General features: G+C 50.5%; 86 protein-coding genes, 1 pseudogene and 1 riboswitch (2 of these 88 cut by a window edge). Of the genes and pseudogenes, 30 read left to right on the top strand and 57 right to left on the bottom strand.

The window, feature by feature from the left end; genetic code table 11:
* From KB559_RS12585 to KB559_RS12625, 9 genes are all read right to left on the bottom strand, one after another.
* Positions 1-1,295: the 5' portion of an alpha-amylase family protein gene (locus KB559_RS12585; protein ID WP_211022288.1), read on the bottom strand. Its footprint begins 664 nt before the window's first position; only the first 1,295 of its 1,959 coding nucleotides appear in the window; the start codon lies at positions 1,293-1,295; its stop codon lies beyond the left edge, outside the window.
* A 31-nt stretch (positions 1,296-1,326) separates the two neighbouring features.
* Positions 1,327-2,367, bottom strand: a complete 1,041-nt coding sequence (locus KB559_RS12590; protein WP_211022289.1) for a zinc-dependent alcohol dehydrogenase — start codon at positions 2,365-2,367, stop codon at positions 1,327-1,329.
* 261 nt (positions 2,368-2,628) lie between these two features.
* Positions 2,629-4,587: a type I pullulanase gene (pulA, locus tag KB559_RS12595; protein ID WP_211022529.1), complete on the bottom strand. Its 1,959-nt coding sequence runs from the start codon at positions 4,585-4,587 to the stop codon at positions 2,629-2,631.
* A gap of 61 nt (positions 4,588-4,648) precedes the next feature.
* Positions 4,649-6,700 (bottom strand): amylo-alpha-1,6-glucosidase, encoded by a 2,052-nt coding sequence (locus KB559_RS12600; RefSeq protein ID WP_211022290.1) that lies wholly within the window; start codon positions 6,698-6,700, stop codon positions 4,649-4,651.
* 203 nt (positions 6,701-6,903) lie between these two features.
* The gene (locus KB559_RS12605) at positions 6,904-7,731 is read right to left on the bottom strand and encodes a carbohydrate ABC transporter permease (RefSeq protein ID WP_211022291.1); all 828 of its coding nucleotides are present in this window, start codon (positions 7,729-7,731) and stop codon (positions 6,904-6,906) included.
* Positions 7,732-7,746: 15 nt separating this feature from the next.
* A complete protein-coding gene (locus KB559_RS12610) occupies positions 7,747-8,616 on the bottom strand; it encodes a carbohydrate ABC transporter permease (RefSeq protein ID WP_211022292.1) in 870 nt (289 codons plus the stop codon).
* Between the two features lie 58 nt (positions 8,617-8,674).
* On the bottom strand, positions 8,675-9,970 hold the full coding sequence (locus KB559_RS12615) for an extracellular solute-binding protein (RefSeq protein ID WP_211022293.1): 1,296 nt from the start codon (positions 9,968-9,970) through the stop codon (positions 8,675-8,677).
* A 12-nt stretch (positions 9,971-9,982) separates the two neighbouring features.
* The gene (locus KB559_RS12620) at positions 9,983-11,710 is read right to left on the bottom strand and encodes a glycoside hydrolase family 13 protein (RefSeq protein ID WP_211022294.1); all 1,728 of its coding nucleotides are present in this window, start codon (positions 11,708-11,710) and stop codon (positions 9,983-9,985) included.
* Between the two features lie 54 nt (positions 11,711-11,764).
* On the bottom strand, positions 11,765-12,766 hold the full coding sequence (locus tag KB559_RS12625; protein WP_211022295.1) for a LacI family DNA-binding transcriptional regulator: 1,002 nt from the start codon (positions 12,764-12,766) through the stop codon (positions 11,765-11,767).
* A gap of 188 nt (positions 12,767-12,954) precedes the next feature.
* Between KB559_RS12625 and KB559_RS25580 the strand changes: the two are divergent.
* Positions 12,955-13,020, top strand: a pseudogene (locus KB559_RS25580) (zinc-ribbon domain-containing protein); the annotation flags it as partial.
* 3 nt (positions 13,021-13,023) lie between these two features.
* Positions 13,024-13,695: a DUF2628 domain-containing protein gene (locus KB559_RS25385; RefSeq protein WP_348772914.1), complete on the top strand. Its 672-nt coding sequence runs from the start codon at positions 13,024-13,026 to the stop codon at positions 13,693-13,695.
* A 269-nt stretch (positions 13,696-13,964) separates the two neighbouring features.
* On the opposite strand, the gene KB559_RS12635 is transcribed toward KB559_RS25385, so the two are convergent.
* On the bottom strand, positions 13,965-15,401 hold the full coding sequence (locus KB559_RS12635; RefSeq protein ID WP_211022297.1) for an NAD(P)/FAD-dependent oxidoreductase: 1,437 nt from the start codon (positions 15,399-15,401) through the stop codon (positions 13,965-13,967).
* 82 nt (positions 15,402-15,483) lie between these two features.
* Positions 15,484-15,583: riboswitch (purine riboswitch) on the bottom strand.
* 259 nt (positions 15,584-15,842) lie between these two features.
* Between KB559_RS12635 and KB559_RS12640 the strand changes: the two genes are divergently transcribed.
* Positions 15,843-17,159, top strand: coding sequence for a hemolysin family protein (locus KB559_RS12640; RefSeq protein ID WP_211022298.1), 1,317 nt, complete (start codon positions 15,843-15,845; stop codon positions 17,157-17,159).
* A 105-nt stretch (positions 17,160-17,264) separates the two neighbouring features.
* Here the strand turns inward: KB559_RS12640 and KB559_RS12645 are convergent, their stop codons facing one another.
* The 6 genes from KB559_RS12645 to KB559_RS12670 all read right to left on the bottom strand — a co-directional run bounded on the left by KB559_RS12645 (position 17,265) and on the right by KB559_RS12670 (position 23,257).
* Positions 17,265-18,614, bottom strand: a complete 1,350-nt coding sequence (locus KB559_RS12645; protein WP_211022299.1) for a DUF4129 domain-containing protein — start codon at positions 18,612-18,614, stop codon at positions 17,265-17,267.
* 34 nt (positions 18,615-18,648) lie between these two features.
* Entirely contained in the window at positions 18,649-19,515 is an 867-nt protein-coding gene (locus KB559_RS12650) for a GNAT family N-acetyltransferase (protein ID WP_211022300.1), read from the bottom strand.
* A 65-nt stretch (positions 19,516-19,580) separates the two neighbouring features.
* The gene (locus tag KB559_RS12655) at positions 19,581-20,660 is read right to left on the bottom strand and encodes a DUF58 domain-containing protein (protein WP_211022301.1); all 1,080 of its coding nucleotides are present in this window, start codon (positions 20,658-20,660) and stop codon (positions 19,581-19,583) included.
* 3 nt (positions 20,661-20,663) lie between these two features.
* Positions 20,664-21,641 (bottom strand): AAA family ATPase, encoded by a 978-nt coding sequence (locus tag KB559_RS12660; protein ID WP_211022302.1) that lies wholly within the window; start codon positions 21,639-21,641, stop codon positions 20,664-20,666.
* A 117-nt stretch (positions 21,642-21,758) separates the two neighbouring features.
* Entirely contained in the window at positions 21,759-22,862 is a 1,104-nt protein-coding gene (locus KB559_RS12665; RefSeq protein WP_211022303.1) for a hypothetical protein, read from the bottom strand.
* An 86-nt stretch (positions 22,863-22,948) separates the two neighbouring features.
* A complete protein-coding gene (locus KB559_RS12670; RefSeq protein WP_211022304.1) occupies positions 22,949-23,257 on the bottom strand; it encodes a thioredoxin domain-containing protein in 309 nt (102 codons plus the stop codon).
* 150 nt (positions 23,258-23,407) lie between these two features.
* On the opposite strand from KB559_RS12670, the gene KB559_RS12675 reads away from it, so the two are divergent.
* The gene (locus KB559_RS12675; RefSeq protein ID WP_211022305.1) at positions 23,408-24,358 is read left to right on the top strand and encodes a helix-turn-helix transcriptional regulator; all 951 of its coding nucleotides are present in this window, start codon (positions 23,408-23,410) and stop codon (positions 24,356-24,358) included.
* Positions 24,359-24,407: 49 nt separating this feature from the next.
* Here the strand turns inward: KB559_RS12675 and KB559_RS12680 are convergent, their stop codons facing one another.
* Positions 24,408-25,268, bottom strand: coding sequence for an AraC family transcriptional regulator (locus KB559_RS12680; protein ID WP_211022306.1), 861 nt, complete (start codon positions 25,266-25,268; stop codon positions 24,408-24,410).
* A 131-nt stretch (positions 25,269-25,399) separates the two neighbouring features.
* On the opposite strand from KB559_RS12680, the gene KB559_RS12685 reads away from it, so the two are divergent.
* From KB559_RS12685 to KB559_RS12700, 4 genes are all read left to right on the top strand, one after another.
* Positions 25,400-26,461: a Gfo/Idh/MocA family protein gene (locus tag KB559_RS12685; RefSeq protein ID WP_211022307.1), complete on the top strand. Its 1,062-nt coding sequence runs from the start codon at positions 25,400-25,402 to the stop codon at positions 26,459-26,461.
* A gap of 21 nt (positions 26,462-26,482) precedes the next feature.
* Positions 26,483-27,361, top strand: coding sequence for a sugar phosphate isomerase/epimerase family protein (locus tag KB559_RS12690; RefSeq protein WP_211022308.1), 879 nt, complete (start codon positions 26,483-26,485; stop codon positions 27,359-27,361).
* 19 nt (positions 27,362-27,380) lie between these two features.
* Positions 27,381-28,241 (top strand): sugar phosphate isomerase/epimerase family protein, encoded by an 861-nt coding sequence (locus KB559_RS12695; protein ID WP_211022309.1) that lies wholly within the window; start codon positions 27,381-27,383, stop codon positions 28,239-28,241.
* 92 nt (positions 28,242-28,333) lie between these two features.
* Positions 28,334-29,203 carry a CgeB family protein gene (locus KB559_RS12700; RefSeq protein WP_247681782.1) on the top strand — a complete coding sequence of 290 codons (870 nt, stop codon included), beginning with the start codon at positions 28,334-28,336 and terminating at the stop codon, positions 29,201-29,203.
* A 72-nt stretch (positions 29,204-29,275) separates the two neighbouring features.
* Here KB559_RS12700 and KB559_RS12705 read toward each other — a convergent pair whose 3' ends face one another.
* The 10 genes from KB559_RS12705 to KB559_RS12750 all read right to left on the bottom strand — a co-directional run bounded on the left by KB559_RS12705 (position 29,276) and on the right by KB559_RS12750 (position 47,185).
* The gene (locus KB559_RS12705) at positions 29,276-32,020 is read right to left on the bottom strand and encodes an alpha-mannosidase (protein WP_211022310.1); all 2,745 of its coding nucleotides are present in this window, start codon (positions 32,018-32,020) and stop codon (positions 29,276-29,278) included.
* A 360-nt stretch (positions 32,021-32,380) separates the two neighbouring features.
* A complete protein-coding gene (locus tag KB559_RS12710) occupies positions 32,381-33,373 on the bottom strand; it encodes a glycoside hydrolase family 130 protein (RefSeq protein WP_211022311.1) in 993 nt (330 codons plus the stop codon).
* Between the two features lie 97 nt (positions 33,374-33,470).
* Entirely contained in the window at positions 33,471-34,790 is a 1,320-nt protein-coding gene (locus KB559_RS12715) for a glycoside hydrolase family 125 protein (RefSeq protein ID WP_211022312.1), read from the bottom strand.
* Entirely contained in the window at positions 34,777-37,917 is a 3,141-nt protein-coding gene (locus tag KB559_RS12720) for an alpha-mannosidase (protein WP_211022313.1), read from the bottom strand. Before KB559_RS12720 ends, KB559_RS12715 begins: the two co-directional genes overlap by 14 nt.
* Before the next feature lie 4 nt (positions 37,918-37,921).
* Positions 37,922-40,219, bottom strand: a complete 2,298-nt coding sequence (locus KB559_RS12725; protein ID WP_211022314.1) for a glycoside hydrolase family 3 N-terminal domain-containing protein — start codon at positions 40,217-40,219, stop codon at positions 37,922-37,924.
* Between the two features lie 27 nt (positions 40,220-40,246).
* Positions 40,247-41,164 carry a carbohydrate ABC transporter permease gene (locus tag KB559_RS12730; RefSeq protein WP_211022315.1) on the bottom strand — a complete coding sequence of 306 codons (918 nt, stop codon included), beginning with the start codon at positions 41,162-41,164 and terminating at the stop codon, positions 40,247-40,249.
* 22 nt (positions 41,165-41,186) lie between these two features.
* Positions 41,187-42,125 carry an ABC transporter permease gene (locus tag KB559_RS12735; protein ID WP_211022316.1) on the bottom strand — a complete coding sequence of 313 codons (939 nt, stop codon included), beginning with the start codon at positions 42,123-42,125 and terminating at the stop codon, positions 41,187-41,189.
* Positions 42,126-42,228: 103 nt separating this feature from the next.
* Entirely contained in the window at positions 42,229-43,716 is a 1,488-nt protein-coding gene (locus KB559_RS12740) for an ABC transporter substrate-binding protein (protein WP_211022317.1), read from the bottom strand.
* Positions 43,717-43,851: 135 nt separating this feature from the next.
* Complete coding sequence (locus KB559_RS12745) at positions 43,852-45,369, bottom strand: response regulator transcription factor (RefSeq protein WP_211022318.1); 1,518 nt, start codon at positions 45,367-45,369, stop codon at positions 43,852-43,854.
* On the bottom strand, positions 45,362-47,185 hold the full coding sequence (locus KB559_RS12750; RefSeq protein WP_211022319.1) for a sensor histidine kinase: 1,824 nt from the start codon (positions 47,183-47,185) through the stop codon (positions 45,362-45,364). The genes KB559_RS12745 and KB559_RS12750 overlap by 8 nt, the downstream gene beginning before the upstream one ends.
* Before the next feature lie 186 nt (positions 47,186-47,371).
* Here KB559_RS12750 and KB559_RS12755 point away from each other — a divergent pair, with 186 nt between their 5' ends.
* From KB559_RS12755 to KB559_RS12770, 4 genes are all read left to right on the top strand, one after another.
* Positions 47,372-48,043 (top strand): response regulator transcription factor, encoded by a 672-nt coding sequence (locus tag KB559_RS12755; RefSeq protein ID WP_211022320.1) that lies wholly within the window; start codon positions 47,372-47,374, stop codon positions 48,041-48,043.
* Positions 48,040-49,425 carry a sensor histidine kinase gene (locus KB559_RS12760; RefSeq protein WP_211022321.1) on the top strand — a complete coding sequence of 462 codons (1,386 nt, stop codon included), beginning with the start codon at positions 48,040-48,042 and terminating at the stop codon, positions 49,423-49,425. The genes KB559_RS12755 and KB559_RS12760 overlap by 4 nt, the downstream gene beginning before the upstream one ends.
* A 146-nt stretch (positions 49,426-49,571) precedes the next feature.
* Positions 49,572-50,903, top strand: a complete 1,332-nt coding sequence (locus tag KB559_RS25150; RefSeq protein ID WP_247681783.1) for an ABC transporter permease — start codon at positions 49,572-49,574, stop codon at positions 50,901-50,903.
* An 8-nt stretch (positions 50,904-50,911) separates the two neighbouring features.
* Entirely contained in the window at positions 50,912-51,637 is a 726-nt protein-coding gene (locus KB559_RS12770; RefSeq protein WP_211022532.1) for an ABC transporter ATP-binding protein, read from the top strand.
* Between the two features lie 1,214 nt (positions 51,638-52,851).
* Here KB559_RS12770 and xylB read toward each other — a convergent pair.
* Positions 52,852-54,348 (bottom strand): xylulokinase, encoded by a 1,497-nt coding sequence (gene xylB / locus KB559_RS12775; RefSeq protein ID WP_211022322.1) that lies wholly within the window; start codon positions 54,346-54,348, stop codon positions 52,852-52,854.
* 144 nt (positions 54,349-54,492) lie between these two features.
* A complete protein-coding gene (gene xylA / locus KB559_RS12780) occupies positions 54,493-55,809 on the bottom strand; it encodes a xylose isomerase (protein WP_211022323.1) in 1,317 nt (438 codons plus the stop codon).
* A gap of 294 nt (positions 55,810-56,103) precedes the next feature.
* Between xylA and KB559_RS12785 the strand changes: the two genes are divergently transcribed.
* Positions 56,104-57,279, top strand: coding sequence for an ROK family transcriptional regulator (locus KB559_RS12785; protein WP_211022324.1), 1,176 nt, complete (start codon positions 56,104-56,106; stop codon positions 57,277-57,279).
* A 61-nt stretch (positions 57,280-57,340) separates the two neighbouring features.
* Here KB559_RS12785 and KB559_RS12790 read toward each other — a convergent pair whose 3' ends face one another.
* From KB559_RS12790 to KB559_RS12800, 3 genes are all read right to left on the bottom strand, one after another.
* A complete protein-coding gene (locus KB559_RS12790; RefSeq protein WP_211022325.1) occupies positions 57,341-58,267 on the bottom strand; it encodes a nucleoside hydrolase in 927 nt (308 codons plus the stop codon).
* Between the two features lie 76 nt (positions 58,268-58,343).
* Entirely contained in the window at positions 58,344-61,913 is a 3,570-nt protein-coding gene (locus KB559_RS12795) for an EAL domain-containing protein (protein WP_211022326.1), read from the bottom strand.
* A 258-nt stretch (positions 61,914-62,171) separates the two neighbouring features.
* Entirely contained in the window at positions 62,172-62,978 is an 807-nt protein-coding gene (locus KB559_RS12800; protein WP_211022327.1) for a formate/nitrite transporter family protein, read from the bottom strand.
* Between the two features lie 201 nt (positions 62,979-63,179).
* Here KB559_RS12800 and KB559_RS12805 point away from each other — a divergent pair, with 201 nt between their 5' ends.
* Entirely contained in the window at positions 63,180-63,326 is a 147-nt protein-coding gene (locus tag KB559_RS12805) for a hypothetical protein (protein ID WP_211022328.1), read from the top strand.
* Positions 63,327-63,542: 216 nt separating this feature from the next.
* The gene (locus KB559_RS12810) at positions 63,543-64,364 is read left to right on the top strand and encodes a hypothetical protein (protein ID WP_247681784.1); all 822 of its coding nucleotides are present in this window, start codon (positions 63,543-63,545) and stop codon (positions 64,362-64,364) included.
* A gap of 68 nt (positions 64,365-64,432) precedes the next feature.
* Here the strand turns inward: KB559_RS12810 and KB559_RS12815 are convergent, their stop codons facing one another.
* The 5 genes from KB559_RS12815 to KB559_RS12835 form a co-directional block, all read right to left on the bottom strand.
* Entirely contained in the window at positions 64,433-66,043 is a 1,611-nt protein-coding gene (locus KB559_RS12815; RefSeq protein WP_211022330.1) for a response regulator, read from the bottom strand.
* Between the two features lie 6 nt (positions 66,044-66,049).
* Positions 66,050-67,933: a cache domain-containing sensor histidine kinase gene (locus tag KB559_RS12820; protein WP_211022331.1), complete on the bottom strand. Its 1,884-nt coding sequence runs from the start codon at positions 67,931-67,933 to the stop codon at positions 66,050-66,052.
* A gap of 66 nt (positions 67,934-67,999) precedes the next feature.
* A complete protein-coding gene (locus KB559_RS12825) occupies positions 68,000-69,682 on the bottom strand; it encodes an extracellular solute-binding protein (RefSeq protein ID WP_211022332.1) in 1,683 nt (560 codons plus the stop codon).
* Between the two features lie 111 nt (positions 69,683-69,793).
* Positions 69,794-70,684, bottom strand: a complete 891-nt coding sequence (locus KB559_RS12830) for a carbohydrate ABC transporter permease (RefSeq protein ID WP_211022333.1) — start codon at positions 70,682-70,684, stop codon at positions 69,794-69,796.
* A gap of 18 nt (positions 70,685-70,702) precedes the next feature.
* Complete coding sequence (locus KB559_RS12835; RefSeq protein WP_211022334.1) at positions 70,703-71,671, bottom strand: ABC transporter permease; 969 nt, start codon at positions 71,669-71,671, stop codon at positions 70,703-70,705.
* A gap of 258 nt (positions 71,672-71,929) precedes the next feature.
* Here KB559_RS12835 and KB559_RS12840 point away from each other — a divergent pair, with 258 nt between their 5' ends.
* Entirely contained in the window at positions 71,930-73,663 is a 1,734-nt protein-coding gene (locus KB559_RS12840) for a putative bifunctional diguanylate cyclase/phosphodiesterase (protein WP_290407199.1), read from the top strand.
* A 173-nt stretch (positions 73,664-73,836) separates the two neighbouring features.
* A complete protein-coding gene (locus tag KB559_RS12845; RefSeq protein WP_211022335.1) occupies positions 73,837-74,637 on the top strand; it encodes a GNAT family N-acetyltransferase in 801 nt (266 codons plus the stop codon).
* 24 nt (positions 74,638-74,661) lie between these two features.
* Here the strand turns inward: KB559_RS12845 and KB559_RS12850 are convergent, their stop codons facing one another.
* The 3 genes from KB559_RS12850 to KB559_RS12860 all read right to left on the bottom strand — a co-directional run bounded on the left by KB559_RS12850 (position 74,662) and on the right by KB559_RS12860 (position 77,711).
* Positions 74,662-75,567, bottom strand: a complete 906-nt coding sequence (locus tag KB559_RS12850) for a polysaccharide deacetylase family protein (protein ID WP_211022336.1) — start codon at positions 75,565-75,567, stop codon at positions 74,662-74,664.
* 111 nt (positions 75,568-75,678) lie between these two features.
* Positions 75,679-76,677, bottom strand: coding sequence for a glycosyltransferase (locus tag KB559_RS12855; protein WP_211022337.1), 999 nt, complete (start codon positions 76,675-76,677; stop codon positions 75,679-75,681).
* Between the two features lie 23 nt (positions 76,678-76,700).
* Positions 76,701-77,711 (bottom strand): phosphotransferase, encoded by a 1,011-nt coding sequence (locus KB559_RS12860; RefSeq protein ID WP_211022338.1) that lies wholly within the window; start codon positions 77,709-77,711, stop codon positions 76,701-76,703.
* Positions 77,712-77,862: 151 nt separating this feature from the next.
* Between KB559_RS12860 and KB559_RS25155 the strand changes: the two genes are divergently transcribed.
* The gene (locus KB559_RS25155) at positions 77,863-77,970 is read left to right on the top strand and encodes a putative motility protein (protein ID WP_247681785.1); all 108 of its coding nucleotides are present in this window, start codon (positions 77,863-77,865) and stop codon (positions 77,968-77,970) included.
* 515 nt (positions 77,971-78,485) lie between these two features.
* On the opposite strand, the gene KB559_RS12870 is transcribed toward KB559_RS25155, so the two are convergent.
* The gene (locus KB559_RS12870) at positions 78,486-81,233 is read right to left on the bottom strand and encodes a stalk domain-containing protein (protein WP_211022339.1); all 2,748 of its coding nucleotides are present in this window, start codon (positions 81,231-81,233) and stop codon (positions 78,486-78,488) included.
* 217 nt (positions 81,234-81,450) lie between these two features.
* Between KB559_RS12870 and KB559_RS12875 the strand changes: the two genes are divergently transcribed.
* Positions 81,451-81,867, top strand: coding sequence for a hypothetical protein (locus KB559_RS12875; protein WP_211022340.1), 417 nt, complete (start codon positions 81,451-81,453; stop codon positions 81,865-81,867).
* An 80-nt stretch (positions 81,868-81,947) separates the two neighbouring features.
* On the opposite strand, the gene KB559_RS12880 is transcribed toward KB559_RS12875, so the two are convergent.
* From KB559_RS12880 to KB559_RS12890, 3 genes are all read right to left on the bottom strand, one after another.
* On the bottom strand, positions 81,948-83,867 hold the full coding sequence (locus KB559_RS12880) for an LTA synthase family protein (protein ID WP_211022341.1): 1,920 nt from the start codon (positions 83,865-83,867) through the stop codon (positions 81,948-81,950).
* Positions 83,868-83,941: 74 nt separating this feature from the next.
* Positions 83,942-84,955: a LacI family DNA-binding transcriptional regulator gene (locus KB559_RS12885; protein ID WP_211022342.1), complete on the bottom strand. Its 1,014-nt coding sequence runs from the start codon at positions 84,953-84,955 to the stop codon at positions 83,942-83,944.
* A gap of 452 nt (positions 84,956-85,407) precedes the next feature.
* On the bottom strand, positions 85,408-87,960 hold the full coding sequence (locus tag KB559_RS12890) for a beta-mannosidase (RefSeq protein ID WP_211022343.1): 2,553 nt from the start codon (positions 87,958-87,960) through the stop codon (positions 85,408-85,410).
* A 268-nt stretch (positions 87,961-88,228) separates the two neighbouring features.
* Here KB559_RS12890 and KB559_RS12895 point away from each other — a divergent pair, with 268 nt between their 5' ends.
* The 5 genes from KB559_RS12895 to KB559_RS12915 all read left to right on the top strand — a co-directional run bounded on the left by KB559_RS12895 (position 88,229) and on the right by KB559_RS12915 (position 94,747).
* Positions 88,229-89,566: an ABC transporter substrate-binding protein gene (locus tag KB559_RS12895; protein WP_211022344.1), complete on the top strand. Its 1,338-nt coding sequence runs from the start codon at positions 88,229-88,231 to the stop codon at positions 89,564-89,566.
* A gap of 92 nt (positions 89,567-89,658) precedes the next feature.
* A complete protein-coding gene (locus KB559_RS12900; RefSeq protein ID WP_481856461.1) occupies positions 89,659-90,543 on the top strand; it encodes a carbohydrate ABC transporter permease in 885 nt (294 codons plus the stop codon).
* Positions 90,540-91,373, top strand: a complete 834-nt coding sequence (locus KB559_RS12905; RefSeq protein ID WP_211022346.1) for a carbohydrate ABC transporter permease — start codon at positions 90,540-90,542, stop codon at positions 91,371-91,373. Before KB559_RS12900 ends, KB559_RS12905 begins: the two co-directional genes overlap by 4 nt.
* A 33-nt stretch (positions 91,374-91,406) precedes the next feature.
* A complete protein-coding gene (locus KB559_RS12910) occupies positions 91,407-93,233 on the top strand; it encodes a cache domain-containing sensor histidine kinase (RefSeq protein ID WP_247681786.1) in 1,827 nt (608 codons plus the stop codon).
* A 14-nt stretch (positions 93,234-93,247) separates the two neighbouring features.
* Positions 93,248-94,747, top strand: coding sequence for a response regulator transcription factor (locus KB559_RS12915; protein WP_211022347.1), 1,500 nt, complete (start codon positions 93,248-93,250; stop codon positions 94,745-94,747).
* 59 nt (positions 94,748-94,806) lie between these two features.
* On the opposite strand, the gene KB559_RS12920 is transcribed toward KB559_RS12915, so the two are convergent.
* From KB559_RS12920 to KB559_RS12960, 9 genes are all read right to left on the bottom strand, one after another.
* Positions 94,807-95,481: an ABC transporter permease gene (locus tag KB559_RS12920; protein WP_211022348.1), complete on the bottom strand. Its 675-nt coding sequence runs from the start codon at positions 95,479-95,481 to the stop codon at positions 94,807-94,809.
* A 16-nt stretch (positions 95,482-95,497) separates the two neighbouring features.
* Positions 95,498-96,190 carry an ABC transporter permease gene (locus tag KB559_RS12925; protein WP_211022349.1) on the bottom strand — a complete coding sequence of 231 codons (693 nt, stop codon included), beginning with the start codon at positions 96,188-96,190 and terminating at the stop codon, positions 95,498-95,500.
* Positions 96,183-97,106, bottom strand: coding sequence for an ABC transporter ATP-binding protein (locus tag KB559_RS12930; RefSeq protein WP_211022350.1), 924 nt, complete (start codon positions 97,104-97,106; stop codon positions 96,183-96,185). The genes KB559_RS12925 and KB559_RS12930 overlap by 8 nt, the downstream gene beginning before the upstream one ends.
* Positions 97,107-97,278: 172 nt before the next feature.
* Positions 97,279-98,232, bottom strand: a complete 954-nt coding sequence (locus KB559_RS12935) for a sensor histidine kinase (RefSeq protein WP_348772915.1) — start codon at positions 98,230-98,232, stop codon at positions 97,279-97,281.
* The gene (locus KB559_RS12940) at positions 98,214-98,918 is read right to left on the bottom strand and encodes a response regulator transcription factor (RefSeq protein WP_282103155.1); all 705 of its coding nucleotides are present in this window, start codon (positions 98,916-98,918) and stop codon (positions 98,214-98,216) included. Before KB559_RS12940 ends, KB559_RS12935 begins: the two co-directional genes overlap by 19 nt.
* 204 nt (positions 98,919-99,122) lie before the next feature.
* Positions 99,123-99,284, bottom strand: coding sequence for an aspartyl-phosphate phosphatase Spo0E family protein (locus KB559_RS12945; protein ID WP_247681787.1), 162 nt, complete (start codon positions 99,282-99,284; stop codon positions 99,123-99,125).
* 243 nt (positions 99,285-99,527) lie between these two features.
* Positions 99,528-100,991, bottom strand: coding sequence for a helix-turn-helix transcriptional regulator (locus tag KB559_RS12950; RefSeq protein WP_211022352.1), 1,464 nt, complete (start codon positions 100,989-100,991; stop codon positions 99,528-99,530).
* Between the two features lie 233 nt (positions 100,992-101,224).
* Positions 101,225-102,121: an aldo/keto reductase gene (locus KB559_RS12955; RefSeq protein ID WP_211022353.1), complete on the bottom strand. Its 897-nt coding sequence runs from the start codon at positions 102,119-102,121 to the stop codon at positions 101,225-101,227.
* Positions 102,122-102,179: 58 nt separating this feature from the next.
* A complete protein-coding gene (locus KB559_RS12960) occupies positions 102,180-103,559 on the bottom strand; it encodes an aldehyde dehydrogenase (protein ID WP_211022537.1) in 1,380 nt (459 codons plus the stop codon).
* A gap of 184 nt (positions 103,560-103,743) precedes the next feature.
* On the opposite strand from KB559_RS12960, the gene KB559_RS12965 reads away from it, so the two are divergent.
* The 4 genes from KB559_RS12965 to KB559_RS12980 are packed head-to-tail and all read left to right on the top strand — an operon-like array spanning position 103,744 to position 107,973.
* Positions 103,744-105,348, top strand: a complete 1,605-nt coding sequence (locus KB559_RS12965) for a spore germination protein (protein WP_211022354.1) — start codon at positions 103,744-103,746, stop codon at positions 105,346-105,348.
* A gap of 38 nt (positions 105,349-105,386) precedes the next feature.
* On the top strand, positions 105,387-106,592 hold the full coding sequence (locus tag KB559_RS12970) for a Ger(x)C family spore germination protein (protein WP_211022355.1): 1,206 nt from the start codon (positions 105,387-105,389) through the stop codon (positions 106,590-106,592).
* A gap of 9 nt (positions 106,593-106,601) precedes the next feature.
* A complete protein-coding gene (locus KB559_RS12975) occupies positions 106,602-106,841 on the top strand; it encodes a hypothetical protein (RefSeq protein WP_211022356.1) in 240 nt (79 codons plus the stop codon).
* A 16-nt stretch (positions 106,842-106,857) separates the two neighbouring features.
* Complete coding sequence (locus KB559_RS12980; protein WP_211022357.1) at positions 106,858-107,973, top strand: GerAB/ArcD/ProY family transporter; 1,116 nt, start codon at positions 106,858-106,860, stop codon at positions 107,971-107,973.
* 85 nt (positions 107,974-108,058) lie between these two features.
* Here the strand turns inward: KB559_RS12980 and pyk are convergent, their stop codons facing one another.
* The 4 genes from pyk to KB559_RS13000 all read right to left on the bottom strand — a co-directional run bounded on the left by pyk (position 108,059) and on the right by KB559_RS13000 (position 112,752).
* Positions 108,059-109,480 (bottom strand): pyruvate kinase, encoded by a 1,422-nt coding sequence (gene pyk / locus KB559_RS12985; protein ID WP_211022358.1) that lies wholly within the window; start codon positions 109,478-109,480, stop codon positions 108,059-108,061.
* A gap of 70 nt (positions 109,481-109,550) precedes the next feature.
* Positions 109,551-110,675: an alanine dehydrogenase gene (gene ald / locus KB559_RS12990; protein ID WP_211022538.1), complete on the bottom strand. Its 1,125-nt coding sequence runs from the start codon at positions 110,673-110,675 to the stop codon at positions 109,551-109,553.
* 182 nt (positions 110,676-110,857) lie between these two features.
* Positions 110,858-111,547, bottom strand: a complete 690-nt coding sequence (gene msrA / locus KB559_RS12995; protein ID WP_211022359.1) for a peptide-methionine (S)-S-oxide reductase MsrA — start codon at positions 111,545-111,547, stop codon at positions 110,858-110,860.
* Positions 111,548-111,660: 113 nt separating this feature from the next.
* A complete protein-coding gene (locus KB559_RS13000; RefSeq protein ID WP_211022360.1) occupies positions 111,661-112,752 on the bottom strand; it encodes a threonine aldolase family protein in 1,092 nt (363 codons plus the stop codon).
* Between the two features lie 139 nt (positions 112,753-112,891).
* Between KB559_RS13000 and KB559_RS13005 the strand changes: the two genes are divergently transcribed.
* Complete coding sequence (locus KB559_RS13005; protein WP_247681812.1) at positions 112,892-113,656, top strand: YitT family protein; 765 nt, start codon at positions 112,892-112,894, stop codon at positions 113,654-113,656.
* A gap of 736 nt (positions 113,657-114,392) precedes the next feature.
* Positions 114,393-115,343: the 5' portion of an SPFH domain-containing protein gene (locus KB559_RS13010; protein WP_211022361.1), read on the top strand. 72 nt of this gene lie beyond the right edge of the window; 951 of the gene's 1,023 nt are visible here — the first part of the coding sequence; its start codon is at positions 114,393-114,395; its stop codon lies beyond the right edge, outside the window.

Raw genomic sequence — 115,343 nt, forward strand, 5'->3', positions numbered from 1 at the left:
CAGCCGCTGCCAAGCATAATATTATAGCCGGTGCTCGCCGCCTTTCGATGGTTGCGGTTGAACAAATCTTCGCTGATCAGGATGGCGTTCGGCCTGATTTTCTTGATTCTCCGGAACATTTCCTCGAGAAGCGCCACGGGCAGAACATGACCGATGTCGATCCGAAACCCGTCGATGCCGTAAGTATGTAAGTTAAATTCAATGGCTTCCACCAGCATGTCCCACAATTCCTGGTTCGGTTCGGACCCGGGATACATATTGCATTTGATCGTGTCAAATAACACGTATGGCGGTTGACCCGGCTGTATCAGATGCCTTACTTGAGGCGAAACGTCCTTATACAGCCTGTAAAAAGCGATATCCGTCCAGATCGGCTGAACGTCATTGATCCAGTCGGAATGTGCCGGCGCCGTAGTAATTCCCATTTCTGTCTCCACAAGAGAAAGCAGTTGCTCCCCGGATTGCCGGGCACGCTGCTTCAGGCATTGCCATAGCAGCGGATTAAGCTCATTCGGCGGAGGTGAAAATTTACTCAGAAACGAAGAAGTGTCTGCACTTCGATAAACGGTCTCCAGTTTATCCGGCGTGCATTCTTCAAAGAATCCAAGCTCCGGAATATGCGGCGGAGTAAACCCGTCCAGATGTTCTTTACCGATCCAGTACACCCAATCCGGATGCTCTTCAATAATTTCACTATCCCGTGCGGTCACCCGGGGGATAAAATCTACTACAACTTTCATGCCGAGCAGATGGCAAGCCTCAACGAGCGAGCCCATTTCGTCATGCAGCGTAAATTCGGGGATTCCGTCCAGCAAGGGATCGTGCAGTTCGGGATCAAGCTCAAACAACGAATGAACCGCGTAAGGAGATCCCACGTCCCCTTTCCAATGCATTTGGCTGTATCTTGTGACCGGCAGTAAATACAAGATATTTACGCCCATCTTCTTTAGCAGCGGGAGCAGAATCATGAAGCGCAAAAAGGTCCCTGATTGGACGCTTCCGTCATGGTTGTAGTCCCAGGCCGCCGAATAGCGGACCAGCGACGAATAAATGACGCTGCGATCCAGATTTCTTCCCTCTGAAAAGGCATGGGATTGCGACAATTGAAAGAGGTAATTTAGATGATGCAGAAAAAAGGGTACCGGCTGCACTTCAATTTCATTATTTTTCGTATTCAGAATATCCGGGTACCGGCATTCGTTCCAAATCGCCGGAATCCAGATCGACGGCAGTTCTTCGCGCTGGCGGGAGGCCAGAAACCGGTATATATGTCTCAATCCCTCTTGGTGTGCCATGCACTGCATCCCCTTTCTTCAAAAATTCTGTTCAGAACGTGAATACGGTTTTCATCGTTTCGGACGGAAGACGATTTCCCGTTGACAGCTCGTAGCCCAATAGCTCGTGAATGGCCGTCTCATATTGTTTGAGCGGATATTTTTTTGTCACCAGGGACGCCAAATCCGGATGATTCGCCGCAAAGTCAAGCGCCTCTTCGAAGGTATTGAGGTATTCTCCGGCACCTATGATTTTGATGGCATTCTGTGTGTAATGGGTCGGAGTCAACAGATATCGATAACCTCCGTTAATGCCGAAGGGAACGATTCTGCCGCCTCGCTCCACCCATTGCTCCGCAAGGTCCATTTGGGTTCCCACCGTATCGATGACAACATCGTATTTGCCGGATTCCCCAAGCCGGAGTTCTGTTTCCGCAGCCAGCTCCGCCGGGGTTAGGACCACCTCCGAAAAACGGCGCGAATACGACAGCCGATACGGATTTATTTCTGTAGCTATCGTGATGCACCCCAAGGCTCTGCTTACGATTTGACAAAGCAGCCCCATCGGACCGGACCCCAATATCAAAACCCGGTCTTCCCGGGTTATTCCGGCTTCCTTGAAATTGTGCAGCACGCATGCAAGCGGTTCTACAAGCACCGCCGCCTCCCAGCTCATGCCCTCCGGTAACTTGTGAACAAAGGACTCGTCGGTAACGAAATAGGGGGCAAACGTTCCGGAAATATTCAAACCGGCGATCGGCATCCCTTGTCCATCCGGACCGATGCAGAGATGCAGCCTTCCTTTCCGGCAAAACCGGCATTCCCCGCAGCTTTGGTTAGGGTCGATCACAACGCGGTCTCCTACCCGGAAACGGGTTACCGCAGACCCGATATCGACAACAGTCCCCACAGCCTCGTGACCGCGAACAACACCCGGAAGTCCCGGTTCTTTACCCGTAATAACAGCAAGATCCGTACCGCAAATGCCTGAGAGCTGGATTTGTATCTTTACGTCACCTGGCTTGGAACAAGAAGGAGACTCCTCCTCGACAAGCTCCAATTGGCCATGATTCGTCCATATTAATGACTCCATCTGAATTCCCTCCTTTCACATCGTGATTAAAATATCTGTTGTTCAAACGTTTGCGCAAAACGTTTGAACACATCTTATCACAGTTATTTGTAAAAGTAAGGGAAAATTTGTCGAATGCTTCCTCTGTTTTCGGAATTTTCATGCAACACCTGTAATTTCACATCTAGTTTCTGCAAATTCAAAAACCGCAGGCTGTTCACTCATTCAAGTGTTCATCCTGCGGTTGTTATAAGCTATTTAATTGTTCGGCATTGGGACAGTTTAGGAAGTTATGTTCAAAACGACCATACCGGTTCCATGGACTTCCAGTCTGTTATTCCCGAGCTTTTGAACGAATTCATTCCCGTAATGCACTTGCCAGTCACCGAGATCGGGCAGTTCCAAAGAAATCGGCTCCGCATTGGCGTTATAGAGTACATACAGATGGCGGTCGGAGTCGCCACCGGCGTGATTCCGCAGTGTATAAGCCACGGCATGAGCAGGCGCCGGTTCAAAATTCAAATGCTCGCGAACCTCCTGGGCCGTCCGCAATCGGAAAGCGGGATGGGATTTCCGCAGCTTGATCAAGCTCGCCATGTATAACACGTCATTTTGACGGCTTGCACAGCGTCCCCAATCCAGCCAGTTGATCTCAATCGCCGATTTGTAGCTGTTCTCCACCCCGTTCTTGGAACGCATGAATTCCTGGCCGGCATGTATAAACGGGATGCCCTGCCCGGTGAGAATTATCGCCGAAGCGAGCCGGTGCATTTGAGTGCGCTGTTCTTCCGATTCAACGGCGGAGGAAATATCCAATTTATCCCAAAGAGTATGGTTATCATGGCATTCAACATAATTAACGTTTTGTACCGGTTCATCCGCAAACTGTTCAATCGAGCCGCTGTAGCGGATGCCGCCGACTACGCCGCGTTTGACGCCATCCTCAAGCCCGCCGCCCCGGCCGACGAACCCCTTCGATCCGAAAATAAAGGTGTCCCCTTTCACAGTATCGCGGATACCGTCGTTGAAATGGGCGATTCTCGGCATGCGCCAGGCGTTGCCTTGATGGGCGCGACGATCTTCCGGCAGAACGGTCCCCATGTTCCAGCCTTCGCCGATCATCAGGATCGAAGGATCGATCTCATCGACCCGGCGCCGGATTTCGTTCATCGTATCCACATCGATCAGGCCCATCAAATCGAACCGGAAGCCGTCGATATGATACTCGCGGATCCAATGCAATACGGATTCGACGATGAATTTTCTCATCATCGGCCGTTCGGAAGCGCACTCATTACCGCAGAACGAACCGTTCGAGAAGGTTCCGTCCGGGTTGTAGCGAAGATAGTATCCCGGAACCAGCTTGGTGAAGTTGACCAGATATCCGTCGTATACGTGGTTATAAACCACGTCCATGATCACCCGCAAACCCCGGTCATGAAGACTCTGGATGCACTGCTTCAATTCCGTGATCCGGGAAGCGGGAGCATACGGATCCGTAGCGTAGGAGCCCTCGGGAACGTTATAATTTTTCGGATCGTAGCCCCAGTTAAAATGCGGCTCATCCAATTTGGTCTCATCCACGCTCTGCGTGGAATAATCGTAAATCGGCTGCAACTGAACATGCGTGATGCCCAGCCCTGCAATATGATCCAGGCCGGTCGGAATCCCCCCTGGCCCGCGAGTGCCGCTTTCGGCAAGGCCGAGGTATTTCCCTTTATGCTGGATACCGCTGTCGGGATGGATTGATAAATCCCGGACATGCAATTCATAAATTACCGCGTCCACTGGCGAAGAAAACGGCGGCATCGCTCCGGTCCACCGCTCGGGGTCGGTACGGCGTAAATCAAGCACGACCGCCCGGTCGCCATTGACGCCAACCGCCTTGGCGTAAGGATCGGCCGCTTCGTTCCAGCTAGTGCCGACCTTGACCCGGTACGTGTAATAAACGCCGTGGTAATCTCCCGCCGTTTCCAGCACCCAGGTCCCTTGCACATCACGGACCATCGCCCGCTCTTTTACGGGCAAGCTGTCCCACGAAGAGTAAAACACGACTTTCGCCTCCGAAGCAGTCGGAGCCCATAATCGAAACGATGTTTTCTCAGGGGTATAAACCGCTCCCAAATCATCGCCGTTATAATAAAATTTATCGTCAAACGCTTTGTCAAAAACGGAAACGCCTCCGGTTACCTCCGGATCACCATAATCCATAATCACATCAATTTCCTTCTGTACCGACAATGGATTCACTCCAATCATTTAAAATTGTCGCGCCTTAGTTTCCCAGGCTTCATATCATGGGTTATTGATTAACCGATTCGCTTAAATAAGGCAGAACATCCTCGGTATACGCCCGCAAAATCTCCCCGACGCTCCAAGCCTGCGAGAAGCAACCGCGGCCCGTGCAGGCAAACTCGCCGTCGAAAATCTCGGCGATTCCGCCGATAGCTCCGTCTTGAAGATGATCCTCAAACACCTCGCACATCTCCTTGGCCGCTGACACGGCTTCCTCGCTGTAACCGTTTACCCTGCAATAAGCGGAAATAAACGCACCTAACGGAAACGCCCATACGGTTCCCATGTGATAAGCGCCGTCCCGGTCAATGAGCTTGCCGATATAACGGGGTTTGTATTCCGGATCTTCAAAAGAGAGCGACCGGAGTCCGTAAGGCGTGTACAAATGCTTATATACGGTACCGACGACCGCTTGTTCTTTCTCGGCGGGAAGCATCGTAAACGGGAGCGAGACGGCCCAGATTTGATTCGGCCGGATTCTGCCGTCGTTTTCCAATAACCCATGGCCCTGGTCTACATCGACCACATCGTACAAACATTCCGCCTCTTCATTCCAGAATCGGCGGTTGAAGGATTCGCGCACGGTTCGTGCTAATGCATCATATGGCTCCGTGTCCCCAAAACGTTCCGCCAATTCCGCCATGACACAGAGTGCATTGTACCAAAGGGCATTGATTTCCACCGGTTTCCCGTGCCGCGGGGTGACGACCCATTCGCCAACCCTGACATCCATCCAGGTCACCTGGTCCAAACCGCCGCCCGCACGGATGAGACCGTCTTCGTCCATACTTATGGAAAAGTCCGTTCCCGCTTTGTAGGCGCTAACGATCTCCTTGAGTTGCGGGTAAATTTTCTCTTCGATAAATCGGTAATCCTCGGGACTTCCGGTATAACGCAGGTACTCATGCACAGAATGAAAATACCAGAGTGAAGCGTCTACCGTATTGTATAGCGGCTCCTGGCCGTCATCGGGAAACATGTTTGGAATCAGCCCGTTCCGCACGTATTTAGAGAACGATTCCAAAATTTCTCTGGCATCCCCGAACCGCTTGGTCGATAGCGCCAAACCTTGCATTGCGATCATCGTGTCCCGTCCCCAATCGGTAAACCAGGGGTATCCGGCAAGTACGGTTTTCAGCCCCGTCGATTCACGATGGACGATAAAGTGGTCCGCGGCCTCCACCAGACGATCTGCAAAACGGTTTCCGTATCCGGCTTGGGCCACCAGCCCGTCCATACGCTGCTTATATTCCCGGACGATGGCAAATCCGTCTTTATCGTCGAGTGAATCTATGGAACACTTTACATAGAAGGCTTTCTTTTCATATGGTTTCAAAGCTATTTGAATTTCATAGGGAGTATAATGATAATCCACCCCCATAAACCCGTTGCGATTCTCGAACTTGTAATAGTGAGCCTCTTCATATAAATACGGCGGCGTTGCCATCGTTACCGGAAACGTGGATCTGTCCACGTATTCCCCCTCGGATGTCATGAAGTGGATCGCCGTTTCCGTCCGGCTGCCGGGCACCAGTTTCAGCGTCTTTCCCGTCTGCTCCGTTTCAAAGATGAGATTCCCTTTCTCTGAAGCCTCGCCAGGCGAGCGGTAATTGAACAACGGGACCAGCTTGAGGGTCGTATGCTCCCGGCCACCCGTCACTTCATAACAGACGGTCACGGTATTTCGGCCGTATTCCATGGCGATCGTTTTGCGGATGGACACGTCCTCCACCTGATAGTGATATTCCGGAACGGTATCCAGTTTGAATCTTCTCAAGTAATGCTGTCCGTCCTTTTGCCAGTTCACATATTGCTGCGAGGTTAAATCGTAAGATTTGCCACCGATCTGGACCTGCTCCTGGGTTCTGGTAAATACCAGCACCCGGTTTACGGGCGCTTTGGTCGAAGCGACCAGATAACCGTGTGACATCCGGAACCCGCCGCCGGGCACCGAGTGACTCGCATAACCGCCGATTCCGTTGCCGATCAGCCATTCCCGTTCATTGCCTTCCTCGATCGTGCGCCAGGCGCTTCGTCCCAATACGTAAGCTCTTTCCATGCCGCAACTCCCCCTTTAACGCTACAGAAAAAGAAGTTATATCCGCAGCTAGTTAAACGTTTACTTAACCATTATGTGCTGAATTATATCATCGCTCTTTCCTGCAGGTCAATCGTTTGCACAATGATAATTCGCAGGATTTATGGCGTTCCATGTACATTCCAGTGCAGCTTACCAAAAATGCATCTTTCTGCACCCAAGGCCTAACCTTTAACCGCCCCGGCGGTGATCCCGGCGATGAAATATCGCTGTAACAACAGGAATAGCAGAATAATCGGCAGAATGGCGATCAAGGAACCCGCGAATACAATTCCCCATTGGGTCGTATATTGACCCTGGAAGTTGGCCAAGGCAATCGGCAAAGTGCGTTTTGCCGGATCATTAATAATCGTCAATGCCCAAGGGAACTCCTCCCATACCGTTAGCGCATTGAAAATAGTAGCCGGAACGAACGCAGGCTTGGACAGCGGTAAAATAATCGAGGAGAACAGCGTCCATGCATTTCCACCTTCCATCTCCACCGATTCATCGATATCGCGGGAAATGGAATCGAAAAATCCCTTTAGCATAAACGTCGTAAACGGAATGGCCCCTGCCGTGTAAATAACGATTAATCCCCAACGCGAATCAAACATGCCAAGCTGACGGATCAGCACAAATTGGGGAATGAGAAGCGTTAGACTCGGAATGACGAGCCCACCCATCAAGATGGTGAAACTCAGTTTCTTTCCTTTAAAGTCAAATCTTGAATAAGCAAAGGCCAGCATCGAAGAAAACAGAAAAATAAGACCAAAGCTGGCTATAGTAACTAGAACGCTGTTAAAGAGATACAGTGCGAAGTTCTGACTGACCCAGGCATTCCTGAAATTGGACAAGGTCATTTCCGAAGGCAAAAAGCGCGGTGGAAATTCAAACAATAAAGTCATCGGCTTCAATGCGGTCATGAACATATATACTAACGGATAAATGGAGATCAATCCGCCAACAACGAGAAAAGCATAGACGCATATCGTCTTCCAAAGCGAGCGCATAGGATCGCCTCCCTCCTATTCCTGTTTGTTCAAACGGAACTGCAAAAACGTCAGGCCGGCAATAATGACGGCAAACACGTAGGACAATGCGGAAGCATAACCGAGGTCATATTCAGTGAACGCCTTCTGGTACATCCGGGTAAGCATCACTTCGGTCTGGTGCAGCGGTCCGCCGTCCGTAATCAGATAAATCGACGTGAACACATTAAAAGCGCCGATAATCAGCATCATTTGAATGAAAAAGGTAGTGCTGCGAATTGACGGCAACGTAATATGGCGAATTTGCTGCCAGGCGTTACATCCATCGAGCGAAGCAGCTTCGTATTGATCCTTTGGCACGCCTTGCAGGGCGGCCATATAAATTACCATCGCCCATCCAACGCCTTTCCAGATCCCGAGGAAGCTAACCACCATCATTGCTTTGCCCGGATCGCTCAACCAACTGATCGTCTTATCGGTAAAGTGGAGTACATCCATTATGAAATAATTCAAATATCCCTGATCAGTGAACACGAATTTAAAAATTAGCGACGCGACTACCCAAGAAGTAATGACCGGTAAAAAGAACAGCACCCGGAAGGTCTTGGTTCCGGGCCGGTTCTGGTATAAGGCGTACGCGACCAGAAATCCCAGGACCATTTGGCCGGGAACGGAGATGATCCCATAGATGAATATATTTTTAAGCGAAATCCAGAAAACGTGATCCTGAAATACATGCCTGTAGTTCCCCAGCCCGATGAATTCCAAATGATTGAGATCGGTTAGGCGGAAGTCATAAAAGCTGTACAGGAAGTTCCGAATTAACGGATACAGAATGAATACGGAAAAAAACAAAAAACCGGGCAGAAAAAATAAATATCCGGCCGTTCCGTTTTTTTTGCGCATGATCATGACTCCTTCATTGGAGATAGCGTCTCCCAAGCGGAAGACGCCCCCGGTGTAATTAATTATTCAGCTTCAACAATCCGTCAATTTTGGATACCGCAGCATCCAGTTCAGCCTTGACGTCTTTGTCGGTCATAAAAATGCTGCTCATCGTGTCGCTAAGGACGCCGTCAATTTGCGGCCAGGAGTCGACCGGCGGACGAGCCTTCGCTGTCTTTAACTGTTCGAGGAATGGAGCGTAATAGGCCACCGCTTTGATTTCGTTATTCTCCATGGCATCCAGATTGACCGGAATTTGCCCAATTTTGCCCATCTCGACCTGTGCCGCTTCCGAAACCATGAATTTTACAAACTTCCAGGCTTCCTCCTGCTTGTCCTTGCTAAAAATCCCGAGATCCTCCCCGCCAAGCACCTGTATGGAGCCGGCAGAGCCCTTCGGGAAGGACGCCATTTCAAATGTGAAGTCGCCGAACTGTGACTGGAACTGGGCAACCGCCCACGGTCCTTCGGCCATCATGGCATAGCTTCCGCCCGCATGCCCTTCCGTCACCGGCACATCGCCCGGTTTAAATCCCGCGAGCTGTCCCGAGGTATATGCCGCTTTCAGCTTGGTAACGATGTCGATCGTAGCCTGACTGTTCAAGAAACCATCCGCCGTCGTAAAGTCCGGTGAGAGCACATCTCCTCCGTTACTCCAAATCCACGGAAGGATATTCCACCCCTGCAAGGCCGGCTCGCCATATCCCCAGCTCTTGTCGTATTTGGCTTTGATTTGCGCAAGATCCGCAAAGAACTCCTCCGCGGTTTCCGGCGCTTTATCGATACCGCTTTGCGCCAGCATGTCCTTATTCCAGAACAAAACCTTGGTGTTCGTGTTAAGCGGCAGACCGTAATAGTGCTCCCCGACTTTAGCCGTAGACAGCGGGCCTTCCAGCAGTCCCTTGGCGATGTCGTTAAAATCGCTGAATTTCTCGTCCAACGGCTGAAGCAGCCCGCGTTTCTGGAACTCCGGCACCCAGATGATATCCAGCCGGGCTACATCCGGCAGGTCCCCGCCGCTGCCTCCGATTTGCAGCTTCTTGTGCAATTCTTCCCAAGGAATCGCTACCGCTTTTACCTTGATCCCCGGATTCTCAGCTTCGAATTTGGGGATCAGCACTCCCGTGAGGGTTTTCTCCTCCGGAGATGCCGTACTGTAGTGATGCCAGAACGTTAAGGTTACTTGCTTTCCGGTAGCCTTCCCTCCGGATTCCGATGCACTCTCGTTACCCGTGCCGGCTCCCGAACCGCATGCGGTTAATACCAGCAGCATGGCCACAATCGCCAGCGATAATTTGCTCCATTTATTTGTCATCGTTCATGCTCCTTATTTGACAGTCTGAAAAAGCAGGCATTGGCCAGGTTCAATGATTTCAGGCAGATCACCCGTATATTCAAAATCGTAAATGTTATATGAGCCGCTTAAATCAAATCGGGACAGCTCAGGCGCAAGGGCCAGACGATCTGCGGAGAAATTGCAAAGAAGCACGATTTCATCCGTCCCCATGTACCGCCGGATGACGTAGCAATCCGAACCTTCCCGGTAACGGAGCTCCACGGAGCCGCTCTGCAAGAGCGGATTCTCTCTTTTGCGCGTGATCCAGTTCTGCGTGTACCCGAACAGGTCCGATTCCTCCGGTGATCGTTCCCATGTCATGCTTCCTCGGCAGCCCGGATCATTCTCTCCGGTCATTCCCAATTCGTCGCCGTAATAAACGGTTGGATTACCCGGGAAGACAAATTGGATAGCCATGATTTGACGCAGCTTATCCCTATTTTCCCCGCAACGGGTCAAAATGCGTTCCGTATCGTGGCTTCCCAGCAGGTTGAACATCTGGTGCAGCTCCTTCAGGGAGTATCTATGGGCAAGCCGGACCAAACGGGAATGAAACTGACGAAGCGTAATGGAACGGTCGAGACAATAGTCGAACAGAATAGTTCTGAACTCATAGTTCATAACGCTGTCGACCCCGCCCGACATCATCAGCCGCTTGGCATCGTCCCAAATTTCTGCAATAATGATTGCGTTAGGATTTAATCTCTTGACACAGGATTTCAGCTCCCGCAAGAAGCTGATCTCCACCTCATCTGCGACATCGATTCTCCAGCCGTCGATACCTGTTTCTTTCTGCCAAAAGGAAACGATATCATAAATGTACTGCTGTACTTCGGGATTCGATGTCCGCAGCTTAGGCATCCACTGGTAATACCCCACGGAATCGTAATCTTCCTCGCTCCGCTCAACCGGATAATTATTGACGTAGAACCACTCTTTGTAAGCCGAAGCCTCTCCTTTTTCCACCACATCCTGAAAATAGGGATGATAAAATCCGCAGTGATTGATTACCAGATCCAGAACGACCTTGATCCCGCATTCATGGCACTTGTTCACCAGTTCCCGCAAATCTTGTATCGTACCGAACTGCGGATCGATTTCAAAATAATTGACCGTGTCGTACTTGTGATTCGAAGTCGCCGTAAACACCGGATTCAAATATAAGGCGTTAATTCCAAGCCTGCCAAGATAATCCAACTTGCCATTAATGCCTTGCAGGTCACCTCCCATGTAATTGTCCCGGGTAGGCTCGCTTCCCCAAGGTTCCGTCCCCTCGGGGTCATTGCCTAGATCTCCGTTGCAGAATCTCTCGGGGAAAATCTGATACCATACCCGGTCCCCGATCCATTCCGGAGCTTGTACGGTATCCCGGTCTCCCGCGTAAGCATAAGAATAGCTTCCTTTGAAACCTTTCGTACTCTGCAATCCCTCGGTATTAAGCCAACGCGTCTCCCCCTCGAGCTTAAATTCAAAAGCATATTGTAGGTATCGAATCCGGGATTCCATACCGGTCAATATCGTGCGGTAATAGCGGTGTTGCTCCGATTCCGCCCATAGCGTCATCGGCTGCGACTGAACTCCGAATTGTTCGGTTTTGTACTTATTCCAGTAGAGGAGCCGCACTTGTTCGGCTTCCGCCGGAAGCCTGAGACGAACCTCCAGCTCGTTAAGCGAGATTAAGGTGGCGTCTACCGCCGGGTCGTGATCATAGTTAGTCATTATCATAGTTTCCTCTTCATCCTATATTGTTTTGTACATGAATAATAAAGGCCCTTAACTTCCGATTCTTGTAGCAATGGACACCGACTTCGGTACGCCCGGCTCCTTGTTCATTAAGGAAAACAGCATGCTTGCCGCTGCTTTTCCCATCATCTCGAGGTCGACTTCCACAAAGTGTACCGGATGCTTCATATACTTGGACATGGGGAAATCGTCAAAGGTCGCCAACGCGATTTCCGAAAGCAAGGGATTTCCGTTCTCGAAATCCAATATTTCAAAGAGCTGTTCATGCGTGCAGCAAATTAATGCTTCGGGGTGCCACTCCACAGCCGATTCGGACGAATCGGAGCCGTAAAGCGATTTCAACACTTCGGCTTGCTCGATAATACGGACTTCCAAACGATGGTTCTCCATCGTTTTCCGGTAACCCTTCAGCCGGTCGGCGATAAATTTATCCCTCTCCGCGGCTGCTCCGCCTGCATAAATCATGATTTCCCGGCAGCCAAGATCAATCAGATGCTCCGTCAAAATTTGACCGGCCTGCACGTTATCGATGTCTACCCACGGAACGCCGTCTTTGGACAGCATGTTTTCCCCCGTGACGACGTAAGGCATCTCATGCTTAACGAGCAATTCGTAATTCCGCTCATTCAGCAGCGAATTCGGAATAATCAACCCGTCGACACGATGCTCCACAACTATCCGTTCGAAAGTCGATTTGCTCTGCTTGTTATCATGATTATGATCGCTCATCATTAGAAACATATGGTCATGGTTGTAGACGATCTCTTCGATTCCTTGAAGCACCTTGTAAAAGAACGGATTGGCAAAAGCCCGCTTATCCGTATAATCCGAGCAAAATCCGACGGTAAAGGTTTTATTGAAGGCCAACCCCCGAGCTATAGAATTGGGGACATAGTTGTGCTGCTTCATGATAGCTTCGACTTTCAGTCGCGTCTTTTCCGAAATGTTGCGGTTCCCGTTGATCACGCGGGAAACCGTCGCCTTGTTCACGCCCGCCAAATCGGCGATTTCTTGAATCGTTATCTTGGACATCTTCTAAATCTCTCCTATCTAATGCAACCGGTTGCATAAACTATTATATATAACGTTTCCGGACAATGCAATACAGATTTTTGATTTGATTTCTATTCAATTATGCACCAACTGTTCCGATAAATATAAATGACTTAGTTCTTTCGAACTATTACGATGCTGTTGAAATAAGTCGGTCGGAGGTAGCCATGTTTTGTTCAAATTGCGGTACTAAACTTTTAGAAGATGACAAGTTTTGCGTTAGTTGCGGAAGTCCGGTGAAGCCCCGGGAAGAAACGGCTCCTGCCGATAATCCCTACTACGCACCCCAGTCATCCGGTTCGGCCGGATATGCGGCAGGAGCAGGGAATCGGGGCAGGGATACGGAGCCTACTGAAGAGGATTTTGCTCTTTTTGTCGGCAAGAAGGCCGATGAATACTTGAGCATCTGGAACGAGGACCGGCGCTGGAATTGGCCCGCATTCCTGTTCGGAGGCTATTGGATGCTGTATAGGGGCATGTATTTGTATCTGCTCGTATACCTGATTGTGATGAGTTTCATGGTCAATATCGTCCGTGCGATCATGTTCTCGGTGTATTACTTCTCGGGAGGCGTCGTGGTCGTGGTTCTCATCGCCAATATCGTGCTTCAGGCTATCTTTGCCCTGTTCGCCAACAAGATCTATTTGCATCATGCCCGGCGGAAAATCAGAGCCATAAATGCTCGCTTGGCCAACTTCCCGGATCTCCGGGAAGAACGAATCGCGACCGCCGGCGAAACGAGTCTGTACATTCCTATCGCTCTCGCCGTATTGCCCGTACTGATCTTAATCGTCACGACTCTCTTTTACTCGGTCCACGTGTATAAGGAGATCAATGAAGAAATGCGTTATCGGCAACAGCAGGACAGCAGCATGGTTCAGCCTTATTTCTATTCCCGGGTAACTTAAAAAGAACGGTGGAGCATCCTTTGCTCCACCGTTCTTCTGTTTAATCCCCTTCTTATTCTCACCATTGGATAAATTCCAATGAGAATCGGCAATCCATGCCCAGGAGCAAGTCTGCTTGGAAGATTTCCAACCATTACCCCCATTTAATTCAATACTTGCTTAAATGGCGCTCCCTCATTGGAATTTCTCCAATGAACTTAGCAAGTAAGCGCTCTTGAGGAAGATTTGATTGGATATTATCCAATCAAATCAAACTCCACTCGCTGCCGCTATACTCCCGCCTTCTCCAGCATACCACGGGCGATCCAAACGCCGGCTGCTCCCGCCTGGGCCAAGCCTCGGGTAATTCCGGCGCCGTCCCCGCCGCAGTAAAGCCCGGCGATCTCGGTTTCCAGCGATTCCGACAGCTTCGGACGTGCCGAATAGAACTTCGCCTCTACGCCATAAAACAGTGTGTGTTCGGAGGCGATGCCCGGAGTCACCTTTTCAAGCGCCTCTACCATTTCAATCAAACTTTTCATCGTATTGTATGGAAGCACGAGCCCCAGATCCCCGGGAACGGCCTCTTTCAGAGTCGGCTCCAAGAAGCCCTCAGCAATACGCCCTGCCGTCGAACGCCGCCCGCGCAAAATATCTCCATACTTCTGAATGATCACGCCGCCGTTCGAAAGATCATTCGCCCGCTGACAAATCTCTCTGGCATATTCGTTCGGCTTATCAAACGGATCGGTGAATTTATGCGAGACCAATAAAGCAAAGTTCGTATTGGAAGATCCCAATGCAGGATCCTTGTAGGAATGGCCGTTGGCCGCCATGACACCGCTGTGGTTCTCCACCACGACATGTCCCGACGGATTGCTGCAAAACGTACGGACACGGGTGCCGACCGACGTGTTGAATATAAATTTTCCTTCATATAGATGTTCATTGATTTCTCTCATAACCACGTCGGAGGTTTCCACCCGAACGCCTACGTCAACTTGATTGTTCGTCATTTTCAGGCGGCGTTTCTTCAATATGTCGGTCAACCAGGCCGAACCGTCGCGCCCCGGAGCTACCATCACTTGATCGGCTTCATACGTATCGCCATTTTTCAAAATGATGCCTTGAACCCGATGCTGCCCGTCTTCCTTGACGGTAATCAGATCTTCAACTTCCGCCTTATATATCATGTCGATCCGCGTTTTCAGGTATTCATAAATCGACTTTAATATCTCCAAATTTTGTTCCGTACCCAGGTGACGTACTTGGGCGCGCAACAGTTTCAGTCCGGCGGCATATCCCTGCTGTTCGATTCCGCGAATCGCATCCGTCATCGGATCGGTGATATTCTCGGTTGCCCCGTGTTCGAGATTGATGGAATCCACATAGCGGATCAGCTCAAGCACTTTGGAAGGCGCAATGTAATCGGTCATCCAACCGCCGAATTCAGTCGTTATATTAAACTTGCCGTCGCTATAAGCTCCTGCGCCGCCGAATCCCGCTGTAATGGAGCAGGCCGGAAGACAGCCGGCAAATTCCTTTTTGCCTGCGGCAGGCGGACAAAGCGTGATCTTCTCCTCCAGAATCGGACAACGGCGCCGGTAAATGTCATGTCCTTTATCAACCAGCAGCACCTTCCAATGAGGCGCGCGGCGTGTCAATTCATAACAAGCGAATATTCCTGCAGGTCCGGCTCCAACCACAATCACATCATATTTATTCATCAGTTTCCTCCTGAAGTAGGTTTATAGAGGTACTTATTGGCCAGGTAAAAATGAGCACAAAAAAATCCCGACTATGAATAGGTATGCGCAAGCACCCGTTCGTAGCCAGGAATTTGTGGTTCCTTGTAGAGACCCTCAAACCGTATTTTTGAGGATATACGAATCGTCTCGTAAGACTTAATTTCAATTGTCACATCACGTTAGTAATATTATCGTTAAAACACGTATGAGTCAACACCGTTTTATACTATTATTCGTATATTATTGAATTTACCTTATTAAATCATCCTCGCGCTTGTTTAACATTAAGCAAAACACGAACATTAAATCCGGAAAATAATCCAGATTCCCTCCGACTTATTAGCATTCACATGCAATATGCTATATAATAGGCTTATGCTTTATTCATATTTTTATAAACAAAAGGAGTAGATGTAGAGAATGGACAGTGACAGGCTTTTGGTATTAAATTTGGTTTTGGTCGTGGTTCTGATTGCGCTGACGGCATTTTTCGTGGCGGTGGAATTCGCGATCGTCCGGGTACGGGCAAGCAGAGTGGATCAATTGATCGCCGAAGGAAATAAGAAGGCTCTAGCAGTCAAACAGGTAACATCCAATCTAGACGGCTACTTATCGGCGTGCCAATTGGGAATCACTATTACGGCTCTCGGACTCGGTTGGCTGGGCGAACCAACGGTGGAAAAAATAATGCACCCGGTGTTCCACAGTCTCCATATACCTGAAGCGTTAAGCGGTGTGCTTTCTTTCATTATCGCGTTTGTAGTCATCACGTATCTTCACGTCGTAGTCGGTGAATTGGCGCCTAAGACGATCGCCATCCGTAAGGCGGAGAGCGTCGCCATGCTGACGGCGAAACCGCTCATTCTTTTTACCAAGATCATGCGTCCGTTTATCTGGACGTTGAACGGCTCGGCTAACCAGCTCGTGCGGTTGATCGGGATCAAGCCCGCCTCCGAGCATGAGGAAGCCCACTCGGAAGAGGAATTGCAGATCATTATCAACGAAAGCTTCGAAAGCGGAAAAATTAATCAGAGCGAATACGGATATGTGAACCGGATTTTTGCTTTTGATAACCTGCTCGCCAAAGAGATTATGGTCCCTCGGACCGATATGGTGTGCTTATATACGGATAAATCGCGCCAGGAAAACCTGGACATCATCAAAGAACAGCAATACACGCGGTTCCCGGTCGTAGAGCAAAGCAAGGATAACGTTATCGGGATCGTGAACACCAAGCAATTTTTCCTTGCCTATGAAGATAACCCTAACCTGGAGGTTGCTGCACTGCTGCAGCCGGTCATGGCGGTATCGGAAGTCACTCCGGTCAATGAACTGCTGAAGCGAATGCAGCGCGAAGGCACTCACATTGCCATCCTGATCGACGAATACGGCGGAACGGCCGGCCTCGTCACCATCGAGGATATTCTGGAAGAGATCGTCGGCGAAATCCGCGACGAATTCGACAAGGAAGAGGAGCAGCCGCTCGTACAGCTCAGCGAAACGCATCTCGTCGTCGACGGTAAAGTGACCGTCAACCAGATCAACGATGTGCTCATGTCCGACCTCGATACGGAGGATGTGGATACCATCGGGGGATGGTTATACGGAAGACATCCGGAAATGAATGTCGGGGAAACGCTGGAGCATCATGATTTACAATTTAAGCTTCTGGACAAGGAGCCTAACCGGTTCAGAAAGCTGGAAATTATAAAACTTACGGTGCAAACCGATTCCTAAGAACAGTCGGTAAGACCGGGTTAGAATAAAGCACCCTCATCCGAGACATTTGTCTCTGGATGAGGGTGCTTTTGTTTTGCGGGCTTGTCCTTTTTCCGGCTGAAATTAAAGGTCCAGCTCCCTTTTAATTCTCGCGATTTCGTCATCGGACGGCTCCTGCTCCTTATACCGGGCTTTATAATACAAACCCAGAAGCTCCTTGGCCACGGATCTTCGCATGCCCCAAGCCGACTTCCCTTCCCTCGACTTTGGGACTGGCTGCTGGCGCAATTCCGCTTCCGTTTCCTGCGGAGTAAAATAAGGCTTCAGCTTATAGCCCTGCGCCTGCTCGGCGTGAAGCAAATGCCGGTATAAATAACGGATCCGTTCCCGATTGTCCGGGAGATCCTCCAAAGTGACTTTCTTACCGGAACGGGAGCCAAAGATACCTCGCCAATTCTGCCATTTGGGGATCGCAGATTTCCCCATTTTCAACCGGATCTCTTCGTCAACAAAGGCTTCGTTCCGTTCGTCTTTCCCTGCCCGGCCAAGCATGGCTAGCAGCCGGTCCATCCAGCGGCGCCAAATCCCGCCTGCGTTCTTATAGAGCCAGTATAAAACAACCGCCACCAAGGCCAAAATTACTGCCGTAGCGAACACGTAAAACAAAATATTCAGAAATTGGGACAGCCACCCCGGCTCATGCGATTTTCCCGTTTCCATCGGAAAAGCCGCGGGTCCTCCCGTATCCTCTTCCGGTATGGTCACAGGCTCCCCCGAAGATCGGGTCAGCCAGCCGACTATTTGCCTTAGCATTCCTAGCAGAACTCCACCGGCCCAACGCCCTGCACCCGTTGCCAGCAGCAAGGCCGCAAGCACGATAGCCCCAATCCAGGTCATATTGTGCCCCCTTAACCCACGGGGCAGCCGATTTCCCGCCTCTTCTTCGGAGAACGTGTTGTACCGCAAATAACTTCGGTTGACCGCGAACAGCGTCCATGCCAAACAAAGAACGCCCACCCAGGTAATGAACGGCATAAATTCCTCAAGCTCGGTGAAACGAGGAAAAAAGATACCTGCAAGCAAATAAAGACCAATCCCGATCTTATACAGCTTGTTTTGATTGGTTCTCCCTGCGGACGTCACCCCCTGATAAGCAAGGACTGTCCCGGCGAACAGACAAACCATAACTCCCAAGATAGTACCGTTTCCCAAGCCCCCTATCGCTACAGCAAACAGCGTTCCCAACAGTACGGAAGCGCCTGCCCGCTTCCAGAACACCGGCAGAGCTGACCGGACCGTTACTCCGGCGAGGGACATCAGGGACAGGCTGCATAACGCAAGCAGAGAAAGTTGTTCCGGTACGAGAAAAGAATAGGTAAGCAAGAAGAGCGGCATAAAAAAAACGCACTCTATGAGACATAAGCTCCATGCCTTTATAGACCTGGTGAAATAATCAACACGAACGGTTTCCAAGAAATGACCTCCCTGAAGAGGATTAGATTTACAATTACAGCGTCAAATACATTTCGTATTGCGAAATGGCGTCCCGTTGGAACCCGAGCCGACGTATGAACCCCTCTATCAGGGCATTATTGGGCATGGAGATGGAGAGCTTGGAGAGTTCGAGTTCCGAAACAGCTCTCTGGAGCAGCCGCGTCGCCGTTCCCCGAGACCTGAAGTCAAGGTCGACGAACAGGATGCTAATCCTTCCCGTACGGGTAATTCCAAGGGTACCAACCAATTCCCCCTCATGGAATGCGCCGAAAAACACATGGTCGCCAGCCCGTCTGATGTAATCAAGATCATTTTGCCAGTTCAAGTGAAAATACCTGTTCTTATTGACGCTAGATGCAAAGTCACCCCAATCGAGTGGAGCCACTGAAATAGGGTCATCCAGCTTGTTGGGCAACGATTTCAGATTGCTCAAATCGCTCTTGCTAAAATAGGAGAGCTCATACACCCTGGAGTAACCCAGCTTATGATAAAAGGCGATAGCCCGGTCATTGCCGACGATGACCTCCAGCAGAAGCTGCCGGCAGCCTTGCCGGATCGCCTCTTCGCGATGCAGCTCCATTAGCCGGGCGCTAACGCCCTGACCCCGCTCCCCGGGCTTCAAAGCCAACGCGCCGCAGCGCATCGTGCGGATGCCCTCGTACTCTCTTGTTCCGCCAAGGACAATTCCGACCGGCTCGTCTCCGCGCAGCGCAACAAAGGAATGCTCTATTGCATTGCCCTCCGGACCGAAGAACCGGTCAGCGAACTGTTCCAACGTAAAATTGTATTTGATGAGGTAGTCCGAGAATCCGGTTTGGAAAGCCGTAAACAGCACATCCATTTTGCATTCCGTTCCGCGATAATATTGAATCGTTGTCATCGCCGCATCCCTCCATAGCCCTTTTATAGTTCACGCACGCAATCACTTTCTAGCCGGATTCAAGCTTAAGCTGTCTCCGGTATATCCATCCATTCGATTCCGTTCCCGTTCCGCTCCAGCAATTCAGCCTGGATCAGAAGAGTTTCTCCCTGGTGGCAGGAAATGATTAGAAAATCGGTCTCCCTAGTGTCCGCCTCCAATTCTTCCTCCAACAGACGCGTCATGGAAACGGAGCGGTCCAGCTCGACTCTGGCCAGCGTATCAAGCAGCCATTCCAGCTGCCCCCCGTCGGCCGAGGGCTCGAGCCGGATCGGATCTTTGGAGCCACCCTTCAGCCGCCCATTGCAGAGAAACCCGGTCTCGATGCCGTTTTGCAGCGCATAGCCCGCTACTGAAGCGGCATACCGGATCCCCAGCTCGATTCGCTCCGGATTGAGTATATTCCTCCACATCGTCTCGCTCGACTCCACATTCAGACAGATGACCAGCCGGTGGTCAGCGGTATAATCCCGCTGATGAACCTGCATGACTCCCGTTTTTGCAGTAGCCTTCCAATTGATGCTCTTCAGCGTATCCCCGGACCGATATTCGCGGATGCCCGAGGTCAGGAACGGATCCTCTACAATCCAACGCCGCACGGCCAGATTGCCGAGCCAGCTGTGATTCGGCAACGGCAGTTCCTCTAACGCAAGGATACGGGGGTAAACCAGCAGCTCGAGGTTCAGCTCAAATTTCAAGACTTTAGCCACAATGCCCAGCGGATCGCCTGTAGTCAGCGTGGCCGATTCCAAGCGATACAGGCCTCGCCGCACGCAGGACACCTGATGCCGCCGGGTAATTTGACGGAAAGGGCGAAGATAGAACATGCTGATATGATTTTGATAAATGTCGCCCGCATACACATCCAGATTGTTCTGCCGGCCAAACTTAATTCCGGCGGCCATGCTGGATTCCAGTCGCAGCCAAGGCAGCGGAAGCGGCTTGGCGTTCGAAATAACCTCCACCATTTCCAGGGGGTCTTCCTCAAACACGGCCCTCTGCGTGAAATACCGGGTGTAGCTCACTCCCTTTAGCGCAAACCGTTCATAAATCCAGCCCACTGCAAAGACGATCAAAACCGCGCTGACAAGAAACCATGGAAGCATCTCTCAGTTCACCTGCTTCCCCTTTGCGGCCAGTACTTCCTCCGCCGGCACCTCCACTTCGGAGAGAACCTGGCGGATCACTCCGCTCTCCGGCGATTCCCCGACCTTAATGCCGTGACGCAGCATCAGGCGGTGGGCCAATACGGGGATCGCTACCTCCTTAATATCGTCCGGCGTCACATAATCCCTGCCCCGCACCAGAGCGAAGCCTTGTGATGCGCGAAGCAGAGCTCCGCTGGCCCGCGGGCTTGCTCCCAACCGAACCTCCGGATGCTTGCGGGTGGCTTCGGTAATCCGGATGATATAGCCCAGCAAGTCGTGCGGCACATGAACTTCACTCGCACAGCGCTGGGCGGCAGCGATTTCCTCGCCCGTAGCTACCGCCGCAAGTCCTTCCAGAGGGCTCCGCTCACGGAACCGCTGGAGGATATCCACCCCTTCTTCAAAGCTGGGGTAGCCCATGGAAATACTCATTAAAAACCGGTCAAGCTGAGCTTCCGGTAACGGGAAGGTCCCCTGGTTATCGATGGGATTCTGAGTAGCCATAACAAAAAACGGGGCTTCAAGCTTATGGGTGAGCCCGTCGATCGTTACCTGCCGCTCCTCCATGCATTCGAGTAGGCTGGACTGTGTCCGGGGTGTTGCCCGGTTAATTTCGTCGGCCAGAAGAACATGGGTAAACAGCGGACCCGGCCGGAATTCAAAATCGCCCGCTTTCTGATTATAAAAATTAATCCCGCTCAAATCGGAAGGCAGCAAGTCCGGCGTAAACTGGATCCGCTTGAAGGTTCCGTCCAGCGAACGGGCGAGCGCCTTCGCCAATAACGTCTTGCCGGTCCCGGGAACGTCCTCCAGCAGGACATGTCCATTTCCGAACAGCGAGGCCAGCAACAATTCGATGACCTCAGTCTTTCCTACGACGACCTCCCCGATATTGCGGGAAATTCGCCCGGCTATATCCATTGCATTCTGCATATTCATTCTATGAAGACACCGCCTTTGATAAAGGTATGTATTTCCATCTGTATCTAATTTATCATATCAAAAAGCCCGCCAGGTTTATAGCGGGCTTTTCCGTGATAGATATATCTTATGGATCTATTCTACTGCAGGAATCTTCTGATCTTGCCCGATTTCAGCAAGCAGGGTATCTTCGATCCCGGACAAGACTCCCTCGTCAGCCGCCTCCTGATAGATCTCCTCCAGTCGCTGGACGATCTGCTTGACTTCGGCCAGGAGCGAAATAGAGTGTTTCATGGAAGCTGAGTAACGATCCTTGATGCCGCGTATAGGATCGGCGTATTTCTCGTCCGTCCCCGGAGTAATCGCCAGCTCGTAGACGTCGAGTATGCTGTCCCCGTCTCGGACGGGGAAATGCTCATGCGGGGCCGTGCTATCGAATATACCGAGGCTGAGTTCCGGAAAAATCAGCATATCCAGGCTGTTCGGATCAAACCCGCAATGATAAATTTCCGTGTCGATTCCTTTGTCGGCAGCCAATTCGCCGAGCTTGCGGAACAACGTAGATTTGCCCGAGCCCGGCCGCCCTTTTACAAAAATACGGGTGGTCAGACGGTCGGTCAGATTAGGCACGAAGTCTACCGCGCCGCGCCAGGTTGCCGCGCCAAGGAAGCGGTGCGTCACCCGCGCCTGCTTCTCCTCGCCTTCCGGCCCCAGCAGATAGGAATCGGACCACTCCAGCGCCAGGCGATTCATCGTCTCCCGGTCCAAATTGTCGATATAAAATTTCTCCCATTCATCATGAATCCGAAGAGTTTTCAGGAAGGAGGCATAAGCCTCCTCGTAAAGCTCGGCAATTTCGCGCTCGAAGTTCTGGATTTGTTCCGTAGAAGCAGTCAGCTTTTGCGGCTGAATCGCTTTTTCCAAGTCTACGAACTTCACCTCACTTCCTGCCTGAACCGATTCGCCCGACCATGCGCCACTATCAATCAAGGCGACGGACAGATCTTCAATCACGATCCCCTCCAGACAATCTCCGTCCAGCGGCTGATGAATCAGCTGCAGTCCCCAGCCGCGCCGCGCAAACTCCGAAGCCAGACGTCCCAGTACTTTCGCCGTTCCTCCCGGATATCCCTTAATCACATAAATTGTCCGTACCTCTTGAAATATCGAATCCGTTAGACTGTGCAGCCCAGCCGCCGTATTGCCCCGTGCAAAATAGTGAAGCTCCCGTTCTGACATGCCTCGTAAGACTCCCTTCCCTGAACCCGGTAATGAAATACCTTACACTTTATGCGAATTTCCCGCACTGTGTGTTTGCCTATCTTTCAGGAATTCAGCCAACGGTGCACATCCACCACGGAACCAATCGCATATTCCTTAAGAACAGGAATCCCGTTTTCCGTCACGATCAGGCACGGTACGCTGGATATTTGCCATTCATCACGTAAAACCGGGGCAAAATTGATATTGATCTTCTTCCCGGGAATCTTGGTGCCCGATTCTTCCGCAATCTCCATCATCCTTTCCGCCAACAGGCAGGTCCCGCATAGGGGGGTATAGAACAGCAGCGCCATTTTATCTTCAGCCTTCTCCAGCCGGAGAAGGAGATCACGTTCCATAATTTCTTGCAGCATGAGCCTCACTCCTTCCTCTCTACACGTAACTATATCATAAGAAAAAAAGCTGAAAGTACTCCTCCCGCCCGCTGGACTCGGCTCCCATCGCAAGTCATAATAATGACAATGAATGTCACAATAAAAATAAAGCTGCAGGAGACTTGTAACATGCCAAAATCTAAGCGTCTGATGGAGTTAATGATGACCGTGAACCGAAAACGTAAATTCACGGTTAAAGAGCTGGCCGGCGAATTCGGCGTATCCTCCCGGACGATTCTCAGAGATTTGCAGGAACTGAGCGAACTGGGCGTGCCTCTCTATTCCGAGGTTGGTCCGCACGGCGGATACCAGGTGCTGAACGAGCGGGTGCTCCCTCCGATCGCTTTTACCGAGGAAGAGGCGGTCGCCATCTTTTTCGCCAGCCATGCCCTCCGTCATTATTCCTTCCTCCCTTTTGAAACGGAGAGTTCCTCGGCCCTCAGCAAATTTTATAATTATATGTCCGGCGATATCCGCGACCGCATCGACGAGATGAAGAACCGGGTGGACTTCGTAAGCCCGCAAAGACAATCTGCGTTCCCGCATTTAGGCATCCTGCTGGATGGAGCCGTGCGGCAGCGCGTGATCCGTATCGAATACGAATCCAGAGAAGAAAATCTCTGCCGGGATATTCAGCCGGTGGGCATTTATGCCAGCGGCGGTCTTTGGTATTGCCCGGCTTACTGCTTCCGGCGCAAGGATTTCCGGCTATTCCGGTGCGACCGTATCCTTTCCGCGGCGCTCCTTCCGGAGGCAGAGCCGCTGGACCACCGCGATGTCAATCTGAGCAATTGGAAAACCAGGATCCGCTCCAAACGGCACGGTGCCGATTGTTATGTGGAACTGAGCAAAATGGGGGTTGAATTGTGTGAGCCCGAGTTGTCCCGCCGAGTGCCTATGCATGTTCGGGAGGACGGTTCCGGTTATCTGGAAGGATCCCTTCCGCTCGAAGATATCCCTTTTCTGGCGAGGTTCTTTATCGGACTGGGCCGGGAGGCCACGGTAAAGCAGCCGCCCGAGCTGTTGGATGAAATCAAGAGGGGACTGGCCGAATTGACGGAGAAATATAACCGGGAGTGAACCACAGAAACAGGGCCAAGAATAGTTCTGGATAAGTTCAGGCCCCTCCTCAAGTGCCAACCCGGCTGCGGTAGTCTCTGGGAGATACGCCGGTGATTCTTTTGAACACGCGGGAGAAGTAAAACATATCTTTGTAGCCAAGCATCTCGCTGATTTCCTTGACGCTCATTTCCGTGTTGAGCAATATATTTTTTGCTTCTGCTGCTTTGAGCCGGTGAATAAATTCATTCAGGGGATATCCCGAATACTCATGTATCACTCTCCTGAGTGTCGATACGGAAATATGATGTCTGGCGGCAATATCAACCGCATCCAACGGCAGATATAGCGATCGGCCGATATCTTCAATCACCTGTAGCACGAATCCGCCCCGATTGCCCGCCTCCGCTTTATCTTCCCAGGACACCAGCTCATACAACAGCGATTCCAGCTGCAGGGCGGCCCGGTCCAAATTGCTGGGGACGCCGCTGTCGATCAGCATGAACATCAACTCCATTTTGTGCAGCAGCGTATCGTCGACCGAGACTCTTTTCACCTGATCCGGAGACAGCAGCCAGTCCCTCAACCATTCTCCGACCCGTTCGCCTTCCACCGTGAAATAATATTCGTCCCAGTATCCGCCTGCGTCAGGCCCATAATTGAATTCCGTACCGGGAAAAAGGCAGAACCAACTTCCGGCCTCCACGCGCTGCCTCTCGCCCCGGTTTACTTGGTAATAGCCCGCGCCGCCCGTAATCACTACAAACGCCCATTGCTGAAAAACGGCACTCGCACGCTGCAGCGTTCTGCCCGGCAAATGGCCTGCTCCCACGACGGAGATCGACTTGATCTTCAGCCGGGTCGCCTCGACGGCCGGATTGAACACCCGTATAGGATGGGGGCTGATCATATAGTCCATAAACTTTGTCATCCTGCACATTCTCCCCTTATATCAACTATGTTAGATTATTGGTGAATGATTAAATAAAACATATTCGTGCGTTGAAGCCGGTATTATTGTAGCAAATCCGCACGGGTAATGAAAGGGTGTAAGCGATTACAATGGGCGAATTGAAAGTAGGCCTGATCGGTAACGGCTCCATCTCGGAATGTCATCTTCAAGCGTATGCGTTAAACCCTAAAGTTGAGTTAGTCGCAATTTGTGATCTTCAGGAGGATCGGGCCCGGGAAAGTGCCCGTAAGTACAATATCCCTCACATCTATACCGATTACCGGGAGCTGCTCGCCAACCCGGATGTTCAAGCCGTCAGCATTTGCACATGGAATAACAGCCATGCCGAAATCAGTGTCGCGGCTCTTCGAGCGGGCAAGAACGTGCTCTGTGAAAAACCGCTATGCAAAACCGTGGACGAAGCGCTAGAGGTGGAACGCGCCGTGCGCGAAACCGGTAAGCTGCTCCAGGTGGGCTATGTCCGTCGTCACGCCTCCAACATTGCGGTATTGAAGAAATTCATCGATGCCGGTGAACTCGGTGACATTTACTTTGCCAAAGCCAGCCTGATCCGGCGCCTCGGCAATCCGGGCGGCTGGTTCGCGGACAAGGAGCGCTCGGGCGGCGGCCCGTTGATCGATATCGGCGTTCACGTCATCGACCTGTGCTGGTACCTCATGGGCAAACCGAAGGTGAAATCCGTGAGCGGGAATACGTACAACAAGCTCGGTAACCGTTCGCATATCGAAAACTATGATTTCTATAAAGCGGCTGATTACGATGCCTCTCTCAATACGGTCGAGGATATGGCCAATGCGCTGATCCGGTTTGAGAACGGCGCCTCGCTGATGGTTGACGTCAGCTTTTCGCTCCATGCCAAAGACAACTCGGCGATGGTCAATATCTACGGCGACAAGGGCGGCGCGGAAATTGAGCCGGTGCTCTCGATTGTAACGGAGCGCCATAACACGATCATCAATATCGATCCGCAGATCAGCACGCCGGGGTTTGATTTCCAAGGAAGCTTCAATACGGAAATTAATCACTTCGTTGACAGCTGCCTGGGTCTGCATGAGACCAACTGTCCGGTGGAAGACGGCGTGGAAATGATCAAAATATTAAATGCTATCTACCAATCGGCCTCGGAAGGCCGGGAAATTGAAATCAATTAATTTAAAGGAGGCGGACCAAGGGTGAAACTGAACAATAAAATCGGAGTTATCGTTGACAGTTTCGGTCTGGGCGTTAGAGAGGGATTGCTCAAAGCCAAAGAGGTCGGAGCCGACGGCGTGCAAATTTATGCCGTATCTGGCGAAATGGACCCGGAAGTACTGACCGGAAGCAAACGCAAGGAATTGCGCAGCTATATTGAAGGCCTGGGCCTGGAAATTTCCGCGCTCTGCGGCGATTTGGCCGGACATGGATTCCAGGACGCGGAAGCGAATCCGGCAAAAATTGAGAAATCAAAACGGATCCTCGATCTGGCCGTCGAGCTTGGCACGAATATCGTTACGACGCATATCGGCATCGTGCCGGACAATGCGGATGGCCGTATTTATGAGGCGATGCAGCAGGCTTGTGAGGAGCTCGGTGTGTACGCCAAGAGCATGAACGCCTACTTTGCCATTGAGACCGGACCCGAGCCGGCGGCACATTTGAAGGAGTTCCTGGATACGCTCAGCACGAACGGCGTTTCCGTCAATTTCGATCCGGCCAATATGGTCATGGTGACGGGTGATGATCCGGTACAAGGCGTCAAAACGCTGCGGGACTACATCGTCCACACGCATGTCAAAGACGGCAAGCGTCTGCGTCCGGTCGATCCGAAGGACGTATACGGTTTTCTTGGCTACAGCGCGATGGATCACCAGAAAATCGCCGAAATGGCCGCCTCTGGCGCAGCCTTTGAAGAGGTTCCGCTCGGTGAGGGCAAAGTCGACTTCCCGGCTTATTTTGCGGCGCTCCAGGAAATCGGTTATACCGGCTACCTGACGATCGAGCGTGAAGTAGGCACCAACCCTGCGGAGGATATTGCCAAAGCGGTGTCCTTCATCCAATCTTATCGAGGTTAAATTAGGGAGATGACCAATCATGAAGTTAGGAATTAGTTCTTACAGCTTGTTCCAGGCTATGCATCAAGGCCGCATGAATATCAGTGAGGTGATCGATTGGACCGCAGATATCGGGGCCAGCCATATTGAAATCGTGCCGAAGCTCGGATTCGACTTTGACAACGACCCGGGGCTTGAGGAACAAATTATAAATAAAACCAAAGCAGCCGGCATCGAAATTTCGAATTACGCGATCGGAGCCAACTTTATCACGGATACGGATGAAGCCTATGAGGCGGAAATTGCCAGAGTGATCAGCGAGGTGGATCGGGTCCACCGTTTGGGCGCGAAACTGATGCGGCATGACGTCGCATCCCGCCAAGATATCTCCATCCAGCGGTTTAACGAGGACCTGGACAAAATCGCGGCAGCCTGCCGTCGGATTGCCGATCACGCAGCGCAATACGGAATTACGACAAGTGTGGAGAATCACGGCTACTATGTCCAAGCCAGCGATCGCGTTCAGGCGCTCCTTCATGCCGTAGATCGTCCGAATTTCAAAACAACGCTGGATGTCGGTAACTTCGTGTGCGTGGACGAGAATCCGGTTACTGCCGTAAAGAGCAATTTGAAATACGCCTCGATCGTGCATATCAAAGACTTCTACATCCGTCCGTCCTACCGCAATCCCGGGGAGGGCTGGTTCAAGAGCACCGGAGGCAACTTCTTGCGCGGAGCGATCGCCGGTCATGGCGATATCGATCTGTGGGAAATTCTTCGGGCTATCAAGAGTTCCGGCTTTGACGGATATTTCTCGATCGAATATGAAGGCATGGAAGACTGTCTGACCGGCACGAAAATCGCCTTTGATAATGTGAAACGAATTTGGGACGAAGTATAGCCTGACTCCGCTCCTTGCTCAAACCTCCTCTCCCTCTATTACATAATTTGCTATATACGCAAATTTTGAAACTAAGGGGGAGATGAGGAACTTTGAAAGCTGCTAAACAAACGCCCCTTTTGATGTGTTACGGAAAGACGCCCTATACGCCCGGAAGTTATTTGGAACGGGCTTTAAGGAATATAGGCACTCCCGTAGACACGGTTGAAAAGGAAGTGGATTTTGCAAAAATAGATCTTGGCAAATACAAAGCTATACTCTTTGTGGAGAGTCCTGCCCGACCACCCGTTGTCGTAGCGAATCGCAATCTCGTCAAAATTCCCGTCATCCATTGGATTCACCATGGGGAAAACCGCCTGGACACTAATCTGGAATTGGTCGCTGCATACCGCCCTGATCTCCTGTTGATGTCCCATTCTCTACATCTGGCGCCCCTGTTCTCGACATCCGTTAAATTTTTTCCGTTCGGGGCAGATCCTCATATTTTCCGCTCCGATATTCCTTTACCTGATCGGACCGTCGATATTGCGTTTGCGGGCTCGCACACCTCCATCTATGCTGAACGTGATGCCAATCTCCGGTCTATGGAAACGTCCCTCAGTCAAAGAAACTGTTCGTTTCGCAAGCGTCCTTATTTGGAAAAGCTAAGCGAATTGTATGGAAACTCCAAAATCGTGTTCAACCAGACAGCCGATCATATCAAGACTTTTAACATGCGGATCTTCGAGGGTATGGGTTGCGGCGCTCTGGTCCTCACGGACGATACTCCCGAGCAGTCCCGCTTGTTCCAGGACGGGAAGCATTATATTATTTTCAACTCGACAGAAGATTTACTGGAAAAGGCGCAATATTATCTGGAGCATTTGGATGAAGCCGCCAAAATCGCGGCAGCCGGGCACAAGCACGTATTGAAAGCCCATACGTACGAACATCGGGCGCGTCAATTGCTGGAACTGTTCTAACTAAAAAGGTACAGTCCCCTCATAAACTGAGGAGCTGTACCTTTTTTTGTGCCATTTCTGTTAATAACCAATTTATCTGTGAATCCCGATCGTTACGATTTCGCAAGGTCCTACCAGCAGTGAAAGCCCTCCGGCCGTGTTGCCGGACAAAGGCTGCGCAGGCTCCTCCAATATAGTCGTCTTATATAAATACTCCGACTTCATATCAGGACTGAAGGTCAGTTCAGCATCGCTATTGCTCATATTGTACCAGCGAAGCAACAGATCTCCCGTCTCCTCGTTCATTTTGAGCGACGAGAAGGCAAGCTCCTCCCCCTCCCAACGCAACGGCGTGTAGAGCGGAGCGATTGGTCCGGTATGCACGCCTGTCTGGCAAACCGTCCATGGAATCTGGAACTGGTAGGCCTCGGTATATGCATTGAACGCTCCGCTGCCTTCATGGCCATAAGGAATCAGTTCCAGGCGGAAGGTATGCTCACCGAGACATTGCGCCTCCGGCGTCGGGAACAAGCCCCAGTCACCCAACTCGCCGACGGAACGGAGCAGGGTTACGGCGATCGTATTGCGGCCGTCCCGCAGCACTTCGTATTCATTCAAGCCCAGGTTGGCTACAGCAAGACCGGTCTGGCCGTCGCTAATCTCCACAAAGGCTTGCTGATGCTGGGTATTGCTTGGGTTTACCCATTCTGGTGCCGGTTCGTTGTCTCTCACGGCGATTTCGAACATGGAATCGACCTTATGCTTGGCCGCCATGAGATCGGTCGGGAACAGAACGCGAATCCGATGGTCCTTCGCCCGGTTATCAAGGCTGCTTTCGATATGCAGCCCTTTGCCGCCTTTCTCCAATGAGAGAACGGTAGTGATCTCCAATGGAACGAGGCGCTTGCTGCGCTGTGCCTTGCGCTCCGGATAATAAACGAGCGCCCGTTGCTCCGCATCCAGCGTATCGTCCGCGGAAGCGGGAATTTCCCAATGGTGGCGGATCTCGATGGACGCGCGGTACGGCGTATCCTCCAGCACGCGGATTTGCGCGGCTAACCCCTTCGTGGTCAGCGCTTGCTCGCCTTCCGGTTGACGGTACATATATTCGTTGCCGATATCCCCGGTATCCTCGTAAACGCCGAGGTCCCGGTAGGTGCGGCCCGATTTTTTATCGATCAGCGCAAAGGAGCCGTCCTCCGCAATCTCAATCTTAATCGCGGTATTCTCCATAACGTGGTGGCCGGTCAGCAGTGACCCCGCGTTCTGAGGAATGGAACCGGACGCTGCCTCCTCCCGGCGGACCCATGCGTAAGTACGGAGTCCGAGTGCCGGAACGTCTTCCGCCTGGAACGTGATCCGGACCCGGCGGCACATGTAAGGCTGGCGGAACTTGTCGTCCGGCAAATCGTATCCGAACAGGAGTCCCAAGTCTTCCACGGTGCAAGCGACCTTATTTCCGGCTTCATCAACCAGGACGCGGCCGGACAAATCGGCCTCCTTCATCCGGCGGGCGGTTTCCTCCAGGGCAAAGCCTTCCCGCAAATACAAGCGGGCCGCATCCAACTCCACCGATATCACGCCGGTACGAGCCCAGCCGGTCGTATTCATCGCGACCAAAGGAAGCGGATCTTCGCCATATGCGGTGAAACCCGAAGTATCGATCGACTCGGCGATTACCTGCTTGCTGTCGTCGATGACGGACTCGGCAACGTGGCGGCTTTTGGCGAAGCGAGTGACCATTTCGCGATGCACTTCATCCACGCTGCAGCCGCAGATGCTGTCGTGCGGATGGTTCTGCATCAGCGTTTTCCAGGCATAAGTAAACAGGTGATGCGGGTATTCCTTGCCCAGCAGATGCGCAAAAGAGGCCAGCGGTTCGGCTACTTTTTCAAGCAAGGCCTGACCTTCCTGGTTCATTTGCTTCAGATACACCCGGGCCGACGCCGTATTGACGAGCGTCCCCCAGCCGTCCGTGCGCTGACTGCGCAGTTCGCCCTTCACGGAAGACAAATCCCGGTCCAGCGCCCCTTCCAGCGACTGCAAATACTGCGGCAGGCTGGAGTGGACAAACTCCGTGTCCGGGTACAACCGGGATGCCGTTTCGATCGCCTCCGGCAGATCGAGCTGGATCGGCTGATGGTCGCAACCGTTCATGAACAGCAATTCCCCGGTAGAAGCGTATTTCTCCGCATCCGCCAGCTTACGGTCCCAGAACGCCTTGGCTTCCTCGTCATCAGTCGGTACCTCGTTGCCGTTTGAGTACCAGTTAGCGAATAGAATGCCGAGCACCTTCGAGCCATCGGGGCCTTCCCAAATGAGCTCCGAGAAAGAAGACTCATACCCGCCGTCGGATACCGTATTGTTGAAGCCTGTCGGCTTTACGCCGCGCCCGAAAAAGGCGTTCTTGATCCCGGACAGCTGCATTAACTGCGGCGTTTGCCCGACAAGTCCGAACGTATCGGGGAAATATCCGATCTTGGCCGGCTCCCCGTAACGTTTGGCGTCCTGATGACCGATCTGCATGTTGCGCACATTCGCTTCGCCGCTCGTCAGGAAAGCATCCTGCAAAATATACCACGGTCCGATCAAAATACGGCCTTCCCGGATATGGGCTTCCAGCCGTTCCTTATTCTCGGGACGGACTTGGAGATAGTCCTCCAAGATGATCGTCTGCCCGTCCAGATAGAAGCTCTTGAACTCTCCGCCCTGGTCCAGTTTGTCCAGAAGCGCGTCTACTAGCGCCACGAGCCGGACATGGTGCTTCTCGTAAGGCAGGTACCATTCTCTGTCCCAGTGCGTGTGGGAAATGATATGCGCCGTTCTTTTCTTGTCCATGCGTTGATTCCCCGCTTTCTTCTCTATTTGAATCGTAAATTATATTTATAAGTCAGGTCATTCCTCACTAATTTATCGTATCGGCCCGGTTTCATATAGGAGCGAAACTAAAGATATAGATAGAAAAATTAAAGATGACTCGCAATCGGGTCAGTCACGCCCTATCCACCTGGACCGGAAGCGGCCCGAGGAATAAAGAACCGCCACCCTCGCTTCAAGCGAAGCAGGATAGCGGCTCTCCTGTTTCGAAAAGGCCCGTCGTCAATCTACTATTTACTTCCGTAAACGCTGGCTTTTCCGTTCTAGTTTATTACTTGTTTCGTCCTACGCTAATGTTTGTGCTTGTGCTTATGCAAATGCTTATGCTTCCAAAGGATACTTTTCCATGTAAGCCAGCAATTCATCCACGGTCGTGAAAGCGAGTCCCGTCACTGTATCGGCGCAGCCGTAATAGATCGCAATGCGGCCGGTGTCGGCATCGGTCAATGCGGCGCACGGGAAGGTTACGTTCGGCACGTCTCCTACGCACTCGTACAGCGTTTCCGGGCCGAGAATGTAGTTGCGGGAACGGGCAAGCACTTTCCAAGGCTCATTGATGTCCAGAAGCGCGCAGCCCATGCGGTAAACGAATCCGTTGCAGGTATTGATAACGCCGTGGTAAATCAGCAGCCAGCCTTTGTCGGTTTCGATCGGAACCGGTCCGGGACCAATTTTTTTGGATTGCCATGCAGACTCGTCTCCGCCGATCGTACCCATCACATAGCGGTGTTTCCCCCAGAACGTGAGGTCCGGGCTTACGCTGTAGAAAATATCTCCGAACGGCGTGTGGCCCGTATCGCTCGGACGGCTGACCATAGCATAGTAATCTCCGATTTTGCGCGGGAACAGTACTCCGTTGCGGTTATACGGCAAAAAAGCATTTTCCAGCTGATGGAACGTTTTGAAATCGGTCGTATACGCAATGCCGATCGTCGGACCGTGATAGCCGTTGCACCAAGTGATGTAGTAGCGGTCTCCAATCTTGCATACCCGCGGATCATAGCGGTATTCCCGTTTAATAATTTCTTCGTCGCCTTCGAATTGAATCGGATCGTGATTGATGTTCCAATTCACACCGTCGTCACTGAATCCGGCGAAAATATCCATGCTCACCGATCTCGAGTCGCAGCGGAATACGCCGGCAAACCCGCCTTCAAAAGGCACGACTGCGGAGTTGAATACGCTATTGGAATTCGGGATCGCGTGACGTTCGATGATCGGGTTTGCGGAATAACGCCAAACCGGCGCATTCAAGCCTTCCGGCTTCTCCTGCCAAGGAATATTTTTCAGAGATTCGCCAATAATTTTGCTCATGATCAGGTCTCCTTTTTATAGAAAGGTTATTTATCAAGCTCAAATTCGGGTTCTGGTCAGGTGATGGCCGGTAAAAGCCTATAGCAAACCTGCTTGCTTACAAAATGCCTTCCTGCATGGCCCGGTACACGAGCTGCGAGAACAGGCTGTTCGACCAGGCGAACCACTTGCGTGTAAAAGTGTGCGGATCGTCGGCATGGAAGCCCTCATGCATGTAGCCGGTATCCGCGTCCGTCGCCTCCAGCATCGCGATCATCTCCAGCTTCTCTTCCTTGGTCTGCGCCGTGATGCCCTGCATCGACAAGGCCATATGCCAGATGTAATCCTTCGGCGTATGCGGGCTGCCGATACCCTTGGCGGCTTTTCCCTCGAAGTAGAACGGATTCTCCTTGCTGAGCGCAAAACGCCGCGTATTTTGATATATTTCATCGTCCGCTGTCACATAGCCGAGATACGGAATGGACATCAGACCCGGCGTACCCGCGTCGTCCATCAGGCAGTAGTTGCCGAAGCCGTCGGTTTCGTAGGCGTAAATCGGCCCGAATTCAGGATGGCGGTAGATACCGTACAGCTTGATCCCGTGATCGACCTCGAACTCCAATTCCTTCAATTCAGCCAGGAAATCCATATCGCGGAACACCCACTCTGCAAATTCCTGCATTTGGCGCAGTGCCACCACAGCGAACATATTGCCCGGAATGTTGTAGTGGAAATCGCAAGCGTCGTCGCTGGAGCGGAAGCCCGACCAGATCATTCCCGTGTAATTAACCGGCATGCCGAGACCGCCGTTGCGCAGTGAATCTTCAGGAATTCCGTTGTTCCGGGAGAAACGGTACGGCGATTGTTCAAAATGATGCTGCTCGGTTTTGAACACGTCGTAGATCCGCCGCATCGCCGCTTTGAAGCCGGCATCAAAAATGTCGGTCCGCTCGGTTTCCTTCCAGTACTTATAGGCCAACCGGACGACGAAGCACAGCGAGTCGATTTCGAACTTGCGCTCCCATACCCATGGGGACATTTCCGTCACATCCGTCGTATTCCAGTGCCAGTCATTCGCCGTTTCGTTAAACGCATTGGCGTAAGGATCGATATGAATGTACTGGATATGGCGCTTGATGAGGCCACCGATAATCCGCTGCAAATCGGCATCTTCCTTGGCCAGCGGCACGTAGTGAATCACCTGCTCTACCGAGTCTCGCAACCAGGAAGCCGGAATATCGCCGGTAATGACAAAAGTCGTTCCGTCCTCCATCAGCTTGGTTGTCGTTTCCAGCGTATTCGGAAAACAGTTCTTGAATAATTGCAGCAGCTTGGGACGATGGGCGAGCTTCACTTCGGCGTCGGCAATCACGTCTTGAACGGCTTGCGGAAGCTCCAGCTTCGGCATCGGTATTTTCGGTAGTCTAAATTGTTCCATGGGCTATCGACTCCTTATTTATCTTCAGTGTTTTGATCTCATACGGGGCAAACTCCAGCTTGATCGGCCCCGCCGCGGCGCTCAGCGGCTCAACCTCCCGCTCCAATGCGTCGGACAGGAATACCCCGCCGTGAGGCTGATTCCAGTTCAACTCCACGCGTTCGCGCCCGCCGGACGATTCATAGAAGCGGAGAATCACGCCGCTGCCGTCTTCGGCCGGTTTGACCGTATCGAGTACGACATGCTCGCCCGCAAAGCCGATCAGCGAGTGCACCGGAGGCAACGATCCTGCACGGGTCTCGGCGGCAATGACCGCCGGATCCAGATTCAGTTCCGCCGCAGCGCGTACCGTATGCGCCGATTGCCAATCCCCGTTATGCGGATACAGCGAATACGTAAATTCATGATCGCCCAAATCGGCGGTGACGTCCGGCCATTTCGGCGCGCGCAGCAAGGACAGGCGAATCGTGCTGCCTTGCACGTCGTAGCCATACTTGCAGTCATTCAGCAGGCTGACGCCATAACCGCGTTCGGATACATCGACGAAGCGATGTCCGCAGACTTCGTATTGCGCCTGCTCCCAGCTCGTATTCCGGTGCGTAACCCGTTCCAAAGCGCCGAACGGAATTTCGTAGGTCGCTTTATCCGTGATTACATCGATCGGAAAGCCAACCTTGAGCAGCTTGTGAGCTTCGTTCCAGCTTACCTTGGTCTTAAAATCAATCCGCCGGTCGTGATAATACAGGATCAAATCCTGCGTGATCTCCGATTGCCCGATGCTCCAGCGGAACCGAAGCACATCCTGCACGGCTCCGGCCGCTACCACGCTGCTTTCCAGCAGTTTCGCCTGACCGGCCGGCTGTTGCTCGTAGCGGCTGTCGATATCCCAGGCATCCCACAGCGTCGGCCGGTCATGGAAGAAATGGAACCGGTTCGCGGCTTCGCCCGATTGGACAATTTCCCGGCCGGCTTCTTTATCCCAAAGGCTGACGATTTCGCCGCGCTCATTGAATTTTAATCGGTAATACTCCGTTTCCCACTCGCTTGGGAATGTTTTCTCCAGGGCAGACGATCCCGGCATCAGTTCCTGTTTAGCTTTGCTCCGCAGCCAAATCGTCTTGTAGCCGAAGGCCGGAATTCCGGGTACGTAAACCCGGACCGCGTTATCTTCGCCTTGGATTCCAGAAGCGCCATCCAGGATCAGTTGTCCGCCGTTCTCGTCATATGCACTAAGGGTGCCGTCAAGCCCGTGGTCGCGGATGGAAATCGCCGCATCCCGGGACCAGCCCAGGCTGTTAAAGACGATATAAGGCTTACCCTCACCTGCCGTCGCCACCTCTCCGGCCAGAGACTCCAGCCCCTGCGACAACCCGGCGTTACCTTTGCCGAAAATTTCTCTATATTCCTTTTCCGATGTCTCATAGGTTTCGGTGATCGCCGACCCCGGAATAATGTCATGGAACTGATTCAGTAAAATCAGCTTCCAGCCTTCATTCAAGTCATTCCGGATTGCGTCAGCACGCTCTTCCCGCATAATCGGAGCCGCCAGCGTATTCCACACCTCAGCCTCGCGATACAATATTTCCGCTTTGCGGTTGTTTCGCTTGTTGCGGCCATGCGTCGTGTAGGTGCCGCGGTGCAGCTCCAGATACAGATCACCGTGCCAGGCCGGAAGCTCCGGCTGCGCCGCATCAATTCCGGCAAAAAACTCGGCCGCGGTGCTATACTCGCTGGCAGGCTGTCCGACCATAAGCTCGGCCCGGTCATTATATTCCAGCATCTCGCGGGTTACGCCTCCGCCTCCGTCGCCGTGGCCGTACAGCAGCATCTGTTCCGGGTGCGCTGCTTTCTCCCGGTAAGATTGCCAATGATCGTGAATATCTTTAGGGAGCGTATTTTCGTTGACTCCATGATTCAAATAGGACAGCATCGGCGTTCCGTCAATCCCGACCCAGTGAAACAGATCGTACGGGAACACGTTCGTGTCGTTCCAGCCCAGCTTGGTCGTCATGAAGTAACGCACGCCGCCATGACGTAAAATCTGAGGCAGTGAAGCGCAGTAGCCGAACGTATCGGGCAGCCATTCAATCTCCGACGTCATGCCGAACTCCTCTTGATAAAAAGTCTGTCCGTACAGCATTTGCCGCATCAGCGATTCCCCGCTAGGCAAATTCAAATCCGGTTCAACCCACATGCCGCCGACGAGTTCCCAGCGGCCTTCTTTGATGCGCTGCTTCACCCGTTCGTACAGCTCGGGGTCGTTCTCCTTCAAATAGGCGAACAACTGCGGCTGGCTCTGCGTATAGCGATACTCCGGATACTCGGTCATCAGGGCGTCGACGGTCGAGAATGTCCGGCTCGCCTTGCGCACCGTTTCCCTCGCCGGCCACAGCCAAGCGATATCGATATGGGATTGGCCGACCATATGGATCAAGCCTTCGGCAGATCCTCCTATGCTCTTCACCCGTTCCCGGAGCCGCTGCTCCAGTTCCGTGATAGCCTGGCCTTCAGCAATCGCCGCAAGATCCAAGGGAACGAATTCGTCCATCGCGGCATGCAGCGCCTCGATCAGGCGAGTGCGCCGGAAATCCTGTTCCGGCAGCAGCACGGCCGAGTCGCGGATTACGGTTGCCGTGTACATTAAGCTTTGCACCGGGCGATTGACCAGGACCAGCCTGCTGTCGATCGATGTAATCGGCGGCTGAATCACCGCTTGACGGTTCAGAGGATCCACCGGTTCGGGAATCGGATCGAACAGTTCGATCTCCAGCTCCAGCGGATGATCTCCCGACCCGGCAGGCAAGGTTACGAATGTATGATTCCGGTCCAGGCCCTGGTACGATTTCCCGTTGATGCGCAGCAATCCTTCGCCACCGGAAGCAAATACGAGCCCGGTATGGCCGCCTTGCCACGATTCCGGAACCTCAAGCGTCATCCGGAAGAAATAAGTTGTCCCTTGCGTGCCAGGGAACCGCTCAAAATGCTGTCCCTCCGGATATTTCCTTTCCTCGGTATACTGCCCGGGAAGCCGATATTCGGAGGTCGTGATTTCCCACTCCCTCAGTTCGGATTGCTCCAGCCACTGCACATCGGCCAGTTCCCGGATAAACCGTTTAATCCGTTCCATAGCTTTAACCCTCCCGCACGATAAGCATGGCGCTCAGCGTCTCATTCACATGGCTTCCGACGTGAATTACGAATTCCCCGGGTTCCACGACCGGCTTGTAATCCCGGCCGATGTATTGCAGCTCTTCCGCTCCGACGGTGAACTCCACCCGCCGGGATTCACCCGGCGCGAGCACTACCTTGCGGAAGCCCTTCAATTCCTTGGCCGGTCTCGTCACGACGCTGGCTACGTCAGTTACGTACATTTGAACAACTTCTGCACCGGACCGGTCGCCGGTATTTGTCACTTCTACCGTTACCTTTGCCGATCCGTTCGCAAGGATCGACTCCGGTCCGACGCTTAGATTCTCATATTTAAATTGCGTATAACTAAGGCCATATCCGAACGGATAACGCGACTGCGAATCGGTTTCCAGATATCTCTTGCCGCGCGAACGCTTGCCGTTATAGTAAACCGGAAGCTGGCCGACATCCTTCGGGATCGAAATCGTCAGGCGGCCGGACGGATTAATGTCACCGAACAACACGTCGGCGATCGCATGTCCGCCTTCTTGGCCCGGATACCAGGCCTCCACAATGGCGTCCGCGTGCTCGTCGATCCAAGGTTCAGTGATCGGCCGTCCATTGATATACACCACGATCAGCGGTTTGCCCAATTTATGGACTTCCTGAATCAGTTCCAATTGGACTCCCGACAACTTCAGGGACAAGCGGTCGATGCCTTCGCCGCAATCCATGTCGCTCTCCGCATTTCCGGTCACTTTGGAAGCCCCCGTCTTCAAGTCGATGCTTCCTTCGCCAAAGTCCCGGGCGCTGGAACCGCCGACGACCATTACGACCGTATCGGCCTGCTCCGCACAGGATAAAGCAAGTTCAAAGCCTTCTTTGGAATCGCCTTTGATACGGCATCCCGGGGCATACAGCACCCGCTCCGATTCCGCGCCCAGCTTGCTGCGGATACCGCCGAGCACGGTGGTGACTTTCGACCGCGGCTGTGGCGAAGTATAATCGCCAAGCTGGTTATATCCAACGTCAGCGTTCGGGCCGATAACGGCGATGGTCCCAGCCGACTTCGACAATGGCAGCACGCCGTCTTCATTCTTTAGCAGCACGATGCCTTCCCCGGCGATTTTCCGGGCCAGTTGGGCGTGTTCCGCGCTGCCGATCACTTGCTCGGCTTTCACCGGATCGGCATATGGCTGTTCGAACAGTCCCAGCTTGAACTTCAGTGTCAGTACGCGTCGGGCGGCCTGGTCCACCACAGCCTCAGCCAACCGGCCGGACCGGACCGCATCAAGCAGATGCTTGCCGAACATCTCGCCGGACATCTCCATATCGATGCCTGCCTCAATCGCCTGAACGGCGGCATCCCGTCCGTCCTCGGCCACGTCATGGCCGGATGCCAGCATGTCGATGGCGCCGCAATCCGTAATAACCATGCCGTCAAAGCCCCACTCGCCGCGAAGGACGCCGTCCAACAATTCCGTGTTGGTCGTGCACGGCACACCGTCAATCTCGTTGTAAGCCGGCATGATCGAAGCCGCTCCCGCTTCCACGGCTTTGCGGAACGGAAGCAGGTCAACCTCCAGCAGCTCGCGCCGTCCCATATGGACCGGACCGGCGTTGCGGCCGCCTTCGGAGCTGCCATAGCCTACGAAATGCTTCAAGGTGGCGGCAACGCTGTCTTCGCCGTCCAGACTGCTTCCCTGCAGCCCTTCCACCGAGGCCACCGCCATTTCGCCGATCAGATATGCATCCTCACCGAAGCATTCCTCCGTCCGGCCCCAGCGGGGATCGCGGACGACGTCAAGCACGGGAGAGTAGGTCACCGCCCCGCCCTGACTGCGGGTTTCCAAGGCCACGGCCCGGCACATTTCCCGGTACAAATCCACGTTCCAGGTACTGCCGAGCGACAACGGCACGGGGAATACGGTGGCGCCGATGGCCATATGCCCATGAGAACACTCTTCCCCGATCAGAATCGGAATGCCGAGCCGGGAATGCTCAATCGCATACCGTTGGATCTCGTTGACCGCCTCGGCGCCCTGGCGGGGAGATAATCCGCTCTCCAGTGTCACTCCTGTCCAGGGATCGGCTCGAAGCACGCCATATAACGACCCGACACCTCCGTCAGCCACTTGTTTCTTAAAGCTTTCCGTCAGCTCTATTTTTCCGTCTATATGCTCATAAGTCTGCCAGCCGAACGGCTGGATCAGCTGGCCGACCTTTTCTTCCAAAGTCATCAGGCTGAGCAAATGCTCCACCCGTTCCTGTATCGGTTTAGTCTTGTCTTTATAGATCATGGTTTCCACTCTCTCCTCCAAATGATCCTATTCTTTAACTGCCCCTACCGTAAGACCTTGAATGAAATAACGTTGGAAAAACGGATATGCAAAAATGATCGGCCCCGTCGCCAGTACTACCATAGCCATCCGCGACGTATCCTGCGGCAATGAACGCAGCGCCTCAAGACTCAAAGAGCTGTTTTGCGAATTTTGCAAAATGAACTGCATGCTGGTTTCGATACGCATCAGCATCGATTGAAGCGGAACCAGATTCGGATTGTCGATGTACAACAACGCGTTAAACCAGTCGTTCCAATACCCCAAGGTGCTGAACAACCCGATGGTTGCCAAACCTGGAAGGGATAGCGGCAATACGAGTTTGAGAAAAATCCGGAATTCTCCCGCTCCGTCGATTTTCCCGGATTCGATAATCGCGTCGGGAACGCTTGTACTGTAAAACGTACGCAGAATCATGATATAGAAGGCGTTGACCGCCAGCGGCAAAATCAGAGCCCAGACCGAATCTTTAAGCGACAGCATTTGCGTCACGATAATATAGGTCGGTACCAGACCGCCATTGAACAGCATCGTAAAGAAGGCAAAGAAGGCGAAAAAATTGCGGTATTTAAAGCTTTTACGCGAAATGGCATAGGCATAAAAGGAGATGAACAACAAACTGACAATCGTACCTACCACGGTCACGAATATCGTAACCCCGTAGGACCGAAGCAAAGTATCCCCGGTTTGGAACACGTAGCGGTAGGCTTCCAGGCTCCACCCGGCAGGGATCAGTTTGTAGCCGTCTCTCGCCAGCACGTTTTCGTCCGTAAAAGAAATAATGACGACGAACAGAAACGGAAATACGCACAGAAAAGCGAAAATACCGGCAAAGAGATTGAATATCACATTCCAAGGCGTTGAAAGCCGATGAAAATCACGTACTTTATAGGTTCTCGCAGACATGTTACTCACTCCTTCCGGTGGATTAGAACAAGGCGCTGTCCTTGTCAAATTTGCGTACGATATAATTCGAGGTCATGACCAGAACAAAGCCTACGACGGATTGATACAGACCTGCCGCCGTACTCATGCCGATCTCGCCGGTCGTTTTGAGTCCGCGATATACATACGTATCGATAACGTTCGTGACCGAATACAGGGTGCCGGAATCCCGCGGAACCTGATAGAACAACCCAAAGTCCGCATAGAAGATCTTGCCGACGGCCAACAGCGTCATGATGGTGATGATCGGGGTCAACAGCGGAATCGTAATGTTGCGGATTTGCTGGAACTTGCTTGCGCCATCGATCATGGCCGCTTCGTAAAGCGACTTGTCGATCCCCATAATTGCAGCCAGATAGACTACGCTGTTATAACCAACCGCTTTCCACAAATACACGAGAATAAGAATATAAGGCCAGACTTTAGGATCGTTATACCACTGCATCGACTCCCAGCCTAAGCTCTTGAATACTTGGTTGAGCAGCCCGCGCTCGGAGCTGAGGAAACTGAATGCGAAATAACCGACGATAACCCAAGACAGAAAATAGGGAAGGAACATGCCGGTCTGATATACTTTGGCCAGTCTTTTGTTGGCGATCTCACTGAGCACCACGGCCATTAGTACGGATAGAATCAAACCGATAATAATGAACGCGACATTGTAGAGTAAGGTGTTTCTCGTGATGATATAGGCATCGTTCGTACTAAATAAAAACTTAAAGTTGTCCAAGCCCACCCATTTGCTGTTGACGATGCTCGCCCAGAAGCCGTCCCGGCTGAAGCGGTATTGCTTAAAGGCTATAATCGTACCGAACATCGGCATATAGGAGAAGAAGAGGAACCACAATGCACCCGGCAGAACCATGAGCAGCAACACTTTATTTTTGATGATATCGCGAAAAAATCCGCCTACCATTTTCATGCAAATCCCTCCTGATCGCTAAAATGAAAACCTGACGAGTGTAAAAAAGATCGGGCGTTAGGATCTTCACCCGCCCGATCTTCCTAAGCCTCATGAAGCTTGATTACTTGTTGTTAGCGGCTCTCCACTCATCGATTTGTTTTTGCGCTTCGGCAATGATCTTGTCGAGTCCGGCTGCTTTGAATTTCTCGTTTGCTTTTGCCAGATATTCGTTCGGATCTACCGTACCGGTCATCAGGGAAGACCAGAACTCTTCCTTCACGTTTTGCACAGCCGCGATTTCATTCGTTACCGCGGAAGTATCGAAGTTGAAGCCAAGCAGTGGAGCGTTAATGCCCGATGCGTTAAATTTCTTGAATTCGTCCCATTTATTTTCTGGGTCTCCTTCATTCAGGTAAGTGATCATAACGTTGCCGAGCGAGAATGTAGGCATGTCGTAATTTTTGGCATCAGCCAGGTTTTTGACCGTGTTGTCATTCACTTTTTCGTAATGAACGCCTTCAATACCCGAGTCGATCAGGTTGCGCAGATAAGAATCCGTGTTCAACAGGTTCAGGAATTCCATAGCTTTCTCCGGATGCTCGGAGTTCGCGGAAATAGCTTGCATGGAGCCCATTACGGACCAGTTATAAATGTACGGTTGGCTGGCTGGTGTCGAAACTACCGGATAACCGTAGCTTGCGGACCAGAGGTTATCGGCCAACGGCTGCGTTGCAGCGCGGTCCATGAACCATTTGCCGGATTTATACAGATCGTCTACAGATGTCGTAGTTGCTACTTCCGGAGAAACATAACCCGCCTGGTAGAACTTGCGGACGGTTTCCAGCGTCGATTTCGCTTCTGGAGTTTCAAGGATATTGACTACCTTGTAATCCTTCGTATCCATATACACGGCCATCGGCATTTTCTCGATGACATAGTCAAATGGCATAACCGGCATGAAATCCTTTAACATCGCGTATGGAGTAATGCCCGGTTCGTTTTCCTTGATTGTCTTGAGCATCGGCTCCAGGCTTTCCATCGTTGTCGCCTTGCTTATATCCAGATTGTATTTGTCGAGCAATTCTTTGTTGAAACGCCATACTTCTTGAGCCGGGAGTTCTTTGTTGGCAGGAATCGCGTAGTTATGTCCGTCAACCTTGGAGCCTTCCAGGAAGGCTGGGTCCAATGTATCCGTGATCCCTTTTCCGTATTTGCTCAACAGGTCATCCAATTCCATAAAAGCGCCCTTCCGCGCATTTTGAACGTAATCGAAAGCCCAGGAGCTTGTGAACATGATGTCCATCGGCTCGCCGGAAGCAGCCATGACTTGCATCTTTTGCGTGTAATCGCCGAAGTCGATCATTTTCATGTCGATGGTGGCATTAATTTTTTCCAAGGTGTACTTGTTGACTTCATCCACTACGCGTTTAAGGTCTTTTTGCGGAGCGCCGATCGTGTACCAGATCAGTTCAACTGGTTTTTCGGACTTTCCCGAATTACCCTTCGCCGCCGAATTGTCGGCTTTGTTACCGCCGCAAGCGCTAACAATCAGTGAAAGCGCAACCAATGAAATCAGTAACAAGGAGAAGCTTTTTCTTTTTTTGTTCATTCAGGTATAACCTCCCTTTGATGTAGAAGCAATGAATCTATATTTACTGTAAATCATGAAAGCATTTTCAAATAGAAGTGAAAATAAATAAATCATGGTTCAAAATAAAGAAAAGAGTCGGCCAGCAGAAAAATGCTAGCCTAACCCTTTAAATTCCGTGGGGGATACCCCGACATACCTTTTGAATTGTTTGTAAAAATATCCAGTTTCCCAGTACCCGACATTACGGGCGATTTCATGAACTTTCTGATGTGTCGTCTTCAGCATTTCCTTGGCTTTGTCGATCCGGTAACGGTTGATATACTCGGTGAACGATTCGCCTACTTCTTTATGAAACAGCTGACCCAAATAAACCGGATGGATCTTGTACGTGTTCGCCAGCGTCTTCAGCGAGAGATCCTGGTTGTAGGAATTCTGAATCGTGTTCAGCACCTGCTGTACGACCGGACTCTTCACATCCCGGGTCATGGCCTCCATGACCGCCGCTGCGGTTTGTTTCACAATGGCTGCAAGCTCTTCCACCGTGGTTGCCGATTGGATCTGTTCAAATCCGCCCGAAAACAATCCGACGTCTTCGGAATGGCGAATTTCCTGCAATTCCAGCTTAATGCGGATCATCCACTCCAGGGCTACTTCCTGAAGCAGTGCCGGGGACGCAGCACCCGATTCGCCAAGGGAGGTGAACTGCCGGTCGATTAATGCGAAAAGTCCCTCTTTGTCCCGAGCAAGCAGCAGTCTCGAGCTTTCGTTCCAATCAAAGGAAGACGCCTCGGCGGTGGTCGCAGAACGGGCGTTCAGTTCGTCGTAGCTGATGACGTTTTTCTCCGGAAAAATCATGAAATACTCTTGGGCCTTCTTCGCATTTTCATAGCTGAGCGAAGCGCCCGTATCCCTGTTCTCTACACTGCCAAGGGAGATTTGGGGCTGAAAGGAGGACAAAATAGAAGTAAGGCGGTCGATTCTCGCTTGCACCTCTTGTTTACCCTGCCCTGAATCCTCAAAATGATGCAGCAGCACAATATCGCTATCATTGTTACGGAACGGGATCACGCTTGGATCACCGCTAAGCTCCCGTTCGACCAGATCAAAGGCGCCTGTGGAGTTCAGCCTGAACCGCAGCAGCGAAATCAGCACCAGCGGCTTGTCGATGTCGATCCCGAGCAGGTCGGCTCTCTCTTTGAATTCCAGCGTGCCGATTTGATTGTACACCCAGCGGTGCATGACATTATCCCGCAAAATACGGATGCTATATTCGTTCAAGGCCTCATTGCTCCGGGACACTTCAAGCTTGTCGCGGACGCTCGCCAAGGTCCCGCGGAACTCCTCCAGATTTATCGGTTTCAGTAAGTAATTCTCAATGCCTAACGCCATGCCTTCTTTCAAATAGGCAAATTCGTCATACCCGCTTAACACGATCACCTTCAAAGCCGGCTTGAACTTACGCGCCTCTCGGATCAGTTGCAGACCGGTCATTTCCGGCATCGAAATGTCGGTAATCAGAATGTCTACCGGCTTTTCGTGCAATGCCTGAAGAGCGGCTTTCCCATTCTCGGCCTGGCCGACGATCTCCATACCGAGCTGGGCCCAATCCACGATATCGTACAATCCTTCGATGATAAACGGTTCATCATCCACAAGAAATACTTTATACATTCCGGTCACCTTCCTCTAGCTCAGGAAAATTCACGATTACAGTCGTGCCTTTCCCCTCTTCGCTGTGTACTTCCACCCCATAAGCATCCCCGTACAGCAGCTTCAACCTTTCGTGAATGCTCCGCAGGCCGAAAGATTCCGAGTATTCATCGGGCTTCTGAAGCCCCTGATTAATTTCTTCCAGCCTGGCCGGGGAAATTCCGCGCCCATTGTCCTCTACCTTAGCTTGCGCTAATCCTCCATCGGAAGGAAATACGGAAATCGAGACGAAGTTATCGTCCCGGTCTGTCCGCAGTCCATGGACGATGTAATTTTCGATGATCGGCTGAAGCGCCATTTTCATCACCGGTCTGGTTTCAAGCCCTTTGTCGAATTGTATTTCATACGCAAGCCTATCCTTATAGCGGATCCGAAACAGCTCCAGATACATGCGGCATGCTTCCAGTTCATCCTTTAGCGTGTAGTTCCGCTTTTGCTGCACATAGTTTTTGAAGAGCATCGACAGGCTGTAGATCATTTCGCCCACATCGTTCGCTCCCTGCGAAACGGCGCGCATGCGGATCACTTCCAGCGTGTTATACAAAAAGTGAGGGTTGACCCTGGATTCCAGCGCTTTCAATTCGGATTGCTTTTGCTTGATTTCAGCTTTATAGACCCGGTTTATATACAGGTTTAAATTATCGAGCACACTGTTAAAGCTCTTGGAGATGAGCCCGAGCTCATCATCACGGTCGTCTTCGATGCGCACCGACAAATCGCCGTTTCTTACTTTGCGCGTAAAGCGGACAATCCCATAGGTCCGTTTGGCAAAGTTGCTGATAAACAGGGACGGCAGGATAATCGCCACCAAGATACAAATTAAACTGATCGTCAAAATCGTATTCCGGATGCCGCGATAAGTTTTGGCAAGCTCATTTTTCGGAATCGTGCTGAGGACAGTGAACCCGCCCTGATTTTGAATCAGTTTGGTGACGATCAGACCATCGGCTATCATCCCATTGTCATACGCGGAATTGACCTGTTCAAAATGAGGATATACGCGTCCGTAATACGTGCCCGAACTATCGAACAAAACATCGCCTTTGCTTGAAATGACAAGAATTTGGCCTTTCAGATTATCGCTGAAACGTTCCAGGCTCTCCTGCACCCGGTTCGTGTCGAAATAGACAACCAGCTGCCCCATGTTTCGCAGAGACAAATTATTATTGACGGGAACCCGAACCGAATACATCGGCGTTTGCGGCATGCCGATCGTCTTGCGAATCCAGATGTTCGGCAGGGAAACGCCGCTTTCTTGCTCCAGATACATCGCATCGGGAACATAGGAACGGGAAGCGTTGGTCGGTATGATTTTAAACTGCTTGAAACTATTATAGGCGTATAATTGCTGCATATCCGCGCTGTACAGCATAAGACTCAAAATATCCGGGTCATCCTCGACCTGATTTCTGAAATACTGCACCGTGTCCGTAGGGGAACCCGTATCGTTGAAGAACCGGTCCAGCCTGTACTTCACATAATCCTGATAAGGGTGCTCCATAAAATAGGACATATTATAAGCCAGCTCCCGGTCACGATAGACGTCGCGCAACATCCGCTGAACGGACTCGTATTTGCCGGAAATGTAATTCGATACGCTTTCCAACGCGCTTTTTTGCACGTCCATTTGCCGCTGAACCGCAGCTTCCGACATCACCCGGTACATCAGATAGGAGAACGTAATGATCGTCAAAATCATGACTACGGAGAAGAACAGGATGATTTTCATGAACAGGTTGTTTTTGAAGTATTTTCGGTAGATGTCTCCTACGATCATATCTCTCTCCTTTCCGCCAGGCGGCCGATCATCAAAATTATAACATGACCAAGCAAGCACTGCGGGTGGCCAAGTGGTGATTTCATTATTTTGGATAACTGCTTAATTGTATAATTTCCGCAGTTAAGATATATTGTCATCATTCGTAGATAGCAGGAGAAATCCAGTCAAGGAGATGCTTAAACCGTGATCCATATTTTAATTGCCGATGACGACCCCCATATCCGGGAGTTGTTGACTTATTATTTGCAAGGAGAAGGCTATGGAGTCATCGAAGCCGCCGACGGAACCGAGGCTTCGGCTATTCTGGAAGCGCGGCCCGTTCATCTGGCCATTATAGATGTCATGATGCCCGGGAAGGACGGATTTCAGCTCTGTAAAGAAATCAGGGAGGATTATGATGTGCCGGTCATTTTGCTGACGGCCAAAGATCAGTTGTCCGACAAGGAACAAGGCTTTGCCGTAGGGACCGATGATTACGTCACGAAGCCGTTTGAGCCGAAGGAGCTGCTCTTTCGCACCAAGGCGCTGCTCCGGCGCTATCAGATGGTAAACGCGGAAACGATTCGGCTGGGTGATACGGTCATTGACCGGAAAAGCTATGAAGTGTTGTGCAAAGGAGAACAGCTGCTGCTCCCCATGAAGGAATTCGAGTTACTGTCCCAATTGGCCAGCTACCCGAACCGGATTTTTACGCGTGAAGAGCTAATCGCCCATATTTGGGGCTTTGATTTTGCCGGCGATGACCGAACGGTCGATGTGCATATCAAGCGACTGCGGGACCGGTTCTCGGACTGCGGCGACTTTACGATCACTACGGTTCGCGGCGTGGGTTATAAACTGGAGGCTGCCAAATGAAGAACCTCTACCACCGTATCGTCGCCACCACCGTGCTTGTGATGATTCTTAGCAGCTCGATCGCTTTTCTGACCTCCAACCTTTATTACCAGTACAAGCTCAAATCTTATAATGACAGTAAGGTCGCTCATATGGCCGAGCAAATCAAGCATTTCTACGAGGACAACGGTGAGCTGCCCCTTTCCCCGTATCTTGACCATATCGGAAAGCTCGGATATCAGTTTTATTTGGTGGACGAGCAGGGCCAAGATGCTTTTTACGGGCAAAGCTTCCGGAAAACCGGGATCGATCCGGGAACGGTCCGGTCGGTTCTCGAAGGTCAGACGTATCATGGAATTACGGAATTCCCCACGGGTTTGTTCATTACCGGGTTCTTCGACAACGATCTCCGCAATACGATCGGCGTGCCGCTCCATAGAGCGGGCGAACCGGCTTACGCCCTTTTTCTCCGTCCTAACGCTATGGTTCAGTTCGGGGAAATGCGGACCTTTTTCGCGATCATCCTTGTCGTTTCCATTCTGCTTAGTATCATTCTGGTGGCGTTCAGCACCCGGTATATGGTCAAGCCTATCGTTAAATTGACGGAGGCCACCAAAATGCTGGCTCGCGGTAAATACAACATCAAGCTGGACGTAAAACGGGACGATGAAATCGGAAAGCTCGCCGTTAATTTCGCCCATATGGCCAAAAGCCTGGAACAGCTTGAAGCGATGCGCCAGGAATTCGTCTCCAACGTCTCTCACGAAATCCAGTCGCCGCTGGCGTCGATCCAAGGATTTTCGCACACGCTGCTGACCGCCGATCTGCCGGAGGAACAGCGCCGGCATTACCTTTCGATTATTGAGGATGAAAGCCGGAGAATATCGCAATTGAGCAAACAACTGCTGACCCTTGCCTCGCTGGAGAAAGAGGAAACGATTCTGGAGAAAGGGTCATTGGATGTAGGGGCCCAAATCAAGCAAGTGCTGTTCATGACCGAATGGAGCTGGCGTGAAAAAGAGCTGGCGATCAAAATGGATCTGCCTTCGCTCTTTATTCAAGCGGACAGCAAATTGCTGCATCAGGTATGGATCAATCTGATCACCAACAGCATCAAATTTACGGAGGAAGGCGGCACGATTTCGGTCCGGCTTCGTCCGGACGGGAAGGATTATATCGCGGTGGAAATTGCCGATACCGGCATCGGGATCTCCGAAAGCGACCTGCCGAATATTTTCCAGCGCTTCTACCGGGCCGATAAATCGAGAAACCGGAAAGAGGGCAGCAGCGGGTTGGGACTGGCGATCGTAGAGAAGATCATCGAAATGCATGGCGGGGAAATTCACGTCGAAAGCGAACCCGGAAAAGGAACGCAGTTCCGCATCCGGCTGCCGATTCATTAATAGAGTGCATTAATAGATTCATTAATGGATTCATTGCCGGCTCAGCTTCCGTTCATATTCAGTTCATACATCCTGTTTATATTTATAGATGCAGCGAGTCATCGCTCGCTCGAAAAAATAGATAACAGGACTGGAGTGGAATAGAGATGTTTTTAGCCCTACGTGAACTAAAGCATTCTAAGACGCGTTATATGCTGATTTCATTAATCATGGTTCTGATCGCCTGGCTGGTGTTGTTTGTTTCCGGCCTCGCCAAAGGACTATCCTCCGATAACGCCTCTTCAATTCAAAATATGAACGCGGATTATCTGGTGCTGGATCAAAACAGCGATCACCGGTTAAGCCGGTCGGCGCTTACGGGGGACGCGCTGGAGCAGGTTAGACTGGCTATGGGCGCGGACGCGGCGGTAAACTCTTCGGATCGTGACGCCAGCGATACGGCGATGGCTGAACCGTTGGGGGTTCAGATGTCTGCGGTAACCCAAGCGGGTTCGCTTAAAAAAATCGACGCGACCTTCTTCGCGGTCGAAGCGGACGGTATGCTTGCTCCGAAGGTGACGGAAGGACGGATGATCGGCGCGGATGCCGCGGAGGAGGTCGTTGCGGACTCTTCTTTTAAGGCGGAGGGCTTGAAGCTCGGAGATATCATTGAAGACCAGACTTCCGGCCGGCAATTTACGATCGTAGGCTTTTCGGAGGGACAATCGTTCAGCCACTCGCCCGTTCTCCATGTGAATTTTGCGGCGTGGGAAACAATGCAAGCGAGTGGACCGCGGGCTATGGGGGGAAGCGGTGCTGTGGGTGAAGTGAGTGCTGATGGTGGTACTGGTGAGGTAAGTGCTGCGGCTGATTCGAGTGCTGACGGAGGTGCAACTGCTGCTGGTGGTGCGAGTACTGATGGCGCTGTGAGTGCTGCTGGTGAGGTAAGTGCCGCTGGGGAAGTGAATGGTGCTGGCGAAGGAGGGGCTGGCGTTGTTTTTAACGCCATTGCTTTTAAGGGCTCCGGCTCGACAGCCGCAGAGGTCGGCGCACAGGTATCTGGCGTCGATGTCATCAGTAAAGCCGAGGCTCTCAAAGGTATACCCGGATACAAGGAAGAACAAGGTTCCCTGCTGATGATGATCGCGTTTCTGTTTATCATTGCCGCGTTTGTCCTGGCTGTGTTCTTTTACGTAATCACAATTCAGAAAATCAATCAGTTCGGCGTGCTCAAAGCGATCGGTGCAAAGACGGGATTTCTGGCCCGCAGCCTGCTCGCCCAAGTGCTGTCTCTTTCCGTGTTCAGTCTGGCCATCGGGATCGCCTTAACATACGGCGTTTCGGCCGTACTGCCGGACAGCATGCCTTTTGAATTAAATTTCAGCCTGGTCGGCGGCAGTGCGCTGCTATTCCTGGTCGTTGCCGTGGCCGGCTCACTGCTGTCGCTTTATCGGGTTGCCAAAGTTGATGCGATCGAAGCTATTGGGAGGGCTGCATAATGAGCACGATGACAAAAGAACAAGATGTGAAGTTTTGGGCACGCTCCGATTCGAACGTGGACAGCAAGCTGCTGCTCGATCAGGTCAGCAAGGTTTACGGCGATGGAGATAACGAGGTCAAGGTCCTTGACCGGGTATCGCTAGAGGTGAAGGCCGGGGAATTCGTGGCTGTCGTCGGCCCGTCCGGAGCCGGAAAAAGCACATTCCTCTCCATTGCCGGCGCTCTGCTATCCCCGACTCGGGGCAGAGTTCTGATCGGCGGACAGGATGTCAGCAAACTGAGCGGTTCCGAACTGAACGATGTCCGGCTTGCAAAAATCGGATTCATATTTCAATCCGCCAACCTGATCCCCTACCTGACCATCAGAGATCAATTGCTGCTGATTGGAGAACTGGCCGGCAAACCGAAGGCGGAGTCGAAAAAGAAAGCCGACGCCCTGCTCGAACGTCTCGGACTCGGCCACCGGCTGACCCGCTATCCCGAGTCTCTCTCCGGCGGTGAACGCCAACGTGCGGCCATCGCTCGTGCCTGGATGAACGACCCCGAGATCATCCTCGCCGACGAGCCGACGGCCAGCCTCGATTCCGAGCGCGGCCGCGACGTCGTACAGATGCTAGCCGACGAGGTCAAGCATCGCGGCAAAGCCGCCGTCATGGTTACCCATGACCAACGTATGCTCGACCTGTGCGACCGCGTCGTGTACATCGAGGATGGCCAGCTGTCGGAGGCGTAACGCCATCGCTTAGCCCAGCCCGGCTCGGCCCGGAGAATTAACTGCAAAACCTGCAGTTAATTCTCTCGATAAACCGACTCCGGGACATTTAAATGTAAATTCTACAGCTAATTTAGGCTCTTTCAGCGAAAAAGGCAGGAATGATGAAAATTAACTGTACAAAATACAGCTAATTATCCGAAATGAACGAATTCAGAACAATTAACTGTAGAAAATACAGTTAATTATTCAGAACAAACGAAAAATTACTCTTATGGCACTCAAGGATGAAATGTTACTGGGAGGTTTGCATAATGCGCGCGGTTTGGTGACCAGATTGTTAGAGTAACTAATTCATGCACTTGGCCGAACGTCTCAGGAACGGGCCAACGGGCTACTGCGCTGCTGGACCGGATCACCAGTCTAAATCATCACTCGGAATCATTAGTCGAACTCACCAAGCTGAGCTCTCTGTGCATCTCAACCAGTCTGTCCAAATAATTAACTGCAAAATCTACAGTTAATTCGCCCGATAGACCAGTCTCGAGCAAATTAACTGGAAATCCTACAGCTAATTTAGGCTCTTTCAGCGAAAAGGGCAGAAAAGATGAAAATTACCTGTACAAAATACAGCTAATCATCCAAAATGACCGAATTCAGGGCAATTAACTGTAGAAAATACAGTTAATTATTCTGAACAACCGAAAAATTACTCTTATAGGCACTCAAGGATGAAATGTTACTGGGAGGTTTGCATAATGCGCGCGGTTTGGTCACCAGTTAGTTAAAGTAACTAATTCATGCACTTGGCCGAACGTCTCAGGAACGGGCCAACGGGCTACTGCGCTGCTGGACCGGATTAGCAGTCTGAATCATCACTCGGAATCATTAGTCGAACTCATCAAGCTCAGCTTTCTGTGCATTTCAACCAGTCTGCCCTAATAATTAACTGCAAAATCTACAGTTATTTCGCACGATAGACCAGTCTCGAGCAAATTAACTGGAAATCCTACAGCTAATTTAGGCTCATCCCAGCGAAAAAGGCGAAATGATAAGAATTAACTGTACAAAATACAGCTAATTGTCCAAAATGACCGAATTCGAGTCAATTAACTGTAGAAAATACAGTTAATTGTCCAACAGAGCGCCCAGTTTAGCTCTTTAACGTCAAAAGCGCGAGACCCCTTACAGCGTAAAGGGTCTCGCGCTTTTAATTGTCTATTCAATCCTCCTGCTTAGCCGCGGAATTCCTGCAATCCTTCGTTCAGCGAACGGGTGGCGGAATAAACTTGCTGATACAGCTTGAACAGGCGGCCGTAGGTTTCTACGTTAGCCGGAATCGGCTCGTAGGTTTTGCCGTAGCCGATAAACTTGTCGGCGCATTCTTTCAGGCTGCCGAACCAGCCGCAGCCGACAGCGGCCATCATAGCGGAGCCCATGGCTGGGCCTTGCTCGTTCTTCAGCGAGACGACCGGCGTGCCGAAGATGTCGGCCTGCATTTGCAGCCAGACCGGATTCTTGGCGCCGCCGCCGATGGAGATGACGCGTTCGACCGTGATGCCGGCTTCGCGGAACAAGGCCACGGACTCGGCCAGCGAGAACGTGATGCCTTCCATCACGGCGCGGGCGAGGTGCTCGCGGCGGTGCGTGCCGGACAAGCCGATGAAGCTGCCGCGGATGACGCTGTCCGCGTGCGGCGTGCGTTCGCCGACCAGGTACGGCGTGAACAACAGACCGTCCGCGCCCGGAGGCAGCGAGCCGACAGGCTCCAGCAATTCATTGAAGCTGAGCTCCGGCGCGAGCGAGTCCTTAAACCAGCTCAACGAGTAGCCGGCCGCCAGGGTCACACCCATGGCGTAAAAAGCGCCCGGATGCGCATGGTTGAAGAAGTGCACCTTGCCGGCGAAGTCCTTGTTCTTGTCCTCTTCGTACGTGAGGACAACGCCGGACGTGCCGATGCTGCACAGCGCATCGCCCTTACGGACAATGCCGGCGCCTACCGCGCCGCAGGCATTGTCCGCGCCGCCGCCGAACACCCGGGTGTTCGGCGAGAGCCCGCACTGCTGCGCGAATTCCGGCAGCAGCGTGCCGGTTTGCTCCGTGCTGCCGACCAGCGGCGGGCAGAACCCTTCCGGAAGGCCGAACGCCTGAGCGATTTCCTCGCTCCAGGCCCCTTCCGGAACGTTCAGCAGCAGCGTGCCTGCGGCATCGGAGATTTCCATCTCTACGCGCCCGGTCATCCGGTAGCGCAGATAATCCTTCGGCAGCACGAACCGTGCCGCCTTGGCGAACAGCTCGGGCTCATGCTTTTGCACCCACAGGATTTTCGGCAACGTAAATCCTTCCAAGGCCGCATTGCGCGTAATGTCGAGCAGCTTGCCGCCGAGCTTCTGCTCGATTTCCCGGCACTCCTTGGTCGTGCGGGTATCGTTCCACAGAATCGCGTTGCGCAGTACATGATTCTGCTCATCAAGCAAAACCATACCGTGCATTTGTCCCGAGAAGGACACGCCTTCAATATCTTCCCCCGAAATACTGTTTTCCTGGAGCAATTGCTTCAGGCAGGCGATCGTTCCGTTCACCCATTCCTCCGGATTCTGCTCGCTGTAGCCCGGACGCTCCTGAATCAGCGGGTAAGCTGCTGTAGCTTCCCCTTTGATTTCTCCCTCCTTGTTCACCAGCACCGTTTTTACCGAGCTTGTGCCAAGGTCAATCCCTATAACGTATTTCATCCGTGACGCTCTCCCTTCATTCAACTAGTCAGTTAAGCCGTGCCCAACCAAGCAGGCCAAATACCACAAAAAGGGACGGCAGGCGTCCCTTTTTGCTGTTTCTATCAAAGATCAATCACACCGGTAGTCGTTCGTTCCGATTGCTTATTTTGTTCCGAAGATGTACTCGTTCAAGCGGGCTTTAACCAGCTCGAGGTGGTTCGATTTGTTGCGGATGTCGCTGTGCTCAAGAGCATAAGCTTCCAACGATTTGAAGTTGGCTTTGCCCGACAGGATGTCGGCGCCGATGCCGGATTTGAAGCTGGAATAGCGCTCTTCGAGCAATCCGTCGATGAATTTTTCTTCTTTCATTTTTGCAGCCACTTTCAGGCCTTTCGCAAAAGTATCCATACCTGCGATATGAGCGTAGAACAGATCCTCAGGCTCGAAAGAAGTACGTCTTACTTTGGCGTCGAAGTTTACGCCGCCGGAGCCGATGCCGCCGTTTTCAAGAATTTCGTACATAGCAAGTGTAACGGAATACAGGTCAGTCGGGAATTCGTCCGTATCCCAGCCGAGCAGCATGTCGCCTTGGTTCGCATCGATCGAACCGAGCATGTTGTTCAAGCGGGCTACGCGCAATTCATGTTCAAAAGTGTGACCTGCGAGCGTAGCATGGTTAGCTTCCAGGTTGAGTTTGAAATGATCTTGCAAATTGTATTTTTGCAGGAACGCGATGGTAGTAGCCGCGTCGAAATCGTATTGGTGTTTTGTAGGCTCTTTTGGTTTTGGCTCGATCAGGAATTGGCCTTTGAAGCCGATTTCCTTAGCGTAGTCGATCGCCATTTGGAAGAATCTTGCCAGGTTGTCAAGCTCAAGGCCCATATCCGTATTCAACAGGGATTCGTAACCTTCACGTCCGCCCCAGAACACATAGTTTTCAGCGCCCAGTTCAACTGCAGTTTCCAAGCCTTTTTTAACTTGAGCAGCAGCGTAAGCGAATACGTCGGCGTTCGAAGTTGTTGCAGCACCATGGACGTAACGTGGATTGGAGAACATGTTAGCCGTATTCCAAAGCAGCTTAACGCCAGTATCCTTCATGCCTTCTTTCAATTTAGCAACGATTACGTCGAGGTTCTGGTTGGATTCTTTCAAAGTTGCGCCTTCAGGAGCTACGTCGACGTCATGGAAGCAGTAGTAAGGAGCGCCGAGTTTTTGAAGGAATTCAAAATTAACTTCTACGCGTTCTTTAGCCAGATCCAGGCCGGATACAGTCTCCCAAGGACGGATCATGTTGGCCGCACCGAAAGGATCGGTACCGTTCATTGTGAATGTATGCCAGTAAGCTACAGCAAACCGGAGGTGTTCTTTCATCGATTTTCCGAGTACGACTTCGTTTTCGTTATAATGTTTAAATGCCAGAGGGTTGTTGGAGCCTGCGCCTTCATACTGAATTTTGCTAATGTTCTTGAAATAACTCACTTTTGAGTCCTCCCTGCATGATTTGGATTTTAGTAAGCCCTTTCATGGGCTCCCTTAATAAGATGGTTCAACAAATCAAATTTCGAACATGTTGTAATCTTGGATGCAGAAAACCTGATTGATTGAACATGATTTCTTAAGTAGCATGCCCTGTAGATTTGTCTGCATGCCCTTTTCAACTAGATCGTATCACGTTATACTTAGTTTGTCTAGTAAACTAACTAAGTTATTCAGTTACCTTTTTGTTTTTATGATATGATGGCAAATAAGAGCAAGTCTATACGGAGGATTATCATGAAAATTACCGGCGACCAGCAGTTGATAAAAAAAATGAACAAGAGCATCGTGCTGGACACCATCCGTCAGCGTCAGCCCTTGTCCCGTGCAGATATTTCAGCCGGCATTGGCTTAAATAAAGCGACCGTTTCCTCGCTCGTTTCCGAACTGATCGACAGCAATCTTGTTACGGAGATCGGTCCGGGGGAATCGAGCGGCGGACGTAAACCGACGCTTCTACTATTCAATAAAAATGCGGGCTTCGCCATCGGCATAGATATCCGGGTCAGTGATCTGCTGGCTATCTTGGTTGACTTGGAGGGGAATGTCCTCCATGAGAAAAACGTGCCTTTAACGGACTTCTCTCCGGAGACGGTTCTTGAGCAAATTCGAAAAACGATCTTGCTGCTTAAGCGAAAGCTCCCCGAGTCCCCTTACGGGATCGTCGGGATCGGCATCGGAGTTCCCGGACTCGTTAATGAAAAGAACCGAGTTGTTTCCGCGCCCAACCTGGGGTGGGACAATGTCGATCTAGCAGGTGCCCTAGCGGCTGAATTCAGCGACAACATTCATATTGATAATGAGGCGAACGCCGGGGCGATCGGCGAGAAGCTGTACGGTGCCGGCCGCGATTCGCTCAATTTAATTTATCTAAGTCTTGGCGTCGGGATCGGCTCAGGAATCATCGTCGGCGGGGAATTATACCGGGGAACTTCCAACTTCTCCGGCGAGGTCGGACATATGACGATTGCGGAAAATGGACCGCTCTGCCGCTGCGGCAACCGGGGCTGCTGGGAAACGCTGGCTTCGGAGAAGGCTCTGCTTGACCGTGCGGCAGCCCTGGACGGAGATGGCGAAGCTCCTGATCTGGAGAGCATCATGAAGGCGGCCAAACAAGGCGATTCCGCCGCTGTTTCCCTGCTAAACGAAATCGGCTCCCAGCTCGGCGTCGGGCTGGCCAATCTGGTCAACATTCTAAACCCGGAGCTCATTGTCATCGGCAATCGCTTGTCGTTGGCCGGCGAATTGTTTGAAGATGCCATGCTGCGCACGATTGAGAGCCGGAGCTTATCATATCACCGCAAAAAAACACATGTCGATTTCGCCAAGCTTGGCATCCGTTCCACGGCGCTCGGCGCCGCTTCCATGCCGATTACGGCTTTTCTTACGGACACGGACGTAACCATCGACTAGATCTTCTACAAAAAAAGCGCGAGTATCGGGAGACAAGTCCCCGCTACTCGCGCTTTTTAAATTAAACTTCCCCGCCTGTTATTCTGCTCGTAAAATGCTTCAAGAAGCGATCCGCGTCAACACCGGTACAAACGCTGATCTTCGGTTCGCCTTCCGTCGTTCCTACAGTTCTGCCGGTTTGTTCGCCCTCGGTAACGACCGTTACCCGCATCGGCTCCACCCGGACCAGGCTTGGATCCACGGCAACCCCTACCGCTAACGGGTCATGCAGGCCGCAGCCTCCTTTTCCCGGATAAGTCGATTCGTAAAATCCCATATAGAACTCGCTCATTTCCGCAAGGAAGATCGCATCGTTCCGGCCGGACGACCGCCAAGCATCCAACTGCGTTCTCGGCAGCAGCGTTTGCAGCGTAACATCCAGTCCGACCAGCGTCAACGGCAAACCGGATCCGAATACCACGGCTGCAGCTTCCGGATCAGCCACAATATTGGCCTCCCCGTATGGCGTAACATTGCCGGGCACGGTAACCGCACCGCCCATCACGATCACTTCCTTGACCAAGGTCACGATTCCCGGCTCCTTTTCAATCGCCAGCGCCAGATTGGTCAACGGACCCACGGCTATGATCGTCAGTTCGCCCGGATAGCGCGTTACCTGATCAATGATATAATCCGCCGCTATCCCCGGTTGCGCTTGACCCTGCGGCGGCGTACTCAGTGTGTTTCCAAGCCCGTCCTCCCCATGAACATGTCTCGAGTAACGGGCTTTCTCTCCGCGGCGCAGAGTTTCCTTGGCTCCTTCTATGACGGGAACCGGCTTGTCCAGCTTCTCCAGCACCGCCAATGTATTTCTCGTAGCTTCCGCTACCGTAACATTCCCGAAGCAAGTCGTAATCCCGATCAGTTCCAGCTCGGGGGAGTGTGCGGCATAGACGATAGCCATGGCATCATCCACGCCTGTATCTACATCCAGAATAACTTTTTTCAATGAGGATCCTCCCTACATGATGTGATAAAACCTAGAAGTCTATACGATCCTCCTGCTCCCAAATATACAATTGCCCTCATTCAGGATGCTGCAAGGCGGAAGCTTTTCCGCCGATGTCGTAAACAGGATTGCTCCGAATAAGCCGGATCGCTTCCTTCTCAGGAAGCGGCTTGCTGATAAGGTATCCTTGAATTACATCGCATTTTGCCCGTTTGACATACTGCATTTGCCGGGCCGTTTCCACGCCTTCTGCCACGACCTTGAGTCCCATCTTTCTGCCGATCAATACAATTGCCCGGGCCAAAGAACGGCTATCGTCATCGTTAGGCACATGCTCGATAAAGGTTTTATCGATTTTCAGCGTCGTAATCGGCATTTGTTTCAGATACCCGAGAGACGAGTATCCGGTTCCGAAATCATCGAGTGCAATTTGAATTCCCTTCGATCTAAGGAAGGAAAGATTCGGGATCAGTTGGTCAAACGACTCCACAATTGTCGATTCCGTAATTTCGAGTTCCAGTAATTCCGGTTCAAGCCCCGTTATTTCCAGCGACTCCATTACTTTATCGACGAAATTGTCCTGAATCAGTTGGATCACCGAAATATTGACCGCAATTTTATAGTGTCCGTGCCCTTGATCCTGTAACCGCTTGGCAAACATGCAAGCCTGCAAAATAACCCAATCCCCTATGGGAATAATCAGTCTACTGTCTTCCGCAACCTTGATAAACGTAAGTGGCGATACGAATCCGAGCTCCGGACTATTCCAGCGGATCAGCGATTCAAACCCAATGATTCTGCCGGTTTTCAAGCTTAGCTGCGGCTGATAGTATAACAGAAACTCCTCATTTTGTAATCCTTGCCGCAGATACTTTTCCAGTTGGACCCGTTCATTAAACGCTTGAAGGAATGAAGGATCGAAGATCATGTACTTCCCTTTACCCGCTTCTTTCGCGGCATACATGGCCACGTCCGCATTTTTCAGTATTTCCTCTGCGTTCGTCCCGTCTTGCGGATAGTATGAAATCCCGATGCTCACGGATACATAGAGATCGCTGTCATTGATATGAAACGGCGTTTTGAACCCGTCCAGCAGCCGATCGGCCAGCTCAACGGCCTGCTCCTTCCGCTCGATTTCCTTCATAAGAATGACGAATTCATCCCCGCCGAGCCGGAACAGCATTCCTTCATCTCCAATGATCTTGGAGAGACGGGAGCTGGCTTCTATCAGCAAACGGTCACCGAATTTATGGCCAAGCGTGTCATTTATGTATTTAAAGTTGTCCGTATCTACGAAGAACAGAGCCGCTTTCCCGTCGGGACGGGAGAAGACCAATTCCAATTCCTCCAGCAGATACAAGCGGTTTGGCAGATCGCTAAGCGCATCGTAGTATGCCAAGTGCTGCAAACGCTCCTGGGACAGCTTCAGCTCATTGATATCTGAAATCGAACCTATAAACCGGATGGATTCGCCCGCTTCATTAAGAACCGTCTTTCCTCTACCCTGAAACCAGCGGTACTCTCCATTTTTCATGCGCAGCCGATATTCGCATTCGAACAGGGACTTGCCATTTTTCTTGGCCGCCTCCAACTCGCGCTGATATTTCTCAATGTCATCCGGATGAACGATATCCGTAACCATCTCATTCGTCACGTGATCTTCATGAGAATATCCGAGCAGTTCGAACCATCGTTGGGAGTAATAATACCTTTTCCTTACCAGATCGAATTCCCAAATGCCTCCATTCGAGGCTTCTGTAACTAACCGATAACGTTCTTCGTTCCGGCGCAGCATTTCCTGATTCTCCAGCAACTGTTCATAGTTGATCCGCAATTCATCCTGAGTCGCCGTCAACTCTTCGCACATCGCCTCCAACTCGTGGTTGCTTTGCTGCAGCCGGAGCTCGGATTCCTTACGGTCGGTGATATCGATCATGGACCCGGCGAACCGAACGACCTGGCCTTCATGATTTTTACGGAGCCTGCCTCTGGCTTGGATCCAGATATAAGATCCATCCTTTTTGCGCATGCGATATTCGCCCTCATAAACAGGACTCTCTCCGTTCAAGTACTCCTGCCGCAGCTTTGTGATGCGCTTAACATCATCGGGATGGATCAGCTCCATCCAACCACCTAGCGTCGACTGAATCTCGTCCCGCTCGTAACCCAGCAGCTCGAACAGCCGATCGGAGACGAAGTAATCCCCAGTAGAGGGTACCGTATCCCAGATAACCGCACCGGATCCCAAGGTGGCCAATCTGAATCGCTCCTCGCTGATACGGAGCTTGTCCTCTTTTTTTATCAACTCATCGAACTGTCGTTCCATCTCTTCCTGAGTCGCCGCCAGCTCTTCATATGTAGCTTCAAGCTCCTGATAACTGTTTTGCAGTTTGTTCTCGTAAACCTTGCGATCCTGGATATCCATCCCCGCCACCACAAACACATCCGGGTCCCCGGACAAGCCGCGGATCGTGGAAGACCGGAACAGAAACACTTTGGAAGGGCTCCCGTCCGCGCATACCAGCGTCATCTCCCGGTTGTCCACGAACTTCATGGACAGCGCATCGTCGAGAAGGGTGAACAACTCTTTGTAACGATCCTTCAGGCCGGGGAGTTCATTGTACTTGGTTCCGATCGCGGCCTCTTCCTTGATCCCGGTCAGCCACTCGGCATATTTATTCAGGCGGACGGTTGTTTTATCGCCCTGCACGGCCCAGATAAATAGATTCGTATGATCCAGCACATCCTTGGAGAATTGCTGTTCCCCATGAATCGCTCTCCGAAGCCGGTTAATGTACAGTTTAAGGAGCACATAACTCAAGATAAGGAAGAAAACAAGAATGAAGCCGGCCAATATATAACGATTTCGGATTCTTTCCAAGTAAAAATCGGAATGCTTGAAGAAGTACCTTTCGTATAAAGCTTCGTAGCTTTGCTCTCCGCGCAGTTCGTCAATTCTTTTATTGATATATTCCACCATTTGAGGCGAACCTTTACTGACGCCATAAGCTATGTCCACTGGATACAAATCGTATAACACCTGGCGAATTTCCTTATTCATTCCCTCTTTGACCATTAAGTAATTGACGACCTGCTGGTTCTCGAACAGAAGATCAATCGATCCCTCTCTTAACGCCATCAACCCTTCCTCAACGGTCGGAAAACTGCTGTAATCATCCACTCCGGCGCTAACCTTGAGCTGTTGTTCCGTATATTGTCCCGCTGCCACGCCGATCTTGAAATTTTGCAGCGTTGCAAGCGTCACCTGACCTTCGAAGTATTCCCTCACATAGACGCCGGTATATGTACGCATAACGGGTTTGGAATATAGCAAATCATCCTTACGGCTATCCGAAACCGCCATCAGACCGACGGTATCGATCTCCTGGTTCTTGAGCTTATTATAGGCGGATTCCCAATTATCGAATGTATAATAAATCGAATATTTATCCTCTTCAAACAGCATCCGGGTCAGTTCCAGATCGAAGCCGGAGGGATATCCATGCTGGTTAAATTTATAAGGCGGGTAGTCGAGCTCGGTGTAGTAAGTCACATTATGCCTGGAACTGCCCTCTCCAAAAGCCGGATTATAGAAGGAAGTAAAAAGTATGATGGCAAAAATGAACATCCAAAGTATTCGCTTCATCATCATGCACCCTTTGAATTATGATCGTATACCCGGCCGCCTAGCAAAGAAGGATAGAGTGGGAGAACAAGGAGCGGGAGTCATTGTGACAGAAACAGTGACTATGGAGCTGTTTTCCAGGATATTCATCCTATTTCGTTTAATTTTAACATAATTTTGAAAGTTCAAATAGGCTTTTTTACCTAAAAATTCAAACGCGGAACCGCACGCAAAAAAGACCGGCCTCTACTCTGAAGAGAGAAGCCGGTCTTATAAGTCCTATTTTTTCGGCAATTTTTCGTGATTTTCCGCATCCAGGAACGGTTTATTGACAAAATAGTACATAAAGCCCATCAGCAATACACCGCCTACCAAATTACCCAGCGTAACCGGAACCAAATTGTGCACGACCCCGCCGAAGGAAATGGTGCCCGGATGGTTGAGTACCAACGCAATTGCGAATGTACACATATTAGCTATACTGTGCTCGTATCCCGAAATGAAGAAGCAGAACACGAACAGCATCATCGCAAACATTTTGGCGCCATCCCCCTGCAAGGACATAGGAATGAAGAAAGCCAGGCAGACCAGCCAGTTACATAGAATTGCCCTAAAAAACAGCTCTATGGTCGAGGTGCTCATCTTATGCTCTACCACATTCAGCAGGAAGCTGTTGACAGAGGAATCGTCAAAAAGTCCGGTCAGGTAGATCAGCAGCGCAAAGGCGCAGGCTCCTAATATATTCCCGATATAACTAAGAACCCACAGTTTAACGACCTGAAGCCATTTCAGCTTCTTTCGCAGCGCGGCATAAGTATAGTAAAACGTATTTCCGGTGAAAAGATCCCCTCCGCCATAAGCGATCAGGATAATTGCCGCGCCGAACGTAATGGCGGCCATCGGATAAGTCAGCGGGGATTGCTCCATGTAGAAAAAGTTTCCGCTCTTGAAGGCTACGATGACCCCGAATCCGATGAACATGCTCGCAAGCATGGCTCTGGCGATGTAACGAAGCTGGCTTTGCTTGAAGATTTTGTACTTTTTAAGCGCCAGCTCTTCCACTTTTAACAAAGATTCAGTTTCCATAGTGCCTCCCTTGTATTATTTCTCCTCATTTTCCATAAATCCTGGAGGTTGTCAAGCTTCTCCGCATTTTATTAGATACTCGTTATTTACTTTTTGCCCTTAATTGTGCATAATGATAATTAACAGCATATGATAATGATTATCATTATCTTCATTTGAACAGGAACTTATTTATTTTTCACATAAAGGAGTAGGAAGCCCATGAAAGTATCTACCCGTAAATCTTCGCTGCAAATCGACGATTACTTGGACCTGCTGAACCTCGCGGTCGGTCTGGGGGATGTTAAATGGCAGAAGGAGATTATCCGCAAGCTGGAATATATGCAGGCCGACTTACAGCCTAGGTAGGGGATGTCCCCTTCCGTCGGCGGATTGACAAATCCAAGGAAGATCCTGTATATTTTACAAATAACAAGATACCGAGATGCGATGTAACAATAAGGGAAGCACCCGTATTGCCAAGGCCGATTGTGCCTGGCTTGCGGGTGTTTTTTTGTCGTTCTCCGGTATCTCGCACCGGCTCGGCATCTTACGCCGGAACAAATGACAAGAGAGGTGTTTATCATGAAAATCCACACCCGACTTCCAGCGTATGCACTCATCTTCATCCTCCTGATGGGTACGGCTTGGGGAGGACGGCCCGCCATGGCGGCGGCCATTGAATTTACCGATTCGCTGAACGCCCAAGTCAACAAAGCGGCCGACCAGGCGGGAGGTACGAAGGGGACCAAGCTTCTCAAGCAGTACGCCGACTTTTCCAAGCTTCAAAAGGATTTGGCTGCTTTGGACTCTAAAACCTCCACACTGCGTTACGACAATGAGGCCAGGCTAACGGCTGCCCGCAAGAAGTTGAAGGAGATCGACAAGAGCGTCATCACAAAGCTGGACGAGCAGGTGAAGACGGCAAAGACCAAGTACCAGCCCCTATTCGACTCTTATTCTTCGGTAAGCAAACAGGCCACGGCCGCTAAGAAGCTAAAGGACAAAGCGTTGTACTCCTTGCTCAAGACACAAGCCGACGGACTAAAGGTCGCCAGCACCCTGGCAAGGCAGGACATTCGCAACAAGGAATCGGCACTGCAGGCAGCCAAAAAGGAGAAGACCCGAAAATCGGAGGAGATCCGCAAGATCCTGGATGAAGTCGACCCGCACAAAACCAAAATCAAGTCGGAAAAAAGCGCAATATCATCCTCCAACAAGTTGATTTCTACGGAGTGGAGCAATTTTAAAGCCGCTGTCAAAAAAGGGGACACAGATCGCAGCTCCGATACCCTTGCCCGCTTGCTCACGCTTTCTGCCCAAGTCCAGAAAAACAAGCAAAGCATTTTTAACTTGGAGGAAAAAATTGCAGCATCGATTCTGAAGGCTGAGAAAAAGCTGCCTTAACTAAGAAAAGGCGGCCCCTGCTCACCGGAGGTGCCAGGGAACCGCCTTTTATTCATGTATTAAATGACCTATTCTTCTTCCGGCAGCTCCCGGTCGTTAAAACGTTCATTCCCGACAAAAAGCTTGCCGCGGTATTCAAAAGGAGATATGCCCTCAAGCTCCTTAAATACCCGTGAGAAATGCCGGGTGTTCTCAAATCCGACTGCCGCACTGATTTCCGACAGCTTCAGCGAACCTGTTCCGATTAATTCCTTCGCTTTGCGGATCCTAACCTTCTTTAGATAAGTTACGAAGCTCTCCCCGGTATATGCCTTAAATGCCTCGCTGAAATAAGAATAATTCAAGGATACATAATTGCTCACGATCGCCATGTTAAGAGGGCGGTGATAGTTTGTCTCGATATAATGTACTGCATCCTTCATATCTCCGTGCTCGGTATGGGCCGAGCGTATCTCTTTAATGTATTCGTTCAGGCTGAACATCAGTTGTTCCAGGGATCGGAAATAATCATGGAAATGACGGAAGTTAGACAGATCTCCTACCTTACGGTAGAGCTTGATGACCTCAACAGACGCTTCTCCATACATCCGGAATACCTCATCAAGGACCTGTTCATTGATCTGTTTGCTCACGGCATTCAGATAATCAATATCCATCCCCGCCAAATGCTCAATTTTAAATATGTCATGCAGCAGTTGCCCGATTTCCTTCTCTTGATTGGTTCCGAGAATATTGCCCAGTTTGCGGATATCTTCCTTAGGAACCACATGGCGGGGACGTTCTGCCGGCAGCTCCTTGAACCAGATCAGATGCGTTTTCGGATAAATGAACGTGTAGCTCAGAGACTCCGCAGCCTGTCTGTAACACTTGGCGAGATCCTGCAATCGGCTTCCTTCCTCGCTCACCCCGATCAATAAACCGTCGAGCTCTTTTTCATCCGCCAAAATGGATAACTCCGCAAATTTACGCTGGGGCCCTCCTACTAAAATGACTCTGCCCTCATGATCCAGCAACGAGGCCTTCAGTTGACCGTCCACAGTTTTAAACATATGCTCGGCAAGCGACTTCAACTCATCCTTCTTCATCCTGCTGCCGTTCTCATACTTATAGGTCAGCAGAGCAACTGAAAACGGAGAATTATACCGCTCAACGTCTATTTCAGCGCTTAATTTTCTTACATCCTCTTCGGTAAAATCCTTCAATAGCATCAGATCCATCAGTTTTCCTGCTTGGATCTGCTGTCTGTAATTCTCCGTGACCGCTAATTGTTCCGCCATCTGCGAGCTTTTGGCCAGGTTATCCTGGCATTTCCGCAGCGCTCCGAACAATTCGTCCCGGCGGATGGGCTTCAGCAAATAATCAACAGCCTGATAACGGATCGCTGCCTTGGCATATTCAAAATCTTCAAAACCGCTTAATATAATGACCAACGGCCGTACCGTCTGAGCGCCCGGCAGCGGCTCTGCCAAAAGCTGCTCGATTAGGGCGATTCCGTCCATAACAGGCATCCGAATGTCCGTAATCATAATCTCGGCACCTTCGGCCCGGTATAATTCAAGCGCCTCAGCGCCCTGACTTGCCGTAATCAATTCAAATTCTCCTGGAAACTCGCGCTCGATCATAGTCTTAAGTCCGAATCGGATATTCTTTTCGTCATCGACGATCATCAGTTTTGTCATCCGTGCCTACCTCCCTGTTAAGAGCACCTTCGGCAGCACCATCATCACCCGGGTGAACCGACCCTGCTCGCTGAATACTTTTAAACCATACTCTTTCCCGTAAAAGATCCGGATTCGCTCTTGTACGTTGCGAAGGCCAATGCCATATGTGCTTGGTTTTGCTCCGAAACCTCCAGGAACTTTGTCGGTCAGACCGACCGTTTCCAATTCCTGATTCAATTCTCTCAGAACCTCTTCTTCGATCCCTACCCCATTATCGGTCACGACCATCCTAATCAAATTATGCTCCCATTCGTCAACCTGAATGGAGATTTCGCGTGTCCCTGACTCTTCTCCCGTCCAACCATGCTTAACCGCATTTTCGACAATCGGCTGCAGCGACATCTTGAGCACCTCCAATTCCATGAAATCATATGGAATATCAAGCCGGAGCTGAATAGGCTCATCAAATCGGATATTCATAACCTCGATATAGTTCTCAATATGCCGGATTTCATCGTGTAGCTTCACATACTCCCCGGACCATTTGAAGTTGTACCTCATCATACCGCCGAGGGAAGTCAGCGCATCAGAGATGGCCCTTTGATTCTCGATCTCGGCCAGCATTTTAATATTTTCTAATGTATTGTAGAGAAAATGGGCGTCAATTTGGTTGTGTAGCGTGCGCAGTTCCGCCTCTTTGGTCAGCGCCTGCTTATATACAGCCTGTGCTACCAGTGTATTAATGGTGTTCATCAGCTTCGAGAAATGATGGGCCAGTTCCCCGACCTCGCCGCCTCCGCGGATCGTGATTCCGCTGTAAGTTTCTCCCCGCCGTACCTTCTTCATTTCTTCCGTCAGCAAGCGAAGGCTTTTCAGGATAAAGGCGTTCATCACGTAAGCGATAGCCGTTACCAGCGTAATAAAGCCGATATTGGCGCCGATGAGTATATTGCGTGTATGTGATATTTCCTCCAGTACGCTGTCCATAGATACGATATTAAGCAAATCTGCATTAATCCGCTCGATCGGCTTGTGCAGCAGAAGAAATGATTTTCCGTTTTCCGTGTAATTGATATCCCATTCTCCGGTTGTCCTGTAACGCTGAAGCCGCTCCTGGATCACCGTCTTCATTCCCGAATTTGTAGCCAAGAAGGAATTTTCGCTCCGGGTAAAAATCTGGGCTTCGCTATCGACGATTAACATTTGCGATTGGCTGTCCTTAACGACAGAATAGGTTCTGGGGCTGAACTTATCGAGCAGCATATCTACCTGAACCATCCCCACATGACGATTTGCCGGAATGCGCACCTCGCGAAGAAGAGACACCTTTGGCGTTAATGCCGGAGACTGTCCCTTATAGCGATCAAGGATATCGGGGTCATTATAATGGAAGGACCAGGAATTTGTTCCCTTCATCTGAACTGCCCTCTGGTACCATACCTCGTCTGCCACGCGGCTTTCGCGCAGGAACATCGGCCAAATTTCAATAATGTTGTTGCTGGAAAACATGCGGAGATGCTCCACATTAGGGTTATAGTATTGAATGCGTGTCAGATTCTTGAAACTGAAGTTGCTGAAATTGACCAGTTCTGCGGTATCAGGCTCGCTGGTATCAGCCAGGTAATCTTTTGCTTCCTGATCCTCATATGCCACCTGCATGGCCCGTTCCATGGATTCGATCTGCGTTTGAATGTGCAGATCCTCCATATCGAGCAGGGATTGGTTCTTATCCCTCGCATCGCGTACATACATGTTATTAATCAATTCATACGAATAAAAGGACACCAGCACGCAAGGTCCCAAAATAATAAAAATATAAGCGGCAATCAGACGGCTCTGCAACGAGCGGCGCCCAAACCAATACATGAAGGAGTCCCAGATCGACGCCCAGCGCTTGCCCTTCTCCATAAGTAAATGGCTCCTTTATAAAAACACCCAAAAGCCCGCGGTTGGCGGGCGTTTTGGGCAAATCTCTTATTGCATGCCGAGCTTCTTCTTGTTCTCTTCGTATTTCGTTTGCTGGAAGGCTTGAACCTTGGCAAGGCCCAGGTCTTCTTGTTTCTTGACATAGTCCCCCCAGATTTTATCGAAATCGGTTTCGGAGGAAGCCATTAACAGCTTAGGAAGCGTCTTACTGCGCAGATCCTTGATTTTGCTAAGAATGATACCTTCTTCGGAGTTAGCTAATGGATCAATCAAGTCGAATTCGGAGACACTCTTCGTTTTACCGCGAGTCCAGTCTTCCAATTGCTTGTAAGGTTCAACCGATTTTGGTGCCCATTGTTCCGTAATGTTCGTGTTTTGCATCATCCAGAAGGTGAAGGAAGAACCGTATTCCTTGTCAAATGCTGCACGGTCTTTATTCATCAGTTCAAATGCTTCAGGCTTGAATTGGTCTTTGCCATCGATTGTATCATAGCTTACGCCTTTTTCGCCAAGGAAAAGATCCTTTTGGCCTTCTTCACTCATCAGGTAGCTCAGGAACTTGATCGCACGAGCTTTGTCCTTCACATCCTTGGAGATCAAGGTTACTGTCCAGCCGGAAATCGAAGGACCGTTCAGTTGCGGTGCATCCAGGTTGGTGTTGGCTGGTCCGTCAACTGCGATATAGATCTTGTTAGGATCTTGTTGGAACAAGGTACCCAATTGAGCTGCAAAGTCTGTACGTTGGTACAACATCGCGAAGTAACGTCCTTGGGCAATCTTTTCTTCCATTTGAGGGCGTTTGTCGATAAAGATATCCTTAGCCAGCAACCCGTCCTGGTTTGCTTGACGCAAAGTTTTCAACCAGCGAACGTATTCCGGATCGGTTTCACGGTTATACAGTTTGCCGTCCTTTTCTCTTGGAATGGCCAGGAAGTTCTGAATGTAACCTTCCAGGGAATCATTGCCGGTTGCCGTGAATTCATGCAAGCCGAGCGGGATGATCGGTTGACCGTCGATTTCCGGGAACTTCTCCTTGGCTGCCTTCAAAGCATTAAGGAAGCCTTCCGGTGTACGCATATCCGGGCTGCCGATCGCTTCATAGATATCCTTGCGAACTACGAAAGTTTGGTTAGATACATAAGTATCGCCATATTTTTCATAGTCTTTTGGAGATGAAGAGGAGTTCGGATAGCCGTAAACATTGCCGTCCTCTTGGGTATACCAGCCCAGCTTGTCGGGGTCGGATACTTTAAAGAAGTACGGGTCATACTCTTCAGCCAATTTGTTCAGCGGCTCAACGAGGCCACCTTCGATCATTTTCTTTACGCCGTCTTCATACCAGCCAAGCGTAATGAAGTCTGGCAGTTTGCCGGAAGCGATCAGCGTGTTCAGCTTCTCGTTTTCGTTACCGGCTGGAACGATGAAGTTAATATCAACACCCGTCTTTTTCGTTACATATTGGGAAGTTGGATCAACGCCCCATTTATTCGGGAACCAGGCAAAGTTCAAATACCAGTCAAACGTAATCGGAGACGTGTCGGATTTCCAACCCGGTTCGTCAGCCGATGGAGGAGTTGCCGGTTCGGAAGTTTCAGCAGAATTTGCCGGCTTGTTGTTAGCGCTTTCTTTACTAGCGTTGTTTTTACCGCCGGAACAAGCTGCCAGAGAGAAAACCATGATGGCTGCCATCAGAAGCATCATCATTTTTTTGGACTTACTGTTCATGCCCATGCTTTTTTACCCCTTTTCTAAATATGTTGAAGTGCTATAAGTGCAACTCCAAAGCCGCCGCGAGGCGGCCCGGAGGAGTTACCGAAAGCGATGCGGGCACGGATTGCCCGTTTAGCCCTTGATCGAGCCGATCATCATTCCCTTAACGAAAAAGCGCTGCAGGAACGGATAGGCGAACACGATCGGAAGTGTGGTTACGACCATCGTTGCCAGCTTCACGGATTGCGAGGTTACCGTCTTGGTGACGGCGCTTCCCTGTAAAGCCGTAGTCATAATATTGGAGCTGGATTGAGCGACCACCCGGTAAAGGAAGGTCTGAATCGGCTGGAGCGACTCCTTATTGACGTAAATGATCCCGGCAAAGTAGTCATTCCATTGGTACACCCCATGAAACAGGGCGATTGTAGCAAGAACAGGCAAGGAGACCGGAAGAACCACCTTGAGAAAGATTGTCCAATCATTTGCTCCGTCAATCCGGGCCGCCTCTTCCAGCCCGTCGGGAATTTCCCGGAAGAAGGTCATGAAGATAATAAGATCAAAAAAGCTGAATAAGACCGGAATAATATAAACTAAGAAGTTATCGAGCAAGTGCAAATTACGTATCAGCAAGTACCCTGGAATCAGACCGCCGGAGAAGATCATGGTGATCGTCCCGAGCAGGATGTAGGTCTTACCGAAGATCAATTCTCTGCGAGAGAATGCGTAAGCTACCATAGCTGTGAAAAATACGTGAGCGACTACCCCAACGACGGTCTTGGCAACGGTGAGCCACATTGCGGTCATAATGCCGGCATTGTTGAACACGGCCTTATAGTTTTCGAGACTGAACACCCGCGGGAACCAATAGATACCTCCCAGCATCGCATCCTTGCCATCATTAAAGGAATTGATCAGCACGTACCAGATTGGATACAGGGTGACGAAGCAAATCAATAGCATTCCTAAATTATTTAAAAGATCGAAGATGACTTCGCCCTTTGTTCTACGGCTTGTTATAAACATGTGCAGGTCCTCCTTGGCCTAAAACAACGAGGTGTCGTTGAGTTTTTTGGATACTTGGTTCGCAATCAACAGCAATACGAGCGCAATTACGGATTTGAACAATCCGACAGCCGCTGAGTACGAGAAACGGCCTTGAGAAATACCTGTATAGTAGACGTAGTAATCGATAACGTTACTTGCGCTGTCGTTCAATGAGTTGCGCAATACCAAGATCTGGTCAAAGTTGGAGTTCAGCACACCGCTGACAGCAAGGATGAACAAGATGCTGATCGTGCCTTTAATTGCAGGAAGCGTCACGTACCACATCTGTTGGAAACGCCCGGCTCCATCAATCGTAGCCGCTTCGTACATCTCAGGCGAAATACTGGTGATTGCCGCCAAATAAATGATCGCGGACCAGCCCAGCTCCTTCCAAAGGTCCGATGTGATGACGATCGTCCAGAAATACTTCGGTTCAGCCAGGTATGAAATCGGCTGGTCAATCACATGTAAGGCCATCAGGATATGGTTGATGATACCTACATCCGCCAACCATGTAGCGAGGATCCCCCCGAGAACTACCCAAGATAAGAAGTGAGGCAAGTAAGAGATCGTCTGAATCGCTTTTTTGAAGCGAAGTGAGCGGACCTCATTCAAGAAAATAGCAAATATAATCGGTAGTGGGAACAACAACAGCTTGATCAAGCTGATGCCAAGCGTGTTCTTCATAACATAGCCAAAATTTTCATCCGACAAAAACTCTTTGAAATGCGTCAGTCCCGCCCAAGGGGCTTCGGAAATAGTTCTGATGATGTCGTAATCCTTAAATGCAATGATGATACCATACATAGGAACATAGTTGAAAATAATCATCCAGGCAATGCCGAGTAGCGCCATAATTTGAATATGTCTTTGCGTGTACAGTTTTTTCAGCCATTTGCGCCTTTCGGAAGGCGGCGTCTCTTTTTGTGTCATGGCTGCCGGTTGCGTAGTCTGTTGCATGTCCATTCCCTCTGACCTCCAAGCTGTTTCGTGGCTTAGTGTGTAAGCACTTTCAAAATCTATAGTCCTATTGTAAGGAGTTTCGCTAAAAGAGGTAATGCTCCAGATTTCGTTTTGGGGGTACCATTTTTCGGATGCCAAAAAAGTATCCATTGATTTCCTGAACGGGGCGCATGTATGATGGAACTAAGATGTACTCCCGTATACCGGACATCATCAGTTGAATACCTACCCGTTTACGGTTCATTTTTAGGGGGTCTTACAGTGGACAGAATCGAGTCTATCATAAATGCTTCCGCCTTGCTGAGTTCCATCGATTTGATGAATGTAGGTATGGCGATTACCGATCCCAATTTGAAGGACAATCCGCTCGTTTACGTCAACCAGGGCTTCGAGCAGATTACCGGATATTCCCGGGATGAAGTTTTGATGCGCAACTGCCGTTTTCTTCAAGGTAAAGAGACGGATAAAGACCATCTGGACGTCATTCGCCGGGCGGTCAAGGAAGGTCGATCGGATACAGTCACGATTAAAAACTATAAAAAAGACGGAAGCACATTCTGGAACCAATTCATCATAAGCCCTATTTTCGATCATGACGGCAGTCTTTTATATTTCATCGGACTCCAATTCGATGTCACCAAAGAAATGGAGGAGCGAGACGCTTCCAACCAGAAGATTCGCCAACTCTCTTACTTCGACCCGATTACGGAACTGTTGAACATGAACCGCTTTAAAGAAGTTGTTAAATCGGAATTGGTCTTGACCGGCAGCGAGCAGAAAACGGCTGCCATTTTGCGTGTAAACCTGAATCGGTTCAGATATATTAATGAAAGTTACGGGGAAGCGGCGGGAAATGAGCTTCTCGTGGGCGTGGCGAATCGGATCCGCAGCTGCTTCGGCGATGGTCCTGCCATCTGCCGCAGCTTCGCCGATGAATTTATTATTTTGTTATCCCGTCTCTCCGACCCGCTGCAAATTCATAGGATGGCCGTTGACTTAAGTGCACTGCTGAAGAAGCCGTATCAAGTGCACGGCGAAGAAATCAGCATCGGCTTCGGAATGGGGATCAGCATCTATCCGGATGACGGGCAGGATGTGCCTCAGCTGTTGAAACACGCGGAGTTGGCTATGAAGGAAGCCAAAAGCGAATCGTTAAGCGATCCGCATTACTTCGACTATTATTTAGTGGACAAGCTCCTGGAGCGCGTCCAAATCGAGAAAAAACTGCCCCGGGCGCTCACGGATAACGAATTCGAGTTGTTCTATCAGCCGAAGATCGATCTTTCTACTCAAGCCCTTACCGGGCTGGAGGCGCTGATCCGGTGGAATGACCCGGAGAATGGGCGAATCTCTCCCGCCTCCTTCATCCCGATTGCCGAGGACAGCGGATTTATCGTCGAGCTTGGGGAATGGGTGTTGTGGGAAGCTTGCCGGACCAATAAGAAATGGCAGGATGCCGGGTATCCCAAACTGCCGATTTCCGTAAACGTATCCGCCGTCCAGTTCCGGCATCCGCAGTTTGTCCGCACGGTTGAAACGGTACTGGAGCAAACCGGTCTCGAACCTAAATATCTGGAGCTTGAGGTTACCGAATCGCTGCTGAATGATCCCGTGCTGATCAAGGACCGGCTGGATTCTCTGAAGCAAAGAGGAATTTCATTGTCGATTGACGATTTCGGTACAGGATACTCTTCCATCTATTATTTGAAGGAGCTTCCGCTACAGGTACTCAAAATCGACCGGACATTTGTCCAGAATACGCCGTCCTCTCAGAGAGACAATTCGCTGCTCCAATCGATTATTCAACTTGGGAAATCGCTTGGCCTGACCGTGCTGGCGGAAGGCGTGGAAACCAAAGAGCAATTTGATTTCCTGCGCCAGAATGAATGCGATCAAATTCAAGGCTTCTACTATAGCCGTCCGGTTGACAGCGACACTATGGAGGAAATGCTCCGGATCAGCTTGAGCGGACCGGAACCCGAATCTGAAGCTTAGCATTAGAACGAGAACACAAAAAGGCAGTGCAAGGATCGTCTCCTTAGCACCGCCTTTATTTATTTCTATGGGATTTCAATATCCTTAATTGTGATAAATCTTGGTGATTTGTCATCGATTTACTTCTATCATGATTTTTTAAAAGAGAGTCCATGAAAAGAGGAGATACCGTTATGATCACTTTAAATGAGGAGAATTATTTCAAAGTCAGTGAACCGCTCCATCAGCTACCGATCAATACGTTATTTGCGCAGGCGGTTATTAATGGGCAAGTGCAAGGGATCGTATTCGTTGATGATATTTTGGAGCCTTCCGCCTTCTATATCGTACATCCCCAAGGCATGTCACTGTTGTTCGGACATACGGAGGACCTGCTCTTTCATCAAAAATTACGCGAGTATTTATTGGGCTCCCAAAGCAGGACTAAGCAGGAATGGCTTCAGGTGTATCCGGACAGCTGGGATGACTATATCCGACAATGGACCGCTTCGGATCTGATCCTAGAGGATTCCAGAGTCAATTTCACCTTTAACCGTCAAAAGTTTGAAGCCGCAACATCTCACTCCCGCTCTTATTCAGACCAGACTGCGATCATCATTCCTACGACCAAGGAAATATTCCTTGGGCTGAACGGGCGGGTGATTCCGAAGGATTACTGGAAGGACGCGGAGCAATTCCTTGCTGCCGGTGCAGGGTACAGCCTTATCGAGAACGGCGCGGCGGTATCCACCGCTTTTTCAGCCTACTTCGTCGGCAACCAATTGGAAATCGGCATTGAAACCGCCGAAAATGCCCGCGGTAAAGGATACGCCTTTCATGTCAGCCGGGCCCTGATCGCATACTGCCTGGAGAACGGATTGGAGCCGGTCTGGTCATGCCGGAGAGAAAATGAGGCTTCTTATCTTCTGGCACAAAAACTAGGGTTCATTCCGTCCTTGAGTATACCTTACTATCTACTTCCATCATGTAGTTGAGTGACTGCAGCCCCTCAGTCCCGGTTATTGTGTCTGCCGCTGCACTTCCCGCAGTTCCTTCCAGCGGATCAGCCTGATTCCCTCTTGCTGTATAACCTCTCTTACTTCAGGGTCGCGGAACAGCTCGAAGTCCCATTGCCGCTTCTCCCATTCATGATGGATGGAACGCAGTTCATCGTCCGCAAAGGCCGGGTGTATGATGATCTCCGATACCCCCGGCTTCAGGCTTTTTAAGACGTTTATCATATCACCTTTATAAGATTCATACGTTTCCCCGGGCTGTTTGCCAAAGGGGAGGCCGATCAAATAATCCAGGATGACGACTCCCATACTATCAGCCAGTTCGCCGACACGCTTTGCAATTTCTGCGGCTTCCGACGGGATTTTGTCCATTTCAGGCAGCGAACGCGGCAGCCGAAACGGCAGCCCGTACTGCAAGCAAACCTCAAATACGACATCCAGGAAGTGATTGCCGGTTACAAGCCCATACAAGCTGCCCATATGATTATCCAGGTGAGTCGGATCGACCCCCATCGATCGGGCCATTTCAATCTGATGGATCATTTCAAGACGGACTTGCTCCCGATCGGCCTGCGATTCAAAGGTCGCACAGTCGGCCGGAAAATAACCTTCCTTCGTAACCAGGCTGCTTACGTCTCCGCTCCGGGTCACCGGCCCCCATTTATAACCGCTCCATTCGCTGGTAAAGGTCAGATGTACACCTACATGATACTCCGGGTGAGCCGCGCTCCAAAGCGCAGCTTCCCTTGCCCAGCCGCAGGGCGTCATGAGCGTCGTCGAGGAAATTACCCCTTCTTGAAACAGCTGCTGGATCGCCAGGTTTTCGGCATGGCACATCCCGAAATCATCGGCATTGACAATCAACAGCTTGGCATCGGCTTCGTAGCCCAATCGTTGTCCCAGTGTCATCGCAATTCCTCCGTTCGCCAAGATAGCGCTTTATTGTATCATATGTGAGACGCTTCCCTCTTTTGCCTGAACCTTGCAGTATAGTTCCAAATAAAGGTTAATCCATCCAACTCATCGCAGCCAGCAGTCAAAAAAGTCCTGATACCCCTGCTTCATTACAGAGCTGGAGAACTTGGAGAAAGCATAATCCCGGTTATCCATCGAGACCCGCAGCGGAGAAGCCGCCGCCATATTGACCAGCTCAAACCAATTCCTCTCATTGCCCGCAAATGCATGGCGAGAGCTGATATGGTCGTAGCAAGGATGTTCCGGCTTGACGACGATTTTCCCCATGGCAAGCGCTTCGGTCAGCGGCATGGCAAACGTATCGAACTTGGAACAGCTCCAATACACCTTCGAAGAATTCATTAACGCAAAGATTTCATCTTGCGACAACGCAAACCGTAACTGGATATTGGACGGAATATCATATTTTTTCATGCTTTCTTTGTAGCGTAAGCCTCCGAAGACCATGAACACTTCCTTGTCCGGGTTCCGGCGGGCATATTCCAGCACCAGATCCGGACGCCGATTCTCCTCGTCCCGGCCAATCCACAAAATTCGATTATCCACCACGGAATCAGGATCAAAATGCCGGTTCGCCAGCTCCTCGCTGAAACCGATCGGAATGACGTCGACCTCCTTTACGCCAAACACGGTATCCAGCTGTCTTTTTAAAAATTCCGTCTGTACAATCGCCTTGTCTACAATACTGTAGAATGGCTTCATCATTTCATATCCGGTTAGAGCCGGATCGGGAAAGCTGTGCGGGAACAGCACGCTCTTGGGAAGAAACATCTTGAGGAAGGTAAACCCGGATACCGTATAGATGACATGCTCAATTCCTTCGCCATAAATTTGGTCAAGCACGACGTCGTAGTTGACGAGGTCTCCTTTTTCGTGCTCGTATCCCGGAATCCAGTCATGCCCGCTTACATGGCGCTCCGGAGAAATAAACACGATCTCGACGCCAAGCTCCCTGGCGATATTCCGCAGTCTTTCGGCAAAAACGCGAGGCCCCTGGGATTCGGCAAACTGTATTTTTCGCATCACTAAGCCGACTTTCTTCAAGCTCCGATCACCCCTTCTATCTCTTATATTTCCCCGCCTGCAGCCCGAGGCTGTTGAGAGGGGCTATCTCTGTCATCATTCACCAGCGAAAGTCTAACTAAACAACCAATTAGAGAATCCATCGTCTCGCTTCTTTGTGCCCGCAGCCGAGCTTCCGGCCAGACACTGTCCCCTCGTTTTAAATCGCCCGAAATGAGCAGCAGCATCCACAAAGAGAACACAGCGGCAAAACAACAATAAGCGATGATGAAGTCATCCCGGTCCCAATTGCGACCATGATAGGCTGACTGCTTCAAGTAGTAGCCGAGCAGCCTTTCCCGCTCCGACAGAGGCAAGGTTTTCGGGAACAACGGATGCGACATATCAATGAGATGGTATAAATCCCAGAAAGGAGAGTTCATATGCACATGTTCCCAATCGATAATGTACAATTTCCCGTCCTCTCCCTTGGCGTAATTGCCAAGATGCAGGTCGCCATGACTTAAAACCCTGATTCCGAGGAAAGCCTCTCCTTCCGCTAAGCCTCGAAGAAGCCCGTCCAAGCGCATCGTTGACCCGGCCTCCTCCAATAGCGCATCCACTTCATCCCGCCGTGTCTTCAAGGACATCGATATTTGCTCGATCGGCGGCTTGTTTCCTTGTCCGTTCAGATCTTTCCAATGCGATTCCGGGAAGGCGTGCCACCAGGCCATCTGCTTCACGACCTCTATGGCCAGCTCCACGCTGTACTCATGACGCAGCGGACCGAGATCCTCGAAAACCGACCAGCCCGCCTCCCCTGCTCCCTTCTCCGAGGAGGCCAACAGCCGGGGATATACCGGCGGGAACAAATTCAGCACATGCCGGTATATCCAAGCTTCCCGGTCCATGCTCTCCGCGTTCGTTAGCGGCTTGAAAATATAACTCCGTTCCGGCGAGGGATAGAACCGCTCTACGACTTTACCGTTCATGCCTTGATACAGCGGCTCTCTTCTCCAGAGCTTGCCTCCGTCTAATGTGCCGTCAAGCAGAACATAGCTGCTTAAGTTGTCCACAACAAGCCCTCCCTACGGCATTATTAGTCTATACACGCACGAAATCTTCTAAATTTTATTTAAGTTTAGCGTACAAAAGGTTTCAAACCATTGTCAAATCGGGAAAAGAAAACGGCAGGTTCTGCCGATAATAATAAGGGGAGGTGTGATTATGGATATTGCTGCAGCCGCTACGGTTATGAGCCGTACCGCTCTTTCCCAGGCCGTGGGGATCCGGGTGTTAAGCATGGCCAAAAGTCAGGCGGAGACACAGGGGTAAAATCTGGTCCAAATGCTGGAACAGAGCAACGCGAACCCCAACCTGGGCAACAAATTGGATATAAAAGTGTAAACCATGTGGCCGCGGAAAATAAGTTCCGCGGTTTTTCCATTAAAAAAAACGAACCGCCGCTCCGCTCACAGCACTAGTGTATGTTTGTTCCGCAAGGAGCCGTTCACCCGAACGGCTCTTTTATATGGAGAAAAGGGGAAATAAGGGACTTCCTGGGCCTTATTTTCGCAGAAATTAAGCATTGGCGTGAAATAGGGGACTTTTAAGGCCTTATTTTGAAGAAAAGGCCTACATTTTCCTCTTTATTAAATAGTTCGGCATAATAAGACCCAAAAAGGGCCTTATTTACGTCTCCAAGTCTCTATAGGTTGAAATAAGGCCCAAAAAGACCGCTATTGTCCTTAACTTCTTCCTGCAGGAACTAGCAAATAATTCATCATCACCTTGGGACGAAAAAAAAATGCCGATTCGGTTAGGAATCGGCAGTGTTAATGCAGTTATTGCTACACTTCTGGTTTTACCTCAGGATCCGTGGCAGTTTCAGGAGTCTGCGGTTCAGGTTTAGGAAGCTGATTCGAGCTGAACTTCTCGGACAAAGAGTACTGATAAGAACGGGGATTCTTAGGGATCGACAAGATATAGATGTCATATACAGATTCAGTCGTGCTTAGAGCACTTCCCCAAATATCCTGTTTCACAGTAACTTGTCTGGTTCCTTGCCCTTTACCTGCTTCAATCACTTCGGACTTTCCGTTCGAATGTGCACTGATTGCGGTATCCAAGTTCATAAACCCGCCTTGTTTAACAGCTACAACAGCATAAGATTGGATATTAGCATTATCACCTGGCTCGTAGAAGTTGACTTCAATATCCGTGTTGTTTACTGCTGCAACAGTCGCAGCATTAACCTTCTCTAGTGGAACTGGAACTACCTTGTCAGACAGCGTAATTTCCGCTGCGGAAGACAAGGCATTATTTCCGCCATAAATTCTTTCGGCTACCGAGAGAACGTAAACCCGGTACTTAACCCCATTCCGAATCGGATGACCGTCATAGTCTTGGGCGTTTGAGCCTAAAGTCTGGGTCAGCGTGCTTCCGGCCTTATAGACCGGAGTAAAATATTGACTCGCATTTGCCTTGGCCAAATCAAGCGTAGTTGTTGCCTTGGCAACGATAATCCGATAATGGTTGATATTGGTTTCGTCCGAAGCCCGGTTAAACTTAACTTGAAGGTCACGACCATCGCCGTAATCGCTGATATCTTCCAATACAGGAGTCGAAGCGGCTCCTACGCCGTAGTTGTTGCCTAACGTAATCTGGGATGATGCCGGGGATAATGTATTTTCTCCCGTATAACTGCCTCTGCCAATCGACAGAACGAACACGCGGTAACTGATTCCGTTGCGGATCAAATCCCCGTCAACGTCTCGCGCACTGCTGGACAGGACTTTGCTGAAGTTGCTTCCCGTATTCGCCTGAGTGTAGTATCTGCTGTCAACTGCATTTGCTTTGGCCAGCGTGAAGCTGTCGGATTTAGAAGCCTTCACCACCAAAATGCGGTAAGAGCTAATATTCGACTCATCGGACGCCCGGTTAAAGGAGACCAACAGGTCACGGCCATCGTTATAATCGTTCACGTCGCTAACATACAAGTTCGATACAGACCCCACACTGTAATTGTTCAGCAGGGTAATGGCATTCGATGCAGAGGACAACGCGTTATTTCCAGCATTGCTGCCGCTGCCGATCGCCATAACGAAGACGCGGTAGCTGACTCCGTTGCGGATCAGAGCACCGTCAACGTCTCTGGACGAAGAGTTCAAGTTAGGATTTTGGTTGTATCCCGTCTTGCTGAACTCGGTGTAGTTCGAACTGGAAACGGCATTCGCCTTGGCCAGTGTAAAGTTCGAATAATCGCTTGCTTTCACTACAAAAATTCGATATCCCGAAATTTTGGACTCATCGGAGATTTTAGTGAAGCTGACCCGTAAATCGCGGCCGTCCCCGCTATCGCCGCGGTCCTCAACCAGAGTAATAATCGGTGCTGTAACGGTTCCCACGCCTAGCGTAATGGCCGAAGAAGCTGAAGACAGTTTGTTGGACGCGCTCGTATTGCTCATGGAGAGTACGAACGTCGTGTAGGAAACGCCGTTCTTGATCAAATCGCCGGAAGTATCCCGCGAAGACGAGCTAAACGTTCCCGTCAAAGTTGTATTGCTTCCTGTCGGTTTGTTCACGGTAGTGTAATACTGGTTTGCATTGGCTGCAGCCAGGTTAAAGCTTCCAGCATCTTTGGTCTTTACGACAAATATGCGATAGCTCGAAATATTGCTTTCACTCGACGCACGGGTGAAGCTCACCGACAAGTCGCGGCCGTCCGTGTAGTCGCTGATATCATTGGCTCTAACATTCGTAGCCGCAGCTACGGAAACACCCGTATCCAGAGTAATTCTGGAAGAAGCATTGGACAATACGTTGCCCGCATTGCTCTTTCCGATGGCCAAAACATAGCCCACATAGGATTGATTGGACTGAATTAGCGCTCCGTCAACATCCTTCGATCCCGAGGACATCGTGATCGCCGGATCTGAGCCGTTTGGCCGTACCGTTGTATAATTCGCGGAAGATACCTTCAAAGCAGAAGCCAGATTGAAGTTTGAAGCATTCGCCGCTTTCACGATCATAACACGGTAATGGTCCACCAACGATTCGCTGGAAGAACGGGAGAAGCTAACCTCCAGGTCGCGTCCGTCTCCTGTATTGCCTACATCACGCAGGGTAACATAGGATACCGGATACAGAGTCCCCGGCTGTTCCGAAGAACCGCTGGAAACGATCGTTACCGTCTTCGCGCTGGAGTTCCAGTTCACGGCCTCGCCGAGCGCCTCGCTCACGAAGCGTACCGGTACCATCGTTCTGCCCTTGATCGCCTGGGCCGGAACATCGAGTGAAACCGTCTCGTTATTGATTGTCGCCGTTTTTGATTTAAGCTTTAAAACAACCGTTGTATTGTTCTTGGTTGCTGTAACGGTTTGTGTCCACTGATTCCAATCCACCGTAGCGTCCAGCGCTTCAAAAATCGCGCGGAGCGGTAAAAGCACGCGTCCTTGAACGGCCACCGGCGCCTGATCCGTCGCCAGCTTGCTGCCGTTAATATACACGCTGATAGGCGTAGCGGCTTGTGCTGTATTTTGCAGCAGCATCGGAACGACCAGAATCGCCGCTAAAAGCGTAGTCCATATTTTCCTCACAGTTTCATCCTCCCTCAATTTAAACAAAGCATGTGCTTCTCCATGACTATATGACGCATCGAGACAGATAAAAGTTTCTGCAATTTAGCATCCTAACAAAAATTACCCATAGGCGAAAATTTAGAACCCCAAAAACTGAAACTAACTAGCTTGCCCAGCCGTAATACCTGTAGAAGGCTAGTTACATCACTCAGACAATGAAAGAGGTTTCTCCTATATGAATATAAAAAGAATCGTCATTGTAGGCACCATGGCTTGCGTAATTACCGTCATTCCCGGCATTTCGGGACACACTTCAAGCAAAGCCTATGCCGCCGCTTTTCCGGCGATGCTGTCTCATCTGGACAAATCGAGGGAAACCGGAAAGGACCGGTTCATCGAATCCCTCGGCTTAACCAACGAGCGTGTATTGTATGACTCATTACTGGAAGGTCAGTCGCTGGCGGACATCGCGGAATCCAATGAGAAAGAAATCGACACGGTCATCCAACTACAGACGGAGCAACTCCAACAGCAATTGACGCAACGTTTTGCATCCGGCCAGTTGAGCGAAACAGCCTATAGGCTGCAAATGGAGGAGACGCCTGAGATTATAAAAGAGAGCGTTTACCAATCTTATCGCATCTTAGGGTAGAATCATTCGTTCATAAAAAAGGGCTGTTCCCAATTCATCCGTGGATGAAGGGAGCAGCCCTTTTGTTATGCGTGAATATTTTAATGCCGTTTCGGAATAAGCTTTACGTACTCATCGGACAGTTTCATCAATTGAGTAATGTAATCGTAGTCGCTGCGGTAAGCGGAAATATCCGACACCGGTTCCAGCGTGTCCAGCGATACGGCCGTACCGTCATCGAATCCCTGGCCAGGCACGAACATGACTTCGTTGTTGAAAAACGAGCCCGTCGGCAAATAGTAGCGCATGCCGATTACGTTGCGGTCGATGTTCAGCAAATCCTGGCCGAGTGCGGTAAACTTGTCATCCTTCAGGGAAACGCCGAGCAGGTTAGCCATCGTCGGCAGCATATCGACCTGTCCACCGGTTACGTTGGAGACAATACCCATTTGCTGTCCGGGTACATGCACGATGAACGGAATATTGAACCGGCTGATCCGGTCGTCATAAGGGATTCCGAGCTTCTCCGTAATTTCGGAGGCTCCGGTCTCGCTCGGCTGAATGCCGAAATGATCGCCGTAAATCGCCAGCATCGTGTTATCCCACATGCCGGCTTCCTTCAACTGCTCGATCAACTTCCCGATCGCGTAATCCGTGTAATTGACGGCGGTAATGTAATTGCCGAGATTCGTCCCTTTCAGGTTGTCGGGCAATTGGATTTTCACCTTATCTTTCGGTACCACGAACGGAGAATGGCTCGATGTCGTTACAAACTGGGCATAGAAAGGTTTGCCCTGGGTTTGCAGCTCCGTTAATTTTTCTACCCCTACACGGTACATTTCCTCGTCCGAGGCTCCAAAATCATTAAAATGGTCGTTTTCAAAGTACGGCTTGTCATAATATTTATCAAAGTTCAACGCAGGGTACAGTTTGTTGCGGTCCCAAAATGTCACCTTGTTAATATGAAACGTGTTCGCTACATAACCATGCTGTTGCAGTAAACGCGGCAAACTAGGAAGCTCCCGGCTTCCATACCCTTTGGACATAGCCACCGCCGCCGTCGGATAGATCGACGTATTGGACATGAATTCCGCATCCGAGGTATTTCCCGGTCCGATCTGCTGGAACGTATGCGGGAAATAAGCCCCATCCTTAGCCAGTTGATTCAGCACCGGAGTTACTTCCTGGTCCCCCACCTTTAGATGGATGGGGAAGTTCTGGAAGGATTCCATTTGAATGACGATCAAATTCATGCCTTGAGCGGCTCCGAAATGTTGTGGAATCGCTCCTGCGGCCCCCTCCCGATAAGGATATCCGGACTGCAAGCTCTGGATGTTTGAGATTGTCTCCTGAATATTGCCTTTCGCAATCATCTCTTCCTCTTCACGATTACGCAGCGCGGCATCCACCTGATAATTCAAAAAACCGATGCTTTCTGCGCGAACCAGCTCGTTGTCAATCTTTTTGCCGGAAGAGATAAACCGCCCGGATATCACCACACTGACGATTAGAACACAGGCAACTCCGATTCTCCAGCCCCAGCCGGTGCGGCGGCTGCCCTGTCCCCAACTACTGCTCCGAAAGCTGAGCGTGCGGTTTCGGCGATGCTCCCGAATGCGCCCCGCTACGGCAATAATAGCCAGCACTACAAAATCGGCAAAGAATAGAAACTGCTCCGGCCGAATCAGTGCATTGACGCTGGCCCGAATTTGCGGCACCTGATTCAATTCGCTTAATACCGCATAAGTGGGCACCGTCCCAAAATGTGCGTGATACAAAGTCGCAGCAAACAGCATAAATGAATAAATAAAATTAAAACTCCAAAAGACGGGTCCTTTTCGCTTTAAAGGGAAGATCAGATCGACCAGACATAAAATGGCCAGCACCGATAAAGCCTCCGCCGGAAGCCCCTTCCACTGGATCCCCTCGTAGAAGAAAGAGCGCATCAGCCCGATTTTTAACAGTAACAAAACGAATGTTAGAACAAACTTGCTCCGATTCGAAGATAGATAACTACTCATTGCTATATTCAACTCTTCTCTATTACAAAATAATAATTCAGTGCTCAATGAAGCAGCATGAATAATCGCCTTTACTATTCGCTATCCCGGCATATTCCGCATGATCCGCGGATAATTAGCTCTGTCGGGATAATAAGTGTCGGCGGGGCAATATGCGGAGTACGGATCAATTGATCAAGCTGCAGGACGGCCTGCCTGCCGATAGTTTGAAAGTCTTGACGTATTGTTGTTAGCGGCGGATTCGTATATCGGGAGATTTCAATATCATCGAATCCGATGACCGACAAGTCCTGCGGCACGGTTAAGCCCGCCTCCGCCGCCGCTTCGATGACCCCCAGCGCGCTCATATCCGAACAGCAAATTACGGCTGTCGGAGGTGCAGAACACTCCAAGAACTGCTTCATCGCGGCGTACCCGCTGTCTCTCGTAAAGTCGCCGAAGAAAGTATATTCCGAGCTATAAGGCAAATCCGATTCCTGAATCCCCTGGCGGTAACCCTCAAAACGCAGCTTGCCCACGTAGGAATCCTGGTAGCCGGCCACAAAAGCAATTTTCCGGTGCCCCAGTCCTGTTAAATAGCTGACAGCCTGCCGCATACTATCCACATTATCCGAAGTAATGAAGCCCGCCCTGCTTCCGATCAAATCCAAATCAATAAACATCGTCGGGATTTCAGACTGCAGCATCTCATCAAAATTGAGGTCGTTCCGTTGAAAACCAAAGATCAGCACTCCGTCCACATTCCGGCTACGACAATGGCGCACCAGACTATATTCCGGATTCCAGTCGATCTGGGCCAGGTAGATGAGGTCATAACCCGACTCTTTCAAAGATTCTTCCAAACCGGCAAGCAGTTGAACAAAATAAGGATGTGTTAAACCCGTCGTCAAAAAAAGCCCTAAAGTTTGAGTACTCCCCTTGACGAGCCCCCGCGCGGTTGAGTTGGGTACAAATTGTTCTTCCCTGACAACCCGAAGTACGCGCTCTTTCGTTTTGTCGCTCACATTTGGATAATTATTAATCACTTTGGAGACCGTCGAAACGGATACCCCTGCAGATTTAGCGATGTCGCGAATAGTCCGAACCATGTCCCACCTTGCTCTTCCTGAACTTATTTTCAAATCAATACAAGGATACTCTGTTTCCCCCAGGGATGCAATGAAGCGGATCTAAGGACTGCACTGCCCTCCCGTTCCTTCAGGCCAGACAGGTTACTAGATTTTCTCCAGCTAACCTACCCGAAAATGGGCATTTTGGGGTTGTTCATCTTATATAGCTGTATTTCCTACAGGTAATTTGCACGAAATCGGGCATTTTGAGAAATTAGCTGTATTTCCTACAGGTAAATTCCACTTTTCCCGCCTCTTTCGTTGAACGAGGCCAAATTAGATGCAATTTTTCCAGTTAATGTATGTAAAAGCGTGAACTTCAGGAAATTAGCTGCAGGTTTTGCAGTTATTAAGTCATTGAATCCCGCTGGAGAAATGTAAAAAAACAGCAGCCCGCCAATGGCGAACTGCTGCTGTGCTTCCTTACATATTTAAATGGCGTAATCCCGCATCGAAGTCACCGACAATGCGCCCGGCGTACCCGAAACAAAGGCGTCGCTTGCGTTATCGCCGCTGCGGCGGCGGAATTCCACGGTGACCGGCTGCCCAGGGATCAGATCGAAGAAGTTGTCCGAGAAAATCCCCTCTGCCTCGGCATGCAGCCATACCTGTCTCGCCAAGACATCCGTATTCAGCTTAAAGGCTCCACCCTGGCTGCCAGGGATTTCTTCTACCGTGATCTTCGCCTCAGGCAGAGTCAGTTCCCGATGCGATTTAAAATAGAAGTGCTGGCTGTCCAGTACCTGGCCGCCACTCTTCAGAGCGACATGCAATACAACAGCCTTGCTGTCATGCCCATTCAGCAGCTCTGCTGCCGAAGCGCTGTACACGATCGCCGCCGAGTCAGCTTCGATGCTGACAGCCCGGGACTGTTCGGACAGCAGAGCCCCGCTAAAGTCATACAGGGCTAGGCTAAGCTCGGCTTGCAGCTCTTCCCGCCGGTCGGATACGACATGGAAAGCTACTGTCTCCTTATCCGATCCGTCTACCGACAGCATGACCTCACGGAAGCTGCGCCGAACTACATATTGCAAAGCCTTCCAGCGGCCATAATAGTCCATGCTGGCCCAGGAAGCGACCGGCCAGCAATCGTTCATCTGCCAGTATAAAGTCCCCATGCAGAACGGCTTGTTTCTGCGATGCGCCTCGATCGCGGTTTTAATCGCCTCCGCCTGAAGCACCTGGCTCATATACAGGAACGCTTTGAAATCCCGCGGCTCCGGCAGATACTGCTCCATATATTCCTTAATGAGCTGGTTACCCCTGCCGTTCTTCTGATGCGCAAGCATAACCTCCGATTCCAGCTCAAGCTGCTCTTCTGTAGCATACTTAAGTACCGAAGACAGCTCGGGGAACGATTGGAACCCGTACTCGCTCATGAAACGTCCGACACGTTCATTGTAATTGGAGAACGGCTCGACCGCGTGCCATACGCCCCAATAGTGCACATCTCCCTCGCCCGTAACCTTAAGCGAGTGCTGACGATTATCATTCGTGATCTCCCGCATTGGCGAGGATGGCCAGTAGGCTATCCCGCCGCCCAAGCGCTCCACGACCTCAGGCAGAAGATGATGAAAGATCGCTTCGTAATCGGCCCAGATTTTCTCACGTTGTTCATGAGTATAGTCCTTCTTCCATCCCCAGCCGCCATCTTCTTCAAAGTGCGCCCATGCCGAATCGATTTCATTGTTGCCGCACCACAAAGCGATGCTCGGATGATTCCGCAGACGCTTCACGTTATATTCGGCTTCTTCGCGGACGCTTTGCAAGAACACTTCGTCTCCGGGATACATGCTGCAGGCGAACATAAAGTCCTGCCACACCAGAAGACCGTACTCGTCGCAAAGCTCGTAAAACACGTTCTCCTCATAAAATCCGCCGCCCCAAATACGAAGCATATTCATATTGGATTCCGCGGCCGAGGCAATCTCATGCCGATAACGTTCCACAGTTACTTCGGGAATGAAGCTGTCGTTCGGAATATGGTTGGCTCCTTTGGCAAACACGGCAACCCCGTTCAATTCAAAACGGAAGGTGGTTCCTGCGGGATCTTTCTCCCGGATCAACCGGATTTGCCGCAAGCCTGTTTTGACCGAACGCTCTGCAACCACTCCGTCCAAACCACTGCTCCGCAAGCTGGCATTGAACTCATACATGGCCGGCTCGCCAAGTCCCCGGCACCACCATAGGCGGGGATTCTCAATTTCAAGTCCCAATTCTACGGTCTGATGGCCCTTCTTCAAGGAAACTTCCTTTTCCCAAGTCAGCCCGTCGGCGGCAAGCACGAAATTGCCCTGCCAGTCGGCGTCAGCTTCAATTTCTACCACAGCCGTAAGCTTCGCAATTTGTCCGCTTACCTTGTCCTGCCGGATGAACAGGTCGGTCAGACGTGGTCCGGACCAGCCGATCAAATGCACCGGCCGCCAGATTCCGCTCGTCACCAAGCGCGGACCCCAATCCCATCCATAATGGTACGGCGCCTTACGGGCGAATACGCTGACCCGGTGATCCCCCAGTCCCCCTAGCTCCGACTGGTCGTTTGACGCCGGAAGGTTGTAGCCGAGCTTCTCGAGCTTCGGTAAGTCCTCCTTGATCGGCGAGCGCAACCGGACGTTCACGACATTATCGCCAGGCTCCAGCAATTCTTTAACTTCCGCACTCCAGGCTTTAAACATATTATCCGCGGACAGAACCTGCCGCCCGTTTACGAACACATCCGCATAAGTGTCCAATCCTTCAAATAGAAGCTCAACGCGGGAGAAGTCCTTCCATTCCTCCGTGAGCGTGAACGTTGTTTGGTATTCCCAGTCTTTCTTATCGATCCATTGCAAATCATGCTCGTTCGTTCCATAAAAAGGATCCGGAATTTTACCTTGCCGCAGCAAGTCGTTGTGCACCGTCCCCGGTACCTGCGCTGCATTCCACTCCGTCTCGTCACAAGCTTTAAAGCTCCAGTTTTTCAGCTCTTGTTGTTGATTCCTCATAAGCCCTCCATGAAAACGATGTCTTATCTCTCATTATCCCTGATTATCTGTAAATATCAATATTTTTGTTAGCTATTTGTTAGATCAGCACTAGAACAAATGACCCATTCCCTGATTTCTTTCTGTAATATAATATGAAAACACGCAGACAAAACAGCATAATCCAGGACAATAAAAAATAACTCAGCACATTTAAAGTCCCCTAACAAGTAGTATACAATTTAACTGTAAGCGCTAACAAATACCATAAAAGAGGGGCGATCGAAGCATGAAGAAAGGCATTCTACTTACATTTCTGATGGTTTTCTCATTATCCGCCATCCTGGCCGGCTGCGGCGGCAATAACGGAAACAGCAAGTCCGGAAACAGCGGAAATACCGGCAAATCGAACACGAACCAATCCGCAGGGGAAAACTCCGGAGCTAACAGCGGCGAAGGAACGGCGGAAAAGCTTAGCGGCAAGGTCACTTTCCTGACGAACCGCACGGATATGATCGGCAAGGAGTACGACGAATACGTCAAACGTTTTAACGAGAAATATCCCGATATCAAAATCGAATTCGAAGCAAGCCAAACCGATTACAATCAGCAAATCAAAGTACGAATGGCCAGCGGAGAGTTGCCGGACCTGATGTTCATTCCGGACATTCCGAATTCCGATCTTCCCAAATATTTCGCTTCGCTCGATGACTTGCAGTTCAGCAGCGAGCTGACCTTCAAAGACTTTAAATCGTATGACGGCAAGCTTTACGGAATCACTACCGGTAACTCGACTTCCGGGATCGTGTATAACAAAAAGGCGTTCGCCGATGCCGGAATTACGGAAGTCCCGAAAACCTGGGACGATTTCCTTGCCGCTTGCGAGAAGCTCAAACAAAACGGCGTCATCCCGCTCTCTTCCAACTTTAAGGATAAATGGCCGCTCGGAAGCTGGGTATACGATATGCCGCGCATCATCGAGAACAACAAGGATTTCCCTAACGAAAGAATCAATATGGAAGCTCCGTTCTCCATGGACAACGGCTACGGCAAAGCTATGATGCTGTTAAAAACGCTGAACGACAAAGGTTATCTGGAAAAAGACATCAACTCCACCAACTGGGAACAATCCAAAAAAGATATCGCTAACGGCAAAATGGCTATGTACTTCCTTGGCAACTGGGTTATCAACCAAGTTATCGGCGTAGGTGCCGAATCCGACAACATCGGTTTCTTCCCGCTTCCGTTTGACAACTCCGGCTCGAACAGAGCTCCGTTTAACCCTGACTTTTTCTACGCGGTAAACAAAGACAGCAAGAACCTGGAAGCAACCAAAGCTTTCCTGACTTGGATGATTGAAGAATCCGGCTATGAAGATTTCGCAGGCTTTATTTCTCCGCTGAAAGGCCGGGAATCCAAGCTTTCGCAATTGGCTGAATTCCAGGCAACCGGCGTGGAGATGCAAGAAGGCGTAGCTGATGATCCGAAGGTCATCGAAATCTCGAACAAAGCCCAAATCGATTTGCCTGCAATCGCACAGGAATTCGTACTTGCCAAGGACCCTCAAGCGGTTCTCGACAAGTGGAACAAAGCGTGGGCCAAAGCTAAAAAAGAGCTCGGTTATTAATCTTCAGGCAAAATGGGTTATCGGTGGCGATAATCCATTTTGCTTTCAATCATCAGACGCGGAAAGAAGGGATTTAAGGAATGTTCAGGACTATGACCTACAACAGACAAAAAAATATCATCATATTTACATTCCTGCTCATACCGGTAGCCTTGTTGCTGCTCTTCACCTATTACCCGGCCGCCAAGCTCGTCTTCTTCAGCTTCACGGATTGGGACGGATACAGCCCGGAGAAACCTTGGGTTGGATTGGATAACTATAAGGAAGTATTCTCGAATCCCGATATCTTCGGGGTCTTTACTCATAACTTCGCCTATTTTGTCATGGGATTAATCCAGAACGTCGTGGCGATTTATTTCGCCGTGGTGCTGAACGGCAAGCTCCGCGGAAGAAACGGCTTCCGGCTGCTCCTGTTCCTGCCCTACATTATGAATGGCGTTGCCGTAGCTTTTATGTTCGGCTATGTATTTGATACTACACAGGGCTCGTTGAATTTGTTCCTGAACAGTATCGGGCTGACCAAGCTGGGCGAAACCAGCTGGCTCGGCACCGCCGGACTCGTCAACTACTCGCTTGCCTCGACCGGCCTGTGGCGGTTTATGGGCTATAACATGGTCATCTATATCGCATCTCTGCAGGCTATTCCGAAGGACATTTACGAGGCGTCCAAAATCGACGGCGCTAACGCCTGGCAAACCTTTTGGCGCATCACCTTGCCCAATATGAAGCCGGTCATTCAGTTGAACCTGTTCCTGACCGTGACGGGAGCGCTCGAAGTCTTCGACCTGCCGTTCGTACTGACCAAGGGCGGACCGGCCGGAGCGAGCCAAACCTATGTGCAGCGCGTGGTTGAAACCGCATTCGCCTTCAACAATTACGGTCTTGCGTCCGCTATGAGCATCATCCTCTTGTTCTTTGTCATTGCGGTAGTAGGACTTCAGCAATTCGTGCTTAGCAGAGGAGGGAACAACAAATGAACGCGAAAAAATTCAAGATTACGGACGCGTTGAAGTACCTCTCTTTGCTGATCGGGGTCTTTGTGGTCCTGTTTCCTCCCTATGTGGTCATCGTAAACTCGTTCAAAGCGGATGAGGAATTCAACACGGCCAGCACCATGGCCCTGCCGAAGAGCTTCTTCAACTTTGAGAACTTCAAGGTTGTTTTTGAACGGGGCGGCCTCCTGAGCGGTTTCGGCAATACGTTGATCATTATCTGCGTGGCGCTTGTATTTAACATTATGTTTGGCACGATGGTTGCTTACGTGCTGGGCCGATTTAATTTCAGAATGAAAAAGGCGGTGTTCGGGCTTTACCTGTTTGCCACCGTTATTCCAAGCATTACGACCCAGGTAGCTACCTTCGGGATCATCAAGTCGCTCGGACTGTACAACACGATGGGTGCCCCCATCATTCTGTATATCGGAGCCGATGTCATCCAGATCATTCTCTATTTGCAGTTTATCCGCAACATTCCGGTGGATCTCGATGAGAACGCCATGGTGGAAGGCGCTTCGCTCTTCCGGATTTACCGGTCGATCATTTTCCCGCTGCTGACGCCGGCAACGTCGACGTTGATCATTTTGAAATCCATCAGTATTTACAACGACATGTACACCCCTTATCTCTACATGCCAAAACAGAGCTTGGGGGTCGTAACGACCGTTCTGATGCGCTTCCAGGGCATTAACATCGCCAACTGGAATTTGATCAGCGCCGCGATCCTGCTCATTTTGCTGCCGACCGTAGTGCTGTACTTTTTCCTCCAAAAATATATCTTTGAAGGAGTTGCGAGCGGTGCGGTAAAATAGGAGGCAATCTGCAGGAAAGGACGAGGGGTTCTTTTGATCAAGCTGATCCGTAATCTATTCCGGAAATCGTGGCTGTTTTTTGCCAATCTGTCGATGCAGAAAAAACTGGTGGTCATCTTCGTATTTTTAATTACGCTGCCGATCACCTATGTCAGTTACTCTTCCTACCGTACCAATTCCAACTCCGTGCTCGCCAGCACGACGGCGTCGGCAGGCCAAATGACAGACAACGCGATGGATAAAGTCGACAGGTATATTGCGGATCTGAAGCGGTATACCATCCTTCCCCTGTATAACAAGGACGTTCAAAAATATCTCGACCAGAAGGGGACGGATTGGGATAAGAACTCAAGCGTCAATATGTTTCTTATGTATCTGGCGAACACGAAAGAAGAAATCTCCGCCGTCTACATGATCGATCATTACAATTCGATTTTTTACTATAACAAGCCTGGGGTCAATGAGCTGTATCCTTACGAAAGATTGGCGGAATGGAGGGTTCGGACCGAGCAGGCCAGCACGGCTACAGTACTGACCGGCACGCACCCGATTCGCGTCAACGTTTCCGAACAACGGCAAGTTTTTACCGTCATGCGTTCCATCCAGTCTGTCAGCACGCTCAAAAATATCGGAATGATCGTCATCGATGTCGACATCAGTTTATTCGAGGGAATTATTCAACCCCTGAACACGGTAACCCATGGCGACACGCTGATCGTGGATGACCTTGGAAAGGTCGTCTATAACAGCGATCCGGCCGAGCTAGGCAAAGATTTAAGCGGAAGCCCTCTGCTCGCCCAGGCAACTGCGACGCGGGGCAACTTCCGGTTGGACATTGACGGCGAACCGTATATGGCGGTCTATACCGTTTCCGAGAGTACAGGCTGGAAGACGCTTGTGTATATTCCGCTTAAGGAACTGCTCGCTCCGATGAAGCAGAGTCGTAACGCCATGATGATCATGACGCTGTCGATCCTTTCTTTTGCCCTGCTGGTGGCGATGTTTATCTCGTATGCACTCACCAAGCCGATGAAGCGGACCGTCCAGTTAATGAAGCAGGTGCAGCGCGGTAAGCTGGATGTCCGGGTGAATGTGAAATACAACGATGAAATCGGGATGCTGGGCAGCCATTTCAACCGGATGATCGGCCGGGTCCGCGACCTGCTGCAGGAAGTGTACGAAACGGAACAGAGCAAACAAAAGGCCGATATGCTGGCCCTGCAAAATCAAATCAATCCGCATTTTATTTATAACACGCTGGAATCGATCCGCATGCTGGCCGAGCTGAATGATGACGACCGCGTCGCAGAGCTGACCTATCTGCTTGGACTGCTGCTCCGCTACAGCATTACTCGCAGCGATGAGGTCGTTACCGTGAAGCAAGAATTGCAGCATGTGGAAAATTATTTGCAGCTGCTTCAGCTCAGATTTCCGGAGAAAATCAGTTACTGCTTCCTGATCCCTGAAACGTATCATTCCTTGCCGATCATAAAATTGGTGTTCCAGCCGATTGTGGAGAATGCCATTTTTCACGGACTGGAAAAGCAGGCGGAACCCGGAACGATCACGATTACAGCCTGGAGCGAACGGGACGATGTGATTTTCACCATTCATGACGACGGGGTCGGCATGGACGAGGAAAGACTGGCATCGCTCAATCAAAGCCTAAAGGATGGAAAGACGGATAAATTCGGCATCGGTTTGCGTAATGTGAATGAACGCGTTCGTCTGCATTATGGAGAGAATTCGGGGCTTATCGTGAGCAGCAGACTTGGAGAAGGTACGATAGTTACTCTGCGTATTTCCGGCTTTTTGAGGACCGGGGAAATGCCTTTGCCGGAACCGAACAGTTATGCTTAAAGGAGGAATAGGCTATGCTGCGAATTGTCATTGTCGACGACGAATTATCCATTCGCGAAGGATTAGGCAAGATGATCGGCAAAGAGAGCGACCGGTTTCTTATCACCGGTTCTTTCTCCAACGGACAAGAATTGCTGGACTTTGCTCAAGACTCGGAATTTGACGCAGTCATTACGGATATCCGAATGCCGCTCGTTGACGGTCTGGAGTTGATCAAGGAACTGAGGAGCATTCGGCCCGAAGCCCGCTGCATTATCATGAGCGGGTTTACCGATTTCGAATATGCGCGGCAGGCGCTGAGATACTCGGCGGTGGATTATTTGCTGAAACCGATCAACAAAAAACAGTTATTCGGTTTGCTATATCAGTTGGACGAGGACAAAGAGCTTGCCTTGGGAAAAGAGCAGCAACTGCGTTCCGGCCTCCTCCTTTCTTACCTGAAGGGCGATCCGGCGCTCTGCGACCGACTTCCCGAGCTCATCTTGCCATTGCCTTATTTTTCGGTAACCGTCCTTAAGGGCAGCGATATGGAGGCGCTCCATTCCAGCGTCTCCCTGCTCCGGCGGCAGCCCCAATTCCGGTTTGACGCCGTGGATACCGGGGAGGAAGGCATCACCCTGGTCAGCTATTATAATGAGCTGCCGGATGCTGACGATATAGCAAGGCTGGCGGATTCGCTCCGGCAATTCCCCCATCCGGGTATTGTTATGGCCGGATCGAGCCTCGGATACAGCCATCCGTCGGAACTTGGCAGAGCCTATTACGAGGCAAAAACCGCCTGTGACCGCGGCATGTATGGACGGGAGGCCTGGGGCTATTCCAGCTTCAGCCCGGCTTACGAACTGGAGCCCGATGTGGCCGGGTTGTTCGCGCGAAACCGGGAGACGCTCGCTCAAGCCGTCCAAGTGTTAAATATTCCTCAAGCGCTGAAAAGCCTGGAGCTGCAGCTTCATGAACTTGAGCAGGCCAAGGCTTCGCGCGCTTCCATCCTTCAGCTTTACCGGTTTGCGATAGAAACCGCAGGCACCGAACTTCCGGAATGGGCTAAAATATTCGGGCCGGGACTTCCTTTGCAGTTGGAAGAATACTTGCTGACCTGCCTGACGTTCCATGAACTAAAGGACCGCTTTATGGAGGAGTTCTCTGAGGCTCTGCAGCAAATCCGCGAAGGCCGGCTGGCCCAAGGCGGCAAATCCGTAGAAATCGTCAAGAAGTGGATCGCCGAGCATTATGACCAACCCGCGGACCTGAGCCATCTAGCCAGTATGGTGTATTTAACGCCGAGCTATCTTAGCAAGCTGTTCAAGCATGAAACCGGTCTGACCATCACCGACTACCTGATAGAAGTCAGGATCCGCAAGGCGAAGCAACTGCTGGCTGAATCCGCGGAGCTGAAAATACATGAAGTCGGCAGCGAGGTCGGATACCCCGATCCGGCTTACTTTAACAAGCTGTTCAAACGAATCGTCGGCGTTACGCCGAACGAATATAAGAGGATCAGCAAGTCCTCATAAAGACTCAGAAACCCCATGGATGTTCACTTTTAGGTGGACATCCATGGGGTTTCATTCTTTTATAAGACGTCCTTGCCCTCCACATTTCGGAGAGTAAGCAAAGCAACCAGGACACCAGTCACCGCCAAGGCTGCGGGAATATAAACGATGGAATTCAAGGTAAACTCTGTACCGCTGCCGATATTCAAAACCGCCATAAGGATAACCGCGGAGACGATAGTTGCGGACGCCGAGTATTTTCGCATTCCGAAGTAAAGCGGGACAAGACTGATACAACTGGTCATGACCGCCCCGGACAGAAACCCGGCTCCGTAATTAACCAGCATACTATTCGTTAGCTCCTCATCAACGATCTGAGCGAACTGATTAAAAATATAAAATCCGGTGAAAATCACTACCCGGGAGAGCAAGCTGAACACAAAAGTAAACAGGACAACGATAGACATCTTTGCCGTCAGGAGCTTTTTCCGGCTTAAGGGGTACATGAACAGCACGGTCACGGTTTTGTTTTTGTATTCATTAATAATGAACTGCGATAACAATACGGAAGCAAAAATGATGAATATGAACGAAGCGGAGTTCGTCAACAGATACGCTTCTTTGTAGCTTTTCAAAGGTTCGTCGTAGTTTATCGCGATCAGGGAGCCCATGAATATGAGAATGGCGATAACCCCTCCCAGAATGGTACCCTTAAGTTTATACTTTTGCAGTTCCAGTTTCATTAAATTTAGCATTCCATTTCCGCCTCCCTTACATTACATCCTTAACCTCCACGTTCCGAATCGCCAAATACGCAACCAGGATCCCGATTACAGCGAATGTAGCGGGAATAATAATAATCGAATTTAGCGTAAAACCATTGGTTCCACTCGTGGAATTCAAAACAGATCCAATGATAATCGCCGACACGATCGTAGCAGGAACCGAATGCTTACGCATCCCGAAATAGAGTGAAGCCAGGCTGATGCAACTGACCATGACCGAATTCACGAGAATACTGACGCCCTGTTGCAACAGCAATTCGGTTTCCAAGGTACCCGGAATAAAATGGGCATATTGGTTATACCAATAGAAGCCGGCAAAAGCCACCACACGGGATATAATCCCGAATAGGAACGTAAACAGGAAGACAACGGCGATTTTGGCAAGAAGCAGCTTTTTGCGTTCCAGCGGATACATGAATAGCACAGTGATAGTACCGCTTTTATATTCATCAATAATATACTTGGCCAACAGCACGGACGCGAATACGGTAAACGTGATGGATGTAAAGGTATTGATAAAAGCAAATATGGCATTGTAATCGGAGAAAGGTATCTCTTCCGTAGTATCATAATTAAGAACGATCATAAAGAACATGATCAGGAAGGTCGCAATAAATCCGCCCACAATATTACCGCGAATCTTATTCTTCTTCAATTCCAGCTTCATTAAATTAAGCACTTAATTCGCCTCCATTCAATAAGGACAAGAAGTAGTCCTCCAGAGAACTGTTCTTCTTGTGAATCGACTCAATCATCACATCGTTCACAACCAGAACTTTGGTCATCTCATTCTGCGCAGTACGGGTATCATACACGCGGAGCGTATGCTCGTCGATGACTTTGAAATTGGTCAAATTCAATTGATCCGATAACAGGAATGCGGCCTTCTTGCTGTCGCTCACGATCAGCTCGATATATTCGGTATTCCGCTCCCGTACCCGGTCCATCGGAACCTCCTCAATCAAACGCCCGTGATTGATGACGCCGATCGTATCGGCCATCTGCTCCATTTCCCCCAAGATGTGGCTGGACACCAGCAGCGTGATGCCATACTCCTTGGACAGCATTTTGAACAGATCACGAATTTCCTTAATGCCTACGGGATCCAGTCCGTTGATCGGTTCATCGAGAATCAGCAGTTCGGGCTTGGTGATAATCGCTCTGGCGATACCCAGTCTCTGCTTCATACCCAGCGAGAAATCCTTTACCGGCTTATTGTCGATATTCGTCAAATTCACCAGTTCCAAGGCATCATCGATCGACTTCTTGTTGTAATAGCCCATGTACTCGCAGTGCAGCTCCAGGTTCTCCCTGGCTTTCAGTTTGTCGTAAAAGACAGGCACCTCAATGATCGTTCCCATCCGTCCCAGCAGATGGTACGATTTGGGGGTCAGCTTTTCCCCGAAAATCTCAATTTCTCCGCCAGTGGGCTTCACCAGATTCGTGATCATTTTCATAATCGTTGTTTTGCCAGCGCCGTTCGGCCCTAAAAATCCGTAAATTTCCCCTTGCTTAATGTTCATATTGACATTGGAGACCACTTCTCTCCCCTGAAATACTTTCGTCAATTGCGTCGTTCTTAGAATCGAGCTCATCTCTCGTCCCGCTCCTTTGTTTTGGGTTGGCTTCCTGTTCTTCATACTTTTATTGTAAAAGCCGTTTTGGTCGTATTTATTAATCAAATCTTACTTAATTCTTAAGTTCCTGATGGTTTAAAAAAAGCCTAAAGAAAGCAGACCCTCTGCTTCCTGTAGGCTTCAGTTCAACCTAATACCGGAATGGCTTCAGCTGAACGGTAAAAATAGTTTTCTCGTACGGCTTACTGTAGAGATGCACGTCTCCACCCAGGTTTTGAGCGAGCCTTTTGGTAATCGTAAGACCCAGGCCGCTGCCCTGGAACGATTTGTTCCGGGAATCCTCCAGCGTGTACATCCGGTCGAAAACCCGGCCCTGATGAATGACGGCAATCCCTTTTCCCCGATCCCATACGTCGATATGTACATGATCTTGATCCTGTTTTAAGGTCAGTCCCACGACATTTCCGTCGCTGCCGTAACGAATCGCATTTGAAATCAGATTGTGCAGAATCCGGTCAAGGGCGCCCTCATTGGCATACGCGTAAATCGGCTCCTCCGGAATCCGGATGTCCACTTCCATCCCTTTGCCCGTCAGAACCTCGTAAAAGGCAAGTATGTTTCTTCGACACACTTCATTCAAAAGAACCCGGGTCAGCGGCAGCGGCTGATCTCCCGACTCCAGCTTCGCCAGATCAAAGAATTGCCGGATCATTTCCATTACTTCATTGGCCTTCCGGCGGATTTTAACCAGCATTTCCGCCCTCTCTCCGGCTTCCATATCCGGATCGAGCTGGATCGTCTCAATGTAGCCCAAAACCACGGTAAGCGGCGTATTCAAATCATGCGAGATATTGGACAACATCCTGCGGATCGATTGCTCGGTTCCCGTTCGTTCCGCCAGAATACGCTGGTTGGACTCCAGCAATTGATTGATGTCAGTAAGAATCACCCTAAGCTCGGGATCTTCCGTAAAGAGCAAGAGCTTTTCTCCGGTCTTATCGGACAAAATTCGTTGCAGCCTTTCATGAACCCGTCCCAACTGGTGGCTTCTTTTCTTGTACTTGTAATGCTGTCTATAGAGAAGTCCGGACAAAATTAAAATAATGCCGATCAGCGCAAGGTCCATCATTCGCGTCCATCCCACTTGTATCCGATCCCCCACAAGGTTTTCAAGTATTTCGGGTCGGAAGGATCTTCTTCAATTTTTTCGCGCAGCCGGCGGATATGTACATTAATGACATTCTCGTCGCCCAAATAATCGTCGTTCCATATAAAACCGTAAATTTGTGCTTTAGTAAAAACACGATTCGGATTTTTGAGAAACAGCTTGAGAATCTCCGCCTCTTTGGCGGTCAGCTTGACCTCTTGCTCATCTTTTCGAACAAGGTAGTTATCCAGATCGATCGCCATCCGGTCCAGCATGATCATCGTATCCTGCTTCTCCTCCGGCTCACGCCGGGCGTACAGGGTCGATCTGCGGATCGCCGCCTTGATCCGGGCTGTGATTTCAATCAAGGAAAACGGCTTGGCAATATAGTCATCGGCACCGAAGCCAAGTCCCAGCGCCTTATCGATATCGCTGTCCTTGGCGGACATAATCAGAATGGGAACCGCACTGGTCTCCCGGACGGTCTTAATGACCTCCATCCCGTCCAGCTTGGGCATCATAATATCCACAACAAGCAGATCAAAGGGTTCGCTTCGAAATAGAGCTAGTCCTTCCTCGCCGTTATTAGCGGAACGGACCGTATATCCTTCCTTGATCAAATACCCGGCAAGCATATCTATAATAGAAGCATCGTCTTCTATCAGCAAAATTGTATGTGACATCATCCAACCACCTCTCAACTTTTCCCATTATACTATGATTTGAGATGGCATCGGAGCCGTAAAATTATAAAATAACAATTAACGGCGATTTCGTTCCAGAAACATGCAAAAGAGCTGCGTCCTCTTCACGGGGCCCAGCTCTTCTCTAAGTTTTATCGCCAAGGACAAGGATCATTTGCTGAATCTTCATCATCCGGGCTTCCTTCATGCAATCGGCTGCTTCCTTTGCAACTCTGCGTATTTGGCCTTGTTGTATTTATTGATCAATTTATCTAAAAGCAGAGATTGATTAAGCACTGCCTTATGGCGCAATCCGTATTGTTCAGCTAATTGGTTTAATTTTTGTCTCTCTTTTTCAATTTTCATTTTCATATACTCCTTATTATTCATAGCTCTCACCCTATGAATATATTATTGAGTGTTGCCAAACAATACATGTTGAGGCATTATGCATATTATAAAAAATTCCAAATTTAGAAAAGATGAAAATAGGATCAGCTTGTGAGCTGACCCTACATAAAATGAAATTCAAATCGGAAGGATTATTACCGTCCGCCCCATCCATGGAAGAATGGAGTAATCGTTGGTCCAGCAACTACAACAGCAAAACTAAACATAAGCATACCCGAAACCACCCAAGACATTTTCTTTTTCATAATCCCACACCCTTCTACAAAGTTCATAATATTCATTGCATTGAGTTTCCGAAGCATACCGACGATACATTTCAAACAATGCCATGCTATTAACCATGATGTCTTTGCTGCTTAATTTCATGGACATATTCATGCTGTATAAAATATACTTTAAGCCCTCTTCATACAAATCTTTCCTAAAGTTATAAAGGGCAAAGTTCTGAAAGAAAACGGAGTATCGAAAAAAATACGGGGGAACTTTTGTACCATCTTCCCCTATCGCTCTCCTGGTGAAAAAGTTGTCCTTGCCGGTGATTCTGTATTGTTCGATTTCATTTGAGAATTTGGTAAGAACATCGTCGATAAAGAATTGATGACGATTTGCCGATTCAATTAAAGTGATTAATCCCTCGACGACTTCATCTGGATGCGCTTCCAAAAAGGTGACATATTCCGGGATCTTTGAACTCTGACCACATTTAATATCCACGCATAGATAATTAGCTTCGGCGAACATTTGCAACTGTCGAACTTCCTCAAGCCCGGCGTCATCCATTCCCTCAAACCAGCTTAGATCCGCATATTTGGCAATCCATTTTCTGGACTCCTCAAACATCCCCCGGAGTTCATAGGTACCCGATTTATATAAATACGCAGTCCCATAATAAAATACGAGAGGCCGAACCGGTTTAAAGTCCTGGTCTTTCCAGATCTTTCGTTCATACAGCTTCCAGGTAAATTGACTAAGTTCATCAGCATAGTTTTCAACTTCGGCCCAATTAAACCTAACGGCGTACACCTCGGTTAACATTAATAGGCCATCAAGCGTTAGTGCTTCCGGCAGACGATAACAATAAGGGAGGAATTGTAAAGCTGCCTTAAACCCCTTCAGTCTGTCCGATTGATAGATTTGAAACAATCGATAATAACTCATGGCCAGCCGCTCCGAATGATTGGATCTTTCACTCTCGATCACAACTTCATACAAAACAGCGGCTGCTTCCTTCCACCCCTGCTCCAACATTAACTCGGCCGTTTCGAAGATTCCTCCGACCTGCTTCAAATCCTCAAGCAGACGACCTAGCACTTGTTCAATACAGTCCAGCCGATCTATCTCCGCACAACGGAGTAAAAACGGTCTGAGTCTCCGCCAATGCGGAGCGGTAGGGATAAAACATTCATCTACGTACAAATCATAGAAGTAACCTTCGGAGAGTCCCATCGCCATCGTGATACGATCGAGTTGCCCGAGGGCGATCGGCCGATTGCCATTTAATATACCGCTTAAGGTACCGACGTTCACACCCGAAAGTTCGGAAAATTGTTGAAGGGTTCCCCCTTCTCTCTTGATGTGGTCTTCCATTTCTGCGCGAATCGTGGTTGTGGAAATCAAATGGCGAATCACCCCCTTATCCAATTCGGCAAAAACTCCAATCATTATCCAAAATCTAGCATATGATGTATTTATATGTAATTATAATGTCAATATTTACAAACGTCAACTAGAAAATTGTAAATAAATAAGTAAAAAACAATAAGAATGTCATATTTTTATATAATTTGAGATTCTGTCTGTGATATGTAAGGTTTATGATCGTGAATTACGTCGAATATAGCAAAAAAAAGAGAGGAACCGGATGCTCCCGCACCTCGATTCCTCTCCTATGTTGATCACTCCGTTACCAATTGCGCAGCACTTGCGTTCGACTCCACCTGCGCCGGGTTTTTGCAGCCCGGAATCACCGCGGTGACCGCCGGGTGGCGAAGGCACCAGGCCAGTGCCCATTGGGCCATGTTCATGCCTTCCGGCACCTCGTTACGTGCGATCTGCTCCACTTCTTCGAGCTTGCGGCGCGTGTTCTCCGGATCGTGACGGTGCCGGACATCGGTCGTATCAAACACGGCGCCCGGCTTGTATTTGCCGCTTAAGTACCCGCTCGCCAACGGTACGCGGGCCAGCACGCCGAGGTCCTGCCGCTCGCAGGACGGAAATACCCGCTGCTCCGGCACGCGGTCCAACCGGTTATATACGACCTGAATGACCTCGGAATTCACTTTCGTCGAAGCCTCGGTCTGATGCAGGTTATCATTGCTTCCGATGGAGGTGCCGAGATGGCGTATTTTGCCGGCTTGCTTCTGCTTGTCCAGCATCGTCCACAATTCATCGCTATCAAAAGCCGCATCCGGCCCGCTATGAAATTGGTAAAGGTCAATGTAATCGGTTTGGAGCGCCTTTAAAGAAGCATCCAGTTGCACCAGCACGTCTTTGGCGCCATACATATCGGTCCGGGTAAACCGCTCATGGAAGTGATGCCCGAACTTCGTCGCGATAATCCAATCCTCGCGTTTGCGGCGGCCGATATAGTTACCGATAAACGATTCGGACAAATGATCGCCGTAGCATTCGGCCGTATCAATGAGGTTGATGCCAAGTTCCTGGCCTTTGTCGAGAATGGCGTCGACTTCATCCTGCGTAAACTGCAGGCCCCACTCTCCGCCAAATTGCCAGGTTCCGATCCCGATAACCGACACGTTCAGCTCCGTTTTTCCCAATCTGCGAAATTTCATATTGTAATCCCTCCTCTTGGAAATTGTACCATGTCCCCGTTCCTATGCAAAAAACGGCCTATTTCATCACTTTTTTTATCAGGTTTAGCTTCTTATCCGTGTAAGGCGGGAAAATAAAGTTGATTTTCACCCGCGTCGATTTCTTCAGCACACCTTTCATATGGGAGAAGGCTTCAAAACTGTACCTGCCATGATATGAGCCCATCCCGGATTGGCCTACACCGCCGAAGGGCAGATACGGTGTCGCCAAATGCAAGATGGTGTCATTTACGCAGCCCCCGCCAAAAGACACCGCCTCCATCACGTTGCGCTCGATTCCCTTATTCGCAGTGAACAAGTAAAGGGCAAGCGGTTTAGGTCGGGAATTCAACATCGAAATGGCCTGGTCCAGATGCTCGTATTCCAAAATAGGCAATATCGGCCCGAAAATCTCCTCTTCCATCACCTTGTCTTCCCACTGCACCTTATCCATCAAGGTCGGAGCGAGGTACAAATCCCCGCGGTCGCTCTCTCCACCTGTCACGACTTTAGAGGGCTCCAGCAGTCCGGTCAATCGCTCCCAATGCCGCTCGTTGACGATGCGTCCAAAGTCAGGGCTTTGTTTGGGGTCAGCCCCGTAGAAGGCCGTTATCTGTTCTTTCAGTTTAACCAAGAGGGCAGGCTTAATCTCCTTGTGGGCAAGCACATAGTCCGGGGCGACACAGGTCTGGCCGGTATTCACAAACTTCCCCCATACGATTCTCTTGGCGGTCAATTCGAGATCGGCGTCACTATGCACGATACAAGGGCTTTTGCCTCCCAGTTCCAAAATAACCGGAACAAGATGCTCGGCGGCGGCCTTCATGACGATCTTCCCGACCTGCGTGCTCCCTGTAAAGAAAATCCGGTCAAATGGGGCATGTATCAGATCCGAGGTCGTCTCCTTTCCGCCTTCGATGACCCGTATATAATCTTCATCAAAATGCTCCCGGATCAGCTTCGCGATGACCGCCGACACATGCGGGGTAAATTCCGACGGCTTGATGACAGCCGCATTCCCGGCAGCGATCGCCCCGGCTAACGGGTCCATAACGAGCATAAACGGGTAGTTGAACGGCCCGATGATCAGGGCCGATCCGTACGGCTCAGGGTAAATTACGCTTTTCGAGCCGAAATGCATGGCAGGGGTCCGCACTGTTTTCGGCTTCATCCAACGCTTCAGATGCTTCATCGTATGGCCTAAGCTGTCGAGCAAATATCCAATTTCCGTGGTGTACGCCTCATATTGAGATTTGCGCAAGTCCTGCCTCAACGCCTCCATGATGTCTTTTTCATATTTCTTGACGGATGATTTCAGTGTTTGCAGCTGCTTCATCCGGAATGCCAGAGGCCGTGTTCCTCCGGAAGCTACGAGCCGCTTCTGTTTGTCGATCAGATTTTGTATCGCTGAAGCATCCATCGTTTCATTAATATTCTGCACAGTGATCCCTCTTTTCGAATCGTAACAGTCCTGTTAAATAGTATACCTCAATACCGGATTGAGAGTGTGTGGATAGAAAGATTGATCGGATCCCGTAAGTTTACCTTGTGATTCCTTCGGAAATAATGGTGGGATAGCTCAACTTGCGAGAGGAAGACAACCTATGCGCTATCGAAGAAAAAGCAATCAGTTCACCAACAAAACTCAAGCATCAGCTAAGGAGCCGCCATCTCCAGCTAAGCCCGAATCAAGCTCATCGGACATCTTGAATTGCAATCTTAAGGCCAATTTACAGCAAATCAAAAAGATGCTCGGAAACAGCACTGACATTATTATTCGAGAAGTACCCGTTTCGGGGTCAAAAGAGCCGTCAATCGCCGTTATTTACACGGACGGGCTTGCCGATCCAAAGGAAATTAACAATTCAATTATGAGGCCTATCTCCTCTATTTCGGAAGGTTATAAAGATGGTTCTTCGTGTTCTTCTCCCTTGAACGGACAACACCTTTTGGACGATATCACTTCGGGATTAAAAGACTTTTCCGAGGTCCAGGACTATACATCGCTTTTGCACGACCTTCTCTCAGGAGATACGATCCTTCTATTCGAAGGATTAAATAAAGGCATCTCAGTCTCTACGCCCGGGTGGAAGGACCGCGGGGTCACGGAAACCTCGGCGGAGAACGTCGTGCGCGGTCCACGCGAAGCCTTCTCCGAGTCGATCCGGACCAATACCGCTTTAGTCCGCCGGAAAATTAAAGATCCTGACTTACGGCTGGAAACGCAGCAAATTGGGCGGCGCACCCAGACTAATGTCGGTATTATGTTTATCCAAGGCATCGCCAACGAGAAAATAGTCCAAGAGGTACGCGACCGGCTTGCTGTCATAGATGTAGACGGGATCCTGGAGAGCGGATATATCGAAGAAATCATTCAGGATAAAACCTTGACCCCCTTCCCCACGATTTACAATACAGAACGGCCGGATGTAGTCGCGGCCGAACTCCTGGAGGGGAAAGTCGTGATTTTGGTGGATGGAACGCCGTTTGTTCTTGTGGTTCCAGCCCTCTTCGTCTCTTTCTTGCATGCGGCAGAGGATTATTATCAACGCGCGGATATCAGCAGCTTCTTGCGTCTACTTCGGTATTTAAGCATATTTATCTCTTTGCTGGCACCGTCCCTGTACGTAGCGATTTCCACATTTCATCAGGAAATGCTGCCGACCCAGCTCCTTTTTGGCCTGGCATCGCAACGCGAGCAGATTCCTTTTCCCGCCTTCGTAGAGGCTATTTTGATGGAGTTGACTTTCGAAATCCTGAGAGAGGCCGGTGTACGTTTGCCTAAAAATATCGGCTCCGCGATTTCTATTGTAGGAACACTCGTTATTGGACAAGCCGCCGTGGAAGCGGGAATCATTTCGGCGGCCATGGTTATTGTAGTCGCAACTACGGCCATATCCAGTTTCGTGCTCCCCTCCTTCAACATGTCCATCGCCTTTCGGATGCTTCGCTTTCCGTTAATGTTACTAGCCGGTTCCTTCGGACTTTTCGGCATCTTCATCGGCGTGACTGCCCTGGTTCTTCATTTATGCAGCCTGCGGTCATTCGGAATTCCATATATGGCTCCTTTTGCTCCATTAATTCCCGATGGACAAAAAGATGCAATTATTAGGTTGCCGCATTGGCTGCTCCTGACCCGCCCTAGGATTATAAATAAGAAGAATGTGACACGCAGAAAGAGTACTCCCCCGGAAAAATCACGAGAGTAGAGGAAATAACATTCAAGCCAGAAAGCGAGTGAAACTTGATGAAGCGAATATCGGCGTTAATTCTGCTTAATCTCGCCGTTTCTTTATTTCTTAGTGGTTGTTGGAGCCGAAGGGAATTAAACGATTTGGCCATTGCGGTTGCGGCGGGCGTGGACAAGGTAGGTGATCGTTACCGCTTATCCGTCCAGGTCGCCATCCCCGGACAGGTGGCTTCGAAAAAGGCCGGTAGTCCCCAAGCCCCCGCAACCTTATTTACGACAGAGGGCGATACTTTATTTGAAGCGGCGCGAAGAATGACTCAAATCAGTCCGCGAAAAATATATTTCCCCCATCTCCGGGTATTCCTGATCGGCGAATCCATGGCTAGCCAAGGGATCGCCGAAATTTTGGACTTGCTGCTCAGAGATCACGAATTTAGAACTGATTTCTTCCTTGTAGTCACCAGAGGAGTAACAGCGGAGGAAACTTTAAAAATTATGACCCCACTTGAAACCATTCCGGCCAACAAATTGTTCAATTCCCTGCAAACCGCAGCAAAAGCCTGGTCGCCCAGCAAAGCGGTAACCTTGGATGAATTGATCAATGATCTTATCAAGGAAGGTAAACACCCTGTCCTGACTGGCTTGGAGATTAGCGGTGACAGGAATATAGGGCAGACCAAGGAAAACATATTAAATATCTATACGCCCAGTCAACTGCAATATTCCGGTCTCGCCGTCTTTAAGCTGGACAAACTGATCGGCTGGTTAGACGAGAAGGATAGCCGCGGATACCGGTTTCTGATAGGAGAAGTGAAAAGCTCGGTGGGCTTCGAACGATGTAAAAACCAAGGAAAAGTGGTATTGGAAATACTGAGAACAAATACGAAGACCAAGGGAAAGATTGTCGATTCGCGCCCTGAGATGGACATCAAGTTGTACGTCGAGGCCAATGTAGCTTCCGTGGAGTGCCGAGGCCTGGATCTAACTAAACCGGAAACGATCACAGAGTTAGAAACCCGGATGGAAGAAAAGGTCACGGGCCTCCTGGAATCGGTAATCGCGAAAGTGCAAAAGGAGTACAAAGTGGATATTTTCGGCTTCGGGGAAGTACTCCGCCGTTCACATCCAAGGGTGTGGGCAAAAATGAAGGAAGATTGGAACGAATACTATTTTCCGAACTTGAAAACTCATATTCAGGTTGACTACACAATCCGCCGGAACGGAACTACCGGTAATTCCTTCTTGAACGAACTCAAGGAGTGAGGAATAACCATGCTGAATATTGTTTTTATTTTAGTGTCCGCCGCGTTAATATCCTGGCTCGAATTCCCCCGAATGATCCGGGAAGGGGAACGCCGGGAAATCTGGGGGTTCTCGGTCTTATTGCTGATTGGTATTGGGCTTAGCCTGGCCCAGAGCTTCATGACCGAAATCCCCACACCTTTGATATGGATTGCGATGATCATCAAACCGTTCAGCGATCTTCTCTCCGCGATGGGTTTGATCCAATAAGGAAGGGGGCAGGAACATGCCGGAAGTAAAAATTTCATTACGTCAGCTCAGCATTTTAACTGCCCTCTACACGATCGGCAGCGCTATTCTGATCATTCCCTCCAGCGTGGCCAACATTGCCAAGCAGGATGCCTGGATCGCCGCGTTGGCCGGGTTGGGGTTCGGCCTTCTCATCCTGGCGCTGCATCATCAACTCTCGCGAATGTATCCAGGAACGAACTTATTGCAAATGTCCGAGAAGCTGCTTGGAAAATGGGTCGGCAAAACGGTTAATCTTTTGTTTCTGGTTACCTTATTTTTGGGCGGACCCGTCACGGTAATGTACGATATCGGCAGCTTCATGATCATCCAGATCCTCCCCGAAACTCCCATTCAGGCGATTCTGCTTCTCTTCGGAGCCATTATTGTATTGGGCATCCGATTAGGGATTGAAGTGCTGGCCAGGTCCGCTGAGCTGCTGTTTCCATGGTTCCTTCTGCTTTTTCTATCCATGACGGTTCTGTTGTTGTCAATCGTTAAATGGGAGAGGGCGATGCCTATTCTCGAGCACGGAACAGGTCCGATCTTCCCGGCTGTACTTTCTTTTTTAAGCATTGCCTATTTGCCGCATATTGTCCTGCTGATGTTCTATCCATCATCTGTCGCCCGCCCGCAAGATGCCCCAAAAGCGGTTTATATCGGGAGCCTGTTGGGGGGAGGGGTGCTTATTATCGTTATTGCATTGACAATTCTAGTGCTGGGTCCGGATCTAGCGGCAAAAAGCGCATATCCTAGTTATATGCTCGCCCAAAAAATCAATATCGGTAATTTCCTTCAGCGCATAGAGGCGATCATGGCTGTAATGTGGTTCATTACCTTATTCTTTCGCATCACTGTATATATGTACGCTATTGTTACCGGCATAAGCCAGTTATTTAATATTAAAAACTATCAGCCGCTGGTCCTGCCAATCGGATGGATTATGGTCTCTTTGGCGGTCTTCATTTATCCTAATATTCCTTTTAAACATGATTGGGACAAGAGGATTTGGACCCCGTATATTATCATCATTAGCATTGGATTGCCGCTGCTTCTCCTCGGCGTGCATGGCGTCCGGAATATGTTTTCAAAAAGTCCAGGAAAGACATCATGATAACGCGGGTGCAAATTAAATTGAAAGACCTCCAGATCCCGGAATGACCGGAAATTTGGAGGTCTTTCTAACCTTGAAAAAGCACTCAAGGCTTTACCTGTTGAATTTGAATCAGGTTGGTCGTTCCCGCTTGACCAAGCGGCAATCCGGCGGAAAGTACCACCATATCACCGGGAGTTACATATCCTGTCTTCAAAGCGCTTCGAATCGCCGAATCGAACATCTCATCCACAGCGGACACCTGCTCCCCCTGAAATGGAAATACCCCTGACAGCAGACACACCTTTGAGAGTACGTGCACGTCATGCGTAATTGCCAAGATCGGAGCCTTCGGGCGGTACTTCGAGATCATTCTCGCCGTAAAGCCGCTCCCCGTGGAGGTGATAATGGCCTTAGCGTCGAGTTCAAGCGAAGCGCTGACTGCGCTTTGGCTGATCACTTCGGTGATGTTGGTGGCATGCTGTTTTCTTTTGCGGTCGAATTGATCGTAGTAATCGATCATCGCCTCAGCCTGATGGGCCACTCTGGCCATCGTCCGGACGGATTGAACCGGATATTTCCCCGCAGCGGACTCTCCGGACAGCATGACCACGTCGGCTCCCTGCATAACGGCGTTGTAAACATCGCTGACTTCGGCACGCGTCGGACGCGGGTTGACCTGCATCGACTCCAGCATATGCGTAGCCACGATGACGGGTTTGCCGGCAAGGTTACACTTGTCGATCATTTCCTTCTGCATCATCGGTACGTTTTCGACCGGAACCTCGACCCCAAGATCACCACGGGCTACCATAATGCCGTCCGAAGCTTCCAGAATGTCGTCCAAATGCTCGATGCCTTCCTCATTCTCAATCTTCGAAATAATCTGTACATGGCCTGCGCCGCGCTCATCCAGAATCCGGCGGACCTCACGGATATCGTCGCCTTTTCTGACAAACGAGACCGCAATCATTTCGATATTCTGTTCCAAGCCGAAGCCGATATGGCGGATATCCCGTTCGGTTACGCCAGGCAGGGTCGTTTTGATCCCCGGCAGGTTCACGCCTTTGCGAGGCTTGAGCGTCCCTCCGCTGATAATGCGGCAGGTGATCTCCGAGCCTTCTACGGAGAGCACCCGCAGCTCTACGAGGCCGTCGTCGATCAGAATCCGGTCGTTCTCATGTACCACCTTCGGCATCTCCGGGTAGTTGACGGAAATCCGGCGGGCGTCTCCCTCGATCTCTTCCGTCGTCAGGATGAGTTCCTCTCCCGCAATCAATTGGCAGGATGCTTCCTTCAGTTTCCCGATCCGCACTTCAGGTCCCTTGATATCCATCATGATCGGAATAAACGTGTCCAATTCCCGCGCAGCCTGACGGACACCTTCGATCCGCCGCGCATGCTCTTCCGGCTCCCCGTGGGCCATGTTCAGCCGCCCGACAGTCATCCCCGCCTGAATCATCTCCTTCAGGATTTCCGGCCGGTCGCATGCCGGCCCCAGCGTACAAATGATTTTCGTCCGTAGCATGAAATGAATCCCTCCTTGGTCGTTTGCTCCTTATTCTACTTCAAGTTTAGAACCAGCCCTGTACCTATTATCACCCTTCGGATGGCAGCAAGGTGAAAATATCGGCAGCCTTTATCCCCTGCGCTTCGGCCACGGCCGGATAAGTTACCTGACCGGCCATTACATTGATGCCTTTGGCCAAGGCTTTGTTGCCGAGCGCCGCCTGGCGTATGCCCTTCCCGGCAATTTGAAGGCCGTAGGGAGTCGTGACGTTAGTCAGCGCGATGGTGGAGGTACGGGCGACCGCCCCGGGCATATTGGCGACCGCATAATGAATGACGCCGTGCTTTTCGTATACCGGCTGGTCATGGGTTGTGATCCGGTCGATGGTGGCAATGGACCCGCCTTGGTCGATCGCCACGTCGACGATGACGGAGCCGGGCGACATCGTCTTTACCATATCCTCCGTCACGAGACGCGGCGCCCGCGCACCGGGAATCAGCACGGCTCCAATCAATAAATCGGCCCTTTGCACAGCTTGGGCGATATTAAACGGATTGGAGATCAGCGTTTTGACCCGGCCCATGAACATTTCATCGATTTGGCGCAGCCTTTCCGCGCTTAAATCGATAATCGTCACTTCCGCGCCCAGGCCGACGGCCATCCGGGCTGCGTTAGTCCCGACGATGCCGCCGCCGATGACGGTTACCTTGCCCGGCTCGACGCCAGGAACCCCGCCAAGCAGCAGGCCTTTGCCGCCGTGCGCTTTTTCCAGAAAATGCGCCCCGATCTGAATCGACATCCGGCCCGCCACCTCGCTCATCGGCATCAGTAGCGGCAGCCGCCCGTCATCCAGTTGAATCGTCTCATAGGCAATCGCCGTCACTCCGCGCTCTGCAAGAGCCTTCGTAAGCTCCGGCTCCGGTGCGAGATGCAGGTACGTGAACAGGATAAGTCCTTCCCGAAAATAGCCGAATTCCTCAGGAATCGGCTCCTTCACCTTGACGACCATTTCAGCGGCCCAAGCTTCCGCCGCCGTTGGGACGATCCGGGCTCCTGCCGCCTCATAATCTTGATCGCCGAATCCGATGCCTTCTCCGGCACCGCTCTCTACCAGCACTTGGTGGCCCGCTTGCACATAAGACACCACCGAGCCCGGCGTCATGCCGACGCGGTGCTCGTTATTTTTCGTTTCCTTGGGTACCCCGATTATCACTTGCTCCACCGTCCCTTTACTCGTCAGGCTACTTCAACCCTTAACTTCTTACCTTCATGCCTTATGGCTTATCCCCTTATTACCCGAAAACCGCCAGTTCTTGCCTTTTATTCAGTATATTCCGGGTTTACGGCTCCGGTTTGCCAAAAATAGGTTTCCCGGGAAAGAATAGCGTTATCCTGCTACCACCTGATTTTTGTGATAAGTTCAAGGATTCGATCACGCTCCGGTAAACTTATCGGCCATTCCAAGATTTCGTTCCTGATGCGCTCCAGACTTGTATAACCTTTCGCTAACCCGTTCAGTCTGGCCGCAATCGTCGAACCGTCGATTTCTTCCTGCGAGGGATATAACTGGCTCAATTTAGCTAGCGCGTCCGGAAATCTTTTCAGATAATATTTCTGATGTCTCTCTTCGGCAGGATAAAAGACAGTATATGGTGCAATCTCGGTCTCCGGTCTGCGATCGCCGCTATCTATGCGCTGCTCGATGCAGTGTTGAATGGCGCGCTCCTGCTCGGCGTCATGGAACAGTAACAAGGACAAATATTGACGCCCTTTATAATCGTTGATATTAGCGGGATTATGATTGTCCCAAAATACTTTCAGCAGTTGCTCATACGAAATTTGTCCGGGATCAAAATCGATCTGAACCGTTTCCGTATGGTCTCCCATCCGCCGGTATTCCGGGTTATCGGTCGTTCCCCCGGCGTATCCGGTACGAGTTCGCATTACTCCCGGCAATTGGCCGAACAAAGCTTCCGGCGACCAAAAGCATCCCATTCCGAGCGTTGCTGTCTGATGTTGCGGGTGACTCTTAGTTTCCGATTCCGTGCGGCTGTTGTTGAATTGTTCCGGCCCCTCGTTCAGCATAGCTGGAAAACCTCCCGTTAATGTAGTCGGAAATTGCGTTTAACCGGCTATATTAGAAACGAGACAGTTCCCCTGTAAAAAGAAACCGTCCCGCTCTATATTTGTGTACGACCTCACATCTCCCGAAGTCTAGCATCCAGCATCCGGAACATCGCCTCGCGCTTTTCCTCCGGAACTTGGGAATACATATCCCCTACACTTAGCTCGAAATAACTTGTATCCCCGTCAAATTCTCTCACATTTCCGGTGATTCCGATCCCCGACGCTTCACATAACTCGATCAGCACCGGTTCGACTTTGGCCTTTGGAGCATCAAAATGTACATGGAACATATTTGATACAGGTACCGCCGGGCGGGTGTTCACGCGAGTGCAGGCATTGAAGCATTCCGCCAGCCGGACGGCATCCCGGTAGTATTGCTCCATTTTGCCGATCCGTTCCTTAAAATAGTGCGCGCTGCTCAAAATATACGGATATAAGCTGATGAGATCGCCGCCGTGCCGTCTTTTCCAAACCTTCGACTTTTCGGTGAAGTCCGCGTCTCCCGCGAGAATCGCCCCGGCAATCCCGCCGATCGTTTTGTAAAAAGAGACGTAGACACTGTCGAACAGCGCGCAAACCTCGGCGGCACTCTTTTGGTAGTACGGTAAAATCTCAAAAAGTCTCGCGCCGTCCAAGTGCAGCTTGATGCCTTTCTCCCGGCAATAAGCGGAGATCGCCTCCAGCTCCGAGTATTCCGGCAACTGGCCGCCGATTTCGCGCTGCGGCAGTTCCAGCAGAAGGCAAGCGATATCTTCCCGTAAATTTCGGACATCCTCCAAAGTGATTAGACGGTCCTTGTCCGCAAGCAAAATAGGCTTGATGCCATGCAGCTCCTTTAATCCGTCCTCTTCGTGGATCTCCAAATGGCTTAGAGGATGATAAGCCACTTGCTTGAGATTTCCCTCGTCGCACCAGATTCTTAAAGCGATTTGCTGCGCCATCGTGCCGCTTGGGAAAAACACCGCGCTTTCCTTGCCGAGATACGCAGCCATCTCGCTCTGAAACTCCTCGATGACTTGGCCTTTGCCATATATATCGCTCTCTAAGCTTCCCTCAACTTGCTCCAAGACCGATTTCAAGACTTCTACATTCCGGAGGCCCTGGCCCGACAGGCGGTAAGCGGTCCGGTTAAATGCTTCCGATAGGGTTTTCTGCTCATTCATCGCTGTTCTGCTCCTTTATTCTTTTTCCGAAAAGTGTTATCCGGTCCATTCGTGTCCTGTATAATACTCCTATTTTAACACTTCCACAGGCTAACGTAATAATCTTATACCTCGCTGGAAGAGACCTCCATTGAGTCAAATGGCATTCCTGTTTAATGACAAGCATACATTTGGAGAAGAAGGGGCGGGGGCTGACGGAACGGAGCCCGGCTTCAGCCCTTCATATTCTTTAAAGGAAGCGATGCTTGTGAATCTATTATCTAGCAGAACGAAGGGCTATCTTTTGCGCCGATCCTGTTTAAAAGCCTCCTTGATTCTCGCTGGTTCTCTTATCCAGGGATTCGGCATGGGCGTCTTTCTGTTTCCGCATGCCATTCCTCCCGGCGGGGCCGGAGGGCTTGCTTTGCTGCTAAATCATTGGTTTTCCTTGCCGATGAGCATCGGCTTCTGGCTGATGAACTTTCTGTTTCTTTTGACCGCGATTCCGTATCTTGGAACGATCAGCACTATAGGCACGATCGGGGTGATCACCACCACTTCGGTATCCTTTAACATCTTCGGCGTTTACTTCACAAGCCCGTTTGGCAACGTCTGGTTCGATCTGCTGGTCGGCTCGGTTCTGCTTGGGCTCGGCATCGCCGTTCTTCTATCCCAGCGTTTCTCCAACGGAGGCATCGGATTTGCGGCGCTCGCAATATCCAGGCAAAGGCATGCCGATCCGGGTAAAACGCTGCTGTGGATGAACGGATGCATTTTTATCCTTACGGCCTGCGTTATCGATTGGATGATTATTATTCAAGCCCTCCTATGCCAATGGATTTCCACCAGCATCGTGAGCTGGTTATATAGCGCCTCTTTCCCCACCAAACCCCTTTATGTCTGGCGTGGTAGAAAAGGAGGCTGAATCTGGAACGGAAGGTTCCAATCCAATCTTTAGGGAAACAGCTCCCTCCCGCTTTCGTTGGAAAAAATACAGCCATTTCTTTCACCACTCTGCCTTAAAGCCATTTCATTGGATAAAATCCAACCACTACGAGCGTATATGCCGCTTTATCCCTGAAAATCCGAGTAATGATTGGATTTAATCCAATCATGGCATCAGACCTTGCAGTTTGTGCGCCGTTTGATTGGATTTCTTCCAATGAGCGACAGCAAATAAGAAGGCGGTGAACAACAAACAAGCCGCCCAAGGATATTACACCCTGGAGCAGCTTGTTTTGTTAGGACGCTCACACATCCTTATTACTAAGTATGCTCAATGAAAAGGCCGCCAAGAAGCGGCCTTTATCATGCGCTCACAAATTGGAAGATCCCGATTAGTACCATAAGGAAAACAATAACGAGCATTAGGATTATGGCTATTTTAAGAGGTCTGAAGCTCTTAGATCTTCTCTCCAACTGTGCCTCAACATGTTCCAATCGATCTTTAAGTTCTTGAATTTCATTTTTCCGGTCCATGATTACCTCCTTTATGCAGCTTTTAAACTATATATCTATTCAATAAACAGAGGCTGCATGCTCCTTCTATATAGAATGGATACGCGAAATGAGAACTGACCCGGTCCCCCCGGGTATCCCCTACCGCAGACTTTAAGTATAATGGAGGTAGATTTTTCTATTTGCAATCTGGAGGTAGAACGATGGGACTGTTTTCTTTTTTGAAAGGCCAATTTATTGAAGTCATCGAATGGCTGGACGAATCGGCGAATTCCGGCTCGATGGTGTACCGTTTTCCTGTATACGATAATGCGATCAAAATGGGCGCCAAGCTGATTGTCCGCGAATCTCAGGCCGCTGTGTTCGTCAACGAGGGACAGATCGCCGATGTCTACGGCCCCGGCACTTATACGTTATCCACGCAAAACATGCCTTTGCTGACCGCCCTTAAGTCTTGGCCGTATGCGTTTAACTCGCCGTTCAAGGCGGATGTTTATTTCGTCAGTACAGCCAATTTTACGAATTTAAAATGGGGAACGACCAATCCGGTTATTCTCCGGGATACCGAGTTTGGCGCCATCCGGCTGCGGGGCTTCGGAAGCTATGCGATCCGCGTAAAAGACCCGGCCATGTTCCTGAGGGAATTGTTCGGTACCCGCAGTGACTTTACGACCGAGCAAATTTCCGGGTATTTAAAATCGATCCTTGTTACCGGAATCAGCGATCTGATCGGCGAATCCCGCATTCCCGTGATGGATCTGGCTTCTTCGTATGAAGAGCTGAGCGCCCGGGCCATGGAACGACTGCAGCCGCATTTCGAAAGCATGGGTCTGTTCCTGTCGCTGCTGCTGATCGAGAACCTGTCGTTACCGCCGGAAGTCGAGCAAATGATCGACCGGAAGTCGTCGATGAACATCGCCGGCAACCTGGACCAATATATGAAATATCAGACCGCCGAAGCCATTCGCGAGGCGGCAAACAACCCGGATTCGGGTGCAGCCGGAACCGGAGCCGGTCTCGGCGCCGGCATGGCGATGGCCCAGATGATGGGCCAGATGATGAACCGGCCGGCCGAACCGGGACCGGCAGCAAGCGGCGGCGGCCCCGCAGCGGCAGGAAATGGGAATGCCGCGCAAACCGGAGTGCCGAAACGG

The organism is Paenibacillus sp. Marseille-P2973 (genome assembly GCF_018101095.1).
Classification (GTDB): domain Bacteria; phylum Bacillota; class Bacilli; order Paenibacillales; family Paenibacillaceae; genus Fontibacillus; species Fontibacillus vini.

Bases quoted from the DNA above. Each gene is read 5' to 3' on its own strand.
- KB559_RS12590 (WP_211022289.1), bottom strand. From the start codon at position 2,367: ATGGAGTCATTAATATGGACGAATCATGGCCAATTGGAGCTTGTCGAG.
- KB559_RS12600 (WP_211022290.1), bottom strand. From the start codon at position 6,700: ATGGAAAGAGCTTACGTATTGGGACGAAGCGCCTGGCGCACGATCGAG.
- KB559_RS12605 (WP_211022291.1), bottom strand. From the start codon at position 7,731: ATGCGCTCGCTTTGGAAGACGATATGCGTCTATGCTTTTCTCGTTGTT.
- KB559_RS12610 (WP_211022292.1), bottom strand. From the start codon at position 8,616: ATGCGCAAAAAAAACGGAACGGCCGGATATTTATTTTTTCTGCCCGGT.
- KB559_RS12615 (WP_211022293.1), bottom strand. From the start codon at position 9,970: ATGACAAATAAATGGAGCAAATTATCGCTGGCGATTGTGGCCATGCTG.
- KB559_RS12620 (WP_211022294.1), bottom strand. From the start codon at position 11,710: ATGACTAACTATGATCACGACCCGGCGGTAGACGCCACCTTAATCTCG.
- KB559_RS12625 (WP_211022295.1), bottom strand. From the start codon at position 12,766: ATGTCCAAGATAACGATTCAAGAAATCGCCGATTTGGCGGGCGTGAAC.
- KB559_RS12635 (WP_211022297.1), bottom strand. From the start codon at position 15,401: ATGAATAAATATGATGTGATTGTGGTTGGAGCCGGACCTGCAGGAATA.
- KB559_RS12640 (WP_211022298.1), top strand. From the start codon at position 15,843: ATGGACAGTGACAGGCTTTTGGTATTAAATTTGGTTTTGGTCGTGGTT.
- KB559_RS12650 (WP_211022300.1), bottom strand. From the start codon at position 19,515: ATGACAACGATTCAATATTATCGCGGAACGGAATGCAAAATGGATGTG.
- KB559_RS12655 (WP_211022301.1), bottom strand. From the start codon at position 20,660: ATGCTTCCATGGTTTCTTGTCAGCGCGGTTTTGATCGTCTTTGCAGTG.
- KB559_RS12660 (WP_211022302.1), bottom strand. From the start codon at position 21,641: ATGAATATGCAGAATGCAATGGATATAGCCGGGCGAATTTCCCGCAAT.
- KB559_RS12665 (WP_211022303.1), bottom strand. From the start codon at position 22,862: ATGTCAGAACGGGAGCTTCACTATTTTGCACGGGGCAATACGGCGGCT.
- KB559_RS12670 (WP_211022304.1), bottom strand. From the start codon at position 23,257: ATGCTGCAAGAAATTATGGAACGTGATCTCCTTCTCCGGCTGGAGAAG.
- KB559_RS12675 (WP_211022305.1), top strand. From the start codon at position 23,408: ATGCCAAAATCTAAGCGTCTGATGGAGTTAATGATGACCGTGAACCGA.
- KB559_RS12680 (WP_211022306.1), bottom strand. From the start codon at position 25,268: ATGACAAAGTTTATGGACTATATGATCAGCCCCCATCCTATACGGGTG.
- KB559_RS12685 (WP_211022307.1), top strand. From the start codon at position 25,400: ATGGGCGAATTGAAAGTAGGCCTGATCGGTAACGGCTCCATCTCGGAA.
- KB559_RS12695 (WP_211022309.1), top strand. From the start codon at position 27,381: ATGAAGTTAGGAATTAGTTCTTACAGCTTGTTCCAGGCTATGCATCAA.
- KB559_RS12705 (WP_211022310.1), bottom strand. From the start codon at position 32,020: ATGGACAAGAAAAGAACGGCGCATATCATTTCCCACACGCACTGGGAC.
- KB559_RS12710 (WP_211022311.1), bottom strand. From the start codon at position 33,373: ATGAGCAAAATTATTGGCGAATCTCTGAAAAATATTCCTTGGCAGGAG.
- KB559_RS12715 (WP_211022312.1), bottom strand. From the start codon at position 34,790: ATGGAACAATTTAGACTACCGAAAATACCGATGCCGAAGCTGGAGCTT.
- KB559_RS12720 (WP_211022313.1), bottom strand. From the start codon at position 37,917: ATGGAACGGATTAAACGGTTTATCCGGGAACTGGCCGATGTGCAGTGG.
- KB559_RS12725 (WP_211022314.1), bottom strand. From the start codon at position 40,219: ATGATCTATAAAGACAAGACTAAACCGATACAGGAACGGGTGGAGCAT.
- KB559_RS12730 (WP_211022315.1), bottom strand. From the start codon at position 41,164: ATGTCTGCGAGAACCTATAAAGTACGTGATTTTCATCGGCTTTCAACG.
- KB559_RS12735 (WP_211022316.1), bottom strand. From the start codon at position 42,125: ATGAAAATGGTAGGCGGATTTTTTCGCGATATCATCAAAAATAAAGTG.
- KB559_RS12740 (WP_211022317.1), bottom strand. From the start codon at position 43,716: ATGAACAAAAAAAGAAAAAGCTTCTCCTTGTTACTGATTTCATTGGTT.
- KB559_RS12745 (WP_211022318.1), bottom strand. From the start codon at position 45,369: ATGTATAAAGTATTTCTTGTGGATGATGAACCGTTTATCATCGAAGGA.
- KB559_RS12750 (WP_211022319.1), bottom strand. From the start codon at position 47,185: ATGATCGTAGGAGACATCTACCGAAAATACTTCAAAAACAACCTGTTC.
- KB559_RS12760 (WP_211022321.1), top strand. From the start codon at position 48,040: ATGAAGAACCTCTACCACCGTATCGTCGCCACCACCGTGCTTGTGATG.
- KB559_RS25150 (WP_247681783.1), top strand. From the start codon at position 49,572: ATGTTTTTAGCCCTACGTGAACTAAAGCATTCTAAGACGCGTTATATG.
- KB559_RS12770 (WP_211022532.1), top strand. From the start codon at position 50,912: ATGACAAAAGAACAAGATGTGAAGTTTTGGGCACGCTCCGATTCGAAC.
- xylB (WP_211022322.1), bottom strand. From the start codon at position 54,348: ATGAAATACGTTATAGGGATTGACCTTGGCACAAGCTCGGTAAAAACG.
- KB559_RS12785 (WP_211022324.1), top strand. From the start codon at position 56,104: ATGAAAATTACCGGCGACCAGCAGTTGATAAAAAAAATGAACAAGAGC.
- KB559_RS12795 (WP_211022326.1), bottom strand. From the start codon at position 61,913: ATGAAGCGAATACTTTGGATGTTCATTTTTGCCATCATACTTTTTACT.
- KB559_RS12800 (WP_211022327.1), bottom strand. From the start codon at position 62,978: ATGGAAACTGAATCTTTGTTAAAAGTGGAAGAGCTGGCGCTTAAAAAG.
- KB559_RS12805 (WP_211022328.1), top strand. From the start codon at position 63,180: ATGAAAGTATCTACCCGTAAATCTTCGCTGCAAATCGACGATTACTTG.
- KB559_RS12810 (WP_247681784.1), top strand. From the start codon at position 63,543: ATGAAAATCCACACCCGACTTCCAGCGTATGCACTCATCTTCATCCTC.
- KB559_RS12815 (WP_211022330.1), bottom strand. From the start codon at position 66,043: ATGACAAAACTGATGATCGTCGATGACGAAAAGAATATCCGATTCGGA.
- KB559_RS12820 (WP_211022331.1), bottom strand. From the start codon at position 67,933: ATGGAGAAGGGCAAGCGCTGGGCGTCGATCTGGGACTCCTTCATGTAT.
- KB559_RS12825 (WP_211022332.1), bottom strand. From the start codon at position 69,682: ATGGGCATGAACAGTAAGTCCAAAAAAATGATGATGCTTCTGATGGCA.
- KB559_RS12830 (WP_211022333.1), bottom strand. From the start codon at position 70,684: ATGTTTATAACAAGCCGTAGAACAAAGGGCGAAGTCATCTTCGATCTT.
- KB559_RS12835 (WP_211022334.1), bottom strand. From the start codon at position 71,671: ATGGACATGCAACAGACTACGCAACCGGCAGCCATGACACAAAAAGAG.
- KB559_RS12845 (WP_211022335.1), top strand. From the start codon at position 73,837: ATGATCACTTTAAATGAGGAGAATTATTTCAAAGTCAGTGAACCGCTC.
- KB559_RS12850 (WP_211022336.1), bottom strand. From the start codon at position 75,567: ATGACACTGGGACAACGATTGGGCTACGAAGCCGATGCCAAGCTGTTG.
- KB559_RS25155 (WP_247681785.1), top strand. From the start codon at position 77,863: ATGGATATTGCTGCAGCCGCTACGGTTATGAGCCGTACCGCTCTTTCC.
- KB559_RS12875 (WP_211022340.1), top strand. From the start codon at position 81,451: ATGAATATAAAAAGAATCGTCATTGTAGGCACCATGGCTTGCGTAATT.
- KB559_RS12880 (WP_211022341.1), bottom strand. From the start codon at position 83,867: ATGAGTAGTTATCTATCTTCGAATCGGAGCAAGTTTGTTCTAACATTC.
- KB559_RS12885 (WP_211022342.1), bottom strand. From the start codon at position 84,955: ATGGTTCGGACTATTCGCGACATCGCTAAATCTGCAGGGGTATCCGTT.
- KB559_RS12890 (WP_211022343.1), bottom strand. From the start codon at position 87,960: ATGAGGAATCAACAACAAGAGCTGAAAAACTGGAGCTTTAAAGCTTGT.
- KB559_RS12895 (WP_211022344.1), top strand. From the start codon at position 88,229: ATGAAGAAAGGCATTCTACTTACATTTCTGATGGTTTTCTCATTATCC.
- KB559_RS12900 (WP_481856461.1), top strand. From the start codon at position 89,659: ATGACCTACAACAGACAAAAAAATATCATCATATTTACATTCCTGCTC.
- KB559_RS12905 (WP_211022346.1), top strand. From the start codon at position 90,540: ATGAACGCGAAAAAATTCAAGATTACGGACGCGTTGAAGTACCTCTCT.
- KB559_RS12915 (WP_211022347.1), top strand. From the start codon at position 93,248: ATGCTGCGAATTGTCATTGTCGACGACGAATTATCCATTCGCGAAGGA.
- KB559_RS12920 (WP_211022348.1), bottom strand. From the start codon at position 95,481: ATGCTAAATTTAATGAAACTGGAACTGCAAAAGTATAAACTTAAGGGT.
- KB559_RS12930 (WP_211022350.1), bottom strand. From the start codon at position 97,106: ATGAGCTCGATTCTAAGAACGACGCAATTGACGAAAGTATTTCAGGGG.
- KB559_RS12940 (WP_282103155.1), bottom strand. From the start codon at position 98,918: ATGTCACATACAATTTTGCTGATAGAAGACGATGCTTCTATTATAGAT.
- KB559_RS12945 (WP_247681787.1), bottom strand. From the start codon at position 99,284: ATGAAAATTGAAAAAGAGAGACAAAAATTAAACCAATTAGCTGAACAA.
- KB559_RS12950 (WP_211022352.1), bottom strand. From the start codon at position 100,991: ATGATTGGAGTTTTTGCCGAATTGGATAAGGGGGTGATTCGCCATTTG.
- KB559_RS12955 (WP_211022353.1), bottom strand. From the start codon at position 102,121: ATGAAATTTCGCAGATTGGGAAAAACGGAGCTGAACGTGTCGGTTATC.
- KB559_RS12960 (WP_211022537.1), bottom strand. From the start codon at position 103,559: ATGGATGCTTCAGCGATACAAAATCTGATCGACAAACAGAAGCGGCTC.
- KB559_RS12965 (WP_211022354.1), top strand. From the start codon at position 103,744: ATGCGCTATCGAAGAAAAAGCAATCAGTTCACCAACAAAACTCAAGCA.
- KB559_RS12970 (WP_211022355.1), top strand. From the start codon at position 105,387: ATGAAGCGAATATCGGCGTTAATTCTGCTTAATCTCGCCGTTTCTTTA.
- KB559_RS12975 (WP_211022356.1), top strand. From the start codon at position 106,602: ATGCTGAATATTGTTTTTATTTTAGTGTCCGCCGCGTTAATATCCTGG.
- KB559_RS12980 (WP_211022357.1), top strand. From the start codon at position 106,858: ATGCCGGAAGTAAAAATTTCATTACGTCAGCTCAGCATTTTAACTGCC.
- pyk (WP_211022358.1), bottom strand. From the start codon at position 109,480: ATGCTACGGACGAAAATCATTTGTACGCTGGGGCCGGCATGCGACCGG.
- msrA (WP_211022359.1), bottom strand. From the start codon at position 111,547: ATGCTGAACGAGGGGCCGGAACAATTCAACAACAGCCGCACGGAATCG.
- KB559_RS13000 (WP_211022360.1), bottom strand. From the start codon at position 112,752: ATGAATGAGCAGAAAACCCTATCGGAAGCATTTAACCGGACCGCTTAC.
- KB559_RS13005 (WP_247681812.1), top strand. From the start codon at position 112,892: ATGGCATTCCTGTTTAATGACAAGCATACATTTGGAGAAGAAGGGGCG.